Origin of the sequence: Lysobacter sp. 2RAF19, from assembly GCF_052115395.1 — a bacterium.
In the GTDB taxonomy this organism is placed as follows: Bacteria; Pseudomonadota; Gammaproteobacteria; order Xanthomonadales; family Xanthomonadaceae; genus Noviluteimonas.
The window spans coordinates 1,238,072-1,351,061 of record NZ_JBFRGO010000001.1 but is presented as its reverse complement, the minus strand read 5'-3'; the positions used below and the strand labels follow the sequence as shown (position 1 = coordinate 1,351,061).

The 112,990-nt window shown below is 67.4% G+C and carries 106 protein-coding genes and 1 tRNA gene (3 of these 107 running past the window's edge); 66 read left to right on the top strand and 41 right to left on the bottom strand.

The genetic code is table 11. The features are described 5' to 3' along the window. Positions 1-2: a 2-nt sliver of a tol-pal system-associated acyl-CoA thioesterase gene (ybgC, locus tag AB4059_RS06620; RefSeq protein ID WP_498977696.1), read on the top strand. Its footprint begins 430 nt before the window's first position; a 2-nt sliver of its 432-nt coding sequence is all that appears in the window; the start codon falls outside the window, past its left edge; the stop codon is cut by the window's left edge — 2 of its three bases fall inside, at positions 1-2. Next, on the top strand, positions 1-790 hold the 3' portion of the coding sequence (gene tolQ / locus AB4059_RS06615; RefSeq protein ID WP_498960976.1) for a protein TolQ. It extends 2 nt beyond the left edge of the window; the window shows 790 of its 792 coding nt (coding positions 3-792); only part of the start codon is in view: it crosses the left edge, with 1 base visible at position 1; it ends in the stop codon at positions 788-790. The genes ybgC and tolQ overlap by 4 nt, the downstream gene beginning before the upstream one ends. A gap of 10 nt (positions 791-800) precedes the next feature. Beyond that, positions 801-1,262 (top strand): protein TolR, encoded by a 462-nt coding sequence (gene tolR, locus AB4059_RS06610; RefSeq protein ID WP_498977693.1) that lies wholly within the window; start codon positions 801-803, stop codon positions 1,260-1,262. Further along, positions 1,259-2,194, top strand: a complete 936-nt coding sequence (tolA, locus tag AB4059_RS06605; RefSeq protein WP_498977691.1) for a cell envelope integrity protein TolA — start codon at positions 1,259-1,261, stop codon at positions 2,192-2,194. Before tolR ends, tolA begins: the two co-directional genes overlap by 4 nt. A gap of 93 nt (positions 2,195-2,287) precedes the next feature. Next, the gene (gene tolB, locus AB4059_RS06600) at positions 2,288-3,580 is read left to right on the top strand and encodes a Tol-Pal system beta propeller repeat protein TolB (RefSeq protein ID WP_498977687.1); all 1,293 of its coding nucleotides are present in this window, start codon (positions 2,288-2,290) and stop codon (positions 3,578-3,580) included. A 78-nt stretch (positions 3,581-3,658) separates the two neighbouring features. Further along, positions 3,659-4,186, top strand: coding sequence for a peptidoglycan-associated lipoprotein Pal (pal, locus tag AB4059_RS06595; RefSeq protein ID WP_498977684.1), 528 nt, complete (start codon positions 3,659-3,661; stop codon positions 4,184-4,186). Between the two features lie 3 nt (positions 4,187-4,189). Further along, positions 4,190-4,990, top strand: a complete 801-nt coding sequence (ybgF, locus tag AB4059_RS06590) for a tol-pal system protein YbgF (protein WP_498977682.1) — start codon at positions 4,190-4,192, stop codon at positions 4,988-4,990. Between the two features lie 28 nt (positions 4,991-5,018). Further along, on the top strand, positions 5,019-5,705 hold the full coding sequence (gene queE, locus AB4059_RS06585) for a 7-carboxy-7-deazaguanine synthase QueE (RefSeq protein ID WP_498977680.1): 687 nt from the start codon (positions 5,019-5,021) through the stop codon (positions 5,703-5,705). 8 nt (positions 5,706-5,713) lie between these two features. Next, complete coding sequence (gene queC, locus AB4059_RS06580; RefSeq protein WP_498977678.1) at positions 5,714-6,385, top strand: 7-cyano-7-deazaguanine synthase QueC; 672 nt, start codon at positions 5,714-5,716, stop codon at positions 6,383-6,385. 42 nt (positions 6,386-6,427) lie between these two features. Beyond that, positions 6,428-6,503 (top strand) — tRNA-Lys (locus AB4059_RS06575). A 204-nt stretch (positions 6,504-6,707) separates the two neighbouring features. Beyond that, complete coding sequence (locus AB4059_RS06570) at positions 6,708-9,272, top strand: NHL domain-containing protein (protein WP_498977676.1); 2,565 nt, start codon at positions 6,708-6,710, stop codon at positions 9,270-9,272. A gap of 26 nt (positions 9,273-9,298) precedes the next feature. Here AB4059_RS06570 and hisIE read toward each other — a convergent pair whose 3' ends face one another. The 9 genes from hisIE to AB4059_RS06525 are packed head-to-tail and all read right to left on the bottom strand — an operon-like array spanning position 9,299 to position 16,709. Beyond that, positions 9,299-9,904, bottom strand: coding sequence for a bifunctional phosphoribosyl-AMP cyclohydrolase/phosphoribosyl-ATP diphosphatase HisIE (hisIE, locus tag AB4059_RS06565; RefSeq protein ID WP_498977674.1), 606 nt, complete (start codon positions 9,902-9,904; stop codon positions 9,299-9,301). Next, entirely contained in the window at positions 9,901-10,674 is a 774-nt protein-coding gene (gene hisF, locus AB4059_RS06560) for an imidazole glycerol phosphate synthase subunit HisF (protein ID WP_498977672.1), read from the bottom strand. The genes hisIE and hisF overlap by 4 nt, the downstream gene beginning before the upstream one ends. Further along, positions 10,668-11,399 (bottom strand): 1-(5-phosphoribosyl)-5-[(5-phosphoribosylamino)methylideneamino]imidazole-4-carboxamide isomerase, encoded by a 732-nt coding sequence (locus AB4059_RS06555; RefSeq protein WP_498977670.1) that lies wholly within the window; start codon positions 11,397-11,399, stop codon positions 10,668-10,670. The genes hisF and AB4059_RS06555 overlap by 7 nt, the downstream gene beginning before the upstream one ends. Next, positions 11,396-12,007, bottom strand: a complete 612-nt coding sequence (hisH, locus tag AB4059_RS06550) for an imidazole glycerol phosphate synthase subunit HisH (RefSeq protein WP_498977668.1) — start codon at positions 12,005-12,007, stop codon at positions 11,396-11,398. Before hisH ends, AB4059_RS06555 begins: the two co-directional genes overlap by 4 nt. Then, positions 12,004-13,077, bottom strand: a complete 1,074-nt coding sequence (hisB, locus tag AB4059_RS06545; RefSeq protein WP_498977666.1) for a bifunctional histidinol-phosphatase/imidazoleglycerol-phosphate dehydratase HisB — start codon at positions 13,075-13,077, stop codon at positions 12,004-12,006. The genes hisH and hisB overlap by 4 nt, the downstream gene beginning before the upstream one ends. After that, positions 13,074-14,165 carry a histidinol-phosphate transaminase gene (gene hisC / locus AB4059_RS06540; RefSeq protein WP_498977664.1) on the bottom strand — a complete coding sequence of 364 codons (1,092 nt, stop codon included), beginning with the start codon at positions 14,163-14,165 and terminating at the stop codon, positions 13,074-13,076. Before hisC ends, hisB begins: the two co-directional genes overlap by 4 nt. Further along, positions 14,162-15,463 carry a histidinol dehydrogenase gene (hisD, locus tag AB4059_RS06535; RefSeq protein WP_498977662.1) on the bottom strand — a complete coding sequence of 434 codons (1,302 nt, stop codon included), beginning with the start codon at positions 15,461-15,463 and terminating at the stop codon, positions 14,162-14,164. The genes hisC and hisD overlap by 4 nt, the downstream gene beginning before the upstream one ends. Further along, positions 15,460-16,368: an ATP phosphoribosyltransferase gene (hisG, locus tag AB4059_RS06530; protein WP_498977878.1), complete on the bottom strand. Its 909-nt coding sequence runs from the start codon at positions 16,366-16,368 to the stop codon at positions 15,460-15,462. Before hisG ends, hisD begins: the two co-directional genes overlap by 4 nt. Positions 16,369-16,385: 17 nt before the next feature. After that, entirely contained in the window at positions 16,386-16,709 is a 324-nt protein-coding gene (locus tag AB4059_RS06525; protein ID WP_156641993.1) for a YerC/YecD family TrpR-related protein, read from the bottom strand. 178 nt (positions 16,710-16,887) lie between these two features. Between AB4059_RS06525 and AB4059_RS06520 the strand changes: the two genes are divergently transcribed. From AB4059_RS06520 to AB4059_RS06475, 10 genes are all read left to right on the top strand, one after another. Next, entirely contained in the window at positions 16,888-17,451 is a 564-nt protein-coding gene (locus AB4059_RS06520) for a sigma-70 family RNA polymerase sigma factor (protein WP_498977660.1), read from the top strand. Further along, positions 17,448-18,119 (top strand): ChrR family anti-sigma-E factor, encoded by a 672-nt coding sequence (locus AB4059_RS06515; RefSeq protein ID WP_498977658.1) that lies wholly within the window; start codon positions 17,448-17,450, stop codon positions 18,117-18,119. Before AB4059_RS06520 ends, AB4059_RS06515 begins: the two co-directional genes overlap by 4 nt. Positions 18,120-18,188: 69 nt before the next feature. Then, the gene (locus AB4059_RS06510; protein WP_498977656.1) at positions 18,189-19,139 is read left to right on the top strand and encodes an acyl-CoA desaturase; all 951 of its coding nucleotides are present in this window, start codon (positions 18,189-18,191) and stop codon (positions 19,137-19,139) included. Position 19,140: 1 nt separating this feature from the next. Beyond that, complete coding sequence (locus tag AB4059_RS06505) at positions 19,141-20,439, top strand: NAD(P)/FAD-dependent oxidoreductase (protein WP_498977654.1); 1,299 nt, start codon at positions 19,141-19,143, stop codon at positions 20,437-20,439. Next, positions 20,436-21,206 carry a DUF1365 domain-containing protein gene (locus tag AB4059_RS06500; protein ID WP_498977652.1) on the top strand — a complete coding sequence of 257 codons (771 nt, stop codon included), beginning with the start codon at positions 20,436-20,438 and terminating at the stop codon, positions 21,204-21,206. Before AB4059_RS06505 ends, AB4059_RS06500 begins: the two co-directional genes overlap by 4 nt. Beyond that, the gene (locus tag AB4059_RS06495) at positions 21,203-22,459 is read left to right on the top strand and encodes a class I SAM-dependent methyltransferase (RefSeq protein ID WP_498977650.1); all 1,257 of its coding nucleotides are present in this window, start codon (positions 21,203-21,205) and stop codon (positions 22,457-22,459) included. The genes AB4059_RS06500 and AB4059_RS06495 overlap by 4 nt, the downstream gene beginning before the upstream one ends. 53 nt (positions 22,460-22,512) lie before the next feature. Further along, complete coding sequence (locus AB4059_RS06490; protein WP_498977875.1) at positions 22,513-23,238, top strand: DUF1295 domain-containing protein; 726 nt, start codon at positions 22,513-22,515, stop codon at positions 23,236-23,238. Continuing rightward, positions 23,235-24,317, top strand: a complete 1,083-nt coding sequence (locus AB4059_RS06485; protein WP_498977648.1) for an SAM-dependent methyltransferase — start codon at positions 23,235-23,237, stop codon at positions 24,315-24,317. Before AB4059_RS06490 ends, AB4059_RS06485 begins: the two co-directional genes overlap by 4 nt. Continuing rightward, the gene (locus AB4059_RS06480) at positions 24,314-24,859 is read left to right on the top strand and encodes a lipocalin family protein (protein ID WP_498977646.1); all 546 of its coding nucleotides are present in this window, start codon (positions 24,314-24,316) and stop codon (positions 24,857-24,859) included. The genes AB4059_RS06485 and AB4059_RS06480 overlap by 4 nt, the downstream gene beginning before the upstream one ends. A 30-nt stretch (positions 24,860-24,889) precedes the next feature. Next, complete coding sequence (locus AB4059_RS06475; RefSeq protein WP_498977644.1) at positions 24,890-26,413, top strand: S41 family peptidase; 1,524 nt, start codon at positions 24,890-24,892, stop codon at positions 26,411-26,413. A 25-nt stretch (positions 26,414-26,438) separates the two neighbouring features. Here the strand turns inward: AB4059_RS06475 and AB4059_RS06470 are convergent, their stop codons facing one another. Beyond that, positions 26,439-26,885 (bottom strand): ion channel, encoded by a 447-nt coding sequence (locus AB4059_RS06470; RefSeq protein WP_498977642.1) that lies wholly within the window; start codon positions 26,883-26,885, stop codon positions 26,439-26,441. Positions 26,886-26,911: 26 nt separating this feature from the next. Continuing rightward, positions 26,912-28,225, bottom strand: a complete 1,314-nt coding sequence (locus AB4059_RS06465; protein WP_498977640.1) for an NRAMP family divalent metal transporter — start codon at positions 28,223-28,225, stop codon at positions 26,912-26,914. 165 nt (positions 28,226-28,390) lie between these two features. Here AB4059_RS06465 and msrB point away from each other — a divergent pair, with 165 nt between their 5' ends. Genes msrB through msrA form a run of 3 tightly spaced genes read left to right on the top strand, consistent with a single transcriptional unit; the run spans position 28,391 to position 31,429 of the window. Beyond that, positions 28,391-28,870, top strand: a complete 480-nt coding sequence (gene msrB / locus AB4059_RS06460) for a peptide-methionine (R)-S-oxide reductase MsrB (protein ID WP_498977638.1) — start codon at positions 28,391-28,393, stop codon at positions 28,868-28,870. 24 nt (positions 28,871-28,894) lie between these two features. Beyond that, positions 28,895-30,667: a cytochrome c biogenesis protein DipZ gene (locus AB4059_RS06455; protein ID WP_498977636.1), complete on the top strand. Its 1,773-nt coding sequence runs from the start codon at positions 28,895-28,897 to the stop codon at positions 30,665-30,667. A gap of 33 nt (positions 30,668-30,700) precedes the next feature. Beyond that, positions 30,701-31,429, top strand: a complete 729-nt coding sequence (msrA, locus tag AB4059_RS06450) for a peptide-methionine (S)-S-oxide reductase MsrA (protein WP_498977634.1) — start codon at positions 30,701-30,703, stop codon at positions 31,427-31,429. On the opposite strand, the gene AB4059_RS06445 is transcribed toward msrA, so the two are convergent. From AB4059_RS06445 to AB4059_RS06435, 3 genes are all read right to left on the bottom strand, one after another. Continuing rightward, positions 31,416-33,029: a bifunctional AfsR/SARP family transcriptional regulator/alpha/beta hydrolase gene (locus AB4059_RS06445; RefSeq protein ID WP_498977632.1), complete on the bottom strand. Its 1,614-nt coding sequence runs from the start codon at positions 33,027-33,029 to the stop codon at positions 31,416-31,418. The genes msrA and AB4059_RS06445 overlap by 14 nt on opposite strands. A gap of 8 nt (positions 33,030-33,037) precedes the next feature. Then, positions 33,038-33,946, bottom strand: coding sequence for an alpha/beta hydrolase family protein (locus tag AB4059_RS06440; protein WP_498977630.1), 909 nt, complete (start codon positions 33,944-33,946; stop codon positions 33,038-33,040). Positions 33,947-34,016: 70 nt separating this feature from the next. Beyond that, complete coding sequence (locus AB4059_RS06435) at positions 34,017-34,472, bottom strand: hypothetical protein (RefSeq protein ID WP_498977628.1); 456 nt, start codon at positions 34,470-34,472, stop codon at positions 34,017-34,019. 133 nt (positions 34,473-34,605) lie between these two features. Here AB4059_RS06435 and AB4059_RS06430 point away from each other — a divergent pair, with 133 nt between their 5' ends. The 6 genes from AB4059_RS06430 to AB4059_RS06405 all read left to right on the top strand — a co-directional run bounded on the left by AB4059_RS06430 (position 34,606) and on the right by AB4059_RS06405 (position 39,620). Beyond that, positions 34,606-35,322, top strand: coding sequence for a CHAD domain-containing protein (locus AB4059_RS06430; protein WP_498977626.1), 717 nt, complete (start codon positions 34,606-34,608; stop codon positions 35,320-35,322). Between the two features lie 2 nt (positions 35,323-35,324). After that, entirely contained in the window at positions 35,325-35,687 is a 363-nt protein-coding gene (locus tag AB4059_RS06425; RefSeq protein ID WP_498977624.1) for a hypothetical protein, read from the top strand. Between the two features lie 103 nt (positions 35,688-35,790). Then, entirely contained in the window at positions 35,791-36,069 is a 279-nt protein-coding gene (locus AB4059_RS06420) for a hypothetical protein (protein ID WP_498977622.1), read from the top strand. A gap of 7 nt (positions 36,070-36,076) precedes the next feature. Beyond that, positions 36,077-37,726, top strand: a complete 1,650-nt coding sequence (locus AB4059_RS06415) for a SulP family inorganic anion transporter (RefSeq protein WP_498977620.1) — start codon at positions 36,077-36,079, stop codon at positions 37,724-37,726. After that, positions 37,723-38,601 carry a polyphosphate kinase 2 gene (ppk2, locus tag AB4059_RS06410; protein ID WP_498977618.1) on the top strand — a complete coding sequence of 293 codons (879 nt, stop codon included), beginning with the start codon at positions 37,723-37,725 and terminating at the stop codon, positions 38,599-38,601. Before AB4059_RS06415 ends, ppk2 begins: the two co-directional genes overlap by 4 nt. 41 nt (positions 38,602-38,642) lie before the next feature. After that, a complete protein-coding gene (locus tag AB4059_RS06405; protein ID WP_498977616.1) occupies positions 38,643-39,620 on the top strand; it encodes a histone deacetylase family protein in 978 nt (325 codons plus the stop codon). 12 nt (positions 39,621-39,632) lie between these two features. On the opposite strand, the gene AB4059_RS06400 is transcribed toward AB4059_RS06405, so the two are convergent. Together AB4059_RS06400 and AB4059_RS06395 are read right to left on the bottom strand one after the other, a co-directional pair. Further along, positions 39,633-42,452 carry a hybrid sensor histidine kinase/response regulator gene (locus tag AB4059_RS06400; RefSeq protein WP_498977614.1) on the bottom strand — a complete coding sequence of 940 codons (2,820 nt, stop codon included), beginning with the start codon at positions 42,450-42,452 and terminating at the stop codon, positions 39,633-39,635. A gap of 84 nt (positions 42,453-42,536) precedes the next feature. Then, entirely contained in the window at positions 42,537-44,372 is a 1,836-nt protein-coding gene (locus AB4059_RS06395; RefSeq protein WP_498977612.1) for a tetratricopeptide repeat protein, read from the bottom strand. Between the two features lie 148 nt (positions 44,373-44,520). Between AB4059_RS06395 and AB4059_RS06390 the strand changes: the two genes are divergently transcribed. Then, positions 44,521-45,507, top strand: a complete 987-nt coding sequence (locus tag AB4059_RS06390) for an FG-GAP repeat domain-containing protein (RefSeq protein WP_498977610.1) — start codon at positions 44,521-44,523, stop codon at positions 45,505-45,507. A 16-nt stretch (positions 45,508-45,523) separates the two neighbouring features. Here the strand turns inward: AB4059_RS06390 and AB4059_RS06385 are convergent, their stop codons facing one another. Further along, positions 45,524-46,174: a glutathione S-transferase family protein gene (locus AB4059_RS06385; protein ID WP_498977608.1), complete on the bottom strand. Its 651-nt coding sequence runs from the start codon at positions 46,172-46,174 to the stop codon at positions 45,524-45,526. 25 nt (positions 46,175-46,199) lie between these two features. Further along, positions 46,200-46,979: a hypothetical protein gene (locus AB4059_RS06380; RefSeq protein ID WP_498977606.1), complete on the bottom strand. Its 780-nt coding sequence runs from the start codon at positions 46,977-46,979 to the stop codon at positions 46,200-46,202. Between the two features lie 107 nt (positions 46,980-47,086). On the opposite strand from AB4059_RS06380, the gene AB4059_RS06375 reads away from it, so the two are divergent. Further along, a complete protein-coding gene (locus AB4059_RS06375; protein WP_498977604.1) occupies positions 47,087-48,370 on the top strand; it encodes an FG-GAP-like repeat-containing protein in 1,284 nt (427 codons plus the stop codon). 34 nt (positions 48,371-48,404) lie between these two features. After that, complete coding sequence (locus AB4059_RS06370; RefSeq protein ID WP_498977602.1) at positions 48,405-48,971, top strand: peroxiredoxin; 567 nt, start codon at positions 48,405-48,407, stop codon at positions 48,969-48,971. 6 nt (positions 48,972-48,977) lie between these two features. Here AB4059_RS06370 and AB4059_RS06365 read toward each other — a convergent pair whose 3' ends face one another. Together AB4059_RS06365 and AB4059_RS06360 are read right to left on the bottom strand one after the other, a co-directional pair. Further along, positions 48,978-49,226, bottom strand: coding sequence for a hypothetical protein (locus AB4059_RS06365; protein WP_498977600.1), 249 nt, complete (start codon positions 49,224-49,226; stop codon positions 48,978-48,980). Beyond that, entirely contained in the window at positions 49,223-50,305 is a 1,083-nt protein-coding gene (locus tag AB4059_RS06360) for an MBL fold metallo-hydrolase (RefSeq protein WP_498977598.1), read from the bottom strand. Before AB4059_RS06360 ends, AB4059_RS06365 begins: the two co-directional genes overlap by 4 nt. Positions 50,306-50,384: 79 nt before the next feature. On the opposite strand from AB4059_RS06360, the gene AB4059_RS06355 reads away from it, so the two are divergent. The 5 genes from AB4059_RS06355 to AB4059_RS06335 are packed head-to-tail and all read left to right on the top strand — an operon-like array spanning position 50,385 to position 54,499. After that, complete coding sequence (locus tag AB4059_RS06355; protein ID WP_498977596.1) at positions 50,385-51,005, top strand: TetR/AcrR family transcriptional regulator; 621 nt, start codon at positions 50,385-50,387, stop codon at positions 51,003-51,005. Between the two features lie 46 nt (positions 51,006-51,051). Then, positions 51,052-51,432, top strand: a complete 381-nt coding sequence (locus tag AB4059_RS06350; RefSeq protein WP_498977594.1) for a hypothetical protein — start codon at positions 51,052-51,054, stop codon at positions 51,430-51,432. A gap of 60 nt (positions 51,433-51,492) precedes the next feature. Then, positions 51,493-52,866, top strand: coding sequence for a hypothetical protein (locus tag AB4059_RS06345; protein WP_498977592.1), 1,374 nt, complete (start codon positions 51,493-51,495; stop codon positions 52,864-52,866). Positions 52,867-52,883: 17 nt separating this feature from the next. Next, the gene (locus tag AB4059_RS06340) at positions 52,884-53,726 is read left to right on the top strand and encodes a metal ABC transporter substrate-binding protein (protein ID WP_498977590.1); all 843 of its coding nucleotides are present in this window, start codon (positions 52,884-52,886) and stop codon (positions 53,724-53,726) included. Further along, complete coding sequence (locus tag AB4059_RS06335; RefSeq protein ID WP_498960908.1) at positions 53,723-54,499, top strand: metal ABC transporter permease; 777 nt, start codon at positions 53,723-53,725, stop codon at positions 54,497-54,499. The genes AB4059_RS06340 and AB4059_RS06335 overlap by 4 nt, the downstream gene beginning before the upstream one ends. A 40-nt stretch (positions 54,500-54,539) precedes the next feature. Here AB4059_RS06335 and ygiD read toward each other — a convergent pair whose 3' ends face one another. Continuing rightward, a complete protein-coding gene (gene ygiD, locus AB4059_RS06330) occupies positions 54,540-55,403 on the bottom strand; it encodes a 4,5-DOPA-extradiol-dioxygenase (RefSeq protein WP_498977588.1) in 864 nt (287 codons plus the stop codon). 32 nt (positions 55,404-55,435) lie between these two features. Then, entirely contained in the window at positions 55,436-55,816 is a 381-nt protein-coding gene (gene rnk / locus AB4059_RS06325) for a nucleoside diphosphate kinase regulator (RefSeq protein ID WP_498977586.1), read from the bottom strand. Positions 55,817-55,985: 169 nt separating this feature from the next. On the opposite strand from rnk, the gene AB4059_RS06320 reads away from it, so the two are divergent. Both AB4059_RS06320 and AB4059_RS06315 read left to right on the top strand, forming a co-directional pair. After that, complete coding sequence (locus tag AB4059_RS06320) at positions 55,986-56,417, top strand: DUF2231 domain-containing protein (RefSeq protein ID WP_498977584.1); 432 nt, start codon at positions 55,986-55,988, stop codon at positions 56,415-56,417. Beyond that, positions 56,414-57,712 (top strand): PQQ-dependent sugar dehydrogenase, encoded by a 1,299-nt coding sequence (locus AB4059_RS06315; RefSeq protein ID WP_498977582.1) that lies wholly within the window; start codon positions 56,414-56,416, stop codon positions 57,710-57,712. Before AB4059_RS06320 ends, AB4059_RS06315 begins: the two co-directional genes overlap by 4 nt. Before the next feature lie 28 nt (positions 57,713-57,740). Here the strand turns inward: AB4059_RS06315 and AB4059_RS06310 are convergent, their stop codons facing one another. The 8 genes from AB4059_RS06310 to AB4059_RS06275 all read right to left on the bottom strand — a co-directional run bounded on the left by AB4059_RS06310 (position 57,741) and on the right by AB4059_RS06275 (position 68,126). After that, complete coding sequence (locus AB4059_RS06310; RefSeq protein ID WP_498977872.1) at positions 57,741-58,472, bottom strand: response regulator; 732 nt, start codon at positions 58,470-58,472, stop codon at positions 57,741-57,743. Positions 58,473-58,480: 8 nt separating this feature from the next. Beyond that, positions 58,481-61,147 carry an ATP-binding protein gene (locus AB4059_RS06305; protein ID WP_498977580.1) on the bottom strand — a complete coding sequence of 889 codons (2,667 nt, stop codon included), beginning with the start codon at positions 61,145-61,147 and terminating at the stop codon, positions 58,481-58,483. After that, positions 61,144-61,755, bottom strand: a complete 612-nt coding sequence (gene kdpC, locus AB4059_RS06300; protein ID WP_498977578.1) for a potassium-transporting ATPase subunit KdpC — start codon at positions 61,753-61,755, stop codon at positions 61,144-61,146. Before kdpC ends, AB4059_RS06305 begins: the two co-directional genes overlap by 4 nt. A gap of 11 nt (positions 61,756-61,766) precedes the next feature. After that, a complete protein-coding gene (kdpB, locus tag AB4059_RS06295) occupies positions 61,767-63,839 on the bottom strand; it encodes a potassium-transporting ATPase subunit KdpB (protein WP_498977576.1) in 2,073 nt (690 codons plus the stop codon). A 9-nt stretch (positions 63,840-63,848) separates the two neighbouring features. Then, the gene (gene kdpA / locus AB4059_RS06290) at positions 63,849-65,564 is read right to left on the bottom strand and encodes a potassium-transporting ATPase subunit KdpA (RefSeq protein WP_498977574.1); all 1,716 of its coding nucleotides are present in this window, start codon (positions 65,562-65,564) and stop codon (positions 63,849-63,851) included. A gap of 12 nt (positions 65,565-65,576) precedes the next feature. Continuing rightward, the gene (locus tag AB4059_RS06285) at positions 65,577-65,669 is read right to left on the bottom strand and encodes a potassium-transporting ATPase subunit F (RefSeq protein WP_498977572.1); all 93 of its coding nucleotides are present in this window, start codon (positions 65,667-65,669) and stop codon (positions 65,577-65,579) included. A gap of 10 nt (positions 65,670-65,679) precedes the next feature. Next, on the bottom strand, positions 65,680-66,384 hold the full coding sequence (locus AB4059_RS06280; RefSeq protein ID WP_498977570.1) for a TorF family putative porin: 705 nt from the start codon (positions 66,382-66,384) through the stop codon (positions 65,680-65,682). A 155-nt stretch (positions 66,385-66,539) separates the two neighbouring features. Next, positions 66,540-68,126, bottom strand: a complete 1,587-nt coding sequence (locus AB4059_RS06275; RefSeq protein WP_498977870.1) for a M20/M25/M40 family metallo-hydrolase — start codon at positions 68,124-68,126, stop codon at positions 66,540-66,542. A gap of 516 nt (positions 68,127-68,642) precedes the next feature. Between AB4059_RS06275 and AB4059_RS06270 the strand changes: the two genes are divergently transcribed. The 5 genes from AB4059_RS06270 to AB4059_RS06250 all read left to right on the top strand — a co-directional run bounded on the left by AB4059_RS06270 (position 68,643) and on the right by AB4059_RS06250 (position 74,382). Further along, positions 68,643-68,939 (top strand): hypothetical protein, encoded by a 297-nt coding sequence (locus AB4059_RS06270; RefSeq protein ID WP_498977568.1) that lies wholly within the window; start codon positions 68,643-68,645, stop codon positions 68,937-68,939. A gap of 157 nt (positions 68,940-69,096) precedes the next feature. Continuing rightward, the gene (locus AB4059_RS06265; protein ID WP_498977566.1) at positions 69,097-71,028 is read left to right on the top strand and encodes a DUF3604 domain-containing protein; all 1,932 of its coding nucleotides are present in this window, start codon (positions 69,097-69,099) and stop codon (positions 71,026-71,028) included. 1 nt (position 71,029) lies between these two features. Continuing rightward, positions 71,030-71,908 (top strand): peptidyl-prolyl cis-trans isomerase, encoded by an 879-nt coding sequence (locus AB4059_RS06260; protein ID WP_498977564.1) that lies wholly within the window; start codon positions 71,030-71,032, stop codon positions 71,906-71,908. Next, on the top strand, positions 71,905-72,909 hold the full coding sequence (locus tag AB4059_RS06255) for a HupE/UreJ family protein (RefSeq protein ID WP_498977562.1): 1,005 nt from the start codon (positions 71,905-71,907) through the stop codon (positions 72,907-72,909). The genes AB4059_RS06260 and AB4059_RS06255 overlap by 4 nt, the downstream gene beginning before the upstream one ends. Before the next feature lie 18 nt (positions 72,910-72,927). After that, complete coding sequence (locus tag AB4059_RS06250; RefSeq protein WP_498977560.1) at positions 72,928-74,382, top strand: alpha/beta hydrolase; 1,455 nt, start codon at positions 72,928-72,930, stop codon at positions 74,380-74,382. On the opposite strand, the gene dbpA is transcribed toward AB4059_RS06250, so the two are convergent. After that, positions 74,348-75,730 carry an ATP-dependent RNA helicase DbpA gene (gene dbpA / locus AB4059_RS06245; RefSeq protein ID WP_498977558.1) on the bottom strand — a complete coding sequence of 461 codons (1,383 nt, stop codon included), beginning with the start codon at positions 75,728-75,730 and terminating at the stop codon, positions 74,348-74,350. The genes AB4059_RS06250 and dbpA overlap by 35 nt on opposite strands. A gap of 80 nt (positions 75,731-75,810) precedes the next feature. Here dbpA and AB4059_RS06240 point away from each other — a divergent pair, with 80 nt between their 5' ends. The 4 genes from AB4059_RS06240 to AB4059_RS06225 all read left to right on the top strand — a co-directional run bounded on the left by AB4059_RS06240 (position 75,811) and on the right by AB4059_RS06225 (position 78,083). Beyond that, positions 75,811-76,290 carry a pyridoxamine 5'-phosphate oxidase family protein gene (locus AB4059_RS06240; protein ID WP_498977556.1) on the top strand — a complete coding sequence of 160 codons (480 nt, stop codon included), beginning with the start codon at positions 75,811-75,813 and terminating at the stop codon, positions 76,288-76,290. A 29-nt stretch (positions 76,291-76,319) separates the two neighbouring features. Further along, on the top strand, positions 76,320-77,000 hold the full coding sequence (locus tag AB4059_RS06235) for a 2OG-Fe(II) oxygenase (protein ID WP_498977554.1): 681 nt from the start codon (positions 76,320-76,322) through the stop codon (positions 76,998-77,000). A 30-nt stretch (positions 77,001-77,030) separates the two neighbouring features. After that, positions 77,031-77,411 carry a VOC family protein gene (locus tag AB4059_RS06230; RefSeq protein ID WP_498977552.1) on the top strand — a complete coding sequence of 127 codons (381 nt, stop codon included), beginning with the start codon at positions 77,031-77,033 and terminating at the stop codon, positions 77,409-77,411. 66 nt (positions 77,412-77,477) lie between these two features. Then, the gene (locus AB4059_RS06225; RefSeq protein WP_498977550.1) at positions 77,478-78,083 is read left to right on the top strand and encodes a hypothetical protein; all 606 of its coding nucleotides are present in this window, start codon (positions 77,478-77,480) and stop codon (positions 78,081-78,083) included. A 10-nt stretch (positions 78,084-78,093) separates the two neighbouring features. On the opposite strand, the gene AB4059_RS06220 is transcribed toward AB4059_RS06225, so the two are convergent. Beyond that, positions 78,094-78,450, bottom strand: coding sequence for a hypothetical protein (locus tag AB4059_RS06220; RefSeq protein WP_498977548.1), 357 nt, complete (start codon positions 78,448-78,450; stop codon positions 78,094-78,096). A 128-nt stretch (positions 78,451-78,578) separates the two neighbouring features. On the opposite strand from AB4059_RS06220, the gene AB4059_RS06215 reads away from it, so the two are divergent. The 6 genes from AB4059_RS06215 (at position 78,579) to AB4059_RS06190 (ending at position 85,063) form a co-directional block, all read left to right on the top strand. Then, the gene (locus AB4059_RS06215) at positions 78,579-79,220 is read left to right on the top strand and encodes a glutathione S-transferase family protein (RefSeq protein ID WP_498977546.1); all 642 of its coding nucleotides are present in this window, start codon (positions 78,579-78,581) and stop codon (positions 79,218-79,220) included. 66 nt (positions 79,221-79,286) lie between these two features. After that, complete coding sequence (locus AB4059_RS06210) at positions 79,287-79,589, top strand: I78 family peptidase inhibitor (protein ID WP_498977544.1); 303 nt, start codon at positions 79,287-79,289, stop codon at positions 79,587-79,589. 151 nt (positions 79,590-79,740) lie between these two features. Beyond that, positions 79,741-80,361 carry a pilus assembly FimT family protein gene (locus tag AB4059_RS06205; RefSeq protein WP_498977542.1) on the top strand — a complete coding sequence of 207 codons (621 nt, stop codon included), beginning with the start codon at positions 79,741-79,743 and terminating at the stop codon, positions 80,359-80,361. Then, the gene (locus tag AB4059_RS06200) at positions 80,349-80,957 is read left to right on the top strand and encodes a PulJ/GspJ family protein (protein WP_498977540.1); all 609 of its coding nucleotides are present in this window, start codon (positions 80,349-80,351) and stop codon (positions 80,955-80,957) included. The genes AB4059_RS06205 and AB4059_RS06200 overlap by 13 nt, the downstream gene beginning before the upstream one ends. A gap of 17 nt (positions 80,958-80,974) precedes the next feature. Further along, positions 80,975-82,705: a hypothetical protein gene (locus tag AB4059_RS06195; protein WP_498977538.1), complete on the top strand. Its 1,731-nt coding sequence runs from the start codon at positions 80,975-80,977 to the stop codon at positions 82,703-82,705. Between the two features lie 12 nt (positions 82,706-82,717). Continuing rightward, a complete protein-coding gene (locus AB4059_RS06190; protein ID WP_498977536.1) occupies positions 82,718-85,063 on the top strand; it encodes a type IV pilus modification PilV family protein in 2,346 nt (781 codons plus the stop codon). A gap of 7 nt (positions 85,064-85,070) precedes the next feature. Here AB4059_RS06190 and AB4059_RS06185 read toward each other — a convergent pair whose 3' ends face one another. Then, entirely contained in the window at positions 85,071-86,915 is a 1,845-nt protein-coding gene (locus tag AB4059_RS06185) for an RpoH suppressor (protein ID WP_498977534.1), read from the bottom strand. A gap of 77 nt (positions 86,916-86,992) precedes the next feature. Here AB4059_RS06185 and galE point away from each other — a divergent pair, with 77 nt between their 5' ends. Continuing rightward, entirely contained in the window at positions 86,993-87,967 is a 975-nt protein-coding gene (galE, locus tag AB4059_RS06180; RefSeq protein ID WP_498977532.1) for a UDP-glucose 4-epimerase GalE, read from the top strand. A 74-nt stretch (positions 87,968-88,041) separates the two neighbouring features. After that, the gene (locus tag AB4059_RS06175) at positions 88,042-90,063 is read left to right on the top strand and encodes a PAS domain-containing sensor histidine kinase (RefSeq protein ID WP_498977530.1); all 2,022 of its coding nucleotides are present in this window, start codon (positions 88,042-88,044) and stop codon (positions 90,061-90,063) included. Here the strand turns inward: AB4059_RS06175 and AB4059_RS06170 are convergent, their stop codons facing one another. From AB4059_RS06170 to AB4059_RS06155, 4 genes are all read right to left on the bottom strand, one after another. Beyond that, positions 90,064-90,750 (bottom strand): hypothetical protein, encoded by a 687-nt coding sequence (locus tag AB4059_RS06170; protein WP_498977528.1) that lies wholly within the window; start codon positions 90,748-90,750, stop codon positions 90,064-90,066. Positions 90,751-90,872: 122 nt separating this feature from the next. Next, positions 90,873-91,367 carry a hypothetical protein gene (locus tag AB4059_RS06165; RefSeq protein WP_498977526.1) on the bottom strand — a complete coding sequence of 165 codons (495 nt, stop codon included), beginning with the start codon at positions 91,365-91,367 and terminating at the stop codon, positions 90,873-90,875. Further along, a complete protein-coding gene (locus AB4059_RS06160; protein WP_498977524.1) occupies positions 91,364-92,578 on the bottom strand; it encodes a glycosyltransferase in 1,215 nt (404 codons plus the stop codon). The genes AB4059_RS06165 and AB4059_RS06160 overlap by 4 nt, the downstream gene beginning before the upstream one ends. Before the next feature lie 43 nt (positions 92,579-92,621). Further along, positions 92,622-93,467: a UDP-2,3-diacylglucosamine diphosphatase gene (locus AB4059_RS06155; protein WP_498977522.1), complete on the bottom strand. Its 846-nt coding sequence runs from the start codon at positions 93,465-93,467 to the stop codon at positions 92,622-92,624. A gap of 147 nt (positions 93,468-93,614) precedes the next feature. Here AB4059_RS06155 and AB4059_RS06150 point away from each other — a divergent pair, with 147 nt between their 5' ends. Beyond that, complete coding sequence (locus AB4059_RS06150; RefSeq protein ID WP_498977520.1) at positions 93,615-94,148, top strand: hypothetical protein; 534 nt, start codon at positions 93,615-93,617, stop codon at positions 94,146-94,148. On the opposite strand, the gene AB4059_RS06145 is transcribed toward AB4059_RS06150, so the two are convergent. After that, complete coding sequence (locus AB4059_RS06145) at positions 94,067-94,897, bottom strand: alpha/beta hydrolase-fold protein (protein WP_498977518.1); 831 nt, start codon at positions 94,895-94,897, stop codon at positions 94,067-94,069. The genes AB4059_RS06150 and AB4059_RS06145 overlap by 82 nt on opposite strands. Positions 94,898-95,137: 240 nt before the next feature. On the opposite strand from AB4059_RS06145, the gene AB4059_RS06140 reads away from it, so the two are divergent. After that, complete coding sequence (locus AB4059_RS06140) at positions 95,138-95,353, top strand: hypothetical protein (RefSeq protein WP_498977516.1); 216 nt, start codon at positions 95,138-95,140, stop codon at positions 95,351-95,353. 83 nt (positions 95,354-95,436) lie between these two features. Here the strand turns inward: AB4059_RS06140 and recQ are convergent, their stop codons facing one another. Both recQ and AB4059_RS06130 read right to left on the bottom strand, forming a co-directional pair. Next, positions 95,437-97,233 carry a DNA helicase RecQ gene (gene recQ / locus AB4059_RS06135; RefSeq protein ID WP_498977514.1) on the bottom strand — a complete coding sequence of 599 codons (1,797 nt, stop codon included), beginning with the start codon at positions 97,231-97,233 and terminating at the stop codon, positions 95,437-95,439. 123 nt (positions 97,234-97,356) lie between these two features. Further along, entirely contained in the window at positions 97,357-97,884 is a 528-nt protein-coding gene (locus AB4059_RS06130; protein WP_498977512.1) for a Dps family protein, read from the bottom strand. A 58-nt stretch (positions 97,885-97,942) separates the two neighbouring features. Here AB4059_RS06130 and hrpA point away from each other — a divergent pair, with 58 nt between their 5' ends. The 3 genes from hrpA (at position 97,943) to AB4059_RS06115 (ending at position 105,617) form a co-directional block, all read left to right on the top strand. After that, positions 97,943-101,869 carry an ATP-dependent RNA helicase HrpA gene (gene hrpA, locus AB4059_RS06125; protein ID WP_498977510.1) on the top strand — a complete coding sequence of 1,309 codons (3,927 nt, stop codon included), beginning with the start codon at positions 97,943-97,945 and terminating at the stop codon, positions 101,867-101,869. Between the two features lie 63 nt (positions 101,870-101,932). Then, a complete protein-coding gene (locus AB4059_RS06120) occupies positions 101,933-104,083 on the top strand; it encodes a RelA/SpoT family protein (protein ID WP_498977508.1) in 2,151 nt (716 codons plus the stop codon). 1 nt (position 104,084) lies between these two features. Beyond that, a complete protein-coding gene (locus AB4059_RS06115; RefSeq protein WP_498977506.1) occupies positions 104,085-105,617 on the top strand; it encodes a tetratricopeptide repeat protein in 1,533 nt (510 codons plus the stop codon). On the opposite strand, the gene AB4059_RS06110 is transcribed toward AB4059_RS06115, so the two are convergent. Beyond that, positions 105,614-107,731, bottom strand: coding sequence for a glycosyltransferase (locus AB4059_RS06110; RefSeq protein ID WP_498977504.1), 2,118 nt, complete (start codon positions 107,729-107,731; stop codon positions 105,614-105,616). The genes AB4059_RS06115 and AB4059_RS06110 overlap by 4 nt on opposite strands. A gap of 137 nt (positions 107,732-107,868) precedes the next feature. Between AB4059_RS06110 and mrcB the strand changes: the two genes are divergently transcribed. The 4 genes in view from mrcB to AB4059_RS06090 are tightly spaced (at most 21 nt apart) and all read left to right on the top strand, a layout consistent with a single transcriptional unit that may run on beyond the window. Further along, positions 107,869-110,289 (top strand): penicillin-binding protein 1B, encoded by a 2,421-nt coding sequence (mrcB, locus tag AB4059_RS06105; protein WP_498977502.1) that lies wholly within the window; start codon positions 107,869-107,871, stop codon positions 110,287-110,289. After that, positions 110,286-110,810, top strand: coding sequence for a tetratricopeptide repeat protein (locus tag AB4059_RS06100; RefSeq protein ID WP_498977500.1), 525 nt, complete (start codon positions 110,286-110,288; stop codon positions 110,808-110,810). Before mrcB ends, AB4059_RS06100 begins: the two co-directional genes overlap by 4 nt. 21 nt (positions 110,811-110,831) lie before the next feature. Then, a complete protein-coding gene (yoaA, locus tag AB4059_RS06095) occupies positions 110,832-112,820 on the top strand; it encodes a DNA repair helicase YoaA (RefSeq protein WP_498977498.1) in 1,989 nt (662 codons plus the stop codon). Further along, positions 112,813-112,990: the 5' end (the start) of a VOC family protein gene (locus tag AB4059_RS06090; protein WP_498977496.1), read on the top strand. 224 nt of this gene lie beyond the right edge of the window; the window shows 178 of its 402 coding nt (coding positions 1-178); its start codon is at positions 112,813-112,815; the stop codon falls past the right edge of the window. Before yoaA ends, AB4059_RS06090 begins: the two co-directional genes overlap by 8 nt.

Below are 112,990 nucleotides of genomic sequence, written 5' to 3'. Positions count from 1 at the left end.
GACGCCCATCCTGATGTTGCAGGAAGCCGCCACCCAGGCCCTGCCCGACCAGGCGCCCGCGCAAACCGTGTCGATCGCCGACCAGGCGGGGCAGGCGGCGCACGCCGCATCGGCGGGCAACATCAACGTGCTCGACCTGGTCCTCCACGCGAGCATCCCGGTGCAGCTGGTGATGCTGTTGCTGCTGTTCGCGTCGATCGCCTCGTGGGTGATCATCTTCCGCAAGAAGCGCGTGCTCGACCGCGCCGAAAAAGACACCGAGCGTTTCGAGGAACGCTTCTGGTCGGGCGCCGAACTGTCGAAGTTGTACGCCGGCGCCACCGAGCGCGGCCGCGTCGCCGAAGGCCTGGAAGCGATCTTCGAAGCCGGCTTCCGCGAGTTCAACCGCATCCGCCAGCGTCGCGGCGTGGACAGCCGCATCCAGCTCGAGGGCGCGCAACGCGCGATGCGCGCCACCACCTCGCGCGAAGTGGACGGCCTGGAACACAACCTCGAATTCCTCGCCAGCGTCGGTTCGATCAGCCCCTACGTGGGCCTGTTCGGCACGGTGTGGGGCATCATGATTTCCTTCCAGGGCCTGGCCAACGTGAAGGAAGCGACGATCGCCACCGTCGCCCCTGGCATTTCCGAAGCGCTGATCGCCACCGCGATGGGCCTGTTCGCCGCGATCCCGGCGGTGTGGGCCTACAACCGCTTCGCCACCAAGGTCGAACGCATCGCCACGCGTTACGACGCATTCTCCGAAGAGTTCTCCTCGATCCTCCAGCGCCAGGCGCACGCCGACGAATAAGGAGCGGGCAATGACCGCCATGTCACCGCGCCGCCATCGCAAGCGCAAACTCAAGGCCGAAATCAACGTCGTGCCGTACATCGACGTGATGCTCGTGCTGTTGATCATCTTCATGGTGACCGCGCCGCTGTTGAACCTCGGCGTCGACATCGAACTTCCGCAATCCAACGCGCGCCCGGTGGAGCAGAAGCAGGAACCGGTCGTGATCAGCATGAACGCCGAAGGCAAGCTGTGGCTGAAGCTGCAGGGCCAGGAGAACGAGGCGACGACGCTCGATGACCTCGTGCTCAAGGTCGGCGCTTTCGTGCGCAACAACAAGGACACGCCGGTGTACGTGGCCGCCGACAACGACGTCGCGTACCAGAAGGTCTACGACGTGCTCACCGCGCTGCAGACGCGCGCCAACGTGCCGCGCGCGGGCTTGATGAGCCAGCCCACGGGCGCATTGGCGCCGGGAGCCGCGAAGAAGTGAAGGAGACGCGCGCCGACACGGTGCAGTCCATCGTTGCGGCGATCGTGCTGCACGCGCTCCTGTTTGCGCTGATGTACTTCGGCCTGTTCTGGACGTGGAGCGAGGCCGACGAAATCCAACGCGGGCCGGTGATCGAAGCCACGCTCATCGATCCGAATGCGTTGTCGGCGTCGATGCGCCGTTCGCTGGCCAAGCGCCCCGAACAAACCACGCCCGCGCCGCAGGAAACCACGCCGGTCGAGCAACCCAAGCCCGAACCGCGTCCGGAGGATGCACCGACGCCGCCGCAGCCGATCGCGCAGGAGGTCGTGCCCGAGCCCGACGTCGAAACGCAGGAAGCGGTCGTCGACGCGCCTTCGCCGAAACCGCCCGCGCCGAAGGTGCAGGAAGCCAAGCAACGCCAGGAGCAGATCGACACCACCGCGCAGGAACGCCAGCAACAGGCCGAGCGCGAGCGTCGCCTGAGCGCGATGGAACAGATGCGGCAGAAGCAGCTCGAAGACATCCGTCGCCAGCGCGAAGCCAACCAGAAAGAAGTGAGCCTGCGCGAACAGAAGCTGCGCCAGATCGCCGATGCGCGCGGCATGGCCGAGGCCGCGGCGACGGCCGATTCGAATTCCGAAGCCTCCCCGCAACCAGGCTCGGGCGGCGATGCCGACACGCTGCGTTCGCGTTGGTTGCAGGCCATCGTCGACCAGATCCGCCAGAACTGGAGCCGCCCGGACGACGTGCCCAACGGCATGTGCCCGATTCGCATCCAGATGGAGCGGGGCGGGCGCGTGGCCTCGGTCGAAGTGCTCCCTGGTTGCCCCTACGACGAACTCACCCGGCGATCGGTCGAAGCCGCGGTGCTCAAGGCCCAGCCGCTCCCCTACGCCGGATTCGAGCGCGTTTTCCAGCCCGAATTGCGTCTGGGTTTCCGCGCGGAATAACGCGACTCGACCCGCGGGTCCGGTCTCGTTCATCTTTGTTCCACATTTCACGGCCAAGCTGTTAACTAACCCGCTCCATTCAGGAATCCCCCGATGACCCGAACGCTGCGCCGGCTCGCTGCCACTGTCCTGCTCTTGTTCCCCCTGGCCGCATGGGCCCAGGTGGACGCCGAAGTCGTGGGCGGTACAGCCTCGGCCCTGCCGATCGCGGTCGTTCCCTTCGCCGGTTCCACGGGCGAGAACGAAATCGGTGGCATCGTCGCCGCCGACCTCGCGCGCTCCGGCGCCTTCCGCGTACTGCCCGACCGCGACCTCGTCGAGCGCCCGACGCGTTCGAGCGAAGTGAACTACGCCACGTGGCGCTTGCTGAAACAGGAATTCCTGCTCGCCGGCCGCGTGATGCCCGAAGGCGGCAACCTGCGCGTGGAGTACGAGCTGTTCGACGTCTCCAAGCAGCAACGCATCCTCGGTGAGGCGAAGATCGCCCCCGGAACCGCGGCGCGCGACCTCGCGCACCAGGTCGCCGACTCGGTGTACGAAAAGATCCTCGGCGTGCGCGGCGCGTTCTGGACGCGCATCGCCTACGTCACCGCGAGCGGCACCGGCAACAACCGCCACTACCAGCTGATGGTGTCCGACAGCGACGGCTTCAATTCGCAGGCGGTGGTGAGCTCGCCGCAGCCGATTCTCTCGCCGTCGTGGAGCCCGGATGGAAAGCGCTTGGCGTATGTCAGTTTCGATCGCGGAAATTCCTCGATCTACATCCAGAACCTGACGACCAGCGGTCGCGAACTGATCGCGAGCTTCCGCGGAATCAATGGCGCGCCGAGTTTCTCGCCCGACGGCACGAAGCTCGCGATGACGCTGTCGAAGAGCGGCAACCCCGAGGTCTACGTGATGACGCTCGGCAGCAAGCAGCTGAGCCAGATCACCAACCACTTCGGCATCGACACCGAACCGGTGTGGAGCGCCGATGGCGGCACGATCTATTTCACCTCCGATCGCGGCGGCAAGCCGCAGATCTACCAGGCCTCCTCGTCCGGCGGCGGCGCCACGCGCCTGACCTTCGCGGGGAGCTACAACGCACGCGCCACGGTGTCGGCCGATGGCAAGAAAATCGCCACCGCGCAGGGCAACGGCAACACCTATCGCATCGCGCTGATGGATCGCACGATGGGCAATCGTTGGACGCCCCTGTCGCCGGGCAACCTCGACGAATCGCCGAGCTTCGCCCCCAACGCATCGATGCTGTTGTACGCCGCGAAAGAAGGCGGCCACAGCGTTTTGTACACCGTGTCCGCCGACGGCCGCGCCCGCGCGAAGCTGCCCGTGCAGGGCGCGAGCGTCCAGGAACCGGCCTGGGGCCCGTACCGGCTGAAACGCTGAACGGGCGTAGTATTTCTGATCCACGGCCGCGTCCGCCGACGCGGCCGCCCTCACACTGCGAGAAGACGAGGAACGACGATGAACGCAACGACACACAAGTTCGGTCGCATCATGATGGCCGCCATGCTCTGCACGGCCGTCGTGGCCTGCTCCAAGAAGGTCAAGGAAGAGCCGGTGCAGCCGGTCGCGCCGAGCACGACGGCGCCGGTGACCGAAACGCCCGCCGCCGCGGGTGCGTACACGCCCGAAGACCTCGACACCGATGCCTGCCTGCGCCAGCGCGTGGTGTACTTCGACTTCGACCAGGATTCGCTGCGTCCGGAATTCCAGGCCGCGATGGCGTGCCATGCCAAGTACCTGCGCGATCGTCCGTCCGCGCGCATGTCGCTGGAAGGCAACGCCGACGAGCGTGGCAGCCGCGAATACAACCTCGGCCTCGGCGAACGCCGCGGCAACGCGGTGTCCTCCGCGCTGCAGGCCAACGGTGGCTCGGGCAGCCAGATCACCGTGGTGAGCTACGGCGAAGAACGTCCGACCTGCAACGAATCGACCGAAGATTGCTGGGCCAAGAATCGTCGCGTCGAGATCGTCTACACGGCGAAGTAAGCCATGCGGCGCCAGATCGCCATCGGTGTCCTCGCGGCGGCCCTCGTGGCCGCCGCGCCCGCGTTCGCGCAACGCGCCAGCCTCGCCGACCGCGTGGCCCTGCTCGAGCAACAGGCGGCCAACAACCAGGGCAACGTCGATCTGCTCAACCAGGTGCAGCAACTGCGTTCGGAAGTCACCGCGCTGCGCTCGCAACTGGAAGAAGCGCAGCAGCAGAACGCGCAGATGAAGGCCGATTACGACGCGCGCTGGGGCGATCTCGACGCGCGCCTGGCCCGCATCGAAACCGGCGGCGGTGCCAACACCGTGCCGGCGGCGCCCGCGAGTGCATCGACGGCGTCGCGTGGTGCGGCGACGGTCGCTGCAGAACGCGCGCCGACTGTCCGCGGCGATGCGGGCAAAGTCGCGCAATCGGCCGACGAACGCAGCGCCTACAACGCCGCCTTCGACGTGCTCAAGGCCGGCGACTACGTGCAGTCGGCACAGAAGTTCCAGCAGTTCCTGCGCGACTATCCGGGCGGCACGTACACGCCGAACGCGCTGTATTGGCTCGGCGAGAGCTACTACGTCACGCAGAACTACGAACTGGCCCAGGAACAGTTCCAGGCCCTGTTGAGCCAATACCCGACCCACGACAAGGCCCCGGGTGCGCTGCTCAAGGTGGGCCTGTCGCAGTTCGGCCTGAAACAGATGGATGCCGCCGAAGCCACCCTGGCCCGCGTGTCCCAGCAATACCCGGGCACCGACGCCGCCCGCACCGCGGATGACCGGCTCCGGGCGATCCAGCTGAGCAAAGTCCGCTGACCGGCAGGGGGCCTGTAAAATGGCCCCCATGTCTGCCGTCCTACCCGCCCCCGACGCGGCCCCCGCCGCCGAGGCCGCGCGCCTCAAGCTCACCGAAATCTTCCTGTCCCTGCAGGGCGAAGCCCGCGATGCGGGCTGGCCGACCGTGTTCGTGCGCCTCACCGGCTGCCCGCTGCGGTGCCGCTACTGCGATACCACCTACGCCTTCTTCGGCGGGGAGTGGTGGGACATCGACGCGATCCTCGCCGAAGTGGCCAGGCACGGCGTCCGCCACGTCTGCGTCACCGGCGGCGAACCGCTCTCGCAGAAGCGCGTGATCGGCTTGCTGGAAAAACTCTGCGACGCCGGATACGTCGTCTCGCTCGAAACCTCCGGTGCGATCGATATCTCCGACGTCGACACGCGCGTCTCGCGCATCGTCGACATCAAGACGCCGGACTCCGGCGAAGTCGAACGCAATCGCTGGGAAAACCTGGCGCTGCTCACGCCGCACGACCAGGTGAAGTTCGTGATCTGCAGCCGCGCGGATTTCGACTGGGCCAGCAAGGTGCTGTTCGAACACAGGCTCTTCGAGCGCTGCGACGTCCTGTTCTCGCCGAGCCACGCGCAGGTCACGCCGCGCGAACTCGCCGACTGGATCGTCGAAGCGCGCTTGCCCGTGCGCTTCCAGACGCAGCTGCACAAGGCCCTGTGGGGCGAGGAGCCGGGCCGTTGAATCGTGAAATGAAGCGTGCCGTCGTGCTCGTCTCCGGCGGCATGGACTCGGCGGTGGTGCTCGCGATCGCGCACGAACTGGGCTTCGAGACCTACGCGATGAGCGTGCGCTACGGCCAGCGCCACACCAGCGAACTGGACGCCGCCGACCGCGTGTCGAGCGCACTCGGCGCCGCCGCGCACAAGACCGTCGTCGTCGACCTGCGTTCGATCGGTGGCTCGGCGCTGACCGACGCCGACATCGACGTCCCCGAATCCGGTGGCCCCGGCATCCCCGTCACCTACGTGCCGGCGCGCAACACGATCATGTTGTCGCTCGCGCTCGGCTGGGCCGAAGTGCTCGGCGCCTCGGACCTGTTCTGCGGCGTCAACGCCGTCGACTTCTCCGGCTATCCCGATTGCCGGCCCGAATTCATCGACGCCTTCGAGAAAGTCGCGAACGTGGCGACCAAGGCAGGCGTCGAAGGGGCGGGCTTCCGCGTCCACGCGCCGCTGATGCGCATGTCGAAAGCCGACATCGTGCGCGAAGGCCTGCGCCTGGGCGTCGATTTCTCGCAGACCGTCTCGTGCTACCAGGCCGACGCGCAAGGCCGCGCCTGCCGCCATTGCGACGCATGCCGCCTGCGCGCCGAAGGCTTCGCCGCCGCGGGTGTCGAAGACCCGACACGCTACGTCGGGTAGAATGCCCGCCGCGCGCCGGACGGCGCCGCGCCTGGAACATGTGGGCCGTTAGCTCAGTCGGTAGAGCATCGGACTTTTAATCCGCTGGTCGATGGTTCGAATCCATCACGGCCCACCATCGAATCAAGAGCGGATACAGGAAGCGTCGAATTTCCGCGCGCATCGATGTCGAGGAAGACGACTCCGACCCCGTCTATCAGCGCTTGCGCCACTCAGGCAGGTGACTCAAATTGCCGGCGTGACCGGCGGTGACGGCGACGACGCCCCCGCCACGCCGCGATATAGTGCCGCCCACCGCGAATGTGCGGTGGGGGAATCCGGCATGTTGAAGACGTTCTGCGCGATCGCGACGATTGCGTTGGGGTGCGGTGCGGCCATGGCTGCCGAGCCGATCATCACCACGGTCGTGGGCGGCGGCACGCCGGCCAGCGGCGTCGGAGACGGCGGACCCGCGACGCAGGCGCTCCTGGAAAATCCCTTGGACGTCGCCGTCGACAAGAACGGCAACCTCTACATCGCGGACTCCTGCAGGATCCGCAAGGTCACGCCGGCCGGCACGATCACGACGATCGGCGGCAACGGGATGAACCTGACCCCGCCCGCGAACGGAGCGCCCGCAACCAGCGGCTCCATGTGCTCCAGGACGGTCGCCGTCGACCCCTTCGGGAACGTCTGGTTCGAGCACCAGTTGCGGATCGGCAAGATCGATGCGGCAGGCAAGGTCACCTACGTGGTCGGCACGGGATACGAGGGCTTCCTGGGAGATGGTGGCCCCGCAACCCAGGCGCGCATCTACCGGCCCGAAGACATCGCCTTCGACGCGATCGGCAACGCCTACATCGCCGTCGGCAACCGGATCCGCAAGGTCGGGACCAACGGCATCATCAACACCGTCGCGGGCGTGGGGCACGTCGCGTTGTCGGGGTATGGCGCGCGCGACGATGGCCCGGCGCTGCTGGCCGAGATCGACCCCACCGACCTCTTCATCGACGCCGCAGGCAACATCGTCTTCGTGGACAACTACTACGCGGCCGTCAGGAAGGTCGGCACCAACGGGATCGTCACGCGCCTGTCCGGCGGCTGGCAGCAGTTCCGCAGCGACCCGATGGCCTTTCCGACGAACGCTTACTACCCGTCGGGCGTCGTGGGAGATGCCAAAGGCAATCTCTTCGTCAGCAACAGAGTGAATTTCGTTTCGATGATCACGCCGCAGGGCGCGATCAAGCACGTCGTGGGCGTCTTCAACGACACGCCGTGGACGGGCGGCGAGGTCGATTGGGGCGCCTCGCCCGGCTTCGAAGGTGACGGCGGTCCGGCGTCGGTCGCGAAGGTGCGTGAACTCCAGTCGATTGCGATCGACGCGCAGGGTTCGCTCTACATTCTCGATGCCGGCAACTACCGCATCCGCAAGATCACCGGGACGTTCGCGCAGCCGACGGTGCCCTCGGGCGCGGGCCAGCTGACCGACGCGACGTCGTGGCGCCTGGAGTCGCAGGACCAAATGACCATCGGCATCGCGAAGGGATACGCGAACAACGACTCGCGGCTCGACCTGTTCCTGCTCGCGGGCAGCTGGGACCCCTCGTCTCCTTATCCGGGCGACTACGCGCTCTACGTGTACCTCCAGAATGCCGATGGCACGCTGGCCGCGCCGAAGGCCATCGCGTTGCCGCACATCGAGTGGAACGACATCGTCGCGACGGACCTGAACCACGATCGGTATACGGACATCGTCATCAGCGGCCTCGACTACACCGATACCGATGCCGTTGCTGGCCTGCATGTCTTCCGCGGCGGCCCCAACGGCTTGTCCTTGCCGTTGCACTACGGCGGAATCGCTGGCGCATACCGCGTGGGCGCACTCCGGGCCGCGGACATGAACCACGACGGCAACATGGACGTGCTCGCCACGGTCGCCACCGGCGGCAGCGGAGGCATCGCGAACTGGGCGGTCTATTACGGCAACGGCACCGGGGCGTTCACGCGAAAGAAGCTGACGCCGGCGCCGAACGTCCACGACGTCCTCATCCGCGATTTCAACGCCGACGACCGACCCGACATGCTGTGGGGCTGGGCCACGCGGTACGACAGCGGCATCGCCATCGCCTACAACGACGGCGTCGACAGTTTCCTGCCGCCCACCCTGTACCCGGGCACCGGGAATCCGGACACGGTGGGCTTTTCGCCCGTCATCGGCGACATCGACAGCGATGGCCAGGACGACCTGCTCTTCTCGCTCGGTGGCAACGCACCGGATTCGAAAGTCCTGCAATGGACGCGCCAGCCGGACGGCACGTTCGGATTCGTGCGTGGGTGGGGGACTTACGACATTGCCGAAACGCTCATCGTCGAGGACATGAACGGCGATCGGCGCGACGACCTGCTTGTCCTCCATTCCGGATGGGATTCGGTCGGCTACGCGCAGCAGACGCGACTTCCGAACGGGCGTTACGACCTGGACCGCGAGGTCAAGGCCTATGCCCGCAGCGGCAACCAGGCGACGCCGCACAACATGGCCGTCGGCGACTTCAACAACGATGGTTGCAAGGACGTCGCGATCACCGCCACGAACGCCGGCCTGCAGTTGCAGTACGGCACGCGCTGCATTCGCGCGATGCACGGTTCGAAACCCTTGCTTTGGCCGTTTCACGGCGGCGCGACGTCAAGTGGTCTCCAGGCACCGGCGTCCATGCCGGTGACGACGGTCAACGCGAACAACCTGTGGGTCGCCGCGCAGAAGGTGGCGCGCGCGACGTGGCGGTCGACGATCGGGAGCTGGTCGAATACGACGCGTGCACTGGTCGCCGCGGGGTTCGCCTTCGCGTTCTTCGCATGGTGGCTGCTGCCGGCAGCCGGCGCGACCTGGGGGCGTCGCACGACGCGCTGAGTCGAGTTCGACGTGGCAGGGATCGGTCAAGCAGATGTCGGGGGTCGGGCAAGGCGTCGCGCGGCGAGCATCGCCTCAACGTCCCTCAAGCCAAGACCCCGCGCACGCAACAGCACCAGCAGGTGGAACAGCAGGTCGGCGGCTTCGGAGATCAACGCTTCGTCATCCTGCGCGACCGCCGCCAACGCCGTCTCAACGGCCTCCTCGCCCACCTTCTGCGCGATGCGACGCACGCCATCGTCGAACAGGCGCGCCGTATAGCTACCGGCTGGGCGCGCTCGCTCGCGCGCAAGGATCAGTGCATCGAGCGAAGCCAGCGGACTCTCCGCAGATCCCGCGAAGCAACTCGTTGAGCCGGTATGGCAAGTCGGCCCCTGCGGGCGCGCGAGAACCAGGACCGAATCGTGGTCGCAATCCTCGGAAAGCGAAACGAGCTCCAGCCAATGACCCGAGCTTTCCCCCTTCGTCCACGGGCGCTGCCGGCTGCGGCTGAAAAACGTCACTCGGCCGGTGGCACGCGTCGCGTCGATGGAGGCCGCGTCCATGTAGCCGAGCATGAGGACGCGCAACGTCTCTGCGTCCTGCACGATCGCGGGCACCAGGCCCCCCTGCTTGTCGAAGTCGAGATTCATGTCAGGCGCACCGGAATGCCTGCCTGGTTCAGGTCGCGCTTGAGATCGGGAATCGCAATCGCGCCGGAGTGGAACACGCTGGCGGCGAGCGCCGCATCCACGTCGGCGTGGCGAAACGCATCGATGAAGTGCTCCACGCGACCGGCGCCACCCGATGCAACCAGCGGTACGCGACAAAGCGCGCGCGCGGCGCTCAGCTGCGCAAGGTCGTAACCATCGCGGGTGCCGTCGCTGCCGATGCAGTTCAGCACAATCTCGCCGGCTCCGCGGTCCTGCACTTCGTGCATCCACGCCAGCGTGGAGCGCCCCGGGGACCGCATGGCCGCCGGATCGCCCGAATGGCTGCGCACCCGCCATTCGCCGTCGGCCTCGCGCGTGCTGTCGATGCCAACCACGACGCATTGCACGCCGAAGGCTGCGGACAGTTCGTCGATCAGCGCGGGGCGTTCCAGCGCAGGCGTGTTGATCGAAACCTTGTCTGCGCCGGCCTGCAGCACCGCGCGCGCGGTGGCGACATCCCGCACGTTCCCCGCCACGCAGAAGGGAATGTCGAGCTCGCGTCCGATGCGCTCGACCCAGTCGATGGACACGCTGCGTCCCTCGGGACTGGCGCCGATGTCGTAGAAGACGAGTTCGTCCGCGCCAGCATCGCGGTAGCGGCGCGCGAGTTCGACGACATCGCCCACATCGACGTGGTCGCGGAAGCGCACGCCCTTCACGACGCGACCATCGCGCACGTCGAGGCACGGGATGATGCGACGGCTCAGCATGCCAGCGCTTCGCGCAGGGAGAGGTGCCCATCGAGCAGGGCGCGGCCGAGGATGGCGCCCGCGCAGCCCGTGTTGCGGGCCGCCCGCACATCGGCCACGTCGCGAACGCCACCGGAAACCTGGATGGCGACCATCGGCGCGCAGCGTCGCAAGGCGGTGTAGAGCGCGGGATCGATGCCGCTGAGCATGCCGTCGCGCGCGACATCCGTGCAAAGCAAATGCCGCAGGCCGTGGTCGCGATGGAACGCGAGCAGGTCGAGCGCGTCTGCGCTGGCATTGCGCGTCCATCCGCGGATCGCCGGCAGCCAGCGGCCCTGGTCGACGCGGACATCGAGCGCGACGACGATCCGTTCGGCGCCGAAGTCTTCGATCCATTGGGCGGCGAGCGCGGGGTTCTCGGCCGCAAGCGATCCGATCACCACGCGCGTCGCCCCGGCATCGAGCAGGCTCGCGATGTCCTCGCGCGTACGCACACCACCCCCGGTCTGCACCTGCAGGCGGCCTTCGTCCGCGATGCGGCGCAGGAGCGGTGCCAATGTGTAGCCGCCAGCGCGAGCGGCGTCGAGATCGACCAGATGCAACCACTTCGCCCCCGCATCCGCGAAGCGCATCGCGCGCGCATGCGGGTCCGGGTCGTAACGTGTCTGGCGCGCGTAGTCGCCCTGGCGCAAGCGCACGACGCAACCCTCGCGCACGTCGATGGCCGGATAACAGGTGAAGTTCATGCCGCCTCCCGGTTCGCATCGGCGCGCGCCAGGAAGTTGCGCAGGATGGACGCGCCCACCGCCGCGGACCGCTCCGGGTGGAATTGCGTGCCCCAGATCGCACCTCGCCGCACGACGGCGGCGAACGTGGTGCCGTGCGTTGCGGTCGCAATGCAGGCATCCGTCACCGGCGCCGCATAACCGTGGACGAAATACGCACGTGCTCCCGGCGCGACCCCGTCCAGGATCGGGTCCGCGCAGCGCGCGTCCAACTGATTCCATCCGATATGCGGCACCCGGATGCCCGCCGACGGCGGCAAGGCACGCACGACCCCTGGCAGCAGGCCGAGGCATTCGGTGTCCTGCTCGTCCGAGGCCTCGAACAACAATTGCATTCCGAGACAGATGCCCAGCATGGGGCGATCCATGGCGCGCAGGACTGTGGTGAATCCTCGCTCCCGCAACAGGCGCATCGCAGGACCCGCGGCGCCCACGCCGGGCAGGATCGTCGCGCTCGCATCGCGCAACTGTCCTGCGTCGCGCACGATCCGCACGCGCGCGCCAAGCCGTTCCAGCGCGTTGCGCACGGACCCCAGGTTGGCCCCGCCTGCATCGATCAACGCGATCACAGCGCCCCCTTCGTGCTGGGTAATGCTCGATCCACGCACTGCAGCGCCTGTCGCAGCGCGCGGCCGACGCATTTGAAGCACGCCTCGATCTTGTGGTGATCGTTGTCGCCGCGCACTTGCAGATGCAGGTTGAGTCCGGCGGCCTCGCAAAGCGAACGGAAGAAGTGCGGCACCAGTTCGGTCGGCAGGTCACCGACCTGTGCGCGCGCGAACGCGCCTTCGAACACGAACACCGGACGGCCCGACCAATCCAGCGCGGCGGTCGCCAAGGCTTCATCCATCGGCAGCGTGAAGCCATAGCGCGCAATGCCGCGCTTGTCGCCGATCGCCTCGCGCAAGGCCTGGCCGAGCGCGAGGGCGCAATCTTCGACCGTGTGGTGCTCGTCGATCTGCAAGTCGCCCGCGCAGCGAAGCGTCAAGGCAAAACCGCCGTGCTTGCCGAGCTGCTCCAGCATGTGGTCGAAGAATCCGAGCCCTGTCTGGACGCTGGGTTCGCGTGCGTTGTCGAGATCGGCCTCCACCACCAGTCGCGTCTCTTTGGTCTCGCGCACCACGCGCGCCGAGCGAGGTCCGGCGAGCAGCGCATCGGCCACGGACGCCCAGGTCGCATCGCCGCCGAATTGGGGCGTGCGGAGTTGGAATCCGCGGATCGACAGGTTGCGTGCGAACGCCAGGTCCGTCTCGCGGTCGCCGACCATGGCCGAGCGCGTCCAATCGATCGTCCGGTCCTGCATCAGCGGCAGGACGAGCCCGATATTGGGCTTGCGCGTCGGGAGGTTGTCCGCCGGCAGACTGCGGTCGATCAGAATGTCGCGGAACCCGATGCCCTGGCTTTCGAGGACTTGCAGCAGCAGGCGCTGTGGGCCCTCGAACGCGGCTTCCGGGAACCTCGCGGTTCCGAGGCCGTCCTGGTTGGTGACCATCACGAAGGCATAGCCCGCATCGCGCAGGCGCAGCATCGCGGGGATGCAATCGCGCACGAAGCGCACCTTGTCGAGGCGGTCCACCTGGAAGTCGACGGGCTCCTCGATCAGGGTGCCATCGCGGTCGACGAACAAGACAGGCGTCATGGCGCGGTTCCGCGCAGCGCATCGAGCATGCGGAGATTGTCGTTGCGCGCACCCACCGTAATGCGCAACGCGTCGTGCAGCGGCGGCATCGCGCGCATGTCGCGCACCACGACGCCGGCGTGGCATAACCGTCGCCACGCCGTGGCGGCATCATCGAACCGCACCAGCAGGAAGTTGGCCTGCGAGGGATAGACACGGCGGACGCCGCGCAGCGCACGCAGGGATTCTCGCAGTCGCTCGCGCGCAAGCCGGGTGTCGGAGATGCGCGAGGCCGTCGCCGCCAATGCGGCTGGTGACAATGCATCGAGCGCGACGGCAGCGCTGGTGGCCGGAATCGGATACGGCGCCTGACAGCGGCGAAGTGCCGCGACGACCCCCGGATCGGCGATTGCGCAGCCGATACGGGCACCCGCCAGCGCATGCGCCTTCGACAAGGTGCGCAGGACGACCAGGTTGCGCAGTGTCGCAACATCGTGCGTCAGCCACGGCGCGTCCGCGAACTCGACGTAGGCTTCGTCGACCACCACCAGCGCGCATCCGTCGAGGCGTCGTGCCAGCGCGGCGACGCCGTCGCGCGGGATCACGCCGCCCGCCGGATTGCCGGGCGAGCACAGGAACACGACCTTGGCGCCGAGCGCGATGGCCGCATGCGCGACGGCATCGAGATCGACACGGTAATCGTCGCCATCGTCGAACAGGGGCGACTCCACCACGCGCGCGCCATGCAACCGCGCCGACACGGCGTACATGCCGAACACCGGCGGCGTCACGACGACTGCGTCGCGGCCTGGCGTGCAGAATGCACGGACCAGCAGGTCGATGGACTCGTCGCTGCCGCGACTGACCAGCACTTGCGTCGCATCGCATCCGTACAGACGGGCGAGGGCATCGACAAGCCCGCCAGGCTGCGGCGACGGATAACGGTGCAGCGCACCCGACGGATCGATGGCGCTTGCGCCGCAGGCTTCGTTCGCGTTGAGCCACACCTCGCCCGGCACGGTCTCGATTCGCGCGGATCGATAGCCGGCGAAGTCGCGCAAGTCTTCACGCAACAGCGCCACGGGATCGCTGGATCGGAACACGTTCATGCGCATTCCAGCCGCACGTCGATGGCGCGCGCGTGCGCTTCCAGGCCCTCGGCGCGCGCCAGCGTCGTTGCCGTCGCACCGATCGTGGCCAGGCCCGCACGATCGGCGGTCTGCACGCTGATCGCAATCTGGAAGCTGCCGACGGACAATCCGCTGACGGCGCGCGCGGCGCCGCCCGTGGGCAGCACGTGGTTGGTGCCGCTGCAATAGTCGCCGATCGCCTCGGGTGCGAAACCGCCGAGGAACACCGAGCCGGCGGCGCGGACACGCCCAAGCCAGTCACGCGGTGAATCGACGGCGAGGATCAGGTGCTCCGGCGCATAGGTGTTGCTCACGTCGAATGCGTCGGCCAATGCCGGGACGAGGATCGCCCGCGATTGCGCGAGTGCGGCGGCTGCAATGTCACGGCGCGGCAACGTCGCCAGTTGCACCTGCAATGCCGCTTCGACCGCGTCGATCAGCGCCGCATCGTCGCTCAGCAGGATCACCTGGGAATCGGGACCATGCTCGGCCTGTGACAGGAGGTCGGCCGCGACGAAGCGCGCATCTGCGTTCCCATCGGCGATGACCAGGACTTCCGACGGGCCAGCGGGCATATCGATCGCCGGCCCGTCGCCCGTCATCGTGACCAGGCGTTTGGCTTCGGTCACGAAGGCATTGCCGGGCCCGAACAACTTGTCGCAGCGTGGGATCGACGCCGTTCCGAACGCCATGGCCGCGATCGCCTGCGCACCGCCGACCTTGAACACGCGCGCGATCCCGCAGCGCCGCGCGGCGACCAGCACGAGTGGATCGGCGCTGCCGTCGGCGCGAGGCGGCGTGCACAGGACGACGTCCGTGCACCCGGCGAGCAACGCCGGAACGCCGAGCATCAACACCGTGGAGGGCAGCGGCGCACTCCCCGCCGGCGCATACAGACCGACGCGGTGGATCGGGCGCAGGATGCGTTCACATCGCACGCCAGGCGCCGTGTCGAGCGCGTACGGTTGGGCCATCCCCAGCCGATGGAAAGCTTCGATTCGCGATGCGGCATCATCGATCGCCGCGCGCACGGCATCGGACACGGTCGCGTCTGCCGCATCGAGCTCCGCCTCGGAGACCAGGAGCGCGTTCAGAGCGGGGCCATCGAATCGCTGCGTCAACGCATTCAGCGCCGCATCGCCGCCCAGGCGCACCTGCTCGACGATGTCCACGACCGACGCGCGCACTTCCGCGGACACCGCTTGCGTGGGGCGACGCAACGCGTGGGCCCGCGCATTCGCGTCGAGCGATGCCCATTCCAATCGCGTCCACTTCACGCCAGCATCCTCTCGACGGGCAGGACCAGGAGCCCATAGGCGCCCGCGCGCTTGAGGTCCTCCAGACGCTGCCATGTCACCGTGCCACGACACACCGCCTGCAATGCGACGCGGTCGGTGCCGTCGACTTGCATCACCGTGGGCCGTTCCGCGTCAGGCAGCAGCGCCATCAATGCGGGAAGGTCGGCCGAGGCTGTCTGGAACATCAGAAGCTTGCTGTCGCGCAACCCGAGTACCGCATCGAGGCGGCGCAGGAACAACCCGGCGATCTCCGCGCGCACGTCGCCGAACGGTACGACGGGGCCGGCGAGTACCGCTTCGCTGTCGAGGAGGACGTCGGTTGCGCGGAGTTGATTGGCGGTCAGTGTCGTGCCGCTCGACACGATGTCGCAGATCAGATCGGCTGTCCCCAGGCGCGGTGCGATCTCGACGGAACCCGACAGCGTCACCACGTCGGCGGCGATGCCGCGCTCCCTGAGCCATTGCGAAACCAGCGCGGGGTAGCTTGTTGCGATGCGCATTCCATCGAGCGCGGCCGCCTGTGCATCGCTCCATGCCTGGGGGACCGCAAGCGCGAGTCGACATGCGCCGAATCCGAGCCCGCGCCATTCGCGGAACGGGGCGATCTCTCCGGTTCCATACCCGCTCGCGCGTTCGAGCAATACGTTTCGCCCCACGATGCCGAGGTCGCAGGTGCCTTCGGCGAGCAGGCCGGGGATGTCGTCGTCGCGGACGAGGAGCAGATCGATCGGCATCGAGTCCCCGTGGCAAAACAGACGGTCGCGGCTTTCCCGCCACGACAGGCCGCAGGACGAGAGCAGCGAGCGTGCCGGCTCGGCGAGTCGACCGGATTTCTGGATGGCAATGCGCACGCGTTCGCGCATCGCCCCGGATGGGGCGGACAGGGACATGGCGGGGACCTTCAATGCGAGGCGGCGTGGCGACGTTTGCGGCGCATGGCGGCGTGGTAGCCGCCGGCGCCGTGCTCGAGCGTGCGCGCGACGCGACCGACGGTGGTCACGCTTACGCGGGTGCGCTCGTGGATCTCCCGATAGGGAACGCCCTCGATGAGGAGGGGAACCACCTTCCAGCGGTCGGCCATCGATTCCAGTTCGGCAGGCGTGCACAGGTCGAGCAGGAATGCGCGCACATCCTCCGGCTTCTGCAGGGCGGCCAATGCCGTCGCCAGCCCGTCGAGGGCGGCTTCGGCTTCGGCTTCCGGCAGGGGGTCGGGGCGTTGTTTCATTGCATTAATGTAATAACGAGCTAATACATTAGATCGAAGAAGGGTGGCTCGTCAACACGGCGCAAACTGCGCCCTGCATCCGATCTGCGTCCCGGTGCGTAGAGGGGTTGGTACCCTAGGCCCGTGAACGATGCCTTTGCCCTGCGCCCCATTCCTCGCCTTCCAGGCGGCTAGACGGATGTCCAACGCGACCTCGCCCGTGCAGGACGGCCCTGACTGGGGCCTCGAACTGGCCGCGGTCGCCACTCGCCGGGATCGCGACAGCTTCATGCGCATCTACGACCACTTCATGCCGCGCCTGTGCCTGTACCTGCGCGGTGTCGGCGTCTCCGAGGCGGTGGCCGAGGACCTGGCGCAGGAGTCGCTGCTCCGCCTGTGGCAGCGCGCAGCCGAGTTCGACCCGGCACGCAGCGCGGTGAGCACTTGGGTGTTCCGCATCGCGCGCAACCTGCATGTCGATCGGCTGCGCCGCGAAGCATGGCGCGGCATGGCGCCACTGTCCGAGGATGTCGAGCCTGTCGAGGAGGCGGGCAGTGCGGAGCGCTACGCCGATGGCGCTCAGTTGCGTCGCCGCATCGAGGCGCTGCCCCCCGTGCAAGCTCGACTGATCCGCATGTCCTATTTCGAAGCCAAGAGTCACCAGGACATCGCGGCCGAACTGTCGATGCCATTGGGCACTGTCAAGTCGCACCTGCGGCGCGCGTTCGCGCGATTGCAGGACGACATGGGAGGCGCGCCATGACGCCTGCACCGCGCCACCATCTCGACGACGCCACGCTGGTCAGCCACGCCTCCGGTGCGCTGCGGCCGGAGTTCGCGACGATCGCCGCGATCCACCTCGTTGGTTGCGGCGTCTGTCGCGCGCGCCTGGCGCAGGCCGAGCGCGTGGGCGGCGTGCTCGTCGAACAGCAACAGCCCGTCGCGGTCGGCGATGCGCAGCGCGATCGCCTGCGCCAGGCCATGCTGCGTACCCTGGCCGAGGAGGTGCCGGCGGCGCGTCCGCCGGCGATGGCGCCGGCCGACGATCCGGATCGCCTGCCCGCGCCACTGCACCCGTACTTCGGCACGTCGTATCGCACGCTCCCTTGGCGATGGATGGGGCCGGCGATGCATTACATCCGCACGACCGGACCGAGCGGCGCGACGTTGCTGATGCTCAAGATCGGACCCGGCAAGCGAATGCCGATGCATGGCCACGGCGGCAGCGAACTGACGCAGATCCTGCAGGGCGCCTACGACGATGCTTTGGGCCGCTTCGCCGCGGGGGACGCGGCGGACCTGGATCTCGACACCGAGCACCAACCCGTCACCGTCGATGGCGCGCCCTGCATCTGCGTGGCCGCGCTGGACGCGCCGTTGCGCCTGCAAGGGTGGATTGCGCGCGGGGCGCAGCGCCTGTTCGGTTTCTAGGCGACGCGACCGACGCTGCATCCGATCACGACGCTCGTGCGTACAGCCTCCGGTACACGGGAGGATGCGATGGCGCACCAGCTCGATCGACGGCACACCTCAACCGCGACGCGCGCGACGACGTGGCGGCGCTGGTTCGACACTACGGTGGCGCCCGACGCGCTCGACGCCGCGCCGTCCGATCGCATCGACTGGTTCCGTGCGATGCCGTTCATCGCGTTGCACGTGGCCTGCATCGGCGTGGCGTGGGTGGGCGTGTCGGCGACGGCGGCGTGGACGGCGGCGGCGCTGTACGTCGTGCGGATGTTCGCGCTCACTGGGTTCTACCATCGCTACTTCGCGCATCGCACGTTCCGTACTTCGCGCGCAGTGCAGTTCGCCTTCGCGCTGTTGGGCGCCGCGTCCGTGCAGCGCGGGCCGTTGTGGTGGGCCGCGCACCATCGCCACCACCACGTGCACGCCGATACCGCGGAGGATCCGCACACGCCGCGCAAGGGCTTCTGGCGTAGCCACGTCGGATGGTTCCTGACCGACGCGGGGTTCGGCACCGATCCGCGGCGGATCGGGGACCTGCTGGCGTATCCGGAACTGCGTTGGCTGGACCGGTTCGACACGGCCGTGCCCGTTGCGCTCGCGGTGCTTCTCTACAGCGTGGGCGAGGCGCTCGCCCATGCGGCGCCGGCCCTGGGCACCGATGGGCCGCAGATGGTGGTGTGGGGATTCTTCGTCTCCACCGTCGTGCTCTTCCACGCGACGGTCACGATCAACTCCCTCGCGCACCGCTGGGGGTCGCGCCCCTACGCCACCGGCGACGACAGCCGCAACAACGCGTGGCTCGCGCTGCTCACGTTCGGCGAGGGGTGGCACAACAACCATCACTTCTTCCCGGGCAGCGCACGGCAGGGATTCCGCTGGTGGGAGATCGACCTGACTTGGTACGGCCTGCGCGCGCTACAGGCGCTCGGGTTGATCCGCGGCCTCAAACCAGTCCCCGCATGGGTGCTGGCGAGGAGGGATTGAGATGCGGATCGCGGTGGTGGGCAGCGGGATCGGCGGACTGGCGGCCGCGTGGTTGCTGTCCCGTGTGCACGAGGTGGTCCTGTTCGAAGCCGACGATCGCCTGGGCGGCCACACCGACACGCACGAGGTGGTCGTGGACGGACGCGCGCTACGGGTCGACACCGGTTTCATCGTGCACAACACCGCGCACTATCCGTTGCTGACCAGGTTGTTCGGCGAGCTGGGCGTGCGCACGCGCCCGACCACCATGAGTTTCTCCGTACAGGAGGCACGCACGGGGTTGGAATACAACGCCACCTCGCTGGATGCCCTGTTCTGCCAGCGGCGCAACCTGGCCTCGCCGCGCTTCCTGGGCATGCTGCGCGATCTGTCGCGCTTCTATCGCACGGCGCCGGATCTGCTCGACGTGCCGGATGCGGGGCCGACGCTCGGCGAGTATCTCGCGACGCACCGCTACGGCGCGGCGTTCCGCGACCTGCACCTGGTGCCGATGGCGAGCGCGCTGTGGTCGTCGCCCGCCGCGCAGATCCTGCGTTTCCCCGCGAAATACCTGGTGCGCTTCATGGCCCATCACCAGATGTTGCAGGTCGCGGGCCGCCCTGCGTGGCGGGTCGTGGACGGCGGCTCGCGGACCTACGTCGATGCGATGGCCGCGCGTTGGCACGTGGACGTGCGCACGCGCACGCCGGTACGCGGCGTCGCCCGCGGCCCCGATGGCGTGCGGGTGCGGTGGGAGGGCGGCGAGGCGCGATTCGACCACGTCGTGCTGGCGTGCCACTCCGACCAGGCGCTCGCGCTGCTCGACGATCCGAGCGACGCCGAGAGCGACATCCTCGGGGCGATCGGTTACCAGACCAACGAGGTCGTGCTGCACACAGACCGTGCGCTTCTGCCGCGCCATCCCAAGGCCTGGGCCGCATGGAACGTTCACGTGCCGACGGCACCGACGAAGGCGTGCACGGTGAGCTATTGCATGAACCTGTTGCAGGGGCTGCCGGTGACCACGCCCGTGGTGGTGACGCTCAATCGATCCGAGTCGATCGATCCCGCGTGCGTGCTGGCGCGCCGCACGTATCGACATCCGGTGCATACGCAAGGTGCGGTGGCCGCGCAGTCGCGCAAGGACGAGGTCCAGGGCGTGCGCGGCACCTGGTTCGCCGGCGCGTATTGGGGGTGGGGCTTCCACGAGGACGGCATGCGCAGCGGCGTGGACGTCGCTGAACGCCTGGGCGCGGCTTGGCGAACGGACGCGTCGCACGTTGCGCGGGCGGTGCCGCGCGCGGCGGAGGCGATCGCATGATCGCGCTGCAGAGCGCGCTGTACGAAGGCACGGTGCGGCACCGCCGCCACCTCCCGCGCGCGCACGCGTTCGAATATCGCATCGCGCAGCTGTACCTGGACCTGGACGAACTGCCTCGCCTGTTCGAGCACCGTTGGTTGTGGTCAGTCGATCGACGCAACCTCGCCGCATTCCGGCGCGAAGATTTCCTCGGCGACCGCGCGCAACCGCTGGCGGAGGCGGTGCGCGAGCGTGTGCGTTCGGCGACGGGGGAGCGCCCCGAGGGACCGATCCGCCTGCTCGCGCACCTGCGTTACGCCGGCTACTGTTTCAACCCGGTGAGCTTCTACTACTGCCACGACGCCGATGGGGCGCTGCACAGCATCGTGGCCGAAATCACCAACACGCCGTGGCGCGAGCGCCACGCTTACGTGCTGCGCCCGGCGGATGCGCGCGCGCAGGGCCGGGCGTTGCACTGGCAGTTCGACAAAGCCTTCCATGTCTCGCCGTTCATGGCGATGGCGCGGCGTTACGCGTGGGCATTCACGGTGCCGGGCGAGGACCTGCGCGTCCGCATGGAGGTGCGAGATGGCGACGCTCGCGAATTCGACGCGACATTGTCGCTGGTGCGCCGCTCGCTCGACGGCCCCGGCCTGGCGCGCGTGCTCTGGCGCTATCCGTGCATGACCGCGCAGGTGATCACGGCGATCCAATGGCAAGCGTTGCGCCTGTGGTGGAAGGGCATTCCCGTCCACGAACATCCCGCCCGAACGGAGAGTCATCGATGAACACCGTCAGCCAGACCGGGCGCATCGCCGGCATCCGCGGTTTCGACCGATGGCTGCGCGCACGATTGCTGCGCCGTCTGGCGACGCTGCGGGGCGGCGAACTTGTGCTGGCCGACGCCACCGGCGTGACGCGCGTGGGCGAGCCCATCGGGGAGGCGTCGCCACCACGGCTGGTGGTGCACGACCCGGAGTTCTATCGCGCGCTGGCGGCTGGCGGCAGCGTGGGCGCGGCCGAGGCGTACATGGCGGGCGCCTGGGAGTGCAGCGACCCGGTCGGGTTGGTGCGATTGCTGGTGCGCAACCGCGACCTGCTCGATGGCATGGAGCGCGGCCCGGCACGCATCGCCGGCATGGCGATGCGCGCGGCGCACGCGCTGCGACGCAATACTCGCGCGGGCGCGCGGCGCAATATCGCGGCGCACTACGACCTGGGCAATGCGTTCTTCCGCCTCTTCCTGTCCGACGACCTGATGTATTCCTCGGCGATGTATGCCGGCGAAGACGACACGCTCGAAGCCGCGTCCGCGCGCAAGCTCGCGCGCATCTGCGAGAAGCTGCGCCTGTGCGCGGACGATCACGTGGTGGAGATCGGCACCGGGTGGGGCGGTTTCGCGATCCATGCCGCGCGCCACCACGGGTGCCGCGTCACGACCACCACGATCTCCGCCGAGCAGCACGCGCTCGCCACGCAACGGGTGGCGGAAGCGGGCTTGCAGGATCGCGTCACGGTGCTGCGCGCGGACTATCGCGACCTGGCGGGACGGTACGACAAGCTCGTGTCGATCGAGATGGTGGAAGCGATCGGCGCGCAGTATCTGGACACGTACTTCGCCGTGCTGGGGAGCCTGCTGCGGCCGGGCGGACTGGCGTTGGTGCAGGCCATCACCATCGAAGACCATCGGTACGCGCAGGCACTTCGGACAGTCGATTTCATCAAGCGGCACGTGTTCCCCGGGTCGTTCATCCCGTCCATCGCGGCGATGCTGGCCGCCAAGGCGCGCAGCACGGACCTTGCGCTCGTGCACCTGGAAGATTTCGGCGCGTCGTACGCGTGCACGCTGCGTGACTGGCGCGCGCGGTTCCTCTCGCGGCGCGAGGACGCGCGCGCACAGGGGTTCGACGAGCGCTTCCTGCGCATGTGGGCGTTCTACCTCGCCTATTGCGAGGGCGGGTTCCGCGAGGGTGCGATCGGCGTGGCGCACATGCTCATGGCCAAGCCCGGGGCGCCGTGGGGCGCGAGGGGCGACGCGTGAGCCCGTGGCAGCAGCTCGCAGGCGTGTGGGCCGTGGCGGCGGTCTGTCAGGGCATGGCGTGGGCCCGGCAACGCCGCACGCGCAACGCCGGCATCGTGGATGTGGTGTGGTCCTTCGGCGTGGGCGGCGCGGCCGTGCTGGTGGCCGCGACGGGCGACGGCGCGATCTTGCCGCGCGTGCTGCTCGCGGTACTCGGCGGCGCGTGGGGCCTGCGGTTGGGCGGGCACCTGTGGCGCCGCGTGCGCGGCGAAGCCGAAGACGGACGCTACGCGCAGTTGCGCAAGCGCTGGGGCGATGCGCCCTGGAAGTGGCTGGCGCTGTTCCAGTCGCAGGCACTGCTGGTGGCGTTGTTTGCGTTGCCGTTCCTGGCCGTGGCCGCCAATCCCGTCGCGTCGTGGAATGCGTGGTTCGTCGCGGGCGTGGCGACGTGGCTGCTGGCGGTGGCGGGCGAGGCGATCGCGGACAGGCAACTGGCACGCTTCCGCGCGAGGCCCGACACGCGCGGCACGACCTGCCGCGACGGGCTGTGGCGTTATTCGCGCCATCCGAACTACTTCTTCGAGTGGGTGCACTGGTGGGCCTACGTGCTGCTGGCGATCGGCTCGCCGATCGGTTGGCTCGCGTGGTGCGGCCCGTTGGTGATGTACGTGTTCCTGCGCTGGATCAGCGGCATTCCCTTTACCGAGGCACAGGCCTTGCGCACGCGCGGGGTGGACTACGCGCGTTACCAGCGCACCACACCGATGTTGTTCCCGTGGTTTCCCAAGGAGGAGCGATGAACGCCACCATCGATGCGGCGCAGTGCGCTGGCGACGGTCCCGCCAAGGGTTTGGTCGGATGGGCCGAGCGTGGATGGATCCCCGACGCGCTGTTGCGACACGGCATCCGCCGCCTGTGCGCGCAGCGCCTGCGCGAGGAGTACGCCCGCGATCCAACGGGCGCGTCGTTCCGCGCCGCGGAGGTGCTGGCCGCCTTGCGCGACAGCCCGATCGCCATCCACGTCGATGCGGCCAATCGCCAGCATTACGAGCTGCCGCCGGCGTTCTTCGCGCTGTGCCTTGGGCCGCGCCTGAAGTATTCAGCCTGCCTGTATCCCACCGGCGCCGAAACGCTGGCGCAGGCCGAAGAGGCGATGCTGGCCCTGTACGCCGAGCGCGCGCAGTTGCGCGACGGGCAGGACATCCTGGAACTCGGGTGCGGTTGGGGCTCGCTGACGTTGTGGCTGGCCGAACGCTTTCCGGGTGCCCGCATCACCGCGGTGTCGAACGCACCGGCGCAACGGGCCTTCATCGAAGCGCGCTGCCGCGCGCGCGGCATCGACAACGTCCGCGTGATCACCTGCGACGTCAACCGCCTGGCGCTGGACGCGGAGGCGTTCGATCGCTGCGTGTCGGTGGAGATGTTCGAACACATCCGCAACCATGCGGCGCTGATGGACCGCATCGCGGGTTGGCTGCGGCCCGGCGGAAAATTGTTCGTGCACATCTTCTGCCACCGCACGCTTGTCTATCCGTTCGAGACGAACGGCCAGGACGATTGGATGGGGCGGCATTTCTTCACCGGCGGGGTGATGCCGGCGGCCGACACGCTGCTCTGGTTCCAGGGCGCATTGCGTGCGGAGGCGAGGTGGCTCGTCGATGGCACGCACTATCGTCGCACCGCCGATCAGTGGCTCGCCAACCAGGATGCGAACGCGCACCAGGCGATGGCCATCCTGCGCGAAGCGTACGGCTCCGCTGCGCCACTATGGTTCCAGCGCTGGCGCATGTTCTGGATGGCGTGCGCGGAGTTGTTCGGCTTCGAAGGAGGCCGCGCGTGGATGGTCGCGCACCACCGTTTCGTGAAGGAGGCCACATGAAGACCCGGCTCGCACTCGCCGCCCTGGCAGCCACCGTCGCTGCCTGCGCAGTGGGCCGCCCGACCATCAAGCCCGTGGCGGACGTCGACCTGGAACGTTTCATGGGCGATTGGTACGTCATCGCCCACATTCCTTCGCGTCCCGAGCGCGACGCCTTCGATGCGGTCGAGTCGTATCGGCTCGACGACGCCGGTCGCATCCGCACGACGTTTCGGTTCCGCAAGGGGAGTTTCGCCGCACCGCTGGAAGTAATGGAGCCGGTGGGCACGGTTGTCCCCGGCACCCACAATGCCGTGTGGGGCATGCAGTTCACGTGGCCCATCCAGGCGGAGTACGTGATCGTGGACCTCGCACCGGACTACTCGCGCACCATCGTTGGCAGGAGCAAGCGCGACTACGTCTGGCTCATGGCGCGCACGCCGCGGTTGCCCGACGCCGAATTGCGCGCCAGCCTGGTGCGCATTGCAACGCTCGGATACGACGTTTCAAAGGTGCGGATGGTGCCCCAGTCGGCGGGATCGGGGACTGCAGGACACCCCTGAAATGAAGCGAGGTGATGTGTGCATGTCTCGATGGTAGGGACCTCCCGTAACAGGAAGGCAGCGGGGTTTGCGCGGCTCGTCTTTTCCGTCGCCATCGGGGCCGCGCTGCTCGGCGCTATCCCCCGGACCGGTTGGGCGGCCGAATCTGGTTCTGCGCCGAAGGTGGATCGCGCGGCGCTGCAGTCGGATGCCGACGTGCTCGTTGCTGCCTACAAGCGGCTTCATCCGGGTCTGTATCGGTACAACACGCCGGCGCAGTTCGATTCCCGGGTGCGCGATCTCCATCGGGCGCTGGATCGGGCGGGTGATTTGCGCCAGGCCTTCATCGCATTCTCCGAGTTCGCCGCGACAATTCGGTGCGGGCATACCTATCTCAACCCCACCAATCAGCCCGAATCCATCCAGCACGCATTGCTTGAAGGGGATGATCGCGTGCCCTTCGAGTTCCGCTGGGTAGGACGTCGCATGTATGTGACACGGGACCTGAGTCGGAATCAGGTGGTTCCACGCGGATCGGAAGTATTGGCGATCGATGGCGTTCCCGTATCCAGGGTGCTGGCGAAACTCCTGCGCATTGCACGCGCGGACGGGGCCAACGACGGCAAACGCCTGGCGATACTGGAAGTGCAGGGCAGGGAGCGTTACGAAACGTTCGATATCTACCTGTCCCTGTACTTCCCGGCGACTGGCGGGAAACGAACGCTGACCATGCGCACGCCGCGCGGTGAGCGGAGAACAATGGAAGTGGAGACGCTGACATACGCCAAGCGTCTGGCCCAACGTCGCGAGAACGATGCGCATGCGGGGTGGTCGCTCGACACGACAGACGCCGAGCTGGCGGTCTTGCGCATGCCCACATGGGCCTTGTACGACGACAAATGGGATTGGCGTGCGTTCATCGACGAGAGTTTCGCCGAGTTGGCGCGGCGCGGAACCAACGTCCTGGTGATCGACCTGCGTGGGAACGAGGGTGGGCTGGATGTCGGAGACCAGATACTTCCGCATCTGATCTCGTCACCGATGACGCTGCAGGAGCCGCCTCGACTGGTGCGATACCGCAAGGTTCCCGATGCGCTCCTGCCCGTGCTCGATACGTGGGATCCCGCCTTCCGGGACTGGGGGAGCGATGCGGTGCGCCGAGACGATCGCTTCTTTGTGTTGCTCGACGATCATGGCAACACGGGAGTCCGGCGGATCGAGCCGGCTTCTCCACGCTATGCCGGCCGCGTTTTCGTCCTGGTCGGGCCAGACAACAGCTCCGCAACGTTCCAGTTTGCCGAGGTGCTCAAGCGGACCCGCCTCGCGACGCTTGTCGGGCGAACGACCGGCGGAAACCAGCGCGGTATCAACGGCGGTGCTTTTTTCTTCCTTCGCTTGCCGAATTCGAAGATCGAGCTTGATCTTCCGCTCATCGCACGATTCGTGGAAGGCGCGCCGGACGCGGGCCTTGAGCCCGATATCGAAGTGACGACAACCCCGCAGGACATCGTCGAAGGGCAGGATGCGGAGCTGAACCGGGTTCGGATGGAAGTTGCCCGCGGCATCTCGCCGTAGCGGACCGGGCCCAGAGCGCGAGTCTTCATTGCGCCCTCCAGTTTTGCGCCATTTCGTAGTACGTGAAGGTCGCCGACCAAGCGATCAGGAATAACCCGAGGACGGCTTCGGTGCCGGCGATGAAGCGAATGGCCCCGTAGGGCGAGACGTCTCCGAATCCAACGGTCGAGAACGTCATTGCCGACAGGTAGACGGTATCGAGAAATCCGGTGCCTTTGGCGCCCGTGACGCCGCCGGCGCCTGGAAGACCGAGGCAGATCCAATACGCACCCCCGAATATCCAGATCTCTGCGATGTGCAACAGCAACGCACCGATAACTCCGTAGAGGACGCGACGACGTCGCGCCTGCCCTTGTCTTGTCAGGCGTCGCGCGAGCCAATTGAGTCCCTCGTAATGCAATCCCACGGTCATGCCGACCGCGAGTACGGTGACCAGCACGACGAACAGATTGACGTGCAAGGTGGGCGCCATGGCTGCTCTCCAAAATCGTTCCTGGTCTATCCGGGCGGTGCCGTTCGTCCCCAACTCCATGCAAGTGCAATGATGCATCCGACAATGAGTCCGATGCTTGTCCAACCCGCGAGTACCGAGCCGGTTCCGGATCGGGCATCGCCCATGAGGATCGGGTCGCGCGCCAGCAATTGAAGGGCGATGACGTGCAGCGGCAGCATCACGGCATTCACGACTTGGCTGGTGTAAATGAGTGGGATGAGCGGCAAATCGGGCAGCGAAACGATGCTTGCCGCCGCCGCAGTCAGTATCACGAAAGCGGCGTAGAAGATCCGGAAGTGTCGCGTGTCAAGATCCAGCGATGCCGGGGACCCAACACCCTCGGCAATTGAATACGCGGTTGCCAGCGGGACGATTGCCGCTGCCAGGAGTGCCGCGCCCAACAATCCGACCCCGAAGAGCACGGTCGCGAAAGAACCGGCCAGCGGCCGCAGAGCAGCGGCGGCATCGCGCGCATCGTTGATGTGCACGCCCGCGCGGTGCAGCGTGGAGGCGCATGCGACTGCGATGGCCAGCCCGATGATGCCCGTGAGCAGTGAACCGATGACGACGTCGTATCGCTCCCAACGCAACTCGGCGAGCGTGATCTTCTTGTCTACGGCGTACGACTGAATGAACGCAAGGCCCCAGGGTGCGAGTGTGGTGCCCAGCGTTGCGGCGACAGCAATCCAGCCGACGGCGTCGACGGGCATGTGCGGCACGATTGCGTAGTGGAACACCTGCGGCCAATCCGGTCGTGCAAGAATTCCATCGATCAGGTAGAGGCCCAATGTGGCTGACACGACCAAGAGCACGCGCTCGACGTGATGGAATGACCCCAGCACGACGACGAGCGATATCAGAATCGCGGAGCCGGGCGCACTGATCCACGTCGGGATTCCGACGAGAGAACATGCGGCGGATATGCCTGCGTACTCCGCGCAAATGGTCCCGAAGTTCGCGAACACCAGCCCAGCCACTGCGGCGTAAGCCCATCTGTGTCCCCAACGATCGCGAATGACGCCGACGAATCCTTTGCCCGTTGCCGCTCCAATTCGCATCGCCATCTGGTGAAACTGGACGAGCAGTACGGTCGATGCGGGGATGATCCACAGCAACCGATAGCCGTGGTCGGTGCCAAGCAGGGAGTATGTGGTGATTCCGGCCGGATCGTCGTCCGACAGGCCGGCCAGCAACCCTGGGCCGAGCACTGCGAGGAATGCCGCAAACGCTCCGAGTCCATCGGCGCGAAACCGGGCGAACCGCAGCGCGATCCCGCGGCGATGGTGAGCAACGACATGGCCGCGTGCATCGATTCGCATTCGACCCACCATGCGCCGGCCCAGTTCGGCGGAAGTTGACGTAGATCAAAAACGGTGTCGCCCACCCGACAGTCTGGCGGAAGCAGCCCGAGTGACCGACGCTGAATCCGCCGGGCGTCGGCATCCGTATCTGGATGCATGAACAAATTCTCCCGACGGAAAGTGATGGTCGCCGGCGGCCTGGCGCTGGCCGGATGTGTGCTCGGGCTGGGGGCCTGCGATGCGCAGCGTCCTGCGGCTGCGGCCGGTCGCAAGCGATTCGAAATCATGCTCAGCGACGCGCAGTGGCATCAGCGCCTGACGGCTGCCCAATACGCGGTGCTCCGGGAGGCGGCGACCGAGCGGCCGTTTTCGAGTCCGCTGAACGACGAGCATCGCAAAGGCACGTTTGCCTGCGCGGGCTGTGCCTTGCCGTTGTTCTCCTCGGCCACCAAGTTCGACAGCGGCACGGGCTGGCCGAGTTTCTGGCAACCGCTGGCCAACGCGGTCGGCGAGGACGTGGACACCCTGCTCGGCATTCCGCGCACCGAGGTGCATTGCCGGCGCTGCGGCGGCCACCTGGGCCACGTTTTCGACGACGGTCCGAAACCCACCTGCTTGCGTTACTGCATGAACGGCGTGGCGTTGACGTTCATGGCGGGCTGACCGCCTTCCTCACAGGATTTCCGAATGCTTCTGCTCATCCTCGCTTATCTCGGCGGCGCGCTGACGATCGTCAGCCCGTGCATCCTGCCGGTCCTTCCGTTCGTCTTCGCACGGTCCGACCAACCCTTCGCGCGCAGCGCGCTCCCGCTGCTGATCGGTATGGCCGCGACGTTCGCCGTCGTCGCCACGTTCGCCGCGGTCGGCAGTGAGTGGGTGGTGCAGGCCAACCATGTCGGGCGTTGGATCGCACTCGTGTTGATGGCGGCCTTCGCGCTGGCGTTGCTGTGGCCCAGCCTGGCGCTGCAAATCGGCAAGCCCTTCCAATGGTTGGGCGGGAAGCTGAGCACGTCGGTCGATGCGGCCAACGGGCACGGCGGCGGTGCGGGTTTCGGCGCTTCGCTGCTGCTCGGTATCGCGACCGGTTTGCTTTGGGCACCGTGCGCGGGCCCGATCCTCGGACTCGTACTCACCGGCGCCGCGTTGCAGGGCGCGAATGTCGGCACAACCGGATTGTTGTTGGCCTACGGCCTCGGCGCCGCGACTTCGCTTGCGATCGCGTTGCTCGTCGGCGGGCGCGTGTTCGATGCGCTCAAGCGCTCCATGGGCGCCGGCGAATGGGTGCGCCGTGGGCTGGGCATGGCGATGTTGGTCGCGGTGGTCGCCATCGCGACGGGCGCCGACACGGGCCTGCTCACCAAGCTTTCCATCGCCAGCACCGGGCGCATCGAGCAACACCTGCTCGACCGCCTGCACCCATCGCAGGCGCGCGCGGAAGCGGCCCCGAGCATGATGATGATGGCCGCCAAATCGGGCGCGGCGCAGGCTTTGCCCGTCGAAGGCACCTTGCCTGCGCTGGAGGGCGCGACGGCGTGGTTGAATTCCGCGCCGCTCACCGCCGCATCGCTGCGCGGCAAAGTGGTGTTGATCGACTTCTGGACGTACTCCTGCATCAATTGCCTGCGCACCTTGCCGCACGTGCGCGCGTGGGCCGACAAGTATCGCGACGCCGGCCTGGTGGTGATCGGCGTCCATGCGCCGGAGTTCGCCTTCGAGCGCGACCTCGGCAACGTGCGCAAGGCGGTGAAGGATCTGGGCATTACCTATCCGGTCGCCGTCGACAACGGCTATGCGATCTGGCGCGGCTTCGACAACCAGTATTGGCCGGCGCATTACTTCATCGACGCGCAGGGACGCGTTCGCGCCCATCACTTCGGCGAAGGCGAGTACGCGCAGTCCGAGCAGATCATCCGCACGCTGTTGAGCGAAGCGGGGAAGCGCGCGCTGCCCGAGATGGTCGCGCAGCGAGCCCCGACGAAGGGCGTGGAGGCCGATGCCGACCTGGCGCAGCTCAAGTCGCCCGAAACCTACATCGGGTACGCGCGCGCGGAGAATTTCGTGTCGGTCGGCGGCGTGGAGAAGGACCGCGTCAAGCGTTACGACGCCACCCCCGACGTGTCGCTCAACCACTGGGCCTTGAAGGGCGAGTGGAACGTCGGCGAAGAAGATGCGCGCCTGGCATCGCCGAACGGCGACATCGTCTATCGCTTCCACGCACGCGACCTGCATCTGGTGCTCGCGCCCGGCAATCAGGGCAAGCCGGTGCGTTTCCAGGTGCGCATCGACGGCAAGCCGCCCGGCGGCGACCACGGCGACGACATCGATGCCTCGGGCGCAGGCGTGGTCGACGGTCATCGCCTCTACCAGTTGGTGCGGCAACGCACGACGGTGCGCGAACACACCTTCGAGATCCGCTTCCTCGACCCCGGCGTTCGCGCCTACGCCTTCACCTTCGGCTGACGCGTCGCGACATCCGTCGCGCAAGGAGTTCCGATGCACGTTGCAACAGAAAAAATCGTGGCCGGCGCGGTGGCGCTCGGTGTCGTCGGATTGTTGTTGGGCGGCCTGTCGACGATCCGGAATCCCGCGGTGGCCGCGGTCCAGTCGATTCAGGTGCCGGCGTTCGTCGAAACAACCGCCGCCAAGCCTTCCGCAATGGCGCGTTCGGAAACCGTCGTCTTCGCCGGCGGTTGCTTCTGGGGCGTGCAGGGCGTGTTCCAGCACGTCAAGGGCGTGCAGCGCGCGGTGTCCGGCTACATCGGCGGCGACGCGGCGTCGGCGCATTACGCGATCGTCTCGACCGGCCTGACGGGCCATGCCGAAGCGGTGCAGGTCACCTACGACCCGTCGCAGGTGTCCTACCCGCAGCTGATGCAGGTGTTCTTCTCCGTCGTGCACGACCCGACCGAACGCAACTACCAGGGCCCCGACCACGGCACGCAATATCGGTCCGCCATCTACACGACGACGCGCACCCAACTGCAGGACACCACTGCCTACATCGCGCAACTTCAAAAGGCCAACATCTTCCACGCACCCATCGTCACGCAGGTGCAGCCGGCGCGGCCCTTCTATCCGGCGGAGGCCTACCACCAGGATTACATGGCGCTGAATCCGCAGGCCGGCTACATCCGCTACTGGGATGCGCCGAAACTGACGGCGTTGAAGGCGACTTACCCGGCGCTGTACCGCGCAACGCCGGTGCTGCTTACGCAGCGATGAAACGTTTGATCGCGTCGAGGATCGGCGCCGTCTCGCCGAGCCACCACCAATGCGCGGTCCCGGGCAGTTCGAGCCACTGCGCGCCGGGAATCGCGTTCGCAACCTGGCGGCCGGCGCCGACGCGCACGGCGCGGTCGCCGGTGCGATGCATCACCAGCGTCGGCACGCGCACCTGCGGCAGTAAATCGCGCACGTCGCTCAGCGCGAGCGTGCGCAGCACCGCGCGCATGCAGCGCGGGCTGGAACCCAGGCGCAGCATGCGCGCCCACCAGCGCTGCAGCAGCGGATCGTTTGCGTATTCGGGCGCGAAGGTCTCGATGTCGGCCGGCCGCCCCCATTGCGCGACCAGTGCATCGAGCCAACGCGCGTATTGCTGCGCAGTCAACGCCCACGGATAGTCGTGCGTGGCGGTGCCGCGCGCGAGCGTTGCCCAAAGCGCGAGCCCCGCGACGCGCTCGTGATGCTCCACTGCAAGGCGAATCGCGATCGGCCCGCCCTCCGACACGGCGAACACCAGCGCACGTTTGCTGCCAACGGCGTCGAGGACCGACAACGCATCGGCGCTGCTCACCGACGTATCGGAGGGATCGACCGTGCGGTCCGAAAGACCGACACCGCGCCGGTCGTAAAGGATGAGTCGAAAGTCGCGCGCGAGTTCGCGGAAGAAATCCGCGGGCCCGCCGGGTTCCCAGGCCTGCTCCAGGTTCGAGACGAAGCCGCTGATGAAGAGCACATCGCGTGGGCCATCGCCGATGACCTGATAGGCAAGATGCGTATCGCCGCTGCGCGTGAACCGCACGGTCGCCGGCGTTGGCGTGTTGTCGAGACGCATCGTCGAGCCGGCGTCGCGCGCACGGATTTCATCGACGACTTGAAGCGTCGCCGCTTCCGGCGCGACACCGAGCTCGTCGTGCAGCAGTTGCCGGCAGCGCTCGAACTGTTGCAGCGCTGCGTGTGGCTGTCCGACTTCGGCGTACAGGCGGATGAGCCGGCGCTGCGCCGCTTCGTTCAGCGGATCGATCGCGACCAGATCCTGGGCATGGTAGAGCGCGCGCTCGTATTGCCGCGTACCTTCGAGCTGCGCAACGAGCTGCGCCAGCGCCTGCGCGCGTGCCTGGCGCAGCGATTCGCGCTGGCGTTCCAGCCACGCCGACAACTCGTCGCATTCGTCGAGCGCCAGACCTTCCGCGAACTCGGCGGCGGCCAGGTGCGCCGCGTGTTCGAGGGCGGCCAGGCGTTCCTCGCTCGGATCTTCGGTCGCGCGGTACAAGCCTTCCGCAAGCGCGCGACGCAGCGCAGCCAGGTCGGTGGCGGCGCGCGCGTCGTCGGCGAGCGCGACGGTTTGACGATCGGTGACAAGCGTGTCGTGTCCCACGTGGCTCGACAGCGCATGCAACAAACGCCGCATGCGCCCGCGTGCGTCCGCCTCGTCGGCGTCGGGCCAGAGCAGGGCAGACAGGCGCGCGCGACTCATCGGGCGCGCTTCGGCGGCAAGCAACGCGAGGACTGCCTGCTCGCGCCGCGCGCCCGGCTCGAACGCGCCCGAGGCATGCTCGAGCCGCACCGGCCCGAGCACGCGAAGTGCGAGAGGGGAGGTCACCTCAACGCTCATGCAGCGGCCCGTTCGCGACGTTCGACATGCGCTCGGCGCGATTGCGCGCACAGCCAGTCGATGATTTCAGCGACCACCGCGTCCGGGCTGCGCGCCCAGGAAAAGTGGCGCCGCCACGGCGCGTCGGCGGTAACGCCGTCGATCTGCCGACGGTCGATCGCGCAGGAGGCGAGCTTGGCGAGCAGTTCGGTCATCGCGCCCGTCGGCGCCACGGGATCGCCGCGAAGTTCGACCGACAACACGGGCAACACGAGGTCATGCATCGCCTCCTCGTAATCGATTCTACTGCCGGCGAAGCGATACCGGCCGGTGCGGGCGTTGTCGCTCCAATCGGCCATCAATCGACGCGGCTGATCGCCGCCGAAGCCCAGCAGTCGGCCCGGATACCAGGGCAGCAACGCAGCCGCCATTCGCACGGCCTGCACCGTGACGCGCGCGCGCAAACGCAGGGCGTCCGGCCACGCGCGATGGTGCGCGGTGCCGCTCGCCACCAAGATCAAACCTGCGAGGGCGCGCGATGCATGGACGGCGGCGAGACTGCCGAGTTGACCGCCCAGGCTATGGCCGACCAGATAAATGGGCCGACCCGGAAACTGCGCGGCGATCGCACGGATCAACGACGGGAGGTCTTGCTCGACGATCTCCCGATAACCGAATCGCGCGCCATGTCGTGCCAGCGCCGCACTGTCGCCCTGTCCGCGCAGATCGGCCAGCACCGCCACGCCGCCCGCCGCTTGCGCGAGCGCTTCGGCGAATGGCGTGTAGAAACTTGCGGCAACCCCCATCGCCGGCAGGCAGACGAACACCGGACCGCGCGCGCGCGGCCGGGAATGATTGAAGAGGACGACGGTCGGTGCCGGATCGTCATCGGCGAACAAGGTGCGGATGGAATCGAAGATCGCCATGGTCGGCTCCCGTTGGATGAGGAGCCGCGAGCGTAGTCATCGCGCGTCCGCTGATCGTCCGCTGGCGCCTTCAGTCCCCGCCTGCGCCCACGCGCCGCATCCGCGAAAACGGGAAGCCATTGCAACCGGTCTTCGGTGCATCGCGACGCGCGACGGTGGTGCGCTCCGCGTCGGCTTGCGTGGGTGCGTTGTAGGCGCTCAGGCAAAACCCCCACGCGTACGGTGGCATGCCGGGCAGGGCGACCCAGTCGATGCGCGTCCACAGGCCGGCGTCGCTCGCGTTGCCCGCATCGTTTTGCGCGACCAGGTAGCGCGCATCCGGATGCCATGCGACCACGCGATAGTGTGTGCCGGGTCGTTGATGCCAGTCCTGCGCGGAGATGCGATACGTGATGCCGTAGTCGTCGACGAAGTCACCGACCAGCATTTGCGGAGGGGCGTTCCCGGTGCCGAGCGCCTCGCCGCGGGAGACACAGCCGCAGAGCGCGAGCAAGACGACGAAGGCGGCATGTCGGCGCGGAGGCATGGGGTGGTGGTCCTTCGAATCGGTCGGCGGCGTATTCTAGGAACTTCGCCCTCCCACCGCCGAGGCAGGCGAGCCGCCGCGGTCCAAGATGCCACCCAGCAATTCCCCGGATCTCGGCAATGCAGCACGGGCCATGGCCATGAAGTCGTGTCGGTCGCTCCTGCGCACGCTCTCGTCGCAACGTCGCGTGCACACCTCGATCCACAGTGCGCGCAAGGCGATTCGGCGCCTGCGCGCCTTGCTTTCGCTGCTGGCATTCGTGGACGTGGAAGGCAGCGACCACGTCCTGAAGCGTGTCGGCGACAGTCTTTCCGCGCTACGCGATGCGCACGTCGCGGTCCTCACCGCGCAGCGCCTGGGCAAGCAGGGCGCGAAGGAAGCATGGTCGCCGGTCGTCGTTTGCCTGCGTCGCCGGCGTGACGTGTTGATCCAGCGCGCGCTCGTGACAGATCCCGGATTCCAGTTGCGCCGCGCGCGCGTTGAGCGCGTTGCACGCGCGCTGGCGGCCCTGCCATGGCAGACGCTGAACGCCGCGGACCTGCGATCGGCGCTCAAGCGCAGTCGACGGCGTGTCGACCAGGCCAGGCGGCGTGCGAAAGCCGATCCGTCGATGCAGAACCTCCACCGTTGGCGTCGTCGTGTGCGCAGGTTGCGCATGCAGCTCGAAGCGCTCGCGCAATTCGCGCCGGACGTGGCGAAGAAGGCGACGAAGCATTCCGTCGAATCCAAAACACGGTCATTGCAGAAGCTCGGCGATCGGCTCGGCCAGCGCCATGACGAAGCGGTCCTGCAAAAGCTCCTGCGTCGCCTGGCCGACCCGACGCGCGACGCAGCGGGCAGGGGTCGCTGATCGTGGAACGGGACATCCGCATCCTCGAGGCGCAGGGACGACTCGAAATCATCTTTCGTGGCCCCGTCAGTTTCCAGGACCGCATCGACGTCATGGAGGCCGTGTTCCCGCTGCTCGTCGAACATGGCCTGACGGGCATCCTGGTCGACTACTCGAAGGCCTGGGTGCATGCGCCGTCCCCCGCGACGTTCCAGGCCCTGGAAGCGCGCTTGCGCAGCGAGCCCTACCTGCAACGGTGTCGCGTCGCGCTGGTGAATCCGCCGGAGTTCCACGCCGTCCCCACCGAATCGATCGCCAAGGACATCGGCTACCCGGTGCGACGCTTCAACAGCCACCGCGCGGCCGTCGCGTGGCTGGAAAGCTAAACGCCGCCACTGCCGAGCCAGGCGAGTTGGCCCGAAGTCCAATGGATTCCCCCGCGGCCGAGTGTTGCCATTGCACGACAGGGCCGAACTCCGGAGGGTCGGCATGTCCGACAAGTTGGATGCTGCCACCAGCCAGGCCCTGATCGACCGCCTGATCGAGCAGCGCCTGCCGCGCGCGTTGGCGCTGGACAAACGCATGGATCAGGGCGAGCGCCTGCGCGAGGAAGACATCGCCTTCCTCAAGCAGATGCTCGAGGACGCCAATCGCAGCACGAGTTTCGTCGTGCAGCATCCGGAACTGCATTCGCTCGCGGGTCGACTGATCGACCTGTACGGGCAGATCATGCGCAAGGCGCTCGAAAACGAACAGAAGGGCGCGTGAGGCGCGCATGTTCGCCGGTCTCAGGTTGCGCGAGGACGTCGTCGCCGGGTTGGTGACGGCGGCGGTGGTCATTCCGAAAGCGATGGCCTACGCGACCATCGCCGGGCTCCCGGTGGAAGTGGGTCTGTACACCGTCCTGGTGCCGATGGCGGTGTATGCCTTCCTCGGTACGTCGCGGCCCTTGTCGGTCAGCACGACCACCACCATCGCGATCCTCACCGGCGCGGAGTTGTCGCAGGTCGTGCCCGATGGCGATCCCTCGCAACTGCTCGCCGCGACGGCGACATTGGCTTTGCTCGTCGGCGTGGCCTTGATGCTTGCAGCCGTGCTACGCCTGGGCTTCGTCGCGAGCTTCATCTCCACGCCCGTGCTGGTGGGGTTCAAGGCGGGCATCGCGGTGGTGATCATCGTGGACCAGGTGCCCAAGTTGCTCGGCCTGCATTTCGAGAAGGCGGGCTTCGTGCACAACATCGGGCAGATCGTGCGCGGGTTGGGGCACGTGTCGTGGCCGACGCTCGCGGTCGGACTGGGCACCATCGTGTTGCTGACGACGCTCGAACACGTCAGGCCCCGATGGCCCGCGCCCCTGATCGCGGTCGCGCTGGCCATCGCCTGTTCCGCGTTGTTCGCGTGGGAGCGTTTCGGCATCGACCTGGTGGGCGCGATTCCCGGCGGCCTGCCGCACCTCACGATGCCCGACCTGCACCTGGTGCAGGCGCTGTGGCCGGCGGCACTGGGCATCGCGTTGATGAGTTTCACCGAGACCATCGCCGTCGCGCGCGCATTCCAGGGACAGGACGAACCATCGCCGCGGCCCGATCGCGAGTTGATCGCGACCGGCGCGGGCAACGCCGTCGGCGCGTTCTTCGGTGCGATGCCTGCGGGCGGTGGCATGTCGCAGACCGCGGTAAACCGGCGCGCGGGCGCGTCCTCGCAAGCCGCCGGCCTGGTCACCGCAGCCACGGCGCTGGTCACGATGCTGTGGCTCGCGCCGCTGATCGCGCGCATGCCGCAGGCCACGCTCGCGGGCCTGGTGATCGTGTACTCGGTCGGCCTGTTCAAGCTGGAAGACTTCCGCGACATCCTGCGCATCCGCCGCGTCGAATTCATCTGGGCGCTGGTGGCTTTCGCAGGCGTGATGCTGCTCGGCACGCTGAAGGGCATCATCGTCGCGATCATCGTCTCGCTCGTCGCGCTGAGCCAGCAGGCGACGAATCCGCGCCTGCATGTGCTGCGGCGCAAGCGCGGGACCAATGTGTTCCGGCCGATTTCCCCGGAGCATCCCGATGACGAAACCTTCCCGGACCTGTTGTTGCTGCGGCCCGAGGGACGGCTGTTCTTCCTCAACACCGATCGCCTTGCCGAGCGCTTCCAGGCCCTGGTCGCGGAGTACCACCCGAAGGTCGTCGCGATCGACATGTCGGGCGTGTTCGACATCGAGTACTCGGCACTGCAGGCGCTGATCGCAGGGGAGCGGCGCATGCGCGAGGCGGGCATCCAGGTCGTGCTCGTCGGCCTGCTGCCGGAGGCGCTCGCGATGGTGCGCCGTTCCCCGCTGGACGAAACGCTGGGCCAGGGGCGCATGTTCTTCAATCTCGAAATGGCGGTGCAGGCGTTGCAGCCGCCGATGGCAACCGTAACGGAGTCATCCCCATGACACGCACCACGAAAAAGAGCGCGACGAAAAAAGTCGCGAGACCGCCGCGCGCTGCGGCGAAGCACGCAGCCGTCGCCGAAGGCGAGGGCGCCGCGCCGCCCGGCAAGATGAAAGCGAAGGAGTACGAGGAAGAGCTCGACAAGTTGCACGTGGAGCTCGTGAAACTGCAGCGCTGGGTCGTCGCCAAGGGCCTGAAGATCTGCATCCTGTTCGAAGGCCGCGATGGCGCGGGCAAGGGTGGCACGATCAAGGCGATCACCGACCGCGTCAGCCCGCGCGTGTTCCGCGTGGTCGCGCTGCCCGCGCCCACCGAGCGCGAGAAATCGCAGATGTACCTGCAGCGTTACATCAAGCACCTGCCGGCCGCGGGCGAGATCGTGATCTTCGATCGCAGCTGGTACAACCGCGCGGGCGTGGAGCGCGTGATGGGATTCACCGACGAAGCCCACGTGCAGCAGTTCCTGGCGATGGTGCCGATGGTGGAATTGGCGATCGTCCACTCCGGCGTGCAGTTGCTCAAATACTGGCTCGAGGTGAGCGAAGAAGAGCAGACCAAGCGATTGAAGGATCGTGCGGAGGATGCGCGCAAGATCTGGAAGCTGTCGCCGATGGACATGAAATCCTTCAGCCGCTGGTACGACTACTCGCGCGCGCGCGACGAGATGTTCACCGCCACCGACAGCGGCCAGGCGCCGTGGTACGTCGCGCGCACCGACGACAAGCGCCGCGCGCGCCTCAACATCATCCGCCACCTGCTCGACCACGTGCACTACGAAGACCTGCCGCGTGAGAAGATCAAGTTCCCGAAGCGGCAGAAGCCGCACGGCTACGTCGATCCCAAGTACCCCTACAAGTACGTGGAGGAGCGGTATTGAGGTGCATCCATTCCCCGCTCCATGCGCTGCACGACGGCGGCATGGAGCTGCATCGCGGCAAGCTGGTGCCGTCGTTCGAGATGCCCAGCCGCGTCGACCACATCCTGGCGGCGATCGCGCACGCCGGATGGTCGGTGGAGGGCCCGCGGGATTACGACGATGCGGTCCTGGAAGGCGTCCACGACGCCGACTACCTGGCATTCCTGCGCGGCGCGTACGACGAATGGCAAGCCGAAGGTCGCGACGGATTCCTGTTGCCGGGCGCGTTTCCCGCGCGCGGCATGCGTCGCGACCGGGTGCCGACGGGCTTGCACGGTCGCCTTGGCTACTACGCCTTCGATTCGGGCAGCCCGATCGTCGCCGGCACGTGGGAGGCGGCGCGCGCGGCGGCGCATTGCGCGCTGACGGCGGCCGACCTGGTGGCCGCAGGCGATCGCAGTGCCTACGCGCTTTGCCGTCCGCCCGGCCATCACGCAGGGCGCGGCATGTTCGGTGGGTATTGCTTCCTCAACAACGCCGCGCTGGCGGCGCAGCGCCTGCGTGATGCGGGGCTGGCAAAGGTGGCGGTGCTCGACGTGGACTATCACCACGGCAACGGCACGCAGGACATCTTCTGGGAGCGCGGCGACGTGCTGTTCGTGTCGCTCCACGGCGATCCCAATACCGAGTACCCGTATTTCCTCGGGCATGCCGACGAGCGTGGTGCAGGCGCGGGCGAGGGCTGCAACTTCAACTTCCCGTTGCCGCGCGGAACCGACTGGGCCGCTTACGGCGCCACGCTGGAACGTGCGCTCGGGCATGTGCGCGACTTCGCACCGCAAGCGCTCGTCGTCTCGCTCGGCGTCGATATTTTCGAAGACGATCCGATCAGCCAGTTCCGTCTGGGCGCCGCGGATTTCCCGCGCCTTGGCGCGCAGATCGCGGCGCTCGGACTGCCGACGGTGCTGGTGCAGGAAGGCGGCTACGCGGTTGCGCAGATCGGCGAGAACGTGGCCGCCGTCCTGTCGCCGTTCGCCTGAGCGCCGCTCGCCTTACGCGCGTTTCTGCGCGCCAGCCAATTCGGTCGCCCGCGCCAGCACGTCCATCATCATCACGTGGTCGATGGGCTTGACCAGGTGGAAGTCGAGCCCGGCCTCGCGCGAGGCCGCGTGGTCCTGCGGTTGCCCGTAACCCGACAGCGCCGCGAGCACGCCGGTGCGTGGGCCGAGGCGTTCGCGGATGCTGCGCGCGAGTTCGTGCCCGGTGATGTCGGGCAGCCCGATGTCGAGGAAGGCCACGTCCGGCGGCTGCGCCACGATCGATTCGTAGGCATCGCGCGCGCGATGGAAGACGCGTGCGCGATGTCCCATCGCCTGCAGCAGCACTTGCAGGGTTTCCGCTGCGTCGACGTTGTCGTCGACGACCACGACGTCCAACCCGACACCCGCGTGCGTCGCCGGATCGATCGGGCGATGGGCTTCGAACACCGGCGGTTGCGCCTGCGGCAGGGAGACGGTGAAGGCCGCGCCCTGATTCCTGCCTTTGCTGTCGGCCGTGATCGAACCACCGTGCAACACCACCAGGCTCCGCACGAGCGCCAAGCCGATACCGAGCCCGCCCTGCGTGCGATCGGGTGAACGATCGGCCTGCGTGAACAGATCGAAGATCTTCGGCAGCAAACCCGGCTCGATGCCTTGCCCGTTGTCGCGGATGCAAACGCGCACCTGGTCTTGCACCACGTCGGCGACCAAATGGATCTCGCCGCCTTCGGGCGTGTACTTGGCGGCGTTGTTCAACAGGTTGGCGAGGATCTGCACCAGGCGCGTGCGATCGCCGTTCACCCACATGCGGCCCGCCGGCAGGCGCGTGCGCAGGGCGTGGCCGCGCGCGTCGATGAGCGCGCGCACTTGTTCGATCGCGCTGGTCACGATCGACTTCAGGTCGACCGTTTCCATGTCCAGGTGGACCAGGCCCCGCGTGACGCGCGAGACATCGAGCAGGTCGTCGACCAGCTCGGTCATGTGCCGCACCTGTCGCGCGATGACTTCGCCCGCGGCGCGCACGCGCGTCGGGTCGGAGGACAACATCAACAACTGCGACGCCGTGCCGATGGGCGCCAGCGGATTGCGCAGTTCATGCGCGAGCATCGCGAGGAATTCGTCCTTGCGCTGGTCGGCGTCGCGCAGGGCGCGTTCGCTGCGCTCCAGGGATTCCTGTGCGACGCGTTGTTCGTGGATGTCGGTGGCCGTGCCGAGCCAGTGCAGGATCGTGCCGTCGTCGCCGCGCACCGGGACCGCACGCGCCAGCACCCAGCGGTAACTGCCGGAGTGATGGCGGAGGCGAATCTGGACTTCGTAATCCTCGCCCGAGTCCAGGCTGCGGCGCCAACGCGACCAGGCGCGTTCCAGATCGTCGGGATGCAGCACGTCGGCCCATCGATCGCCCTCCGACTTCCCCGCGACCAGGCCGGTGAAGTCGTACCACTGCTGGTTGTAATAGTCGTTGTAACCATCGGGCAACGCCGACCACACCATCTGCGGCATCGCATTGGTCATCGTGCGGAAGCGCGCTTCGCTCGCGCGCAAATCCGTTTCGGCGCGCACGCGGTCGCTGATGTCGGTCTGCACGACCACCGCGCCGGCCAGGCTGCCGCCCTCCAGGCGAACAGGCCGCGCCTGCATCAGCACGGTGCGCCGCGGATGGTCGTCGAACGGGGCGATCTCCACGATGTCGCCGCGCACGACTTCGCCCCGCAGCGCGCGTGCCAGCGCCCAGTCCTCGTCGTCCAGGGCTTCCCCTCGGCGCGCGGAGTCGTCTGCCCACCAACCCTGGCGCGTGCGATAGGCAGACAGCGCACCGGTCGTCGGCTGCATGCCCCATAGCTCGCGATTGGCTGCGTTCACGCGCGTGATCACGCCTTCGGGACTGGCGAGCGCGACACCGGAGGGCAGGGATTCCACGACCGCATCCAGGCGCAGGCGTTCGGTTTCCACCTGGCGTTCGGCGAGGGCGTGGTCGGTCATGTCGGTGCCCTGGATGAAGATGCCGTCGACCCGTCCGTGGTCGTCGACGATGGGCTGGAACACGAAGTCGACGATGCGGTCTTCGATGTCGCCCTCGTGCCCGCGACGCAGGCCGACGGGAATGCGGCGCCCGATATACGGCTGCCCGGTCTCGAAGACCTGCGTGAGCTGGTCGATGAACTTCTGGTCCAGTTCCGGCAGCGCGGTGCGCACCGACATGCCGACGATGCGCTCCTTCCCGACGAACTCCAGGTAGGCCGGATTCGCGATCTCGTACACATGGTCGTGCCCGCGCGTGACCGCGACGAAGCCCGGCGCCTGTTCGAAGAGGGACATCAGCCGCTGCATCTGCGCGACGCGCGTGCGCTCGGCGGTGACGCCCGCGGTGGTCTCCGTGCAGGTGCAGAACATGCCGGCGACATCGCCCTTCTCGTCGATGACCGGGGAGTAGGAGAACGTGAACCACGTCGATTCGTCGTAGCCCTTGCGCCGCATCATCAGCGGCAGGTTTTCCATGTACACCGATTCACCGGCCAGCGCCCGGTGCGCCAGCGGGCCGACGTCGTCCCAGATTTCCGACCAGATTTCCTCGAACGGCCGCCCGAGCGCGAAGGGATGCTTGGCGCCGAGCACTTCGGCGTAGGCATCGTTGTAGAGAAACCCGAGCGCCGGCCCCCAGGCCACGAACATCGGGAACTCCGACCGCAGCATCAGGCTCACGACGCTGCGCAGCGATTGCGGCCAGCGATCGGGCGGTCCGAGCGGCGAGCGGCTCCAATCGTGGTCGCGCATCAAGGCTGCGACTGACCCCGGTGCGTCGAGGAAGCGCAGGTTCGAATGGGCGTTCATGGCTTGGGTCGCGTCGGGCACGCCCGATTATGAAGGTCCCGGGAGTGTTTTCCTTTCACGGGAACGACACACGAAGTCAAAACTTCAGTGGCAGCGGTACCGGCCCGGCGCCACGCGGTCGCAGGCGTCGGGCGGCCCGTATTGCTCCCACGCCTCCACCCAGCCGATCTTGCGCGCGGCCTCCGGGAATTGCGGCAGTGCGCGCATCGCTGCGTGCTCCGGTGCCCACATGCGGAGCATGACGCCGGCATCGTCGGTGGTGATGTTCCCGGCGAAGACCTCGAGCGCGCGCGCGTACAGCTTCAGCCGCATCAGCGACAGCACGGTCCACGACGGCACGATCGCCGGATGCGTGGCCAGGCACTCGTCGATCAAGCGCACCGAGCGGGCCTGCGCGCCGGCATCGCCGTGGATGGTGCCTTCGAGCAAGGTTTCGAAATGGCCGGCGCCCACGCTGCCGCAGAGGGTGGGATCGAGGTTCGGCGCGACGGCCAGCAAGCGCCGGGCCTGCGCGAAATCGCCGCGGCGGTACTGCACTTCGCCCAGGCCGCTCTTGGCCAGGCTCAGGCCGAGCGCATCGGTGCGCGCGAACAAGGCTTGCGCGTCGTCGATGTCGCCGGCGAACAGATATTGATAGCCGCGCCAGTTGACCGCGTTGGGCAACATCGGATCGATCGCGATCGCGCGATCCAGTTCGGCGATCCCTTGCTTCGTGTAACCGCTCACGATCAACCATTGGCCGCGGTACATGTGCGCCGACGCGTCCTGCGGCGCCATTTGCACCGCGCGATCGTGATATGGACGCGCCTGCGCGAAGTGGCGCGCGTAACGCAGGGTCATGCCGAACACGTAGACCGGTTGGGCCAGGTGCGGGTCCATCGCCATCGCCTCGCGCGCATGCCGCTCGGCTTGGGCGCCGTGCGCGGGATCATGGATGTTGAGCACCATCTGCACGAGCGCCAGTTGCGATCGCGCGCGCACGAATTTCGGGTCGAGTACCAGGGCTTGTTCCAGCCACGCGACCGCATCCTTCCCGTGCGCGTAGTCGCGCCTGTTCAACAACTCGCTCGCGCGCAGGTACATCCGATACGCCTCGGGGTTGTCCGTCGCCTGGGTGACCAACCGGGACTTCTGCTCGTCGTCGAGCACCAATTGCAGCTCGTCGGCGATCGCGCGCGCGATCTGGTCCTGCAGCTTGAACACGTCCGACAACTCGCCGTCGTATTGCTTCGACCACAAATGGATGCCGTCGACGCTGCGGATCAACTGCGCGGTGATGCGGACCTTGTTGCCCTGGGTGCGCACCGAGCCTTCGAGCACGTGCGCGACGCCCAGCGCCTTGCCGATCGTGCGCAGGTCGACGTTGCGGCCCTTGTAATAGAACGAGGAGGTGCGCCCGGCCACGCGCAGGTCGCGGATCTGCGCGAGCGCGTTGAGGATTTCCTCCGACATGCCGTCGGAAAAATAATCCTGGTCGTGCTTCGGGCTCAGATCGGTGAAAGCGAGCACCGCGATGGACTTGTTGTCGACCGCCGGCGCGGGTGCGGCGCCCGGTGCGCGAGTCGCGCCTGTTTCGACGACTTGCTGCCCGGGCCGCACGCTCGGCTGGCCGAAGAAATACCAGGCAAGGCCAAGCGCCACCAGGACCAGCGCGATGCCGATCACGCGCTTGTTGCCGACCGGCGAAGGCTCGATGCGCATGCCCTCGGGCGTGAGTTCGAGCACCCAGGCGAGCACCACCACGATGGGGAATCCGAGCAGCAGGACGAGGATGAAAACGCGCAACACCCAGGCGGGTGCATCGAAGGCGGGGAAGCCGATGCTTGCCGCCTGCACCGCGAGCCATGCGGCCACCAGGTAGACGGCGCCGACCTTGACGACCTTGCGTCGCTTCAATTCGGCGAACAGAGCGCTTGCCATGCGTGCGGACACCCTTGGCGTGGCGGGCGCATCCGCCGAAGCGCACCATACAACAAGCGGGTGGGGTGACGCCGGGGCATGGACGAGGGCGGCGAGCGCATACGTTGGTGGAAGTGGGGCATCCGCACGCGGCGGCGAGGTGCACGCCATGCAAGCAACGCAAACTTCCATCACGAAAGGGTTATTGCTGGGGATCGCCTGGGTGGCGGCGATCACCGGAGCACTGGTTCCATCGACATCCCTCGCCACGACGCCCGGCGCCATGCGGAGCGATTTCAACGGCGACGCGCATTCGGACATCCTGTGGCGCTTCGCCCTCCCCATCGGCGGCACGAGGGAGGTCGCCTGGCTTTCGGCCGAGTCGGCCATGCGGCTGCAGGGGCCGGTGATGCCCGCCACGTTCCGGATCGTGGGTCTCGGGGATTACAGCGGCGACGGACGCACGGACATCGTGTGGCGCGACACGACCGGGGCGACGCGGATTTCGCTGTCGGCCACATCGGTGCTGCAACCGGTGGCCAGCGTGAGCAACCTGTCCTGGATCATCGCAGGCTCTGGCGATTACAACGGCGATGGACGCGCCGACCTGTTGTGGCACAACACGGCCACCGGCGCGAACGTGATCTGGCGCTCGGCCAATGCGACGATGCGGCAAGCGGTCTCCACGCTGCCCGTGGCATGGGACGTCGTGGGCTCGGGCGACTACGACGGCGATGGACGCGCCGACATCCTGTGGCGCAATGGGACCACGGGCGCGAACGTCATCTGGCGGTCGGGCAATGCGACGACACCGCAGGCCGTACGCACCGTCGCAAACCAGGCGTGGGCCGTCGTCGGATCGGGCGATTACAACGGCGACGGCCAATCCGACCTGTTGTGGCGCAACTTCACCACCGGCGCGAATGTGATTTGGCGCGGGGCCGATGCGGCCGATCCGCAAGCGGTGGCCGCGGTCGCGCCGGCATGGTGGATCGTCGGTTCGGGCGATTACGACGGCGACGGCCGCGCCGATATCCTGTGGCGCGATCCCGGCACGGGCACCAACGTCATCTGGCGTGCGGCGAACAAGACGACCCCGCAAGCGGTTGCCGCGATGGACTACGCCCTGTGGTCGGTCGTCGGCTTCGGAGAATAGACGCCGACCGCGTCGATCACGCCGGCGACGCAGCCTGGAACACCGCCAACTGCGCGGCGAACGCACGCTGGTAGGCTGGCCGCGCTTCGCCGCGCGCCACGTACGCGGCGAGATTGGGATGCGCGTCGAGCAGGCCGCCGGCCTTCACCCGCAGCAACACGGTGATCATCATCAGGTCGCCGGCACTGAACGCGCCGTCGAGCCATTCGGCGTCGCCAAGGCGATCGGAGAGTTCGCGCAGGCGCATGTGGATGCGTTGTTCGACGGCCGGCAGACGTTGCTCGAACCACGATTCCTTGCCCTCCACGAACTTGACGATCACCAGGTCCAGGATCGGCGGCTCGATCGTCGAGAGCGCGGCGAACATCCACGCGATCGCGCGTGCGCGCGCATTCGCATCCTGCGGCAGGAGGCCGGGATGACGCTGCGCGATATGCAAGACGATCGCACCGGATTCGAACAGCACCAGGTCGCCTTCTTCATAAACGGGGATCTGCCCGAAGGGATGCAGCGCGAGATATTCCGGCGACTTCATCGCTTCGAACGACAGCAGGCGCACGTCGTAAGGCTGTCCCACTTCTTCCAGCGCCCAGCGCACGCGCATGTCGCGCGACAAGCCCCGGCCGCGGTCGGGGGAGCGTTCGAATGCGGTGATCGTCGGCTTCATCGAAGTCCCTCTGGTCCGGTGGATTTCAGTCGCGCAGTTCCGCTTCCAGGCGTGCCTTGAGTTGCAGCGCATCGCGCCTGTCCTCGGGCACGGTGATCGACGCGATGCGCTGGCTGGACAGCCAGAACCGCAGTTCACGCGCCAGTTCCGGGGATCGCGCGTAGGTGGCGAGGATGCCACGCGCCTGCGCTTCGTCGATGGGCGCGGGGCAGTCGATCATGCGCTGGTCGCGCCCGCTACCCGGCATCAACTGGAAACAATGCGTCCAGATGTAATCCTGCACCGCGATGGGCGTGACGCTCCGGATGTCCTGCCGGTATTGCGGCACCAGGTTCATGATCATGCTGTCGGCCATGCGGTTGGTGTTGGATTCGAAATAGAACGCCAACTGGCTGCGCAGCTTCGGATCGGTGATCAGGCCCAGGTCGCCGGCGTCGCGCATTTCGTCGAACGTGTTGTTCTCGCGCGAATACGCATAGAACTGCCCGCCCTGGAAATAGGCGAGCACGGTTTTCCATGCCGAGCCGCCGACCAGGTCGCCGGTTTCCGCATGCGCGAGCGCCTGTTCCCCATAGGCGCGGACCTGCGCAAGGAAGCGATCGCGATTGCCGTTGACCAGCAGGTCGGTGTCGAGGTCGGCGACGATGCGCCCGAGATAGGCGTGCCGACGCCGTGCGTCGACCCGATCTTCGTGCCAATTGCCGACTTGCAGCGCGATCAGGATGCCGGCCACCACGATCACCAGGTCGATGAGCGCGCCGACCCAATCGTGGTCGCGCAGGCGTCGGGCAAGTCGTCTGGGCATGCGTCATGCCAACGTGGCTGATCGGCGCCCCCGGCCATGCGAACCGGATTCCCGCGTTGGCGTATCTACCGGAGGGCCGGTCCGGGCGAACCGGCGAGGTGCGCGCCATGCATGCAAAGCAAACATCGATCGCGATCGGGATAGTCCGCGCTTTGGCGTGGTCGGCGGTGGCGCCGGGCGTCCTGTTTTCGTCGGCGGCCTTGTCGGCCAACCACGTCGTGAATGCGAATTCGAACATGACCTTTTCGCCGAAAACCCTCTCCATTCCGGCCGGCGATACGGTCACCTTCCACAACAGCGGCGGCACGCACAACGTGCGCTCCGATCCCGGCGCGCCGACGAGTTTCCGTTGTGCCAACGGCTGCGACGGCACCGGCGGCAACGGCAACCTCAGCAGTGCGGCATGGAACGCGACGGTGTTCTTCCCGACGACCGGCACGATCCGTTATTTCTGCGAACGCCATGGTGCCGCCGGCGGCGGGGGCATGTCCGGCACCATCACCGTGACCGCGCCCATCGCGAAGCTCAGCAATTTCAACGGCGACAATCGTTCCGACATCCTTTGGCGCAACGGCAGCACCGGCGGCAACGTGATCTGGCGTTCGGGCAGTTCGACCACGCCCACGGCAGTCACCACGCTGGCGGTTGCGTGGCGCGCAGTGGGCGTCGGCGATTACAACGGCGATCGACGCGCCGACATCCTGTGGCGCAACAGCAGCACCGGCGCGAACATGATCTGGCGTTCGGGCAGTTCGGCCACGACGCAGGCGGTGGCCAGCATGATCAGCCTGGCGTGGACCGTGGCGGGCTCGGGCGATTACAACGGCGATGGCCGCGCCGACATCCTGTGGCGCAACACCAGCACCGGCGCGAATGTGATCTGGCGTTCGGCGAGTTCGAGCACGACGACGGCGGTGTCCACGCTCGCGATCGCGTGGCGCGTCGTGGGTTCGGGCGACTACAACGGCGATGGCCGCGCCGACATCCTGTGGCGCAACAGCAGTACGGGCGCGAACGTGATCTGGCGCTCGGGGAGTTCGGCGACGACGCAGGCCGTGACCACGATGGCGAGCCAGGCATGGACCGTCGTCGGATCGGGCGACTACAACGGCGACGGCCGTTCGGACATCCTGTGGCGCAACACCAGCACCGGCGCGAACGTGATCTGGCGTTCGGGCAGTTCGGCCACGCCGCAGGCGGTGGCGACGGTGGCCACCGCGTGGCGGGCGGTCGGGTCGGGCGATTACAACGGCGACCTGCGCGCCGACATCCTGTGGCGCAACACCAGCACCGGCGCGAACACGATCTGGCGTTCGGCCAATTCGGCGACCGTCCAGGCGGTGACGACCATGGCCAGCCAGGCGTGGTCTCCCGTCGCCTTTACGGAGTAGGCTTGCGCGACAAATTCCCGAGGAGCCGTCCACCATGAATGTATTGCTGAAGTTCGCCGCTTCCGCCGTCATCGGGACCGTGGCATTCGCCGCGCCCGCGCTTGCGGCGTTGAAAGTCGATGCGAAGGCCCCCGACTTCAGTGCGCCGGCTTATCTGGCGGGCAAGCCGTTCACGTTCAACCTCGCCGACGCCCTGAAGAAGGGCCCGGTGGTCGTCTATTTCTTCCCCGCCGCGCACACCTCCGGCTGCAACCTGGAAGCGCACCTGTTTTCCGAGGCGATCGACCAGTTCAAGGCCGCGCACGCCACCGTGATCGGCGTGACCGCGGGCAACGTCGACCAACTGGCGGACTTCTCGAAAGAGACCGAACACTGCGGCGGCAAGTTCGCGGTCGCCGCCGACGCCGGTGCGAAGATCGCCAAGCAGTACGACGCGATCCTCGCCGAGAAACCCGAGTGGTCGAATCGCACGTCCTATGTGATCGCGCCCTCGGGTTCGATCGCGCACGTGTATTCCGACCTCAATCCCAACAAGCACGTGAAGGAAACGCTCGACGCGGTGAAGGCGCTCGCGGCGCATCACGCCGGCGCCGCAAAGTAAGGGCGATCAATACGCCGGCTTGTCGTGCGGTTTGTAACGGAAGCCGGCGTCGACCAGCGTGCGGTCGATGATCGAAGCGACCTGATAGCCGCTGCGTTCGATCGCGGCGCTGGCATCGTCGACCGTCATGCGGCCGGCGATGCTCACCAGCGGTGCATCGAAGTTGATGCGTGCGCCCAGGTCCACCGCGAGCAGCGCATCGATGATCGTGCGCACGCCCTCGTCGCCGCGAAGGCCGTCGATGCGCAGTTTCATCGGGCTTGCACCGCAGTGAAAAGCGTTTCGGATTCGGCTTCGCGCCACCATGGGGTGCCGTGCGGCGCGCCCAGGTCGAGGCGTTCGCCCATGCGCGGTGTCGTCAGTGCGATGCCGCGCGCGGCGCTCAATGCGAGCACGCGTTCGAACGGCTCCTGCCAGCCATGCATGGCCAGATCGAAGGTGCCGTTGTGGATCGGCATCAGCCAGCGCGCACGCAGGTCTTCATGCGCCTGCACCGTTTCTTCCGGCTGCATGTGGACGTAGGGCCACTGCGGGTCGTAGGCGCCGGTTTCGATCATCGCGACGTCGAAGGGGCCGAAACGTCGTCCGATTTCCCTGAAGCCATCGAAGTAGCCGGTGTCGCCGCTGAAGAACACGCGCAATGCGGTGTCGTTCGCGCCGCGCGTGGTACGCGCGCCATCGACGATCACCCACGAGGCCCAGAGCGTCTTGTTGCCATCGAACACGCCGCGCCCGGAGAAGTGCTGCGCAGGCGTTGCGGTGAAGACGATGCCGTCGATCGACGTGTCCTGCCACCAGTCGAACTGCCGCACTTTCTCCGCGGCCACGCCCCAGGCGATCAAGCGGTCGCCGACGCCGAGCGGCGTGAGGAACACATCGGTGGTCTGCGCCAGTCGAACGATGGTGTCGCGATCCAGATGGTCGTAGTGATCGTGCGAAAGAATCACGCCGCGCAGCGGCGGCAAATCTTCCAGCGCGATGGGCGGCGCATGGAAACGCTTCGGCCCCATCCATTGCACGGGCGAGGCGCGCTCGGCGAACACGGGGTCGGTGATCCAGAAACCACCGCGCAGCTTGAGGAGCATCGTCGAATGCCCGAGGCGGAACAGGCTCCGGTCGGGCGCCGCGTCCAGGGCCTCGCGGGTCAAGGCATCCACCGGAAGCGGCGCCGAAGGCACGGCCGTGGCGGGCTTGTTGAACAACGCGTTCCAGAGGATCCGCACGATCTTCCCCACGCCATCGACCGGCTTGGGGGCCGGGTTGCGGAAGCGGCCGTGGGCGGCCTGGGGGGAAGCGGGGTAGTCGTCGACGGGGAGGACGGGGCACACGTTCATGGACGGGTCCTGAAGAAGTACACGACACAGTGTAGTTTCCAGTTCCGAAAAGTAAACCCCCCGGTGTAAACTTTTTCGCATGTCCAGCCAGCCCGCCCCCGTCCGCCTCACCGACCGCAAGCGCGCGGCCATCCTCGATGCCGCCATGGCCGAGTTCCGCCAGTCCGGTTACGCGGCCACCAGCATGGATCGCATCGCCGCCACGGCCGGCGTTTCAAAGCGCACGGTGTACAACCACTTCCCCAGCAAGGAAGCGCTGTTCGCGCAAATCCTGGAGCAGCTGTGGGAACGCAGCATGGAAGGGGTGGACCTGGCCTACAGCAAGGCGCGTCCGCTGCGCGCGCAGTTGCTCGAACTGCTGGCGCAGAAGCTGGAATTGCTGCGCGACGAAAATTTCGGCGAACTCGCGCGCGTGGCGATCGCCGCGGGCCTGCATTCGCCCGAACTCGCGCAGGAAGTCATTGCCCGCATGGGCGATCGCGAAGAAGGCCTCACGACCTGGATCCGCGCCGCCGCCGCCGATGGGCGCCTGAAAACCGACGATCCGCTGTTCGCCGCGATGCAGATGCACGCGTTGGTGAAGGGTTTCGCGTTCTGGCCGCAGATCGCGCTGGGGCAGGCGCCGCTGACGCCCGCGCAGGGCAGGCAGGTCGCCGAATCGGCGGTCGACATGTTCCTGGCGTACTACGAACGCCGGTGACCTCCGGGCGTTGTACGCGCCCAGCACGTCCGTTACGCTCGGGCTGATGATCTTTCGCCGCGTCCACCGGTATTTTCGCGCCAGCTTGCTGGCGCTGCTGGTGTTGGGCCTGGTCGCGATGCCCATCATGCACGTGATGTGCGAAGTGCATTCGATCCAGCACGCGATGTTGGCCTCGCTCGATCCGAACGGCGTGCACTTCGAAGGCGACAAGGACGATCCAGGCGACCTGGGCCAGTCGGGCGCCAAGCACGTGCACGGCGCCGACGGCATCTGGAACCTCGGTGGCGGGCCGTCGTTCGCACCGGTCGCGCCGGTGTTCGCGATGACCTTGCTGGAACTGCCGCACGTCGCGCTGCCGCCGATGGTGGCGTCCCCCATCGATCCACACGCAACGTCCTCTCCGTTCCGACCTCCGATCGCCTGACGCGGTTTGCCGCTGCCTTGCGCAGCCTTTCCTGCCGTCCATCCGATCCGGAGGTTATCCGTGGATTTGTCTTACCCATTGCGTCGCGGCTTGCTCGCGAGCGCACTGCTGGCCGCGTTGGCCACACCCGCATACGCACAGACCGCCGACCAGCGCATGTCGGCGCTGGAAGCGAAGATCAAGCAACTCGAAGAAGCGCAGGCGCAGACGACGCAGGCGCTGCAGGACGCGCGTGCGGAAATCGAAGCGCTGAAAGCCAACCCGCCCGTGCAGGCGCAGTCGGCGGAACAGCCGCAGGTCGCCGAACAAGCGCAGGAAGCGCCGGCGGAGGAGGTCGCATCGTCGGGCGAAAGCGCGGCGTCCAACCCCAACGCGTTCAATCCCGCGATGAGCGTGATCCTCAACGGGCGCTACGCGTACAACTCGTTGAATCCCGACGACTACGTGCGCGCGGGATTCCCGCTCGCGGGTGAAGCCGGTCCCGGCCCGCAGGGTCTGTCGCTGGGCGAAAGCGAGTTCGCCTTCTCCTCGAACATCGACGACAAGTTCTACGGGCAGGCGACGCTCTCGGTCCACAACGAAGATGGCGAAGATCACCTCGGTGTCGAAGAGGCGTACATCGACACGATCGCGATGCCCGGCGGCCTGTCGCTGCGCGCGGGGCGCTTCTTCTCCAACATCGGCTATCTCAACAGCCACCACGCGCATACCGATGCGTTCTCCGATCGGCCGCTGGCCTACCAGGCCTTCCTCGGGAATCAGTACGGGGATGACGGCGTGCAGGTGCGTTGGGTCGCGCCGACCGATGTCTTCTTCGAAATCGGCGGCGAAGTGATGCGCGGGGACAGCTTCCCCAGCGGCGGCGCGGGCCACGCCGGTGCGGGCGTCAAGACGCTGTTCGCGCACGCCGGCGGCGATGTCGGCACGAACAACGAATGGCTGGCCGGCGTTTCGATGCTGCGTTCGCAGACCGATGGTGCGGAAGATGGATTCCGCGGCGACGAAAAGCTCTATATCGCCGATTTCACCTGGAAGTGGGCGCCGGGCGGCAACACGAAGGACGGCGGCGTCACCGTGCGCAGCGAGTACTTCCACGAAGACCGCGACGGCCTGTACCTGGATCCGGCCGATTCGGCGCTCGACCAGCCCTGGTCGGGACAACGCGCGGGCGCCTACGTCGAAGGCATCTGGCGCATCAATCGCACCTGGGAAACCGGCTATCGCTACGACCGCCTGTGGTCGGACGACAGCGGGCCTTTCGCGAGCGACTTCGATCCGTTCCGCCACAGCGTGATGCTCGCCTGGCACAACAGCGAGTTCACGCTCATCCGCCTGCAACTGGGCCAGGACCGCCCGAACGCGCAGGACACCGACAACATCATCAGCCTGCAATACCAGGCTGCATTCGGCGCCCACGGCGCCCACAAATTCTGATCGGAAGGTCAATCCAAATGAAAAAGCAACTTGCCTGTGTCCTCCTGCTCGGCCTGGTCGCAACCCCGGTGTTCGCCAAGCCGAAAATCTTCGCCTGCGAACCGGAGTGGGGCGCGCTCGTCACCGAACTGGCGGGCGACAAGGTCGAACTCAGCGTCGGCACCACCGCGTTGCAGGACGTCCACCAGATCGAAGCCAAGCCCAGCCTGATCGCGAAGGTGCGCCAGGCCGACATGATCGCCTGCACCGGCAGCGAGCTCGAAGTGGGTTGGCTGCCGCAACTGTTGAAGCAGGTGCAGACGCTCGAACGCCCCACCGCGCTCGACCGCGCCAACGGCGACGTGCACCCGCGCGGAAATCCGCACGTGCAGCTGGATCCGTATCGCGTGCTCAAGATCGCCAAGGCGCTCGATGCACGCCTGGTCGCGCTCGATCCGGCGAACGCGGCGACGTATCAATCGCGCCTGGCCGATTTCTCGACGCGCTGGCAGGCCGCGATCAAGCGCTGGGAAGCCAAGGCCGCACCGCTGAAGGGCAAGAAGGTCGTCGTGCATCACATCAGCTGGGTGTACCTCAATACCTGGCTGGGCCTGCAGCAGATCGGCGCGCTCGAACCCAAGCCCGGTGTGCCGCCGACCAGCGGACACCTGTCGAGCCTGATTGCGACGACGAAAGCCGCGGGCGCGTACGCGATCATCACCGCTGCCTACCAGGACCCGAAGCCCGCGCATTGGTTGTCCGATCGCACGGGCGTGCCGGTCGTCGTGTTGCCGTTCACCGTCGGCGGCGACGCGCAGGCCAAGGATCTGTTCGGCCTGTACGACTCCACGATCGACAAGCTGCTGGGTGCCGCCAAATGAATCTCGACGGCCTTGATGCCAGCATCCTCGGGCCCGCGTGCGTCGCGGGCCTGATCGTGCTTTCCACGCACGTGCCGCTCGGTCGACAGGTGTTGTCGCGCGGCATCATCTTCATCGACCTGGCGATCGCGCAGGTCGCCGCGCTCGGCGTGATCCTCGCGCAATACCTCGGCGTGGACGAGCACGGTTACGGCGTGGAAATCGCCGCGGCCGTCGCCGCGCTCGCGGGCGCGGGTCTGCTCGCGTGGACGGATAAACGCTGGCCGAAGTTGCAGGAGCCGCTGATCGGCACCTTGTTCGTGCTGGCGGCGACCGGCGGCCTGTTGCTGCTCGCCAACAATCCGCAGGGAGGCGAACACCTCAAGGATTTGCTGGTGGGCCAGATCCTGTGGGTGAGCTACGACCAGTTGTGGCCGGCGGCGCTGTTGTCGGCGGCTTTGCTCGCGTTCGTCTGGTGGCGGCGCAACAACCTGCGCGGGCTCGCGTTCTACGGCGCGTTCGCGCTGGCGATCACCGTGTCCGTGCAACTGGTCGGCGTGTATTTGGTGTTCGCCAGCCTGATCATCCCCGCCTTGGCGACGGTCGGTGGCAAGGGGAAACGACAGTTGGTCGCCGCCTATGTCATCGGTATCGCCGGTTACGTGCTCGGCCTTGCGTTGTCGGCGGTGTTCGACCTGCCCAGCGGCGCGTTGATCGTCTGGTTGCTCGCGGCGTGCGGCTTGTTCGCGCAAGTGGTGCCGGCGGTGCGCAGGATGCATCCGGCGACACGTTGAAACAAAAAAACGCGGCGGGCCGAGTGGTCCGCCGCGTTCCTCAGATATTCGCGTCCTCGGGCGGCGCGCTGCTGCCCAGCGGCGCGGAGCCGCCGGCATTGCGATCGCTCGCGGGCCGTTCCATGCCGACCAGATACGAGGTCATCGACAGGGAGCCGAACGCATACCCGTCGACCAATACCTCCAGCGGTTGCCGCGCCTGCGCGCCGAAACCGGCGATGTAGAGGAAAGGCAGGAAGTGTTCGGGCGTCGGCGCGACGCGCAGGAAATCCGCGTCGCCGACGAGCGACGCAGCGCGCTCCGGCGCGGACGTCGCAATGTCGATCGCCTTTTCGTTGAAGCGCTTCGCCCAGTCGAAGCCTGCGTCCTTCGCATTGCGATCCATCGCGCGCAGGTTGTGCACGACGTTGCCGCTGCCCATCACCAGGACGCCGCGTTCGCGCAAGGCCGCGAGCTTCGCGCCCAACTCGAGGTGATGGTCGGCAGGCTTGGCGGCGTTGATCGACAGTTGCACGACCGGAATGTCGGCGTCGGGGAATGCGTGCACCAGCACCGACCACGTGCCATGGTCGAGGCCCCAGCTGTCGTGGTCGGCGCCGACGTATTCCGGATGCACGGCGTCGGCGACTTCCTCGGCGAGTTCCGGCAAACCGGGCGCCGGGTACTGCACGTCGAACAAGGCCTGCGGAAAGCCGAAGAAATCATGGATCGTCTTCGGGCGCGACATTGCCGTAACGGCGGTGGCGTTGACGTACCAGTGCGCGGAGACCATCAGGATCGCGCGCGGCCGCGGCACGCATGCGCCGACCGCGCGCCACGCATCGGTGTAGCGGTTGCGTTCGAGGGCATTCATCGGGCTGCCATGGCCGAGGAAAACCGCGGGCATCTGCGTGTTGTCTGCCATGTCGAACCCTCCGTCCTGCGCCAACCGATTGCTCAGTCGTTCGTGACCGCCGCGACCGTCAGGCGCGTCGTGCGCCCACCCGGCAAGGCCCACTGGATGGTCTGCCCGACGCGCAGTCCCAGCAAGGCCGCGCCGACGGGCGCGAGGATCGACACGCGACCGGCGGCGAAATCCGCATCGCGCGGATAGGCCAGGGTCAAGACATGTTCGTCGCCCGTGGTTTCGTCGATGCAACGCACCTGCGAACCCATCCTGACCACGCCCTCGGGCATCTGGTCGGGCTCGCGATATTCGGCGCGCGCCAACTCGGCCTCCAGATCGTGGGCGACATCGTCGGCCTGCGCCGATGCCAGCAAGGCTTCCAGTCGGGAAGCGTCTTTAGTCGATACAACGATGTTCGGCGTCGCAGCCACGGCAAATCTCCAGGGCGTAAAAAAGAGGCAGCGGCCTGCGCCCTGCCTCGACAATGCACCCAACGTAGTCCCGTGCGCGCGAAAGGTCAACGCGACGGCTGAGTTCGCGCGACAACACGCCTCATACACGGTGCGGGTCGGAAGGTAGCGGGATCGAAAGGACACTCCCATGGCCTCCACGTCGGTCGATCCCGTACGCCCCTTGCCGCTCCACCCGTTGCACGCGTTTTTCCTCGCCGCGATGGTCTCGCCGTTCCTGGGCGCCGTGCTGAGCGATTACGCGTACACAAAAACGTACGAAATGCAGTGGAGCAACTTTTCCTCGTGGCTGCTCGCCGGCGGCCTGGTCTTCGGTGCGCTGGCGATCGTTTGCGCCTTGCTGGACTTCGCGCGCGCCGCGGGCCGTCGCGGCCTGCATTCGATCGCGCTCCTCGCGCTGGTGGCGACGTGGGTGATCGGATTGATCGACGCCTTCGTGCATGCCCGGGATGCCTGGGCGGTCATGCCGATGGGGTTCGTGTTGTCGATCATCGTCCTGGCGCTCGCGCTCATCGCGACCTGGCTGGCGTTCTCGCGTTTCCACCGGAGCATCCGCCCATGAGCCGCGTCGTGTTTTCGCTCGCCGTGCTCTCTGCCGCCGTGTTGACTGCGTGTGGCGGCGGCAAGGATCCCGATGTCGCGCAATTCGGCCCGAATCCGAAGCTTCCCGAGCAACAGAGCGGGCTGCTTCCGGACATGAAGATCGCCAACCCCACGCAGTGGGGAGACGCGCGCCCGACGGTCCCCGCGGGCTACACGATCACGGCCATCGCCACCGATCTGGCGATTCCGCGCCAGACCCTGATCCTCCCCAACGGCGACATCCTCGTGGCCGAAGGGCGCGGTGGCGCGGGCGAACCCAAGTTGCGCCCCAAGGACATCATCGCCGGCTACATCAAGGCCAAGGGCACCACGCATGTGAAAGGCGGCAATCGCCTCACGCTGCTGCGCGATGCCGACGGCGACGGCAAGTACGAACTGAAGACGATCTTCGCCGGCGATCTCAATGCGCCTTACGGGCTCGCGCTCGTCGGTTCGAAGTTGTACGTCGCCAACCAGGATTCGCTGGTCCGCTTCGATTACCACGACGGGCAAACGCGCGCGAGCGCGCCGCCGGTCAAGCTCACCGACTTGCCGTCGGCGGTCAACCATCACTGGACCAAATCTCTCGCGGCGAGCGCCGATGGTCGCTTGCTTTACGTGGGCATCGGGTCGAACAGCAACATCACCGAGCGCGGCATGTCGCTGGAAGCCGACCGCGCGCGCATCTGGGAAGTGGATGCAACGACGGGCGCGCATCGTCCCTACGCGACCGGCTTGCGCAATCCCACCGCGCTGGCGATCCAGCCGGACACCGGGCGCTTGTGGACCGTCGTGAACGAACGCGACGAACTCGGCCCCAACCTCGTGCCCGATTACCTGACCTCGGTGCGCGAAGGCGGCTTCTACGGTTGGCCTTACAGTTACTGGGGGCATAACGTCGACCCGCGCGTGCAACCGCCGGATCCGAAGAAAGTCGCGTCGGCCATCGTTCCGGATTACGGCCTCGGATCGCACGTCGCCGCACTCGGCGTCGCGTTTTCGAAGCCCTCGATGGGTGCGCAGTTCGGCGACGGTGTGTTCGTCGGCGAGCACGGCAGTTGGAACCGCAACGCGCCGGTCGGATACAAGGTGGTCTTCGTGCCGTTCCGCGACGGGCGCCCCTCCGGCGCGCCGATCGACTTCGTCACCGGATTCCGCGGCAGCGACGGCATGACGCGTGGCCGGCCGGTGGGCGTGAGCGTGGATCCGCGCGGCGCATTGATCGTCGCCGACGATCTGTCGAACACGATCTGGCGCGTGGTGCCGGCGCGCTGATCGCGCGCCGGACTTCACGTGCCCGAAGTTACTTCGTCGTCTTCGTACCGCTCGTGTCTCCGATGAAGCGCAGGCCCACGCCGGGTTCGGTTGCGATCCATCGCGGGGCGAGGGGATCGTCTCCCAACTTCTGGCGCACCTTGCCCGCGAGGACGCGGAGATAGTGCGTGTCGTGTTCGTGGTGCTGGCCCCACAGCTCGCGCAACATCTGCGGCTGGGTGACGACGCGGCCGGCGTGCTGCACCAGCAAGGCCAGCAGCGCGTATTCCTTGCGCGCCAACGGGACCGCCTGGCCATCGAGCAGGACCTCGCGTCGTGCGAGGTCCACGCGCAGCGTGCCGTCGTCGAAAAGCGGCGGGGTGTCGGCGGGCATCGCGCGCCACCGAAGCAAGGAACGCACGCGCGCCATCAATTCCTGCACGCCGAAGGGCTTGGTCACGTAATCGTTCGCGCCTGCATCCAGCGCCATCACCTTCTGCGCCTCATCCGCACGCACGGTGAGCAGGATCACCGGCACCTGCGACCATTGGCGCAACTCGCTCAATACCTCCTGCCCATCGCGGTCGGGCAGCCCCAGGTCGAGGATGACCAGGTCCGCGCCGCGCGTGGCCAACACTTCCAGGCCTTCGGCTCCGGTGCCGACCGCTTCCACGCGATAGCCTTCCGCACGCAGGCTGATGTCGAGGAATTTGCGGATCTGCGGTTCGTCGTCGACGACCAGGACACGGGCCGGAACCGTCGCGCCGCCATCGGACGGGATGGGACTGCTCATCGACTAGTCGTCGGGGGTTGCATGCGCGGCAGCGTAATCCGGATGGTGGTGCCGCGACCATCATGGCCGGGGAGCGCTTCGACGCTCCCGCCGTGCGCGCCGATCATGCCCTGCGTGATCGCCAGGCCCAATCCGGTGCCCTGGCGCCCGCGATCGCCCCGCTCGACGCTGTAGAACATGTCGAAGATGCGTTGCCGTTCTTCTTCGGGAATGCCGGGCCCGTGATCGCGCACGTCGACGCGCAGCTGGCCGTCAACGTCCATCGCTTCCACCGTCACCGGCGCGCCCGCCGGCGAGAACTTCGCGGCGTTCTCGATCACGTTGAAGATCGCCTGTTCGACCAGCGCCGGATGCACCCAGAGGGGGGCCAGGTGCTCGGCGATATGCAGGTCGAAGCGGATGTCGGGCTGGTAGCGCTGGAGGCGGGAGGTGGCCGAACCGATCAGCTCGTCCACGCCGATCCAATCGCGATTGAGGGTGAGGCCGCGGTGCCCCAGGCGCGTCATGTCGAGCAGGTTCTGGATGTAGCGGTCCAGCCGCTCGCCTTCCAGCCGCACCGTTTCCAGCAGGCTGCGGCGATCGTCTTCGCCCATCGTGCGCCCGTAGGTATCGAGTGTTTCGGCAGCGCCGATGATCGACGCCAGCGGCGAGCGCAAGTCGTGGGATACCGACGACAACAACGCCGAGCGCAACTGTTCGGTCTCGGTGGTGACGCGCGCGTCGGCAAGGTCGGAGACCAGGCGCGTCCGCACGATCGCCTGCGCGATGTCGTCGGCCATCGCTTCGATCAGGCGTCGTTGTTCGGGCGGCAGGCGCGGTGCGCTCGCCGGAAAACGCAATCCGATCATTCCCTTGGCCGAGCGCTCGACCATCAGCGGCATGAACCACCAGTCCGCATTCCCGAGTGTGTCAGTGAAATGCCCGGCGGGTTGCCCGTGTCCGAGGGCCCAATCCGCCGCGGCGATGTCCTTCTCCGACAAGGCATGCGCGCCATCGGCGGACAGCGGCGCATCATCCGGCTGGACCAGCGCCTCGGCGCCGGTGGCCTGTTTCAGTGCGACGCGCCCGGCGTTGACGACCTGTCCCACGTCGGCCGCGGCGGCGAGTTGCCGGCTCAGCGTCTGCAGCGCAGTGGTGTGCGCGTTCGCCGCGCGCAACGCGATCACCTGCATGCGCAGGCGCGAGGCCAGGCGACCGGCGACCAGCGCGGCGATGAGGAACAGGATGACGGTCGCGACGCCTTGCCGCGCGCCGATATAGAACGTGAAGCGCGGCTCGATGAAGAAGAACGTGTACGAAAGAAAGCACAGCGTGGCAGCCAGGACCGCCGCCGCCATGCGGGTCCGCGTCGCCACCAGCACCACCGCGACGATGAACACCAACGACAGATCGTCCAGGCCGACCCAACGCTCGGCGATTGCGCCGGCAGCCGTCGCGAACACGGCCGACAACAGCGCCAACACGACATCGCGCCGGCTCAGCCACGGGCCCGATTGCCGGAGCGAACGCCGCGAACGCGCGCGTGCCTCGGGCGTGCTGACGATGGTCAACTCGAAGTGCGCGCCGCGTTGCAGCAGTTGCTGCGTCAGCGTGCGGTTGAACATGCGCGCGACCGGCCGCTCGCGCGTTCGGCCCAGCACGATGGTGGAAGCGCCGACGCGCGTGGCCTGGTCGAGGATGGCGTCGACGATGTTCCCGCCGTGCAACAACTCGGTGTCGCCGCCGAGGCGTCGCGCGAGCGCGAACGCGCGGTCGATCTCCATCTGCTGCTGCGACGGCATCGGGCCGCCGGACTGTACGGTGACGACTGTCCACGGCGCGTCGCGTCGTTCGGCTAGCCGACGCGCGATGCGCACGAGATATTCCGATTGCCCGAGCCCATCGATCGCGACGAGCACGCGACGACGCAGCGGCACGCCAGGCAACCCGCGCGCCGCCTGCGCCTCGCGCAGGTCGCTGTCCACGCGGTCGGCGGCCGTCTGCATCGCCAGCTCGCGCAGTGCGGTGAGATTGGAGGGCGAAAAGAACGCCTGCAGCGCATGCGTCGCCTGCTCGGGCACGTACACCTTGCCTTGCTGCAAGCGTTCGATCAGTTCGCGCGGCGGCAGGTCGACCAGCAGGATGTCGCGCAGCCGGTCGAACACCAGGTCCGGCACGGTTTCGCTCACGCGCACGCCGGTGATCCGGTGCACGACGTCGTTCAGGCTTTCAAGGTGCTGGATGTTGATCGTGGTGTAAACGTCGATCCCGGCGTCGAGTAGGTCGATCACGTCCTGCCATCGCCGCTCGTGCCGGCTGCCCGGGACGTTGCGGTGCGCCAGTTCGTCGACCAGCGCCACCGCGGGCTTGCGTGCGAGCAATGCTTCGAGGTCGAGTTCCTCGAGCATTCGTCCCTGGTAGTCGATACGCTTGCGCGGCACGATCGGCAGGCCTTCGAGCAACGCCTGCGTTTCGACGCGACCGTGCGTTTCGGCGATCCCCACGCAAACATCGACGCCCTGTTTCAACAACGCCTGCGCGCGCGCGAGCATCGCGTAGGTCTTGCCCACGCCCGGCGCGGCGCCGAGGAAGATCGTGAGCCGCCCGCTGCCTTCGCGTCGCAGTTCGCCCAGCAGCGCGTTGGCCTGGGCCTGTCGAAGGGTGGCGCTGCGGTCGTCGGTCATCGTGTCGGCTGCAGCGCGTCGAGGGCCAGGTTCAGTTGCAGCACATTAACGCGTGGCTGTCCGAGCAGGCCGAACTGCGGCGAAAGGGTGTGCGCCGCGACCAGGTCGCGGACGCGGTCGGGCGCCAGGCCGCGCGCCCGTGCTACGCGTGCGACCTGCATGGCCGCGCCCGCCGGCGTGATGTCCGGATCCAGCCCGCTGCCCGATTGGGTGAGCATCTCGTCGGGCACGTCCGAAGGCGCGATGCCATCGCGCGCGGAAACGGCGGCGCGCGTTTGTTCGATGCGCTTGCGCAGGTCCGGATTGCCCCGCGCCTGGTTGCTGCCGGCCGCGGCCATCGGGTCGTAGTTCGCCGCCGAGGGACGCGGCTGGAAATACCGCGCATCGGCGAAGGGCTGTGCAAGCAACGCCGATCCGACGAGGCGGCCATCGCGGGCGATCGCGCTTCCGTCGGTCGCCGACGGAAAGATCTGGCCCAGGCCTGTGCCCGCCAGCGAATACGACAGGCCGAAGCCGACGAGGATCACCAGCGAAAACAGCAAGGGCGCGCGCAGGCCGGCATGGTCCTGGAGCGTCGCGTCGCGCAGCGGAAGGTTCGAATGCTTCACTTCAGGCCTCCTCAGGCGCCGATGGTGGCAGCGAGCGCCACGTCGATCACTTTGATGGCGACGAACGGCAGCAACACGCCGCCCACGCCGTAAACCAACATGTTCCGGCGCAACAACGCGGTGGCGTTGGCCGGCTTGAAGCGCACGCCGCGCAAGGCCAGCGGGATCAACGCGGGAATCACCAGCGCGTTGAACACCAGCGCCGAGACCACCGCGTTGCGCGGGCTCGACAGTCCCATCACGTTGAGCGCGGCCATCGACGGGATCGCGGCCGCGAACAGGGCGGGCAGGATCGCAAAGTACTTGGAGACATCGTTGGCGAGAGAGAAGGTCGTCAGCGCGCCGCGTGTGATCAGCTGTTGTTTGCCGACTTCCACGACGGCGACGAGCTTGGCCGGGTCGCTGTCCAGGTCGACCATGTTGCCGGCTTCCTTCGCCGCCTGCGTGCCGGAGTTCATCGCAAGGCCGACATCGGCCTGCGCAAGCGCGGGTGCATCGTTGGTGCCGTCACCGACCATGGCGACGAGGCGACCGCCGGCCTGCTCGGCGCGGATGCGTTCGAGTTTGTCTTCCGGCCGCGCTTGCGCGATGAAGTCGTCGACGCCGGCTTCGGCGGCGATCGCTGCGGCGGTCAACGGGTTGTCGCCGGTGATCATGACGGTGCGCACGCCCATCTCGCGCAAGCGGGCGAAGCGTTCCTTGACCCCGTGCTTCACCACGTCGGACAACTCGACGACACCGAGGACGTATTTGCCTTCGCTGACGACCAGCGGCGTCGCGCCCTGGCGTGCGACCTGGTCGACGCGCGCGCGCAGTTCGGGCGGCACGATGCCGCCCAGCGCGAGCACGTGCTGTTCGATCGCATCGCCGGCGCCCTTGCGGATCGCGCGCGCGCCGCCTTCCAGGTCGACGCCGGACATGCGCGTCTGCGCCGTGAACGCGATGAAGTGCGCATCATCCGGGTCGACCATCACCGCGCCTTGCTGGCGCGCCAGTTTGACGATCGATTTGCCTTCGGGCGTCGGATCGGCGAGCGAGGAGAGCAGGGCGGCGTCGCGCAGTTGGTCGGCGTTGATCGAAGCGAGCGGGTGGAACGCCGTGGCCTGCCGATCGCCGTGGGTGATCGTGCCGGTCTTGTCGAGCAGCAACACATCCACGTCGCCCGCCACTTCCACGGCCTTGCCCGACTTCGCCAACACGTTCGCCGACAGCGCGCGGTTCATGCCCGCGATGCCGATCGCCGGCAGCAGGCCGCCGATCGTGGTGGGGATCAGGCAGACGAGCAGCGCGATCAACAGCAGCGGATCGATCCGGACGCCGACGAAGGCGCCGATCGCCGGCAACGTCGCGCAGACGATCACGAACGAAAGCGTCATCGCCGCCAGCAACATTGTCAGCGCGATTTCGTTCGGCGTCTTCTGCCGATTGGCGCCTTCGACCAGCGCGATCATGCGGTCGAGGAAGCCATGGCCCGGCTCGGCCGTGATGCGCACGATGATTTCGTCGGACAACACCTTGGTGCCGCCGATCACGCCGCTGCGATCGGTGCCGGCCTCGCGCAGGACCGGTGCCGACTCGCCGGTGACGGCGGATTCGTTGATCGTCGCGACACCGTGCACGATCTCGCCATCGGCGGGAATCAACTCGCCCGCGGAGACGACGACGAGATCGCCGGGCGCGAGTTCCGCCGCAGGCACGCTGGTTTCGGCGCCGCGCACGCTGGCAGCGTAGGCCTTGCCGTCGACGAGGCGACGCGCGACGAGATCCTTGCGCGCCCGTCGCAACGACGCCGCCTGGCCGCGGCCCCGCGCTTCGGCGACGGCTTCGGCGAAATTGGCGAACAACACCGTGACGAACAGGATGACCGTCACCGACCAACCGAAACCGCCCGGCGCCGCACCGGCCATCGTGATCAGCGCGGCGAGCACCGTGCCCACGGCGACGATCAACATCACCGGGCTGCGCACCAAGTGCCACGGCGCGAGCTTGCGGAACGAATCGCGGATGGCGCTGCGCACGCCGGCGGCGTCGATCAGCGCCGGGTGCGTGCGCTGGGTCTTGATCTGGTAATCGGTCTGGATCATGGGAAGTCCTCAGTGCGCCGCAAGGCTCAGGTGCTCGGCCACCGGCCCCAGCACCAGCGCAGGCATGAACTGCAACAGGGTGATGATCGCGACCACCGCGATGAGCGTGATCGAGAACGTCGGTGTTTCGACGTGGAGGCTGCCGGCGCTTTCCGGCGCATGTCGCTTGCGCGCCATGCTTGCGGCCACGGCCAGCGGCACGATGAGCGCGGGATAGCGCCCGAGCGCGAGCACGAGCGTGCACGTCAGGTTCCACCAATACGTTCCATCGCCCAGGCCTTCGAACCCCGAGCCGTTGTTGGCGAACGCCGAGGTGTACTCGTAGAAGACCTGGCTGATGCCGTGGAAGCCCGGGTTGGAATTGCCGGTGAACGCCGGCAAGGCCAGCGTGAGTGCGGTGAATCCGAGCACGACGGCGGGCTGCAACAGGATCAGCAGGGAGAGCAGGCGCACTTCGCTTGCCTCGATCTTGCGACCGAACAATTCAGGCGTGCGCCCCGTCATCAATCCGGCCAGGAACACCGCGAGCAACAGGTACACGAGGAATTGCTGCAGGCCACAACCGATGCCGCCCCAGATCGCGTTGATCAACATGTTCGACAACGTGCCCAGGCCCGTCAGGGGCGCGAGCGAATCGTGCATCGCGTTGACCGAGCCGTTGCTGGTCTGCGTCGTGACCATCGCCCACAACGCGGAGGCATCGGCGCCGAACCGGACTTCCTTGCCTTCCATCACGGCCGGGTCGAGCGCCGCCGAACCGTGCCCTTCGAGCCACATGCCGGCGCCCGTGGAGACCAGCGACATCGCGAGCATGCTGCCGAACACCAACGCCGTGAACTTCCTGCGCCCGATGAAGGGGCCGACCATGAAGGCGACCGACACCGGCAGCAGGAGGATGGCGAGCATCTGCAGCACGTTGGAGAACGGCGTCGGGTTCTCGAGCGGCATCGTGCTGTTGGGCCCATACCAACCGCCGCCGTTGGTGCCGAGTTGTTTTGCAGCGACCATCGGCGCGACCGGCCCGAGCGGGATCTTCTGCTGTTTCATTTCGACCGACACGTCGACCGGCGTCGCCGTCGGACCCGATTGCAAGGTCGCCGGCACGCCTTGCGATGCGAGCAACAGGCTCCACGCCAGGCACAGCGGCAGCATCACGCGCACCGTGGCGCGCACGACGTCCGCCCAATAATTCCCGACGTCGGCTTCGCTGCCCGCGGTGCTCGCCGGTGCGACACCCGGCGCCATCGCCTGGCGGCCACCCATCAGCGCACGCAGCGTCGCAACCACCAGTGCAAGACCCATCATCGGCGTGACGATCTGCAGGCCGACGATGCCGACCATCTGCGAGAGATAGGACAGTTGCGCCTGGCCGGAATAATGCTGCTGGTTGGTGTTCGTCAGGAACGAGACCATCGTGTGCAGCGCGGTGTCCCAGCGCATGTTCCCAATCGCGTCGGGGTTCAGCGGCAGCCAGGCCTGCGCCATGAACTGCGCCCACACCAACAGTCCGACGAACAGGTTGCTTAGCAGGAAGGCTTTAGCGTAACCGCGCCAGGACATGCCTTTCGCCGGATCGGTACCGAGCAAACGGTAAATCGGGCGTTCGATCCAGCCGAACACGCCGTCGACCTTCATGGGTCCGCCGCGCATCACCGCGGCGAGGTAGCGCCCGATCGGCGAGCCGAGGCCGATCGCGAGCGCGAAGACAAGCAGTGCTTCGATCATCGTCGTGTCTCGTCAGAAGCGCTCGGGGCGCAGGATCACGTAGAGCAGATAGGCGCTCGCGACGATCGCCGTCACGCCGCACACGATCATCAGCCAGTCGGGCATGTCGTTCTCCTCAGAAGTTGGCTTGCAGGGCCGCTTCGAAGCGCGCGCCGGCGAAGTCGTCGCCGAAGATGCGCTTCGCGTTCGAATCGGTGCCGTGCGCGGTGAGGCGCAGTTCGAATGGCGCGTGGAATGCCCACACCGCGCTCGCAGAGCCGTGCGTGTAGCCGTTCTCGGCGACGACGTCTTTGTCCAGGAAGTAATGCGCCAGCGCGCCTTCCAGGCGGAACTTGTCGTTGATCGGGAACCTGGCGCCGACCAGAGCGTAGGTGCCGCTTGCGTCGTACCCGAGCGCCTCGTTGGACCAGCCGAGCGAAGCCCAGTAGTTGTTCTTCCACGTGAGCGTGGAATTGAGTTCGGTCCAGTTGAGGTCGACCGTGGTGGCGGGGTACTGATAGCGCAGGACGTTGACGTCGAGCGCCCAGACCTCCGACAGCGATTTGCTCCATCCCAGGGTGAAGTCGAGCTCGCTGCTCGCATGCGTTTCCGGAGCGAACTCGACGCTCGACCCCCAGGCCGATGCATACAGGCCCGATGCGCCGGCGACCTTGAAGCCGGCCTGCACGGCCGGATCGCCCTGCGTCTGCGTGCTGCCGCGCCAGACGTAATCGCTGGTGAGCGTGGCGTTGCCGGTGAAATCGGCTGCGTGCGCGGTCGTTGCGAGCGCCATCAGCGCGGCGATGCAGAACGCGGCGCGGGCGGGCTGGGTGTGGTTCATTGCCTTCGGGATGCGGTCGGCTGGCCCCATTGGCCATGCACGCATTCTCGGAAGGCGGACCGTAAAACTTCTATTCGCTACGCACGAGGCGCCGTAAATTCTGCATAAAGCGCCCGGTATTCACCGGGCGCCTGAGTGCGCGAAGACCCCGCGCCTCAGTTTTCGGTCAAGGCCTTGCGCGGCAACTTCTCCGCGCGCATCGCCGCGTTGTAGGCGAACGCGGCCACGATCGCGGAGGCCTGCTTCAGATCCTCCGGCGCGATGTGGTCGAGCACGTCCAGGTCGGTGTGGTGGACGTTCGTGAAGTAATCCAGGTCGTCCTGCACGAACTGGAAACCGGGCAGGCCGATGTTGTCGAAGGAAATGTGGTCGGTGCTGCCGGTGGTGCGCTGGGTGACGATGGTCGCGCCGACGTCGTTGAAAGGTTTGAGCCACGCTTCGAAGATCGGCGCCACCGCCATGTTTTCCTGCGCGTACACGCCACGGATCTTGCCGCCGCCGTTGTCGAGGTTGAAATACGCGGCGAGGTTGCCGTAATCGCGCGTGGGCTGCAGCTTGCCCTTGACCTTGCGCAGCGAGAGCGGCATCGCCTTCTCCTGCGGGTCGGTCGGATCGGGGTATTTGCCGAAGTGGCGGGACACGTAATCGGCCGAACCCAGCAGGCCTTGTTCTTCGCCGGTCCACAGTGCGACGCGGATCGTGCGATCGGGCTTGGCGCCGACGGCCTTGAGGATGCGCATGGCTTCCATCATCACCGCCACGCCGGCGCCGTTGTCGGCCGCGCCCGTGCCCGCGTGCCAGGAATCCATGTGCGCGCCGATCATCACCACTTCGTTGCGGTGCGGGCCGGTGCCGGGGATTTCGGCGATGGTGTTGTACGCGGGTTGATCGGCGTCGCTGGTGAAGTTCGCATCCACGTTCACGCGCAGGCGCACGGTTTCGTTGCGGCCGAGCGCGCGCATGACGGTGTTGTAGTTCTCCAGGGACATCGCCAGCGAGGGCACGCCGATCGATTCGCCCGCCTTGCGGGAACCGCCGCCGGTCACCACGAGGATGCCGTTGTCCCAACCGCTCGGGCTGACCGCGGCGATCGCGCCTTCATCGACGAGGAACTGGTTGAGCATCGGGGTGAACTCGATGCGCTTGCGGCGGCGTTCGCGCGCTTCTTCGCGCGACTCGGGGGTCTGGTCGGCCGGGACTTCCAGCGACTTCATCGCGCCGAGTGTTTCGTCGGTCTCGCGCGTCCACTCGGCTTTTTCGCCGGGCTTGTAGGCGCGTGCATCGGCGATGAAGACAATCTTGCCCTTGAGCTTGCCCTTGAATTTCTCCAGGTCGGTCTTCGATTCGAGCTTGGCGGCGAAGGCCTCGCCTTCGACCGGGCCGTTGGTGCCGGGTGTCCACGCTTTCGGCAGTGCGTGCAGCGGGAAGGCGCGCGGGCTGAGCATTTCGACGCTGGCCGAACGGAATTCCCAGCCGCGGCCGAAGGCGTCGGTCATGGCTTCGTCGTGGACGTTGGCCAGGCCCCATTCATTGAATTTCGAGCGGGTCCAGGCGTTGGCCTGGGCCATCGCGGGGGAGTTGGTGAGGCGGGGGCCGATTTGTTCGGTCAGGTGGGTGAGTAGCGGCAGGACCTGCGAATGGGTGAAGGCTTCCTGGCGGATGCGACCGGTCACGGTCAGGTCGATTTTTTCTTCGGCGTGCACTCCGCCGACCAGCAGGGCGGCCATCGCCGCCAGCAGCATTCGTTTCATTGCTTTTCCCCTGAACCCGGCAAAGCGTCGAGTCTGCCATCGGGGGGCGCTGCGGCCGCTGGCCCATCAGTCATGGTGGGCGGGGTCACTGTCACGTAAAGCGCGGTTCTCACCGGGGCATTCGGGCGGGTGCTGGAAGCTGGGGGCGCAGATGGGGCGTCGGTTGGGTTGTTTCGACTCCACCAGAGTTGCGCGGCGCGCCGCCGCATTGGAGGGCCTCATTGCTCCGCAAGAGCTCACGCTCCGCAATGAGGCCCTCCAACGCGACGACCACCGCGCATCAGGCGTCAGGTTGCGCGACAGCACTGTGGGGAGTGGGGGCGTCGCGAATTTAGGCCGGCGCGCGTACAGCCAGCACTCCAGACGGGCCGGCGCCTCGCCCGTCGAGGACATCACGACTCGCGTGGGTGCTGGTCCTCGCAAGCGCGATGTCCTCTCTCGGGCATCGGCGCCTTCGCGGCGATTTGAGGGGGAAGCGGATGCGCAGCGAGGTGAAGTTACGCGGCCTTGCTTGCGCTCTTTTTTGTCGCCTTGCGTGTGGTTGTTTTCTTCGCGGCCTTTTTCGCCGGGGATTTCTTCGCCGCTGTCTTCACCGCTTTCTTCGTGGCCTTGGTGCCCTTCGCGCCGCCGTCCTGTTTGTTGACGGTCGCCCATGCGATGCGCTCGGCCGCCGCGGTCGAGCGGCCTTCCTTCTTTTCCGTTTCCTCGATGTGCGCCGCCTGGCGCCGCTGCTTGGGTGAGTACGAAGACTTGTCTCCGCGTGGCATGACCGTGCCCTCCGGTTTTCGAGTTTGCTTTCTTTAAAACGGCGCATGTCGCGGGTTCGTGAGGAACCTCGCAGCAGGTTGCAAGGGGCATCGGTCCTCGCTGTGAATCCGAAGCGTCTCACGCGAGAAATACCTCGTTCGCTTTTCTTCAAAACACGGCGTTAGATGGCAAACACCGTTCGAAGAGCAACATCATGTCGGATTCCCTGCGCGCCCCGAAGGTATTCCATCCCGTGCGAGCGCTGATCAGTTTCTTGCCCCTGATGTTGGCGCTGGCCGCATGCTCGCCGACGCCCGCGGACGTTCCCACGGATGCCGCTCCCGCGCCGACGCCGAAGTCGGTCGCCGAGACCGCGTATCCCACGCGGGCTTACTTCGGCGATACGCACGTGCACACCGGTTGGTCCGTCGATGCGGGCACCGAAGGGGTGATCACCACGCCCGAAGACGCCTTCCGCCTGGCGCGCGGGGATGAGATCACGTCGAACACCGGGCGCCCCGCGAAGCTCAAGCGCCCGCTGGACTGGATGGCGATCACCGATCACTCCGATGGCATGGGCACGATCAGTGAAGTCATCGCGCGCAATCCGCAGATGATGGCCGACCCGGTGGTTCGCGGTTGGTCGGATGCGTTGCGTAGTGGCGACGAGCATCGCACGCACGAAGCGGCGATGGACCTGATCCGCCACCAGGCGAACGGGCAAACGCCGAAGGTGATGGAAGATCCGAAGTGGATGGGCTCGGCGTGGGAGAAGACCATCGCCATCGCCGATCGTTACAACGCGCCCGGCAAGTTCACCGCGTTCATCGGTTACGAGTGGACGGTCAACGCCAATGGCGGCAACAACCTGCATCGCAACATCATCTATCGCGACGGTGCGGACAAAGCGAAGCAGATGCTGCCGCTGACCACGTTCGAAAGCCAGGATCCGGAAACGCTGTGGGCGTGGATGGAAGCTTACGAACGCAAGACCGGCGGCAAGGTGCTCGCGATTCCGCACAACGGCAATCTGTCCAATGGGCGCATGTTCGAAGAGCAGCGTTTCGATGGTCGCCCGCTGACGCCCGAATACGCCGCCACGCGCGCACGTTGGGAGCGCTTGTTCGAACTGGTGCAGATCAAGGGCCAGAGTGAAAGCCATCCCAGCCTTTCGCCAAAGGACGCATACGCCAATTGGGATCTGTGGGATGCGGGCAACCTGGTCGGCTTGCCCAAGCAGGCCGGCATGTTGCGCACAGAATATTGGCGCGAGGCCTTGAAGTCGGGCCTTCGCCTGGAACGCCAGCTCGGCGTCAATCCCTTCAAGCTCGGCGCGAACGCGGCGACCGACACGCACACCGGCATGCCCACCGCCGAGGAAGACAATTTCTGGGGCAAGTTCCGTGGTGTCGAACCTTCGGCCACGCGCTGGGAACCGACGGTACTTGGTGCCGGGCCGGCTGCGAAACATGGTTCGGACATGGTGTCGGCGGGTTACATGGGCGTCTGGGCCACCGCGAATACGCGCGAAGCCCTGTGGGATGCGATGCAACGCCGCGAAACCTTCGCGACCACCGGGTCGCGCATGACGCTGCGTTTCTTCGGCGGCTTCAACTTCAGCGACGCCGACCTCAAGGACCTCGTCGCCAACGGTTACGCCAGGGGCGTGCCGATGGGCAGCGACCTGTCGGCTTCGCCGCAACGCGCGAAGGCGCCGACTTTCCTCATCGCGGCGATGAAGGACCCCGACGGCGCGAACCTCGATCGCGTGTCGGTGATCAAGGGCTGGGTGGGCGTCGACGGACAAACCTACGAAAAGGTGTACGACGTGAAATGGTCGGGCGACCGCAAGCCCGACGCTGCGGGGAACCTGCCCGACGTGGGCAGCACCGTCGACCTCAAGACCGCGACGTACAAGAACACCATCGGCGCACCGGCGTTGGTGACCGCATGGACCGATCCGGATTTCGACCCGCGCGTGCGCGCCGTCTATTACGTGCGCGTGCTGGAGATCCCCACGCCGCGCTGGACCGCCTACGACGTCGTCCGCTTCCACTCGAAGATGCCGGCCTCGGTGCAGATGACCTTGCAGGAGCGCGGCTTCACGTCGCCGATCTGGTACACGCCCATCGCGGGAGCGCGCTGAGTTGGACATCGCGCGCCTGCTTCGGGAACCCTTGCTGCACTTCCTCGCAATCGGTGCGTTGCTGTTCGGCGTCAACGCACTCGTGAACGGGCACGCGGCGACCGATCCTTCGGCGATCGTCGTCGACCAGGCGCAAGCCGATGCCCTGGCCGTGCGCTTCGAACGCACCTGGCAACGGCCGCCGACGGAGGAGGAACTGCGGCAATCGATCCAGGCCTGGGTCGAAGACGAGATGTTGTATCGCGAAGGCCTGTCCGCCGGGCTGGACCGCGAAGACGAAGTCGTGCGTCGCCGCGTCGCGCAACGCATGGCGTCGCTCAACGAAGGCATGGCGGCCGCGGTGCCGCAGGACGCCGAATTGCAGGCCTGGTTGCGCACGCATCCGGCGGCTTATCGCATTGCGCCGCGTTACACCTTGCAGCAGGTGTATTTCGATCCGCGCCGCCACGGTGCGCGCTTGAACGACGACGTGCAGGCGGCGCGTGCGTTGTTGTCGCGCGATGACGACGCATCGCCCGGCGACGCCACGCTGTTGCCGTCGGCGGTCGATGCGATGGCCGAAGAAGATTTTGCAGCCTTGTTCGGCAGCGCCTTCGTCCATGCGCTCGGCCGCGCGCCGCTGGGTGAATGGAGCGGACCGATCGCTTCGGGTTACGGCGTGCACCTGGTCCGCGTGCAGGCGCGCACGCCGGCGCGCGTGCCGGCATTGGCAGAAGTGCGCGACGACGTGGAGCGCGACTGGTTGCGCGAACGAACGCAGCGCGCCGACCGCGCCTACCTCGCGGCACTGCGCAAGCATTACACTGTCGACATCGACGCCGACCTCGCGCAATCGATCGCCGAGAACGTCAAACGTCTCGCGGCCGATGGTGCCCCATGAAGCGGTGGCCGATCCCGGGCATCGTCCTGTTCCTATTCCTCTGCACCTGGTTCGGCATCGCGCACGCAGACACCTTCCGCCCGGCGTACTTCGAGCTCCGGCAGGTCGACGCCGAGCATTACGACGTGTTGTGGAAGTTGCCGGCGCTGGATCGCAGCACGCCGATGGCCATGCACGTCCGCTTTCCCGACGGCACGATCGTCGATGCAACGCCGCGCAGCGCATTCACGGGCGACGCGATCGTCGAACAATGGCGCGTGCATCGGCCGGGCGGCCTGGTGGGGCAGGCGATCGCCTTCGAAGGCCGCGCGACGGGCGCGACGGACATCATCGCGCGCGTGGAATGGGCCGACGGCGCGAGCCAGGTCGAACGCCTCCCGCCGGAACGCACCGCCTTCGTCGTGCAGGCGCCCGCGACGACGGGGCAGGTGGCCTGGTCCTACCTGGTGCTCGGTGTCGAACACATCCTCGGTGGCATCGACCATCTGCTGTTCGTGCTCGCGCTGTTGCTGGTGGTGCGCGGCGGCAGGCGGATCATCGCGACAGTGACCGCCTTCACCGCGGCGCACAGCCTCACGCTCGTCGCCGCGACGCTGGGCTGGGTGCACGTACCCGGCGCGCCTGTCGAAGCGACGATCGCGCTGAGCATCGTGTTCGTCGCCGCCGAAGTGATTCGCGGGATGCAGGGAAAACCCGGGCTCACGGCGCGCGCGCCGTGGGTCGTCGCGTTCTCGTTCGGGTTGTTGCATGGTTTCGGATTCGCCGGCGCGCTCGCCGATGTCGGTTTGCCGCAGAAGGCGATTCCCGTGGCACTGCTGACCTTCAACGTCGGCGTGGAAATCGGCCAGTTGTCCTTCGTCTGCGCGGTGCTGGCCGTGGTTGCGGCCACGCGACGCTGGATCGCGCGCCTGCCGGCCTGGAGTCATTACGCGCCAGCCTATGCGATCGGCGGCGCCGCGGCGTTCTGGACGATCCAGCGTACAGTGTCGATCTGGGCTTGATTCCAAGGGAACGCGCCGATGCGCGCATTCGTACGCCGGGTCGCGATCGTCGGTCTGCTGCTCCTGCTTGCGTTGCTCGGGTTCCGCGCCTGGCACTCGACGCAAGGCCCGCACTTGCGGCCGTGGCACACGCTCGTACCGGTCGAGTTGGAGGCCGATGCGATCGTACATGGCACCTGGGCCGATTACGTCGCGGCCGAATCGCGACTGTTCGACCGATTGCATCGCGACCTGCATAAGGCGATGACACCCGCCGACCGCACGCCGATCAATCGCTACAACGACGGCAGCCTGTCCTCGCCCGCGTCCTTCGGGCACGACTGGAATCGCTCCTTCGTCCTCGAACCTGCGGCACCTGCGCGCGGCGTCGTCGTCCTGCTGCATGGCTTGTCGGACGGTCCGTACAGCATGCGCAGCCTGGCCTCGCTGTATCGCGACCGGGGCTGGATCGCGATCGTGCCTCGTCTTCCGGGCCACGGCACCGTGCCTGCCGGGCTCACGCGCGAAGGTCGCAAGCAATGGGAAGCGACGGTCGACATGGCCATGGCCGAAGCCACGCGCCGTGCCGGCCATCGACTGCCGATGCATCTGGTCGGTTATTCCAATGGCGGCGCGCTCGCGCTGCTCCACGTCATGCGCCGCATCGGCGAGGGTCAGCGCAGCGATGTCCAACGCATCGTGCTGCTCTCGCCGATGATCGAGGTCAACGCCTTCGCGCGTTACGCGGGCCTCGCCGGCCTGCCCGCGTATTTCGGCCGATACGCGAAGTCCGCCTGGCTCGACGTCCTGCCCGAATACAACCCCTTCAAGTACAACTCCTTCCCCGTGCGCGCGGCGCGCGAGTCCTACCTGGTGACGCGCGACCTGCAGGACGCGATGGATGCCGTCGTCGAACGGCAGGCCATGGGGCAGGTGCCGCCGATCCTCGCCTTCCAATCGGTCGTCGACGACACCGTCACGGCGCAGGCGGTGATGGTGCGGTTGTTCGACAGGCTGCCTGCGAACGGCAGCGAACTGGTGTTGTTCGACGTGCACCGCGGGCGCGTGATCGATCCGATCCTGCGGCCGACCGCCGCCGCGTGGATGCGCGATGCCTTCAAGGTCCAGCGACGCTATACGCTGACGCTCGTCGGCGCGACGTCGGACACCGATGCGACCGCGATCGCGCGCACCCGCCGCGCGGGCGCCGCGCAGGTCGAATCGCACACACTCGACATGCGCTACCCGGGCGACGTGTACTCGCTCTCGCACGTCGCGCTGCCGTTCCCCGCGGACGATCCGCTTTACGGCAATCGCCCGTCGGGACTTCCGGTGCTGCAATTGGGCGCCGTCGCCGTGCGCGGTGAGCGCAACACGCTGGCGATTTCGCAGGACAGCATCGACCGCCTGACGTGGAATCCGTTCTACGACGAGATGGCCCGGCGCATCACGGAAACCATCACAACTTCCGAACGCGGAACCGCTTCGCCTTGATCTTGCCTTGCGTCAATCGCGTGAGCGCATTGTTCGCCTGCGCTGCGGGCACCGCGACGTAGCTGCGTGTGGCGAACACGTCGATCTTGCCGATCGTGTCGCCCTTCAATCCGCCTTCCCCGGTGAGCGCGCCCACGATGTCGCCCGGGCGCAGCTTGTCGGTGCGGCCGGCGTCGATGCGCAGCGTCGCCATCGGCGCGCGTTGGCCGACGTTCGCCTTCAACGCCGCCATCGGCGGACGCTGCAACGCGGCGCGCAAATTCAACGCATCCTCGATCGCCTTCAGCCGCGGCAGTTCGCGCGAGGTGCACAGGGTCAGCGCCAGGCCGTCGCGACCCGCGCGTCCGGTGCGTCCGATGCGATGCAGGTAGGTGTCCGGATCGTTGGGCACGTCGTAATTGACCACCGCGCCCAGGTCTTCGATGTCCAGCCCGCGCGCGGCGACGTCGCTGGCGACCAGCACGGTGCAACTGCGATTGGCGAAGCGCACCAGCACTTCTTCGCGGTCGCGCTGTTCCATGTCGCCGTGCAGGGCGAGCGCGGAGAAACCCAGATGGGTGAGCGACGCCACGACTTCTTCGGTATCGCGCCGCATGTTGCAGAACACGACCGCGTTGTTGCCGCCATGGTCCATCAGCAAGCCGGCGAGGGCGGCGGGCTTGCGCTCGGGGTCGACCTCGTAGAAGCGTTGTTCGATGGGCGCGGCATCGGCGGCGCCTTCGACCGTGACTTCGACCGGCTCGCGCATCGTGGCGCGCGCGATGGCGCGCACGGCGTCGGGGAAGGTCGCGGAGAACAACAGGGACTGCCGGTCCTTCGGCGTGGCCTTGATGATTTCGCGAATGGGCTCCTCGAAGCCCATGTCGAGCAGGCGATCGGCTTCATCGAGCACGAGCGTGCGGATGCCGCGCAGGTCGAGCGCCTTCTTGCGCAGCAATTCCTGCACGCGTCCGGGCGTGCCGACGACGACGTGCGGCGCATGGCCCAGCGACGCCAGTTGCGGCCCGAGTGCGACGCCGCCGGTCAACGTCAGCAGTTTCAGGTTCGGCAAGCCGGTGGCGAGCTTGCGGATGTGCTTGGCCACCTGGTCGGCCAGTTCGCGCGTCGGGCACAGGACGATGGCCTGCGCGCGGATCTGCGCCAGTTCGATGCGCTGCAACAGCGCCAGGCCGAAGGCCGCGGTCTTGCCGCTGCCGGTGGGCGCCTGGGCGATCAGGTCGTGGCCTTGCAGCAAGGCCGGAAGGCTGCGCGCCTGGACCGGTGTCATGCGCACGTGGCCGAGCGCATCCAGGCCTTGCATCAGCGCGGGATCCAGCGGGAGATCGGAGAATTCGACGGCGTCGTTCATGCGCCATGATACCGGCCGCCATCGCCCGGCGTTCACCGCGGTTTCAATACAACCGGCTGGTCCCCAACGCGGAGCCCTGCATGTCCACGCCCCATGAACTCGAAGGAAAAATGTGGAAGGCGCTGAAGTCCGACCGGACGATCTTCGTCGGCCTGCAGGGTGAAGACCATGCGCGTCCCCTGACCGCCGTGTACGAGGAAGAACGCGGGCCGATCTGGTTCTTCACCTCGCGCGACAGCGCGCTGGTGAAACAACTCGGCGATGGGGGCGGCCGCGCCGTGGGCAGTTTCGCTTCCAAGGGCCATGACCTGTTCGCGAGCCTGCGCGGTTCGATCGCGCTGCACATGGATCGGGAAGTGATCGATCGTCTCTGGAATCCCTTCATCGCCGCGTGGTACGAGGGCAAGGACGATCCGAAGCTGGCGCTGCTGCGCTTCGACGCCGACGACGCCGAAGTGTGGGAGAACGCATCGAGCCTGTTCGCGGGCGTGAAGTTGCTGCTTGGCGTGGACCCGAAGCAGAGCTACAAGGAGCACGTGGCGAAGGTCGACCTGCACTGAGCCGGTCGTCCCCGACGTCGGAGATTGGAATGCTGTTGCGTCCCGACCAGCTCGCAGTCGCCGACGTGCGCAATGCGCCGTTCCCGCTGTTGGTCGCGCACGACGTGCTCGACGATGCGGCGCGGTCCGCGCTCGACGAAGATTTCCCGCACTACCGCGGCGCCGGTTACTTCCCGCATGCGGCGAACGATTGCGGCGAGAGCATCAACGCATTGGTGTCGGAATTGACGGCACCCTCGTTCGCCGATGCACTCGGCAAACAACTGGGCATCGAACGACTCTCGCAATATCCGCCGCTGGTGACGATCTGCCGCTCGCTCAACCTGCGCCACGGGTCGATCCACACCGACAGTTTGTCGAAAGTCGCCAGCGCGCTGTTGTATCTCAACCCGCAATGGCCGACCGAAACGCACGCGGGATGCCTGCGTTTCCTCACCCAGCCCAACGACATCGAAGCGACGCTGGTGCCGGAAATCCCGCCGGTCTACGGCACGCTGGCCGCCTTCAAGCGCAGCGATTGCTCCTACCACGGACACTTGCCGTTCGAAGGCGAGCGGCATGTGATCCAGGTCGCGTGGCTGGTCGATGCCGCGGCGAAAACGCGCAAGACGCGGCGCGGGCGGCTCTCGCGTTTCGTCAAATGGTTGACCGGGCGCATGGATCGCGGCTACGGCAAGCATCGCGACAAGAATGCCGCGCACCTGGATTGAGGGCGCGACTGGATTCAGTAAGATGGCGGCATGCACCGTTCCCGACTTTGCGCCCTGCTGATCGACTGCAATACCGAAGACATCGACGCCGCGGCCGGCTTCTGGTCGGCTGCGCTCGGGCGCGGCATCGACCGCGAACACCCCGGCACGCGCGGCGACTACGTGATGCTGGAGACGCCGCAGGACGAACCCATCGTGCAGCTGCAGCGCGTCGCGCACGAGAGCCGCGTGCACCTGGACATCGAGACCGACGACATCCCGGCCGAAGTGGCGCGGCTCGAACGCCTCGGCGCGAAAGTCGTGCGCACGCTCGAACGCTGGGTCGTGATGGAGGCGCCGACGGGCCAGCGGTTCTGCATCGTCCGCGTGCAGCGCCCCGGTTGGCCGAAGAACGCGACGACCTGGGATTGAGCGCCACGCTATGATCCGCCCCAGCCAGGGCCACCGGTCCGGGCACGGCGCCTCTGGGGAGGGGACATGAAGCGAGTCATGTGGGCGGCGGCGCTGGTCGCGGTCCTGATCGTGGGCTATCACGTGCATCGCGGTTGGTCGAAGCAGATCGCGCCGGCGATCGTGCAGGTGCAGGCCAAGGCCGCTTACGAAGGCATGGTCGCCAAGGCGAAGGCCGACCACCCGGACATGCCGCTCGCCGATGCGATGAAGGCGACGTCCACCGAACTGGCGAACAAGACGCTCGCATCGCTGGATGCGAAGAACCGCGCGAAGATGGCCGCGGGCTTCTACATGGGCTTCCATTGGTCGAACACGCGCACGCGCAAGGACTATTGCAACGCGCGCGGCGTGGACATCGGCCCGTTCGTGTCCGCATTCGAAAGTGCGCATTCGCAGGAATACGCGCGCGCCACCGCGATCCTCGCCGCCGAAGGCACCGATCCGGAACAGGCGTATCCGCTCATCAAGCCGCAGATGGTGCAGGCGATCGACCAGGACATGCGCGACATCGGCAAGGGCGCGCACCTGGGCGAAGCCGAAAGCTGCCAGTTCCTCGTCGACAACGCCGACCGGATCATCCCGCTGCTCGTGCTTCCGCCCGCCGTGAGGCAGGCGTTGACCGACGCGTGAGTGCCGCGGGCTAAGCGCCCGGCATCGACAGGCACTCCATCACTTCCACCCCGTCGCCGGGGAAGTGCGTGAAATGCGGGTGCCCTTCGAACATGCGCGCGGCGGCCTCTTGCGAATCGGCCCGGACCACCACCCAGGCCGACATCGCATTGCGGATCGGATGCACGCCTTGCTTGTCCACGCGCAAGGTCTTGCCCAGCGGCGCGCCGTTTTCCTCCACGGCACCGGCGTGCTTTTCCATCCAGGCCTTCCACGCCGCGATGCCTTCGCGTTCGCGCACCTTGCGCTGGTCTTCGGGCAACGCGTCCCATCCACTCGCCGCGCGGGCTTCGGGCGAGCCGGTGAATATCGCGAGATAGCGGGCCATGGCGGGATCCTGCGGGGAGGGATGTCGAGCCTAACGCGAAGCCCGCGCGCAAGCGGCCTGCGCAGGAATCGGATATTGGCGCTTGACGCGACGCGCCAGACTGGCGCTTTCCAAACGGACGCCCCCCGATGCTGACGCTCTACGATTACCTGCCTTCGCAAAACGCCTGGAAGGTCCGCCAACTGCTGCGGCACCTGTCGTTCGAACACCGCACGGTGCAGGTGTCGATCTTCGAAGGCGAAGGCCGCACGCCCGAATTCCTTGCGCGCAACCCGACCGGCAAGGTGCCGGTCCTGCAACTCGACGATGGCCGCACGCTCGCTGAATCCAACGCGATCCTGTCCTTCCTCGCCGATGGCACCCAGTACCTGCCGGGCGATCCGTTCGCGCGCGCCAAGGTGCATCAGTGGCTGTCGTTCGAACAGGAGAACGTGGAAGCGGTCATCGGTTCGCTGCGCCACTGGACGATGACGGGCAAGCGCGCGCGCCGTTCGCCGGAGCTTATCGAAGGCAAACGCGCGGGGGGTTTGCGCACGCTCGCCCTGCTCGATCGCGAATTCGCGCAGCGCGACTTCATCGCGGGCGATGTCTACACGATCGCGGACATCGCGTTGTTCGCTTACGCAAGCCGCGCCGAAGAGGCGGACCTGTCGCTCGCGCCGTTTCCCGCCTTCCGCGCATGGGTGGCGCGCGTGATGGCGCAGCCGGGGTTCCTCGCGCAGGTGCATCCGTATTCGATCGATCCGCATTCCGGCGGCGAATTGCCGTGAATGCGCCCGCCTTGCGTTGGCATACTCTGGAATCCCCGCCTTTGCGGCGATGACCAGGAGAGCGCGATGCATCGGTTCGGTCTTGCACTCGTCGTGGCCTGCATGCTCTGCGCATGCGCGACGACGGACGCGAAGGAGAAAACGGCTCCGAGTGGAAAGGGCGTCGCGAAGTGCGACACCTCCACGCTGGACTGGGCGAAAGGGCAGCCCGCCAACGAAGCGAACGCGCGCCGCCTGGTGCGCGAAAGCGGCCTGGGGCTGTGGCGGATCATCGGGCCGGACAACGTCGAGCGCGCGGACTATCGCCCCGACCGCCTGACGATCTACACGGACAAGGACAACATCATCCAATCGCTCGATTGCCACTGAGCGAAGGCGCACGCGCCGCAGCATCATCATCGCGCGGCGGCGCGTGCAGCGATACGCCCCGCGTTTTCGTTCGTCCGCCTCGCTGGCCCGCCCGTCCGTTTCGTGCCCGTGAAGAAGCGCCAGCGGCGTTTCAATGCACGAGCACGCAAACGTGCAGGCCACCCAGGCGACGAACATGGCGCGCGCGCCATCCCCCGGATTCACATTGCTGGAGTTGATGATCGCCGTGGCGATCATCGCGGTGCTGGCTGCGCTCGCCGCGCCGTCGTTGTCGGACTTCTTCGACCGCAATCGCGTGCGCGCGGCCGCCGACGACGTGGCCAGCCTCATCAGTCAGGCGCGGGCGGAGGCGGTGAAGAACGACTTGCCGGTCCTGGTTTCGACCACCGGCAGTGGCACCAACTGGTGCGTGGGCGCGAACGCGGCAGACCCGCCGACGCCGGGCGAGAAGGCCAGCACCGATGCGAACACCTGCGATTGCACTGTCGGCACCGAGTGCATGGTCGCGGGCATTCGCCGCGTGGTGGCGTCGTCCGATTATCGCGACGTCGCCATCAGCGCGGCTGCCGCTGACTTCCAGTTCGACAATACGTTGGGCGCCATGGTCGCCGACTCGGGCGGCACCCGGACCCTGGGCAACCAGACCATGACCCTGACTTCCCCGACCGGGAAGTACACCGTCCGCGTCGAAGTGCCGGCGCTGGGTCAGGCGCGGGCTTGCACGCCGCAGGCGAGCCCGGTGTTGTCGGGGATGTTGCAATGTCGAGACTGATCTCCCGTCGTCGCGCAGGTGGGTTCACGCTCATCGAGCTGATGGTGGCGCTCGTGCTTTCGCTCGTGGTGATGGCGGCGGTGACCACGCTCGTGGTCGCGGTGATCCGGTCGAACCGGGAAACGCTGCAATCCACGCGCCTGAACCAGGAATTGCGCGCGACGCTCAACCTGGTCGCGAACGACCTGCGCCGCGCGCGATCGGTGGGAGATCCGATCGGCCTGGCGCAAGGCGCCAATACCTTCCGCAACATCCTCACGCCGGGAAGCGCGTGCGCGATCTATGCCTACGACGACGCGATCCAGGGGCCATGGCACCTGCTTGCGGTGAACAACGGCCGACTCTGGATCCGGGGCGACAGCACCGCCCTGACGGATTGCTCGTTGGGTAACGCGCCGACGCAGCTGAGCTCCGACCAGGTCGAAATCACGGCGATCCGCTTCGACCGCGTTCCTTCCACCGCGCCCGATGACTTCGTCCGCCAGATCGACGTGACCATCACCGGTCGCCTCGTCGATACCAATCCCTCGGCCACGCCCGTCGAACGGACCATGCGCCAGACCGTCTTCGTGCGCTCGGTCGGCAGCGGCATTTGAACACCACGGAGGCCGCCATGCGTGCCCACTGTCTTTCGCGTTCGCGCCAGTCGGGCACCGTGCTGCTCATCGCGCTCGTGCTGTTGTTGCTCGCGGGCCTGTTGACGATTTTCGCGCTGCGCGTGGGCGTGTTCGAACAGCACAGCACCGGCAACGACGTGCGCTCGAAGGTCGCAGGCGAAGTGGCCGAGGCGGGCCTGGCGCAGGGCTTCGAATTCCTGATCCGGCAACATCCGGACATGCTCACCAACGCCGGGCTCTGGGAGAAATGCGACGCGGCCGACACGACCTTCCCCTGCGGCGCGGTCCCCGACAACCGGTTCGACGTCAACGGCACCGAGTTCTCCCGCCGCGGCTCGATGTACCGACTGAAAGCCGACACCACCAACACCATCGGCAACATCGACAGCGCGTTGTCGCAATACATGTTGCGCATGCCGACGTCCTCGAAGATCGCGTCGATGGCGAACGGGCAGGGCGTCGCTTATGGCGTGGCACCGGTCGTGTGCTTCGCGCAACAGCCCGCGACCGAGACATCCCCGATTCCCTGCGGCGGCGTCGGCGCCACCAGCGTGGCGATCGCCACCTTCGTCAGCGTCGCGCGCTTGCCCGGCGAAAACACCAACAGCACGCTCGTCCAGACCGTCGGCCAGTATCCGAAGCTCGGCGACGAGATCGTGCGCACGCCGCCGATCATGGCCTCCGGCGCAGTCGACGTGACCGGCAACCTGCAGGTCGTCACCAACCCGAACGCAGGCGGCACCGGCGTTCCAGTCTCGGTGTGGAGCCGCCTGGACATCGACAAGCACGGCACGCCCAACACCTGCTATGCCGATGAATTCTTCCGCTACACACAGGGAAGCCACACGCCGTCGATCTACCAGCACACGATCCGCTGCGACGACTGCAAGTGCGACGCCAGCGGCGCACCGGCCACGCTGAGCTACGACGCCAGCGGCAACGACCGGTGTTCGGGCGGCACCTTCACCGATTGCGAGGGCATCGACATCCTCGACGTCGACACCGGCACCAATTCCAACACGGCCTATGCCGCCGCGGGCCAGGTCGGCGCGAACTACAACGTGCGGTCCGATTCGCTGTCCTATCCCACCTGCGAATTCCCGCCCGACATGTTCCGTTACGTGTTCGGCGTGAAAGCCTGGGTCGACAACAACCTGGACTGCTTCGCCGAAACCAAGGCGGCCTCGGTGCTGTACCAGAACCCCGACAACGGCGTGATCGCGACCGTGCCGCCGGACGAGGCGTATCTGTACAAGATCGCCGACAAGGTGATCCCGACGCTCGCGCACCAGAACCTGGTGCGCACGCTGCAGGCGGGGACGAGCGCGTTGCTGTCGGCGACGTCGAGCAAGGGCATCATCTGGTGCCAGACCGATTGCGACATCTCCGGCGAAGTCGGCACGCCGGATGCGCCGGTGTTCCTGATCCTCGACGGGCCGGTGACGATCCACGGGATCGTCTGGGGGTTCGTCTTCGTCCGGGATACCGGTTCGCCGCTCCGCCCCGCGACCGGCAGCAGCCTGTCCGGTTCCTGCCCCAGCAATTGCATGGTGCAGATGAACGCGAACTCCGCGATCTACGGCGCCCTCGTCGTGCAGGGCCAGATGAAGGTCAACGGCACCGCGGCGGTGATCTACGACGGCAATGTCATCCAGGGCATCGTCGAACAAGCGGGCATGGTGTACGCGACCCTCCCGGGCGCGTGGACCGACCGCGAGTCGTACTGAGGAGAACGCACCATGATCCTCCATCGCCGCAGCGGCGGGTTCAGCCTCCTCGAAGTGCTGGTCGCCATCGTCGTGCTCACTGTCGGACTGCTCGCGCTGGCGGCATTGCAGGGCAGCCTGACGCGTTCGTCGGCCGATGCGAAGGTGCGTGCACGTGTTGCGGCGATGTTGTCGGCGCGCATGGATGCGTTGCGCAGCGGGAGTTACGGCAGCCTCGCGCCCGAAGGGACGCAGGCGGCCGTCGTCAGCCAGGACGGCGTGCCCGCCAGCGATTGCGATACGGCGTCGCCCGACAACACCGATTGGCTCGACTGCGCGCGCGTGGAATCCGGCCTGGGCCGCCTGGACACGCAGCAAACGGTCACGACGTGGTACGGCTCGGGATCCTTCGCCACGCCCGCGCCCGCGCCGAACGCACAGGACCCCAGGGTCGCGCAGTTCAAGCGCGTCGCTTTGAATGCATGGTGGACCGACGCCGGCAACGTGCGCCACGACATGCAGTTGGTCTCCGACGTCAGTTCGATGACGCTGACCAGCAACGTCGTCATTCCGCCCGATCCGCTGGACGCCGTCGGCGTCGGCGGGCCGATCGTGCGGACCACGAGCCCCGCGACGAACGGCGTCATCCCGATCGCGCTCAACGATCAATCCAACAGCGCCACGAGCAACCCGAGCCCGGAACTGGTCGGTTCCAGGAACAACCAGATCGTGGTCGGCACGCGCTACACGGTGCTGAACTATTCGCCGCCGGGCTTCGGCGACGGCGTCACGATCCAGAAGCGCTTCGACCAGGAAGTGGTCAAGTGCAGCTGCAAGTACGGCGCGGGCGGCAACAATCTTCCGGCGATCTACCGCACGGCCCTGTGGCCGGCGGTGTGGACAGGCGAGGGCTACGCGGTGACGCAGCCGGCCGGCAATCCCGCAGCGCCGGGACAGTCGAAGGCTTCGGGCATGAAGTCGGGCGTGACGCAAAGCGACCTGTGCCAGGAATGCTGCCGCGACCACCACGACACGGGCAACAGCACGCAAGTGCGCTTCGATCCGGAGCGCAACGACAACTCCGTCTCCAAGTACGACCTCAACAATTCGAACGTGCTGGTCGCCGTCAACAACACCAACAACGGCACGTATGTCGATTCGTGCCGACTGGTGCGCGTGGATGGCTTCTGGCGGACCGCCTCGGACCTGTATGCGCGGCAGTTCGGCCTGCTCGAAACGCAGCCGGCCGGTAGCGTCGCGGCCAAGAGCGGCTTGCCGACGAACGCCGCGGTGACGCGCTACACCAACTTCGTGAAGAGCTTCCTGTCCGGGTACAACGCGAGCTCGTCGTCGGCGCCCTCGGATGCGCAGGCCACGTTCAACAACGACCTGCTCTTCAACGCGCCGACGGTGAACATCGCCACGGCCTCCAACACCGACTATCGCTACCTGCACGGGCGCGGCCTGTACGTCGACTATCTCGAACAGGATGCGCGCGACCGGCTCGGCAAGGCGTTGCAGGACACCGCCGCCGACGGGGAGTGCCCGAGCGGCACGCCGGCCGAAGAATGCGTGATGCCCTTCCTGCCCTTCACGACGGTCAACCTGACCGAGATCGCGAAGTGGACCGCCAGCAATGCCGCGGTGATCACCGTCAACAGCGGGAATCTGTTGGCGAGCAATCCGTTGCAGCCTTCCGGCAGCCGCACCATCGGCAAGACCGCCGGCACGGCGAACAACACGGGTGAGATGCGGCGCTCGAGCTCGGGCGTGGCGATCAATGCCTCGCTGCCGAATCTGGGCGGCGTGGATCCCAACGACAACAGCGAAGTGTGGTCCGACGCGCAGGCCTTCCAGGTCGGCGGGAGCACGGGCGGTACCTTCGATGTGCGCGTGACCGGGGGTGGCGGCAATCCCTTCGTCTTCGCGACGGTGTCCACGGACGTCAACAAGGAATGCCTGAAGCCGGCGGGGACAGACCATCACTGCGTGTTGTCGGCGGGCAATGCCTTGCCGCAGGCGGGCGCGATCCTGTTCTCGAATTACTGGCTCGAGACGACGACCAACCGCAGCATCACCGGCGTGTGCGGCGGCCGCACGGTCACCGACACGATCGCGGTGCCCACCTTCCGCAACTATGTGTTGTCGACGGCGACCCTGGGCGGCATCAACGGGATCATCGGCGCGCCCACCAACGACAACAAGACGAGCGAGACGACGAGCGTGAGTTTCACCGCGATCGCACAGGGTGGCCTGGTGATGATCGGATTCACCGAGCAGGCCGGCAGCCCCACCTACGCGACGATCGCAACGTGCTCGACCAACGGCGGCGGCAACAAGATCCTCAATCCGACTTGGAACAAGCCGTGGCTGCAGTGATCGGGCGTCAGTAGATCGGCGTGATCGTCATCTGCGGCAAGGGCCGGGGCGCGCCTTGCGTCAGGTCGGGTTGCATGTCGCCCCAGGTTTCGCCCTGGTGCACGAGCTGGTGCAGCAACCGCGCCGACTCGTTGCGCTGGAAATAGTCGGTGAACGCATACGACGGCGGTTCGCTGTCGGGCGATTCGGGCAGCGCGTACGCGGCGGCGTAATCGGGGACGCGCAGTGCGGGGTCGTGCGTGCGCGCGACCTGGCGCGTATAGCGCTGCAGGCCGGAGGCGAGGTTGCGCCAGCGGATCCAGTAGTGGTTCTCGAAGGAGAACGTGTTGAAGCGTTCGCCGGCCGCGGTGCCCTTGGCCGCGATGCGTTCGAGCACGGCCTGCGGCATGTCGAGGTTCAGGCCGCCTTCGTCGCCCTGCAGCGCGATGTGCACGATGCGGTCGCGTTGTCCTGGTGCGCGCGCGAGGAGCAGGTCGCGCCAGTTCTGCATGGTCGCCACGATGCCGAAGCCGAACCCCGCGACGTCGCCCGCGGCGTTGCCGTCGCCGAGCCGCTGATACGTGCGTTGCCAACCTTGCGCGTTGCGTTCGGGCAGGAAGACCGCATCGGTGCGCGTGTCGTCGACGCCGGGGTAGACCAGGTCGATCGCGAAGGTCGGCCACAAGGGCAACGCGGCATCGAACAGATGGATCGGGAAATTGCTGCTGATGCCGCCATCGGAGAACCACACCGGGCGCATCGCGGCGATATGCGACGCCGTGTGCGCGCCGCCGATGGCGAGCTGGTCGGTGGTGTCGGCCTGCGATTGCGCGGGCGTGGCTTGCGCGCGCTCGACTTCGGGTTCGGCCGCGGCATGACGCGCCGGCTCATGCAGCGGTACGGCGCTCACGAGGAAGGGAAAACTCAGGCTCATGCGCGTTGCGACGAGCACGGGAAGTTGGTCGTCGGCCGGGAGCGGGTAATACGTCTTGCCTTCGACCTGTTCCGGCGTGCCGCCATTGGCGACCATCCAGTCGACGACGTCCTTCGGGAACAGGCGATCGAACTCTTCGCGCAGGAACCAGAAGCGCACGTCGCGGAAGGGCAGCGTGCGTGGTTCGCGATGCGAGATGCTGGTGGTGATCATGCGCAGCACGATGGCGTCGGGCGTCGTCGGTTCGCCCGTGAAACGCGGCGCGTTGCACAGGTCGGCGAAGGTGAGGGGCGCATTGCGGGCTTGACCGGAGAGGCGTTGCAGGACCGCATGCAGCCATTCGATGAGCGCCGGCTGCGCGTTCGCGGACATGCCGTTGCACAGGCCGAACAGATTCCCGCGCATCACGCGCGCCACGCGCAAGGCCGCGGAAATCGCCGCGGCCGCGTACGCGCAGAACAAGGACGGCAGCACCATCGCGAGCACGCCGCCTGAGTGCGCGAGCCAATACCCAAGCGCAAGCAACAATCCAAACACGAGCGCGAATTCCAACGGTGCCGTCGCCAGGACCGCGCCGACGACCGCGGCGATCTTCTTCCAGCGCGGCGCCGTGCCCGTCGCGCATACCAGCGCGCGATACGCATTGCGCGCGCCCCACGCAGGTTGGAACAGGCGCGCGATGAAGCCTTGCGTCGTCAATTGCGCGGCCACGTCCGCCAGGCCGTCGAAGCCCATGCCCTGCGCATCGGCGCCGGCCGCGCCATCGGCCTTGCGCCGATCGCCGCAGGCCGCCGCGGCGGTGACCGCTGCCGCGATGGCGCCGGCCGACGTCCCGCCGACACTCTTGAAGCGGAACTCCCGGGCCAGGGCCAGGACCGCATTGGGATACACGATGCCGCTCGTGATCCCGCCCTTCATCACCAGGTCGCAGTACTTCATCGCGTGCTCCATGCCGGTGCGATGGGACGACCTTGGCCCTTGCGGCGCGCCGATGCAACGGGTCATGCTCCCACGCCATGCATATCCTGATCTGCGGCGGAGCGGGTTATATCGGCAGCCACATGGCCCGCTGGCTCGCCCTGCGCGACCATCGCGTCACCGTGCTGGACAATCTCTCCACCGGGCATCGGGAAGCGGTGCAGTGGGGCGAGTTGGTTGAAGCCGACGTCCTGCAACCGGCATCGCTCGCGCGTGCGTTCGAAGGCCGGACCTTCGATGCGGTGATGCATTTCTGCGCGCGTTCGCTCGTCGGCGAATCGGTCGCCGATCCCTACGCCTATTACGCGGCGAACGTGACCGGCACGCTGAACCTGCTGGAGGCGATGCGCCATCATGGCGTGCAGCGGCTCGTGTTCTCCTCGACCGCGGCGGTGTTCGGCCATCCCACCGGCGATCGCATCGACGAAGCGCATCCGACGCAGCCGATCAATCCCTACGGCGCCAGCAAGTTGATGGTCGAACGCATCCTGGCCGACGCGGCCGGCGCCTACGGCCTGCGTTCGGTCGCGCTGCGTTACTTCAACGCGGCCGGTGCGAGCCCGGAGGCGACGATCGGCGAATCGCATTCGCCCGAAACGCACCTGATCCCCAACGTGCTGCGCGCCGCGCTCGGCAGCGGTCCGGCGCTCAAGGTCTTCGGCGAGGACTACGCGACGCCCGATGGCACCTGTGTCCGCGATTACGTGCACGTCGACGATCTGGCCGAGGCGCACCTGCGCGCGCTCGCCTTCCTCGACGCGCATCCCGGCGCGCATGCCTTCAACCTCGGCAACGGCCGTGGCTTCTCGGTGCGCGAAGTGATCGCCGCGGCCGAAGCCGTGAGCGGCCGCACGATCCCGTTCTCGATCGAGCCCCGCCGCCCCGGCGACCCCGCGGTGCTGGTCGCCGCGAGCGACAAGGCGCGCGCGGCGCTGGGCTGGGTGCCGACCTACGACCGCCTCGAGCCCATCCTCGAAACGGCGCTGCGCTGGCACCGCGACCCGCGCTTCTGAGCGCGTGAAGGCGCCATGACGGCGCCTTCTTCACAATCCCGGCCTTCCCGACCTGCGACGGCGCCGGAGCGCACGTGCTCGACTTCGAAGCCCTCTTTCGCCACTCGCCCAACCCCTACATGGTGGTGGACCGAGAGTTGCGCTATGTCGCGGTCAACGAGGCCTACGCGACGCTCCTGAGCACCACGACGCAGGCGCTGCTCGGGCGGCGTGTCTTCGATGCCTTCCCGGGCGAGGTCGACGATGCGGGCCATTCGGAAAGCGATGCGGTGCGGCGTTCGATGCTGCGCGTGTTCGAAACCGGGCGTCCCGACATGCTGGCGCTGGTGCCGTACACCATCGAGCGCGAAGCGCCGGACGGCCGGCACGTGGAAGAGCGCTACTGGAGCGCGACGCATACGCCGGTGTTCGACGACAGCGGCCGCGTGCAGGCGGTGTTGCAGCACACGACCGATGTCACCGACGTCGAACGCAACCGGGTCGAACTCGAGGCGGTGCGCCAACGCCAGGGCGCCACGCCCGAACAGATGTGGCAGGGCGTGGTCTCGCGCGCACGCGCGGTGCAGGATGCGAACAGCGCCCTGGCTGCGCAGGGCCGCCACCTGATGTCGTTGTTCGCGCAGGCGCCGGGCTTCATGGCGGTGCTGTCCGGCCCGGAGTACGTGTTCGAAATCGCGAATCCCGCGTACGAGGAACTCATCGGCCGCAGCGATCTCATCGGTCGCAAGCTGCGCGATGTCCTGCCGGAGATCATCGACCAGGGTTACTTCAACCTCCTGGACCAGGTACGGGATACCAAACGGCGTTTCGTCGGCCGCGGCATGGAGGTGCGCCTGGCCTCCAGCGCCGGCGAGCTGCATCCGCGCTACGTGGATTTCGTCTACCAGCCCATCGTGGGCGAAGACGGGCAGACCGCCGCCGTCTTCGTGCAGGGCCACGACGTCACCGACCGCGAGTCGGCGCTCGACGCGCTGCGCGAAAGCGAACAACGCTTCCGCACCATCGCCGAGATGATCCCGCAGATGGTGTGGTCCACGTTGCCCGACGGCTATCACGACTACTACAACCGCCAGTGGTACGACTACACCGGCGTGCCGGAAGGCTCGACCGACGGCGAGGCGTGGAACGGGATGTTCCATCCCGAAGACCAGCCGCGCGCATGGGAACGCTGGCGCCACAGCCTTGCGACGGGCGAGCCCTACGAAATCGAATATCGCCTGCGCCATCGCAGCGGCGAATATCGCTGGACGCTGGGCCGCGCGCTGCCGATCCGCGATGCCACCGGCGCGATCGTGCGCTGGATGGGGACCTGCACCGAGATCCACGAACAGAAGCTCGTGCAGGAAGCCCTGGAGCGCAGCGAGTATTCCCTGCGCGACGCCGACCAGCGCAAGGACCGCTTCCTCGCGACGCTGGCGCATGAACTGCGCAACCCGCTCGCGCCGATCGCCACCGCGGCCTCGTTGCTGCGCCTGTCGCCCGACGACCCGGACCGCGTGCTCGCCGCCAGCGACATCATCCATCGCCAGGTGGAACACATGACGCACCTGGTCAACGACCTGCTCGACGTCTCGCGCGTCACGCAAGGGCAGGCGGTGCTCGACGTGCGCGAGATGGACCTGGCGCAAGCGGTGCGCGAGGCGCTGGAGCAGGTCGCGCCCTTGATCGAACGCAAGCGCCACGCCGTGCGCGTGTCGCTGCCGGAAGGGCCGGTGCGCGTGATGGGCGATGCGGCGCGCATGCGGCAGGTGTTCGCCAACCTGCTCGTCAACGCCGCGAAGTACACGCCCGACGGCGGCCACATCGACGTGCGCGTCCATGTCGCCGACCACCTGGCGTGCATCGACGTGGAGGACGACGGCGTGGGCATGGACGCGGCGCTGCTCCCGCGCGTGTTCAACCTCTTCGTGCAGGCCGAGCCGACGCCGGACCGCAACGAAGGCGGCCTCGGCATCGGTTTGTCGCTGGTGCGCAGCCTCGTGCAACAGCACGGCGGCACGATCAAGGCCACGAGCCCGGGCCTGGGCAAGGGCGCGCGGTTCCGCGTGTGCCTGCCGGTGGATCTCCCCGTCGCGCCGAGGCTCGCCGCGGTCTGATCAGTTGGGCAGCACGTTCGAGATCTGCGTCAAGCCGATCATCCACTGATCGCTGAGTGCGGCATCGTCGGTGAAGGTCGCGAGCGAACGATCGGGATGGCGGCTCGGCCATTCGGTGGGGTCGGGCGAAAACACCAGCCAAGACCTGCTGCCGACCGAAATGCGCGGGCGGCCCGCATAGTTGGCGAGACCACCGAAGGGACCGACCGGCACCATCGCGCTGAAATCCCACGCGCCCTGGCCATTGGTGATCAACGCATCGGCCGTCAGGAAACCGCAGAAGGTCTTGAGCGGCGAATCCGTCCACAGGTGCAACGAAGCTTGCGGCGCCTGGCCATTCGCGGAACGGATCAGGCACATTCCGTTGACCTGGCTGCGGATGACGTGCGCGGTCTTGCCCGACAGCGACGTGACCGGGTAAATCGACCAAAGCGCCTGCGCGTTGCCGGAGGCCCCGCAGCCTGCCGCATCGGGGTTCCAGACATAGAGCGAGGGGATGGTGGACGTCCCGTTGCTGCCGACGATCATGCATCCGTCCCACCACGAGGTGCCGGGCGCCATCTTCTTGTCCGCGTCGACGAGGTAAGTGCCGGGCGTGACCGCGACCTGCGCGATCGCGTTCGTACCGAACGATGCGATGCCGACCAGCGCGGCGACGACGAGGCGGCGGAATGTCTTGCGGGCCATTGCGAATCTCCGATGGAAGGCGGAGTCCGCAGCTTGGATTCGGTGTCCGCGCGTCGCTAGGTGATGTGCGCCGCGGCCTGGAGCGGAAGAAGCGCGCGCGAGCGAGGAATTCCCTTGGACGCTCAGTCGATCCGGTACACGCGCGCGCCGGGCGTGTCGTCGTCGATGCGGAAGAACCAGCGGCCCGCGGCCCCAGGCACGATCTTTACTTCCGGGTTCTCGAGCGGCTTGTGCAAGGTGTAATGCCCTTTGAGCACTTTCCATCGCTGCCCGTTGGCGAATGTGAACTCGGTGCCCGGTTCCCACCCGGCCAGGGTGCCGACGACGCGCGTGAGGATCACGCCTTCGTCGTAACCGAACAGCGACTTGCGTTGCTCGCCGCCTTCGGCGGGAACCGTGGCGACGGGTGCAGGCGCTGCGGCGGCGGCATCGTGCGCGTCGTCGCGCAGCAATTGGTTGAGCAGTGCCAGTTGTTCTGGCGTCAGCCGATCCAGGCCCGTCGCGTGCAACTGCGCGGCGGTGAAGCGCTTTTCGAGATCGACCCAGGGCGTTGCAGCCCAAGCGACGCAAGCGGCGAGCAGCAACAACATCGGCAACCAACGGCGATGGGTGATCATGCGATTTCCTCCGCGGTGCGCGGTGTCGGCGCCGGACTGGGTGCGCCGTAAACAGTGAGCACGCGCTGCATCAAGGCCTCATGGCTCCACGCGCGCGCATCGCGCGGGCCGGCGGCGGAGAGCAAGGTGCGCAGCACCGGATCGCGCAGCACGCGCGTGACTTGCTCGGCGAAGCCCTCGACATTCTCCGGCGCGACCAACGCCGACGCAGCACCGCGCAGCACCGTGGCCGTCCCCATCACCGCGGTGGAAACGATCGGCACCCCGAGCGCCATCGCTTCGATCAGCACCAGGCCTTGCGTTTCGGTGGGCGAAGCGAACACGAAGGCATCCGCGCCGCGATAACAATCCAGCAGCGTCGTCCGGCGATCCAGGTTCCCCAGGAACAGGACGTTGCCCTCGAGCCCGCGTTCGCGGACCAGCCGACGCAGGCGTGGCGCATCGGGGCCTTCGCCGGCGATCACGAAACGCAGGGTGGGAAATTCGGGCAGCAGATGCTGCACGACGTCGACCAGGAAGGCGATGTTCTTCTCGACGGCGAGGCGGCTCACGGTAGCGAGCACCGGTTGCACGTCCTTCAACCCATGTCGTGCGCGGAAGGTCGCGCGATCTCCGCCGGCGAATTCGGCCAGGTCGATGCCGGTCGGCAACACGGTCGCCGGCGTCTCGATGCCATAGCGGCGCAACACGTCGGCCATCTCGTCGGTGGGAACGATGAGCCGGTCGACCTCGCCGCACAATTTGCGCGACAGGCGGCGCGCGAGCAAGCGCGTCAGCGGCGCCGGGCACCACGGCAGATAGTGCGCGACATATTCCTCGAAGTAGGTGTGGTAGGTCTCCACGACCGGCGCACTGCACGCGCGCCCGACGCGCACGCCCAAGGCATGCGCGCGAAACGGCGTGTGCACGTGCACCACGTCCCATCGGCGGTGCGCAAGGCGTTCGAATGCAGCGCGCAACGCCCGGCCTTTCATCAGGCGATCCTCGGGATCGAAGAAGATCGTGCGCGCGGGCAACCGGATCACTTCGAATGCGGGCCCGAACTCCGCATCGCGCATCTGCTGTTCCTCGCGATGCGCGTTGCCATAATCGGGCGCGACGAGCACGACGCGATGGCCCAGTGCGACCAGCGCCTTGGCGAAGGTGCGGATCGACGTCGACACGCCGTTGATCCGCGGGAAGTACACGTCCGACAATATCAGGATGTCCATGCCGGCCACGGTATGGCAGGCCTGTGACACTTTTGCGACCGGCTCAGGCCGCGAGGCGCCGCGCGGAGGGCAGGGTGGGCGAGAGGGCCGGCCGGGGCGCGATCCGCGCAAGCGTGGCATGCGTGTGCGAGAGCAGGCGCAGCGTGCCGTCGTGGTCTTCCACGAGCGCCGTCAACGATTCGACCCAATCGCCGTCGTTGGCATAGACCAGGCCGCGCCGCACCTCGAGCGAGGCACGATGGATGTGACCGCACACGATGCCGTCGAGGCCGCGGCGGCGCGCTTCGGCCAGGCCGGCCGCGCGATAACGCCCGATGTAATGCTCGGCCGCATCGCTGCGGCGCTTGAGGAATTCCGACAGCGACCAGTAGCGCATGCCGAGCCGACGGCGCGCGCGATTGAGCCACTGGTTGCCGGTGAGGATCCGGTAATACAGCCAATCACCGAAGCGTTCCTGCAGATTGCCGAACTGCGTCTGCGCGTCGAATTCGTCGCCGTGGACGACGAGCAACCGCCGCCCGTCGGCAGTCACATGCACCGCGCGCCGCCGCACGCGCATCGCCGGCAAGGCCAGGCCGCAGAAGCGGCGCATCGGACGGTCGTGGTTGCCGGGGATGTAGACGATGTCGGTGCCCGCACGGCGCAGTGCATGCAGGGCTTCGATCACGCGCTGGTGCGAGGCCTGCCAGTGCGCACGTCGATGCGAAAGCCACCACAGGTCGACGATGTCGCCGACCAGGTAGAGCCGCTCGCATTGCAGTGCTTCGAGGAAGGCCGCGAGCTCCGCCGCGTGGCAGTGCCTGGAGCCCAGGTGCATGTCGGAGAGGAAGGCGGTCCGCCGCGGCGTTGGCGGCAAGGGCACGGCGACGGACGATGCGGGCGTGCGCATGCGGACTCCGGTCGTGGTTCGACTGCGCGCAGCCTGCTGCCGCTCGAAGACACGCAGGTGACATCGTTGCGTCGGACGCATGACACCGGCGCTGTCATCGAATCAAAACATCCGCGCACTAGCCTCCTGCGGCTCAGGGGGAATGCCATGCGATTGTCCAAGACCGACAAGGCTCGCGATGCGCTGGGCGCGGGGAAGTCCGGCGCGTTGGAACTGCGCGACCGACAGATCCTGATCCTCGCCGACGGCAAGCGGACGCGCGCGGAGTTGATCGCGATGCTGGGGGGCGAGCGCGTCGCGTCGATCGACCGCCTCGTGCGCGACGGGTTCCTCGCCACTGCGGACAACGCGCCCGTCGTCGTTTCGATGGCGCCTGCACCTCCGGTCGCATCGGCAACGCCGATTGCGCCGGCGGCGCCGCCTGCGAAGCGCCGCTCGCTGGCCGCCGCGAAGATGTACCTCATCGACATGCTGCAACTGCAACGCTCGCCCACTGCGGCGGAACTACGTCTGTCGATCCAGTCCACCAGCGATCCGGAACTGTTGCTCGAACGCCTGCTGGAAGCGCTCGCCCACCTGGTGGCTTCGACACCGCCCAGTTACGGCGAACGCGTCTCCGCACGCTTCTCCGAAGTCGTTCCGGAAGATGCCCTGCCGCGATTGCCCACGCTCGCCGCGTGAGCCGTCGCGCGCTGCGCGTCGATCGCGTGCAGGATGTCCAGCGCGGCGGGTGTCCACACGCGCCAGTTGTGGCCGCCATCGCGCACGAACACCTGTTGCGCGTTCAATGCAGGCACGAACAGCGGCATCGCCTTGCGCAGCCGATCCGAATCGCCGTAAGCCAGCCAGATGCGTTGGCTGCGTGCCGGATCGTCGGCGAGTTGCTTGATGTAACGCCACACATCGCGCTGCCAACTTTGGGCGGTGAATCCCTGCGGCGCGCCCCCGTTCCAACGCCGAATGCCACCGGCGGTATCGATCTCGAGCAGCAAGTCGAAGTCGCCGAGATAGGGCGCCAACAAGATCATGCCGTCGAGCTCGCCCGGGAACTGCGCGTCGTACATCAGCGTGCCCATGCCGCCCATCGAAGCGCCCGCCATCCACACTTCGCGATAGCCACGCGCGCGCAGCGGTTCGATCACTTCGGTGCGCAAGCGCTTCGGCGCATCGCCTTCGCGATAGAAGTCGAGCGTGAGCTCGGCGAACACGACATCCGCATCGGGCCACGCCTGGTGGATGGCGTCGGCGACGCCGCTCTCGTGCAGTGCCTGCAGGTTGTCGCCGCGACCCGGCAGGACGATGACGAGACGATCGGCCTTGCCGCTCGTTGCGGGAATCGTTGCCGTCGGAATCGGTTGCGACGGATCTCCCTTCGCCACGCACGCGGACAACAGTGCAGCGACGAGCACGGCCTGCAGCAGACGCAACATGGCGGTCATCCTTGCCGTGCGAGAGAGCGCGACGCTCGCACGGCGCGCCACAGTGCGACGTGAAAGCCCGCATTGTGTTTTGTGCAAGCGGCCGATGTTCAGCGCGCAGTTGAAGTAATACGTTCGATTGCGCCCTGAATGCGCGGATGTATCACATGTTTCTCATGCAACCATTTGCAGACTGTACGTGCCGGAGAAACACACGCCGGAGCATTGGTAACCAGACGGAGAAGAATCACGATGGCCAACAATCAGAACGATCGTACGCAGCAGAACCCGGGCAGCCCGCAGGACAAGAGCCAGCAGGCCGGTCAACAGGGCATGGGCAAGGATTCGGGCGCACAGCGCCAGGCCAACCCGAAAGACGCCGACCGCGACATGCAGGGCGGCTCCGGCAAGTCCGGCACCCAGAGCACCACCGACCAGGCGCGCAGCGACCAGAACAAGAAGAGCTGACGCATTCGGCAACGCAATGAACAGCCTTTGATCAGGGCTGACGACGGGAAGGCCGCAAGGTCTTCCCGTTGTCGTATGTGCGTTCACTCGGGCACGAGTACTTCGAGTACTTCCCGCCCATAACGCTCCAACTTCGCGACCCCGACGCCCTGGACTCGTGCCAATGCGTCGAGATCCCCGGGCTCCGACAACGCAATCTGCCGCAACGTCGCGTCATGGAAGATGACGTACGCCGGGACCCCTTGTTCCCGCGCCACGCTGCTGCGCCAGGCGCGCAAGGCTTCGAAACGTTGCGCCGCATCGTCCGGCAGGTCCGCGACGACCTCCACATTCTTCGATTCGCGCCGCTTCGGCGCTTTCTCGGTTTCCGCGCGCAAGGTCAGCGTCGTTTCGCCTTTCAACAGCCCCGCGCTCGCCGAGGTCAGGCGCAGTGCGCCGTGGCCTTCGACGTCCACCGCGAGCCAGCCGCCGGCGACGAGTTGCCGGAACACGCTACGCCACTGCTTCGCATCCAGTTCGGTGCCGACGCCGTAGGTGCTCACGTTCTCGTGCCCGAACTGGAACACCTTCTGCGTCTGTGCACCGCGCAGGACGTCGATGACGTGCGCGGCGCCGAAACGCTGTCCGGTGCGATACACGCACGACAAGGCCTTTTGCGCGGCGACGGTGCCGTCCCAGCTGCGCGGCGGTGCGATGCAGTTGTCGCAGTTGCCGCATTCGCCCGCATGCGGTTCGCCGAAGTACGCCAGTAGCGTCTGCCGGCGGCACGCGGTGGATTCGCAATAGCCGATCAGCGCGTCAAGCTTGCGGCGCTCCAGGCGCTTGCGCTCTTCGCCGGATTCGGACTCCTCGATCATCCGCTGCAACAACACCGCATCGCCCAGGCCGTAGGCCATCCAGGCATCGGCCGGATCGCCGTCGCGGCCGGCGCGGCCGGTTTCCTGGTAATAGCCTTCGAGCGATTTGGGCAAGTCCAGGTGCGCGACGTAACGCACATCGGGTTTGTCGATGCCCATGCCGAAGGCGATCGTCGCGCACATGACGATGCCGTCTTCGCGCAGGAAGCGCCGCTGGTGCGCCGCGCGTTTCTCCGCATCGAGCCCGGCGTGATAGGGCAGTGCGGAAAATCCCTGTGCGACGAGGAATTCCGCGGTCTGCTCGACCTTCTTGCGCGAGAGGCAGTACACGATGCCCGACTCGCGCCGCCGCGCGCCGAGGAAGTCGACGAGCTGCCGCAGGCTGTCCTGTTTGGCGACGACCGTGTAACGGATGTTGGGCCGATCGAAGGAGCTGACGAACTGGCGCGCGTCCTCCAGCTTCAAACGCTCGACGATCTCGCGGCGCGTGGGGGCGTCGGCGGTGGCGGTCAGCGCGATGCGCGGCACGTCCGGCCAGCGTGCGTGCAGCAGCGTGAGTTGCCGGTACTCCGGCCGGAAATCGTGGCCCCATTGGGAAACGCAATGCGCCTCGTCGATCGCGAACAGCGCGATATGCGCGCGTTCCATCAACGACAGGAACCGCGGCGTCAGCAGGCGCTCGGGCGCGACGTAGAGCAGATCGAGCTCGCCGTCTGCGAACGCGCGCTCGACCGACAGCGCTTGACCGGCATCGAGCGAGGAGTTGAGGAAGGCGGCCTTTACCCCCAACTGCCGGAGGGCTTCCACCTGGTCCTGCATCAGCGCGATCAGCGGCGAGACCACGATCGCCGTGCCCTGCCGCAGCAGGGCAGGCAACTGGTAGCACAGCGACTTGCCGCCGCCGGTGGGCATGAGGACCAGCGCGTCGCCGCCGTCGGCCACATGCCCGACGATCTCGCCCTGCACGCCGCGGAAGGCGTCGTAACCGAAAACGTGGCGGAGGGTGTCGAGGGCGCGCTGCATCGTTCAAGGGTAGCAGCGGCGTCAAGTACGATGGCGCCGAGTTGTCGGCAAAAGCGGGAATGGGGAATGGGGAATGGCGGTTCCTCCATTCCCTATTCCCCTATTCCCTATTCCCCGCTTCTTTTACTGCAGCAACGCGCGCAGCATCCACGCATTCTTCTCATGCACCTTCAGGCGCTGCGTGAGCATGTCGACGGTCGGGTCGTCGCCGGCCTTGTCGGCGATCTCCAGCGATTTGCGGTGCGCGCGCGCGACCGCTTCGTTGCCCACCACCAGCTGTCGCACCATTTCCCGCCAGTCGGTGTGTTCGACCTTCGTGCCCGGTTTGATGCTGGTCAGGCGCTGGAAATCATCATAGGAGGCCGGCACGTTGTAGCCCAGGGCGCGGATGCGTTCGGCGATCTCGTCGAAGGCCATCCACTGCTCGTTGTATTGGGTCTCGAACATCGTGTGCAGGCTGTTGAACATCTCGCCCGTGATGTTGAAATGGAAATTGTGGGTCTTCAGGTACAGCGTGAAGGCGTCTGCCAGCGACACCATCAGGGATTCGGAGATCTTCTTGCGGTCCTCGGTGCTGATCCCGATGTCGATGTCGGGGGCGTTGCCGCCGACCTGCGGGTCTTCTTTGAGGCTCTTGGCGGGGGTGGCCATGCGCTTGGTGCTCCTTTGCGTCGGGTTGCGATCACAATAGTGGGGCGGGTGAAAGGTCTTGGAGTGTATGGATACCGGTGCAAAGGGCGCGTCATCGCAGGGCAGGCGGGCGATCGACGGCGGGTTGTCGAAGGATCGCGGCCGCCTGCTGGGGCTGTGGAACCGCTGGAACGCCAAGCCCGGCGATGCGGCCGCGCGCGACGCGTTCGCCACCGCGCTGGCCCGCTCGGTGGAAGCGCGCGAGCTCCGCGCCGCCCGGTTGCCGCAGGCGGCCGTGGACGACACGCTCCCCATCGCCGCCGAAGCCGATCGCATCGTCGAACTGATCCGTCGCCATCCGGTGGTCGTGATCGCCGGCGAAACCGGCTCGGGCAAGACCACGCAGTTGCCGAAGTTGTGCCTGGCCGCCGGTCGCGGCGCCGCGGGGATGATCGGCTGCACGCAGCCGCGCCGCATCGCCGCGCGCGCGGTGGCGCGTCGCGTCGCCGAGGAGCTGAAGGTGCCGATGGGCGGCGCGGTCGGCTACCAGGTGCGCTTCACCGACAACGTCTCCGAGCAGACCGCGGTCAAGTTCATGACCGACGGCATCCTGCTCGCCGAAATCCAGTCCGATCGGTGGCTGTCGGCCTACGACACGATCATCGTCGACGAAGCGCACGAACGCAGCCTCAACATCGATTTCCTGTTGGGCTACCTCAAGCAGCTGCTCGAACGCCGCAAGGACCTGAAGATCATCGTCACCTCGGCGACGATCGACACCGAGCGGTTCTCCGCGCATTTCAACGACGCGCCGGTAGTCAGCGTCGAGGGCCGCGGGTATCCGGTCGACGTGCGCTGGCGGCCGATCGAAGGCGAGGGCGGGGACGCGGGCGATCGCACCGTGCTCGACGGCATCGTCGGTGCGTGCGACGAGATCGCGCGCGATCACCCGATGGGCGACACGCTGATCTTCCTGCCGGGCGAGCGCGAAATCCGCGATGCGCACCTCGCGCTGGAGCGGCGCAAATATCGCCATACGGAAATCCTTCCGCTCTACGCGCGGCTGTCGGCGAAGGACCAGGATCGCGTGTTCAATCCCGGGCCGAAGCGTCGCATCGTGCTCGCGACCAACGTCGCCGAGACCTCGTTGACGGTGCCGCGCATCCACGCGGTCGTCGACCCGGGCCTTGCGCGCGTCAAGCGCTACAGCCCGCGGCAGAAACTCGATCGCCTGCACATCGAACCGATCAGCCAGGCCAGCGCCGACCAGCGCAAGGGCCGCTGCGGACGCATCGCGCCCGGCACGTGTTATCGCCTTTACGCGGAAGCGGATTTCGAATCGCGCCCGCGCTTCACCGATCCGGAGATCCGTCGCGCGGCGTTGGCAGGCGTGATCCTGCGCATGTTGTCGCTCGGCCTGGGGCGCATCGAAGACTTCCCGTTCCTCGAACCGCCCGAGCCGCGCGCAGTCGCCGACGGCTGGCAGCAATTGCAGGAACTGGGCGCGATCGAGGAAGGCGACAAGGGCTTGCGCAAGCTCACGCCCATCGGCCGCACGATGGCGCGCCTGCCCGTCGACGTGAAGCTCGCGCGCATGCTCATCGCCGCCAACGAACGCGGTTGTCTGCGCGAGATGTTGGCGATCGCTGCCTTCCTCGGCATCCAGGATCCGCGCGAACGTCCGGTCGACCAACGCGGCGCGGCCGACACTGCGCATGCGGAATTCGCCGACGCCAAATCCGAGTTCGTCGGCATCGTCAAATTGTGGGATGCCTATCGGCAGGCGCACGAAGACCTCACGCAATCGAAACTGCGCCAGTGGGCGGAGAAGCATTTCCTCGGCTTCCTGCGCCTGCGCGAGTGGCGCGAACTGCATCGCCAGTTGAAGTTGCTGTGCGATGAACTGGGGTGGCAACAGAACGACGCCGACGCGCCGTACGCGGATCTGCATCGCGCCCTGTTGACGGGCTTGCCGACGCAGGTCGGCAACCGCGGCGACCGCAACATCTACGACGGCCCGCGCGGGCGCAAATTCCAACTGTTCCCGGGCTCGCCCCTGGCGAAGAAACCGCCGCCGTGGGTGTTGTCGGCGACGCTGCTCGATACCGAGCGCGTGTGGTCGCTGACCAACGGCACGATTGAACCGGAATGGGCGATCGAGGCTTTGCCGCATCTGCTCGCGCGCCGCCAGCACGATCCGCGTTGGGCGCGCTCGCAGGGGCGCGTGGTCGGCAGCGAACAGATTTCCCTGTTCGGCCTGGTACTCGCGCCCAAGCGGCCGATCCATTACGGCGCGTTGTTCCCCGAAGAGTCGCGGCAGATTTTCGCGCGCGATGCGCTGATGACGGGCGAAATCAACACGCGCGCCGCGTTCCTGCCGCGCAACCTGGCGATGCTCGCGAAGGCGAAGGAAGAAGAAGCCAAGCAACGGCGCACCGGCCTGGTCGTCGATGAAGAGTGGCAGGCGCAGTGGTATCTGGATCGCCTGCCGCCGCACGTGCACAACGCGCAGGCGCTGGATGCCTGGTATGCGCGTCTGTCGAAGGAGCAGAAGGCCTCGCTGGAGTGGTCGCTATCCGACCTGATGGTCGGCGACGAAAGCGATGCGACGCGGTTTCCCCCGTATTTCCCGATCGGCGACGCGCGCCTGGCGGTGCGTTACCGCTTCGAACCCGGCGCGCCCGATGACGGCATGACGGTCGTGGTGCCGCTGCATTTGCTCAATGCGCTCGATGCCGCGCGACTGTCCTGGCTCGCGCCGGGCTTCGTCGCCGACAAGGCGAGCGCGCTGATCAAGTCCTTGCCGAAGGCCTTGCGGCGCAACTTCGTGCCGGCGCCGGATTTCGCGCGCGCCTTCGCCGAAGCGTTCCCGCAACCGACGGGCGATGCGATCGAAGGCGAGCTGGCGCGCTTCCTGCACAAGCTCACGGGCGTGGCGATATCGGCGACGGAATTCGATCCGACCTCGATCGATTCGCACCTGCATGCGAACCTGCGCCTGCTCGATGTCGTGAAGCAGGGCAGGGACGCGCCGGTCCTCGCCGAATCCCGCGACCTGGCCGACTTGCGCACCCGCTTCGGCGCCCGTGCGCAGGCCGCCTTCGCCGCGCGCGCCGCGGAAGGGCTGGCGCAACAGGGCCTCGTGCATTTCCCCGAACAGCCGATTCCGCCTTCGGTTCCCGGCGCCGGTGGCGTTCCTGCGTATCCGGCACTGGAAGATCGCGGCGAATCGGTCGCGCTCACCGTGCATGCGAGCCGCGCCGAAGCCGATCGCCGCCATCCGCAGGGCGTGCGCCGCCTGCTGCGCCTGGAACTTGCGGACAAATTGAAGCAGGCGCGCAAGCAACTGCCGATCCAGCCGAAACTCGCGCTGTTGTACGCGGCCATCGAATCGGCCGCCCCGCGCGATCTGTCCGGCAACGATTCCGATCGCCTGCGCGCCGATCTCATCGAAGGCGCCTTCGATGCGCTCGCGGCCGATGATCTGGAGCACGTGCGCGACACCGCCGCTTTCGATGCGCGTCGCGAGGCGATCGCCAAGGGGCTGTTCCCCGAAGCGACCGCGCGCCTGCGCCAAGCCGAAACGATCCTCGGCCTCGTCGCCGACGTCCGCGCGGGCCTGGACAGCAAGCTGGTGGGCTGGGCGAGCGGCAACCTGGACGACATGCGGCGCCAGTTGGCCGCGCTGGTGCCGCCGGGATTCCTGCGCGACGTGCCGGCCGCCGCGCTCGCCGACTACCCGCGCTACCTGCGCGCGCTGGTCCTGCGCAGCGAGCGGGCCCTCCGCGATCCCGCCCGCGACCAGGCGCGCATGCTCGAACTCAAGCCCTTCGCCGATGCGCTGGCCGGCGCCGGCGCCGATGCGGCGCTGGATCCGGAGTGGCAGGCCTTGCGCTGGGACCTGGAGGAATTGCGGGTGTCGCTGTTCGCGCAGGAACTCGGCGCGCGCGCGGGGGTCTCGCCCAAGCGGCTCGCGGCGCGGCTGGCGCGTCTTCGCGGTGACTGAACGGCGCTCCCGCGCCCTTCGCACGGGGCGCGGTACTGTAGGGCTGTCGCAGGATTCGAACCCTTGAGCAAGCTCACCCCCCTCACATTGCCCGCTTTGCTGGCGCTGCCGCCGGCCGATGCCATCCCGCAACCCCTGCGCGACGCGATGCTGCAGGTGGACGGCGATCCGTTCGCACAAGCGCCCGATCCGCCGGCGGTGCTCGCCGATACGCTCGCTTCGCTCGCCAAACTCGGCGCCGACGGCGACGTCACGGCCGCCGCGGTGTTGCGCGCGTTGCCGGCGGTGGAAGCGCAGTTGCGCCCGCGCCTGGACAAGGACCATCCGCAGATCGTCGCGCTGCTCGAAGGCCAGCGCGCCGCCGTGCAGGTGTGGGCGCTGCACGCCGAACAACGCGGCCACGGCAACAGCGAAGGCCTGCGCCGGCTGTTGCTGGCGATCGTGCGCGACCTGCGCGTGGTGCTGGTGCTGCTCTCGCGCCACCTCGCACGCCTGCGCCTGGCCGCCAACGCGCCGCCGGACCAACAACGCGCGCTCGCGCAACTCACGCGCGACATCCACGCGCCGCTCGCCAACCGCCTGGGCATCTGGCAGTTGAAGTGGGAGCTGGAAGACCTCGCGTTCCGGTACCTGGAGCCGCAGACCTACCAGCAGATCGCGCGCCTGCTCGACGACAAGCGCAGCGGCCGCGAGCGTTACATCGAAACGGTCAAGGACACGCTGCGCGAAGCGCTCGATGCATCGGGCATCCGCGGCGAAGTCGCCGGCCGCCCGAAGCACATCTACAGCATCTGGCGAAAGATGCAGAAGAAGAACGCGCCCATCGGCGAGCTCTACGACCTGCGCGCATTGCGCGTGCTCGTCGACGACGTGCCCGCCTGCTACGCCGTGCTCGGCGTCGTGCATGCGCTGTGGCTGCCGGTGCCGGACGAGTTCGACGATTACATCGCGCGCCCCAAGCGCAACGACTATCGCTCGCTGCACACCGCGGTGATCGGGCCGGAAGGCAAGACGCTCGAAGTGCAGATCCGCACGCACCAGATGCATGCGCAGGCCGAGCTCGGCGTCGCCGCGCACTGGAAGTACAAGGAAGGCCGCGCGACCAGCAAGGGCGCCGACGCCGCGATGGAAAAGCGCATCGCGTGGATGCGGCAGTTGCTGGAAGGCACGCCGGGCGAAGAGGCCAACCTGCTGCGCGAGCTCGACAGCGAGCTGGTCGAGGATCGTGTCTACGTGCTCACGCCGCGCGGCGAAGTCATCGACTTGCCGCAGGGCGCGACCCCGATCGATTTCGCTTACCGCCTGCACACCGACGTCGGCCATCGCACGCGCGGAGCGAAGGTCGACGGCCGCATCGTGCCGCTCGACCACGTGTTGCACAGCGGCGATCGCGTCGAGATCCTCACCGGCAAGGTCGCCGAGCCGCGGCGCGACTGGCTCGTGCAATCCAACGGTTTCCTCGCGAGCCCACGTTCGCGCGAGAAGGTGCGCAGCTGGTTCCACAAGCTCGATCGCGCGCGCAACCTGCTCGCCGGGCGCGAACTGCTCGACAAGGAACTCAAGCGTCTGGGCCTGGCCAAAGCCGACCTGACGCCGGTGTTGTCGCGCTTCAATGTCTCGAACGAGGACGAGCTCGTCGTGCTCGTCGCATTGGGCGACGTCGGCCCGCACCAGGTCGGTCGCGCGTTGCTCGAACACGAGCGTGCGCTCGCCGAACCCGAATCCGTCCCATCGCCCGTCGTCTCGCGCGCACCGGCGAAGAAGGGCCGGTCGGACTTCACCATCGCCGGTGTCGGCAACCTGCTCGCGCAACCGGCGCGCTGCTGCCAGCCGCTGCCAGGCGAACCCATCGTCGGTTACCTCACGCGCGGCAAGGGCATTTCGGTGCATCGCGCCGGTTGCGCGACCTACGAACGTCTCGCCGCGGCACAACCGCAACGCGCGATCCCTGTCGAATGGGGCGGCGTGGGTGGCGGGCACGATGTCGATGTCGTGCTGCTCGCGCTGGATCGCAAGTGGCTGCTGAAGGACCTGACCAACCTGATCGCGCAGGAGAACGCGCACGTCGCGTCGATTTCCGGCGATCCCGAACGCGGCACGGGCCGCGTGCGCATCAACCTGCGGCTGCGCGTTTCCGATTTCGGTCAACTGTCCTCGCTGCTCGGCAAGCTGTCGTCCGTGCCCGGCGTGGAAGACGCGCGGCGTGCGACCTGACATGCCCCGCGTGCCGCTCCGTCGCGATCCGCTCCGCCTGCGCCTGTTCGACTGGATGCGGCGTTGGCCGCCCGCGTTGCGCCGGCGCGTGGAGATCGGCGCGGTCGCCGTGCTCGGGCTGGTGGTGTTGATCGTCGCGTTCCGGCAACCGATGTCCGACAAGGTCTATCCCGAGGCGCAATACCAGCAGACGCTCGATGCGGCAGCGCGCGCCTTGCAGGCCGGCAAACTCACCGCACCCGACGGCACCGGCGCGCGCGAGTTGTACGCCGCCGCGCTCGCGATGGATTCCGATCGCGACGAAGCGCGCGCGGGCCTGCAGCGCGTCGGCGAAGTCGCGTTGGCCAAGGCCGACAAGGCCACCGACGCGCGGCGCTTCCAGGAAGCGCACCTGGCCTTGCGGCTCGCGCGCGAACTCGCGGTCCCCGACGCGCAGGTCGTTCGCATCGAAGACCGCCTGCGCCAGCAGGAAGTGGACCTGGTCGCCATCGATACGTTGCTCGCCGACGCGGACAAGGCGCGGCAGGCCGGTCATCTCGACGGCGACCCGAAGGCCGCGCTGCCGCTGTACAAGGAAGTGCTGACGCTGCAGCCGGCGAACAACACCGCACTGGAAGGGCGCGAAGACGCCTTGTCGCAACTGTTGCAGCAGGCGCAGGCGCACTTGTCGCGCGGCGAGTTCGACCAGGCGGCGACGTTGGTGGCGCGCGTGCGGGAATTCGACCCGGGCCATGTCGGCTTGCCCGATGCGCAGGCCGCGCTGACGCAAGCGCGCGATGCACAGCGCGCGCGCGGCGACATCGCCTTGCGCGGCAAGCAACTCGACGCCGCGACAGACGCCTATCGCGCGGCGCTCGCGCTGGATCCCAACGATGCGCAGGCCCGCGACAATCTCGCGCGCCTCGCGCAGGCCTGGGCCAAGCGCAGCCAGCGCGCCGCGTCGGATTTCGATTTCGACGAAGCCCAGCGCGCGCTGGACCTGGCGCGCGTGATCGATCCGAAATCGCCGGCGATCGCCGAAGCCGAACGCCATCTGGCGCAATCGCGCGCCCGCGGCGAACGATTGCCGCTGCGCGCGTCGACGCCGGGCCGCATCGCCGAAGTGCGTCGCCTGCTCGCCGGCGCCGCCGAATCCGAGGCGCGCGGCGACCTGCTCACGCCGCCGGGCGACAGCGCCTACGACCAGATCCGTCGCGCACGCGCGCTCGCGCCGGACGATCCGGCGGTGAAAGCCGCGCAGGCGCGTCTCCTGCCCGCGGCGCGCACCTGTTTCGACGATGCCTTGCGCGCCAATCGCCTCGTTCGTGCCGAAGGTTGCCTGGACGCGCGCGACCAGCTCGGCGACGACCGCGCGAGCGTGTTGCAGGACCACAACCGCCTTGCGATGCGTTGGATCGCGGTGGGCCAGGAACGCCTTGGCGCAGGGGAAATCACGACTGCGCAACGCGCGTTGATGTCCGCGCGTGCGTTGGATCCGAATGCCGAAGGAATCGACGCCTTCGCCGAGCGCCTGCGCCTGGCGTCGCGCCGTTAAGGCTTGTTGAGCAGCACCCGCCGCACGACCGCGCGCCCCGCGTCGAGCGAAAAGTGTCGCTCGACATTCACCAGCGCGTTGTCGCGCAGGTGCGTCCACAAGGCTTCGTCTTCGTACAGGCGGACGATCGCATCGGCGAAGGCCTGCGCTTCATCGGCGACCAGCACGTCTTCGCCCGCGCACAGATGCATGCCTTCCACCGCGCACGAGGTGGCGACCACCGGTTGCCCGTGCGCCATGCTCAGGTTGACCTTGCCCTTCACGCCGGCGCCGAAACGCAGCGGCGCGATCGCGATGCGCGCGCCGCGCATGAAGGGATCGATGTCGGGCACGTGGCCGTGCACGATCACACCGTCGACCTTGCCGAGCGCGCGGATCGCGTCCGGCGCGTGGCTGCCGATGCAGTGGAAGCGCACCTGCGGTAGGCGCGCGCGCACCGCGGGGAAGATCGCTTCGACGAACCAGCGCACCGCATCGACATTCGGCGGATGGCGGAAACCGCCGACGAATACGAGGTCCTGGCGCTGCGCGAAGGGTTGGCCGAGGCCTGCGACCTGGTGCAGGTTCGACAGGATGTCGACTTGCGCGCCCGGTGCGTCGATGGCGAGCAGTTTGCGCTCGACCTCGCTCACCACCAGCGTGGCGTCGCTGCGCGCGATCACGTCCAGTTCCAGCGCGCGCGTGCGCAGCGCCATGCGGCGTTGGGCGGCGTCGTTCGCCAGTTCCGCGCCGCGCGCTTCGCGCAGGTAATGCAGGTCGACCGTATCGAAGACCACGCGCGCCTGCGGCGCATGGCGGCGCACGAGCGGCAGGAATTCGGCGGCGACGTAATGGCGGCTGAGCACGATCGTGTCCAAACGCGGCCCATGTTCGCGGAACCAGGCCGGCGCGCGCGGCGCGAACGGCGCATGCCAACATTCCACGCCCAGTTGCTGCAGCGCGTGCGTGGCGGCACCGTCGTTCGCGCGATTGGCCGGGAGGAAGACGACATGCGCGCCTTCTTCGCGCAGCAAGCGCATCAGGTTCACCAGCCGCAGCGACCCCGAGTCGTGGTCCGGATGCGGCGTCAGCGCATCGACGATGAGCACCTGCGGCGTGCGCGCATGCAGCACGGCGGGGGTGGGGATCGTGCCGGGTGCGGCGTGCGCGGCGAGCGCATCGCGCCAGCGCGCTTCGAACTTGGCCTGGTTGCGCACCTGCGCCGCCTTGGGGCCGACATTGACATCGGTGCCCGCGGTGCCGCCTTCGTCGTGCACGACCACCGCGTCGGGCTGGTAGAGCACGCGCAAACCGCGCGCACGCACGGCGAAGGCCAGGTCGGTGTCTTCGTAATACGCCGGCGCGTAGGCGTGCGCGAAGCCACCGAGTTCGGCGAACAGCATGCGCGGCAACGCGATCGCCGCGCCGCTGGCGTAATCGCAATCGCGCACGTAGGCGTAACGGCAATCTTCGGGAGACGCACGGCGGCCGTAATTCCAGGCGCTGCCGTCGGAAAACACGACGCCGCCGGCTTCCTGCAGGCGCCCATCGGGATAGCGCAGTTGCGCGCCGACCAGGCCGACGTCCGCGTGTTCGTCGAAGGTGCGCAGCAAGGCATCCAGCCAGCCGGGCTGCGGGATCGTGTCGTTGTTGAGGAAGACCACGTAATCGCCGCGCGCGAGCGAGGCACCGTCGTTGCAGGCCGCGATGAACCCGCCGTTCTCGGCGCGCCGGTGATAGCGCAGGCCTTCGACGTGGGGCAGGGCGTCGGGCGTTTCGTCGGTCGAACCATCGTCGACGACGATCACCTCGGCGTGCCCGGCCGGCGGATGCGCCGCCAATGCGCGCAGGCACGCGAGGGTGCGCGCGAACTGGCCGTACACGGGGATCACGATGCTCGCGCGCGGCGCGGGGCCTGCGACCTGCAGCGTGTCGGGCAAGGCGAAGGGGGCGAAGGGCGTGGCCTGCGGCCGATACAGCTGCGTTCGATCCACGGACGGCGCACGCGCGAACCGCAACCGCGCCTGCGCCAGCGTCGCCGACCAACCGCGCGTGCGCAGGCTCGCCAGCCCGCGCGTGGCCAGCCCGAGCGCCCGTCGCAGGAAGAAGCGCGCATCGGCCGGGGTCATCGACATGCCAGCACAACTCCGGCTGAAGAAAAGGGGTGGGGCCACGGGGCGCGAACTGGCGTGGACAAGGCCCTGCGCTAGACTCGCGGCTCCATTGTCGCATCGCCCCGGCCCTTGGCCAGCGGGCTTTCCCTGAAGACCCAATGCCCAAATCCCCGCGGATCGAATACGACGAAGACGACGACGGCCGCGACGGACACGGCCCGGCGCCGGTGCCGGGCTGGCGCCGCAGGCTGCTGACCTGGGGGTTGGCCGCGGTCGGGCTGGGGCTGGGTTTCCTGATTCCGTACACGATCTACCTCAACCACCAGGTCGGCGAACGCTTCGGCCAGTTGCGTTGGCAGTTGCCCACGCGCGTGTACGCGCGCCCGCTGGTGTTGCACACCGGCACGGCGATGGATGCGCAGACGCTGAAGACCGAACTGGAAGCGGCCGGCTATCGCGACGATGGCGCGGGCGTGCGCCCCGGCACCTATTCGCACGACGGCGGGCGCTGGCGCATCGCCAGCCGCGGCTTCTTCGATGTCGACGGCCAGGTCGCGCCGCGGCAAGTGGACATCGTGCTGTCGGGTTCGCGCGTGGCCAGCGTGCGCGACCACGCGCGCAAGCAGGCGATCAAGGCCGCGCGCCTGGATCCGGCGCGCATCGCCACGCTCTATGGCCAGCAGCAGGAAGAGCGCCGCATCGTGCGCATCGAGGAAGTGCCCGAACTGCTCGTCACCGGCCTGCAGGCGGTCGAGGACCGCGACTTCAACCGCCACCACGGCATCGATCTGTCCGGCATCGCGCGCGCGATGTGGGTCAACCTGCGCTCGGGCGAAGCCCGCCAGGGCGCGAGCACGCTCACCCAGCAGCTCGCGCGCAGCGGCCTGCTCGGCATCGGCAAGGAACAGACCTTCAGCCGCAAGTTCAACGAAATCCTCTATGCGCTGCTGATCGAAGCGCGCTACGACAAGAAGACGATCCTCGAGGCCTACTTCAACCAGGTCTACCTGGGCCAGCAGGGCTCGCAGGCGATCCACGGCGTGGCCGCGGCGTCGGAGTTCTGGTTCGGCCGCGACCTGCGCGATCTGTCGACCGAACAGATCGCGTTGATGATCGGCATGGTGCGCGGCCCGTCGCTCTACGATCCGCGCCGCAATCCCGAACGCGCGACCGAGCGCCGCAATTTCGCGCTGGGCAAGATGCGCGAATCCGGGCTGATCAACGACGAGGAATACGCGCGCGCCAAAGCCGCGCCGCTCGGCGTGACCAAGACGCCGGTGAACATCGCCAATCGCTTCCCGGCTTACGTCGACCTCATTCGTCGCCAGCTCGCGCGCGACTATCCGGCCGATGCGCTGCAGGGCGCGGGCCTGACCGTGCTCAGCGCGATGTCGCCCTCGGCGCAGGCGTATGCCGAAGGCGCCGTGACGCGCACGCTGAAGGCCGTCGAAAACAAGAAGCGCCCGCCCTTGCAGGCCGGCCTGGTGGTGACCGACGTCCACAACGGCGATGTCGTCGCCGTCGTGGGCAGCCGCAGTTTCCAGGAGCAGGGCTTCAATCGCGCGGTGGAAGCGCAGCGCCCGGTGGGTTCGCTGCTCAAGCCCTTCGTGTATCTGCTCGCGCTTGCGCAGCCGAACAAATTCTCGCTCGCCAGTTTCGTCGACGATGCCCCGGTGGCGGTCACCCTCGGTCGCGGCAAGCGCTGGACGCCGGGCAATTCCGACGGCCGCAGCCACGGCCTGGTGCGGATGATCGATGCGCTCGGCATGTCCTACAACCAGGCGACGGTCCGCGTGGGCATGCAGGTCGATCCGCGCCGCCTGGCCGCGCTGATCAAGGCGCTGGCGGGCATCGAAGCCGATCCGAATCCGGCGCTGATCCTCGGTGCGGTCGACCAGAGCCCGTACGCGATGGCGCAGCTGTATCAATTCCTCGCTTCGGGCGGCGAAATCCAGCCGCTGCATGCCGTGCGCGGCGTGCTCGATGCGAACGGCAAGGCGCTCACGCGTTACGACATCGCACCGGCGCCCGCGCAGGAAGGCGATGCGATCGCCGCGCGCCTGATCGGAACGGCGCTGCAACACGCCGTCACCTCGGGCACGGGGCGTCCGCTGGTGAGCGACGGCCTCGGGCGTTTGCAGGCCGCGGGCAAGACCGGCACCTCCAACGACAGCCGCGACAGTTGGTTCGCCGGTTACACGGGCGACCATCTGGCGGTGATCTGGGTCGGCAACGATCAGAACCAACCGACGGGCCTGTACGGCGCGACCGGCGGCATGCGCGTGTGGTCCGGCATCTTCTCGCGGCTGCCGAGCCGGCCGCTGGAGATCGGCGACAAGGGCCTGGATTGGCAGTGGGTCGTCGGCGGCAACGCGACCAACGCCGAATGCCCGGGCGCGCGCCGCTTCGCGTTCGTCGCCGGGTTCCAGCCTCCGTTCGAACCGTGCAGCGTGCAGGCGCAGAGCGCCGACGAATCCAGTGGCTGGCGCGACTGGTTCGGCTTCGGCAAGGACGAACAATCGCAGCAGCAACCGCCGCCGCAGCCGCAAGCGCAGCCCGCGCCGCAGGACGGGCAATGAAAGTGCGTTTCGCATTCGTCGTGGCGTGCGTGGTCGGCCTGAGCGCCTGCGCCTCGGCGCCGCCGCCGGCGGCCGACAGCATCGCGCCCGCCTACGATCCGGTCGCGCTCGTCGCGCAGATCCGCGCGGCCGCGGGCCCGGAGGATGCGAAGGACGAACTCGCCATCCGCCCGCTGCGCGACCCGATGGTCGAAGGCCTGCGCAACGAGGCCGCGCGCGCCGAGCGTGAAGGCCGCCCCGCCGACGCGGTGAAATCACTCGACGAGGCGATCGAGCAGGTCGGCGACGACCCGGCGATCCTGCAGGAACGCGCCGAAGCCGCGGTGTTGAACCGCGATCTGGACGGCGCCGAACGTTTCGCGCGCCAGGCCATCGAGGTCGGCGCCAGGGTCGGCCCCTTGTGCCGGCGCCATTGGGAAACCGTGCGCGTGGTGCGCCTGGAGCATGGCGATTCGGCCGCCGTCGCCGATGCGCAACGTGAACGCGACGCGTGCAGGGTGACCGCGCCACCGCGGTATTGATGCGGCCGTAAGATAGGCACGATGTCCGACCTGTCCGCCGCCGCGCGCGACGCGCTCGCCGAAGGCGGCGCGCTCGCCGACGCCATTCCCGCCTTCGTCCCGCGCGCGTCGCAGCAGCGGCTTTCGGCTGCGGTGGCCGATGCCTTCGATGCGCGTGGCACGCTGCTCGCCGAAGCCGGCACGGGCACCGGCAAGACCTACGCGTATCTCGTGCCGGCCCTGTTGTCGGGCCTGAAGACCATCATCTCGACCGGCACGCGCGCGCTGCAGGACCAGTTGTTCCTGCGCGACCTGCCCCGCGTGCGCGATGCGCTCGGCACGCCGATCAAGACCGCGCTGCTCAAGGGCCGCGCGAATTACCTGTGCAAGCATCGCCTCGAACGTGCGAAGGGCGAGCCGCGCTTCGCCAACCGCGAGCAGATCGCGCAGTTCCAGCGCATCGTGTCGTGGAGCGGCCGCACGCGCATGGGCGACATGGCCGAACTCGATGCGCTGCCCGAGGATTCGCCGCTGCTGCCGATGGTGACGAGCACCGCCGAGAATTGCCTCGGCAGCGAATGCCCGTTCTGGTCGGATTGTTTCGTGGTGCAGGCGCGCGCGCGTGCACAGGCCGCGGACATCGTGGTGGTGAACCATCACCTGTTGCTCGCCGATCTCGCGCTCAAGCAGGAGGGCTTCGGCGAAATCCTGCCGGGTGCGCAGGCCTTCGTGGTCGACGAAGCGCACCAGTTGCCGGACCTGGCCGCGCAGTTTTTCGGCGAAGGGATCGGTGCGCGGCCGCTGGTCGAACTGGCGCGCGATGCGATCGGCGAATGCAAGGATGTCAGCGCGTCGATCGCCACCGTGCAAGGGCCGGCGCAGCAACTCGAACAGGCCACGCGCGTGCTGCGCGCGGCGATGGAAGTCTTGCCCACGCGCGGTACGCGTGGACGCGCGTTGCAGGACGCACCCGTGCGCGAGGCATGCGCGCAGTTGATGGACAGCCTGCACCATTTCGTGGAGGCCTTGTCGGGGCTGCGCGAGGCATCGCCCGGTTTCGAGGCGGCCCACGCGCGCGCGCAGGATTTCGCGGGACGTTTGAAGCGTTGGGTCGAGTCGCCGGATGCCGATGATTTCGCGCAGGCGGGCGACCCGGACGCAGGCGACGTGTTGTGGTTCGAACTCTCGCCGCGCGGCTTCCGCCTGCAGCGCACACCGCTGGATGTCTCGGGCCCGCTGCGCGATCACCGCTTGCGTTCGCATGCCGCCTGGGTGTTCACGTCCGCGACCCTGTCCGTCGCTGGTGGTTTCGATCACCTGCGCACGCGCCTGGGCCTCGACGATCCGCAAACGCTCCTCGAACCCAGTCCCTTCGACTGGAATGCGCAGGCGCTGTGTTACCTGCCGCCGCGCATGCCAGAACCGATGTCGCGCGATTACGGCGCGGCGGTCATCGATGCATTGACGCCCGTGCTCGAAGCCTCGAAGGGACGCGCGTTCGTCCTGTTTGCCTCGCACCGCGCATTGCGCGAAGCGGCCGCCGCGTTGCGCGAGGGCCCATGGCCCTTGTTCGTGCAGGGCGAAGCACCGCGCCACGTGTTGTTGCAGCGCTTCCGCGAATCGGGCAACGGCGTGCTGCTCGGCGCGGCGAGTTTCCGCGAAGGCGTCGACGTCGCCGGCGATGCGCTGAGTGTCGTGGTCATCGACAAGCTGCCCTTCGCCGCGCCCGACGATCCGGTGTTCGAAGCGCGCCTGGACGCCATCCGCCGCAGCGGCGGCAACCCCTTCCGCGACGAACAACTCCCGCAGGCCGTGATCGCGCTGAAGCAGGGCGTGGGCCGCCTCATCCGCAGCGAAACCGACCGCGGCGTGCTGGTGCTGTGCGATCCGCGCCTGATCGGCAAGAGTTATGGCCGTGTGTTCTTCGACTCCCTGCCGCCGTTCGCGCGCACGCGCGAGGTGGCCGACGTGGCCGCGTTCTTTGCGGCAGAATCCCTCCCACCCATCCTCGAGGAGCGCTCCCATGGCTGATCGTCCCCGCGTCCACGGCATCGGCGGGATCTTCTTCAAGGCGCAGGACCCCAAGGCGCTCACCGCCTGGTATTCGAAACACCTCGGTGTTGGTTCGGAGGAATGGGGCGGCCATATCTTCAAGTGGAAGCGCGACGACGGCTCGCCGGCCTACAGCGTGTGGACGCCGT

What these genes read in the sequence shown, in the direction of transcription:
- tolR (WP_498977693.1), top strand. Translation starts at nt 801, where the DNA reads ATGACCGCCATGTCACCGCGCCGCCATCGCAAGCGCAAACTCAAGGCC.
- tolB (WP_498977687.1), top strand. Translation starts at nt 2,288, where the DNA reads ATGACCCGAACGCTGCGCCGGCTCGCTGCCACTGTCCTGCTCTTGTTC.
- pal (WP_498977684.1), top strand. Translation starts at nt 3,659, where the DNA reads ATGAACGCAACGACACACAAGTTCGGTCGCATCATGATGGCCGCCATG.
- ybgF (WP_498977682.1), top strand. Translation starts at nt 4,190, where the DNA reads ATGCGGCGCCAGATCGCCATCGGTGTCCTCGCGGCGGCCCTCGTGGCC.
- queE (WP_498977680.1), top strand. Translation starts at nt 5,019, where the DNA reads ATGTCTGCCGTCCTACCCGCCCCCGACGCGGCCCCCGCCGCCGAGGCC.
- queC (WP_498977678.1), top strand. Translation starts at nt 5,714, where the DNA reads ATGAAGCGTGCCGTCGTGCTCGTCTCCGGCGGCATGGACTCGGCGGTG.
- AB4059_RS06570 (WP_498977676.1), top strand. Translation starts at nt 6,708, where the DNA reads ATGTTGAAGACGTTCTGCGCGATCGCGACGATTGCGTTGGGGTGCGGT.
- hisIE (WP_498977674.1), bottom strand. Translation starts at nt 9,904, where the DNA reads ATGAATCTCGACTTCGACAAGCAGGGGGGCCTGGTGCCCGCGATCGTG.
- hisF (WP_498977672.1), bottom strand. Translation starts at nt 10,674, where the DNA reads ATGCTGAGCCGTCGCATCATCCCGTGCCTCGACGTGCGCGATGGTCGC.
- AB4059_RS06555 (WP_498977670.1), bottom strand. Translation starts at nt 11,399, where the DNA reads ATGAACTTCACCTGTTATCCGGCCATCGACGTGCGCGAGGGTTGCGTC.
- hisB (WP_498977666.1), bottom strand. Translation starts at nt 13,077, where the DNA reads ATGACGCCTGTCTTGTTCGTCGACCGCGATGGCACCCTGATCGAGGAG.
- hisC (WP_498977664.1), bottom strand. Translation starts at nt 14,165, where the DNA reads ATGAACGTGTTCCGATCCAGCGATCCCGTGGCGCTGTTGCGTGAAGAC.
- AB4059_RS06525 (WP_156641993.1), bottom strand. Translation starts at nt 16,709, where the DNA reads ATGAAACAACGCCCCGACCCCCTGCCGGAAGCCGAAGCCGAAGCCGCC.
- AB4059_RS06520 (WP_498977660.1), top strand. Translation starts at nt 16,888, where the DNA reads ATGTCCAACGCGACCTCGCCCGTGCAGGACGGCCCTGACTGGGGCCTC.
- AB4059_RS06515 (WP_498977658.1), top strand. Translation starts at nt 17,448, where the DNA reads ATGACGCCTGCACCGCGCCACCATCTCGACGACGCCACGCTGGTCAGC.
- AB4059_RS06510 (WP_498977656.1), top strand. Translation starts at nt 18,189, where the DNA reads ATGGCGCACCAGCTCGATCGACGGCACACCTCAACCGCGACGCGCGCG.
- AB4059_RS06505 (WP_498977654.1), top strand. Translation starts at nt 19,141, where the DNA reads ATGCGGATCGCGGTGGTGGGCAGCGGGATCGGCGGACTGGCGGCCGCG.
- AB4059_RS06500 (WP_498977652.1), top strand. Translation starts at nt 20,436, where the DNA reads ATGATCGCGCTGCAGAGCGCGCTGTACGAAGGCACGGTGCGGCACCGC.
- AB4059_RS06495 (WP_498977650.1), top strand. Translation starts at nt 21,203, where the DNA reads ATGAACACCGTCAGCCAGACCGGGCGCATCGCCGGCATCCGCGGTTTC.
- AB4059_RS06490 (WP_498977875.1), top strand. Translation starts at nt 22,513, where the DNA reads ATGGCGTGGGCCCGGCAACGCCGCACGCGCAACGCCGGCATCGTGGAT.
- AB4059_RS06485 (WP_498977648.1), top strand. Translation starts at nt 23,235, where the DNA reads ATGAACGCCACCATCGATGCGGCGCAGTGCGCTGGCGACGGTCCCGCC.
- AB4059_RS06480 (WP_498977646.1), top strand. Translation starts at nt 24,314, where the DNA reads ATGAAGACCCGGCTCGCACTCGCCGCCCTGGCAGCCACCGTCGCTGCC.
- AB4059_RS06475 (WP_498977644.1), top strand. Translation starts at nt 24,890, where the DNA reads ATGGTAGGGACCTCCCGTAACAGGAAGGCAGCGGGGTTTGCGCGGCTC.
- AB4059_RS06470 (WP_498977642.1), bottom strand. Translation starts at nt 26,885, where the DNA reads ATGGCGCCCACCTTGCACGTCAATCTGTTCGTCGTGCTGGTCACCGTA.
- AB4059_RS06465 (WP_498977640.1), bottom strand. Translation starts at nt 28,225, where the DNA reads ATGCGAATCGATGCACGCGGCCATGTCGTTGCTCACCATCGCCGCGGG.
- msrB (WP_498977638.1), top strand. Translation starts at nt 28,391, where the DNA reads ATGGTCGCCGGCGGCCTGGCGCTGGCCGGATGTGTGCTCGGGCTGGGG.
- AB4059_RS06455 (WP_498977636.1), top strand. Translation starts at nt 28,895, where the DNA reads ATGCTTCTGCTCATCCTCGCTTATCTCGGCGGCGCGCTGACGATCGTC.
- msrA (WP_498977634.1), top strand. Translation starts at nt 30,701, where the DNA reads ATGCACGTTGCAACAGAAAAAATCGTGGCCGGCGCGGTGGCGCTCGGT.
- AB4059_RS06440 (WP_498977630.1), bottom strand. Translation starts at nt 33,946, where the DNA reads ATGGCGATCTTCGATTCCATCCGCACCTTGTTCGCCGATGACGATCCG.
- AB4059_RS06435 (WP_498977628.1), bottom strand. Translation starts at nt 34,472, where the DNA reads ATGCCTCCGCGCCGACATGCCGCCTTCGTCGTCTTGCTCGCGCTCTGC.
- AB4059_RS06430 (WP_498977626.1), top strand. Translation starts at nt 34,606, where the DNA reads ATGGCCATGAAGTCGTGTCGGTCGCTCCTGCGCACGCTCTCGTCGCAA.
- AB4059_RS06420 (WP_498977622.1), top strand. Translation starts at nt 35,791, where the DNA reads ATGTCCGACAAGTTGGATGCTGCCACCAGCCAGGCCCTGATCGACCGC.
- AB4059_RS06415 (WP_498977620.1), top strand. Translation starts at nt 36,077, where the DNA reads ATGTTCGCCGGTCTCAGGTTGCGCGAGGACGTCGTCGCCGGGTTGGTG.
- ppk2 (WP_498977618.1), top strand. Translation starts at nt 37,723, where the DNA reads ATGACACGCACCACGAAAAAGAGCGCGACGAAAAAAGTCGCGAGACCG.
- AB4059_RS06405 (WP_498977616.1), top strand. Translation starts at nt 38,643, where the DNA reads ATGGAGCTGCATCGCGGCAAGCTGGTGCCGTCGTTCGAGATGCCCAGC.
- AB4059_RS06400 (WP_498977614.1), bottom strand. Translation starts at nt 42,452, where the DNA reads ATGAACGCCCATTCGAACCTGCGCTTCCTCGACGCACCGGGGTCAGTC.
- AB4059_RS06395 (WP_498977612.1), bottom strand. Translation starts at nt 44,372, where the DNA reads ATGGCAAGCGCTCTGTTCGCCGAATTGAAGCGACGCAAGGTCGTCAAG.
- AB4059_RS06390 (WP_498977610.1), top strand. Translation starts at nt 44,521, where the DNA reads ATGCAAGCAACGCAAACTTCCATCACGAAAGGGTTATTGCTGGGGATC.
- AB4059_RS06385 (WP_498977608.1), bottom strand. Translation starts at nt 46,174, where the DNA reads ATGAAGCCGACGATCACCGCATTCGAACGCTCCCCCGACCGCGGCCGG.
- AB4059_RS06380 (WP_498977606.1), bottom strand. Translation starts at nt 46,979, where the DNA reads ATGCCCAGACGACTTGCCCGACGCCTGCGCGACCACGATTGGGTCGGC.
- AB4059_RS06375 (WP_498977604.1), top strand. Translation starts at nt 47,087, where the DNA reads ATGCATGCAAAGCAAACATCGATCGCGATCGGGATAGTCCGCGCTTTG.
- AB4059_RS06370 (WP_498977602.1), top strand. Translation starts at nt 48,405, where the DNA reads ATGAATGTATTGCTGAAGTTCGCCGCTTCCGCCGTCATCGGGACCGTG.
- AB4059_RS06365 (WP_498977600.1), bottom strand. Translation starts at nt 49,226, where the DNA reads ATGAAACTGCGCATCGACGGCCTTCGCGGCGACGAGGGCGTGCGCACG.
- AB4059_RS06360 (WP_498977598.1), bottom strand. Translation starts at nt 50,305, where the DNA reads ATGAACGTGTGCCCCGTCCTCCCCGTCGACGACTACCCCGCTTCCCCC.
- AB4059_RS06355 (WP_498977596.1), top strand. Translation starts at nt 50,385, where the DNA reads ATGTCCAGCCAGCCCGCCCCCGTCCGCCTCACCGACCGCAAGCGCGCG.
- AB4059_RS06350 (WP_498977594.1), top strand. Translation starts at nt 51,052, where the DNA reads ATGATCTTTCGCCGCGTCCACCGGTATTTTCGCGCCAGCTTGCTGGCG.
- AB4059_RS06340 (WP_498977590.1), top strand. Translation starts at nt 52,884, where the DNA reads ATGAAAAAGCAACTTGCCTGTGTCCTCCTGCTCGGCCTGGTCGCAACC.
- AB4059_RS06335 (WP_498960908.1), top strand. Translation starts at nt 53,723, where the DNA reads ATGAATCTCGACGGCCTTGATGCCAGCATCCTCGGGCCCGCGTGCGTC.
- ygiD (WP_498977588.1), bottom strand. Translation starts at nt 55,403, where the DNA reads ATGGCAGACAACACGCAGATGCCCGCGGTTTTCCTCGGCCATGGCAGC.
- AB4059_RS06320 (WP_498977584.1), top strand. Translation starts at nt 55,986, where the DNA reads ATGGCCTCCACGTCGGTCGATCCCGTACGCCCCTTGCCGCTCCACCCG.
- AB4059_RS06315 (WP_498977582.1), top strand. Translation starts at nt 56,414, where the DNA reads ATGAGCCGCGTCGTGTTTTCGCTCGCCGTGCTCTCTGCCGCCGTGTTG.
- AB4059_RS06305 (WP_498977580.1), bottom strand. Translation starts at nt 61,147, where the DNA reads ATGACCGACGACCGCAGCGCCACCCTTCGACAGGCCCAGGCCAACGCG.
- kdpB (WP_498977576.1), bottom strand. Translation starts at nt 63,839, where the DNA reads ATGATCCAGACCGATTACCAGATCAAGACCCAGCGCACGCACCCGGCG.
- kdpA (WP_498977574.1), bottom strand. Translation starts at nt 65,564, where the DNA reads ATGATCGAAGCACTGCTTGTCTTCGCGCTCGCGATCGGCCTCGGCTCG.
- AB4059_RS06285 (WP_498977572.1), bottom strand. Translation starts at nt 65,669, where the DNA reads ATGCCCGACTGGCTGATGATCGTGTGCGGCGTGACGGCGATCGTCGCG.
- AB4059_RS06280 (WP_498977570.1), bottom strand. Translation starts at nt 66,384, where the DNA reads ATGAACCACACCCAGCCCGCCCGCGCCGCGTTCTGCATCGCCGCGCTG.
- AB4059_RS06275 (WP_498977870.1), bottom strand. Translation starts at nt 68,126, where the DNA reads ATGCTGCTGGCGGCGATGGCCGCCCTGCTGGTCGGCGGAGTGCACGCC.
- AB4059_RS06265 (WP_498977566.1), top strand. Translation starts at nt 69,097, where the DNA reads ATGTCGGATTCCCTGCGCGCCCCGAAGGTATTCCATCCCGTGCGAGCG.
- AB4059_RS06255 (WP_498977562.1), top strand. Translation starts at nt 71,905, where the DNA reads ATGAAGCGGTGGCCGATCCCGGGCATCGTCCTGTTCCTATTCCTCTGC.
- AB4059_RS06250 (WP_498977560.1), top strand. Translation starts at nt 72,928, where the DNA reads ATGCGCGCATTCGTACGCCGGGTCGCGATCGTCGGTCTGCTGCTCCTG.
- dbpA (WP_498977558.1), bottom strand. Translation starts at nt 75,730, where the DNA reads ATGAACGACGCCGTCGAATTCTCCGATCTCCCGCTGGATCCCGCGCTG.
- AB4059_RS06240 (WP_498977556.1), top strand. Translation starts at nt 75,811, where the DNA reads ATGTCCACGCCCCATGAACTCGAAGGAAAAATGTGGAAGGCGCTGAAG.
- AB4059_RS06235 (WP_498977554.1), top strand. Translation starts at nt 76,320, where the DNA reads ATGCTGTTGCGTCCCGACCAGCTCGCAGTCGCCGACGTGCGCAATGCG.
- AB4059_RS06230 (WP_498977552.1), top strand. Translation starts at nt 77,031, where the DNA reads ATGCACCGTTCCCGACTTTGCGCCCTGCTGATCGACTGCAATACCGAA.
- AB4059_RS06225 (WP_498977550.1), top strand. Translation starts at nt 77,478, where the DNA reads ATGAAGCGAGTCATGTGGGCGGCGGCGCTGGTCGCGGTCCTGATCGTG.
- AB4059_RS06220 (WP_498977548.1), bottom strand. Translation starts at nt 78,450, where the DNA reads ATGGCCCGCTATCTCGCGATATTCACCGGCTCGCCCGAAGCCCGCGCG.
- AB4059_RS06215 (WP_498977546.1), top strand. Translation starts at nt 78,579, where the DNA reads ATGCTGACGCTCTACGATTACCTGCCTTCGCAAAACGCCTGGAAGGTC.
- AB4059_RS06210 (WP_498977544.1), top strand. Translation starts at nt 79,287, where the DNA reads ATGCATCGGTTCGGTCTTGCACTCGTCGTGGCCTGCATGCTCTGCGCA.
- AB4059_RS06200 (WP_498977540.1), top strand. Translation starts at nt 80,349, where the DNA reads ATGTCGAGACTGATCTCCCGTCGTCGCGCAGGTGGGTTCACGCTCATC.
- AB4059_RS06195 (WP_498977538.1), top strand. Translation starts at nt 80,975, where the DNA reads ATGCGTGCCCACTGTCTTTCGCGTTCGCGCCAGTCGGGCACCGTGCTG.
- AB4059_RS06190 (WP_498977536.1), top strand. Translation starts at nt 82,718, where the DNA reads ATGATCCTCCATCGCCGCAGCGGCGGGTTCAGCCTCCTCGAAGTGCTG.
- AB4059_RS06185 (WP_498977534.1), bottom strand. Translation starts at nt 86,915, where the DNA reads ATGAAGTACTGCGACCTGGTGATGAAGGGCGGGATCACGAGCGGCATC.
- galE (WP_498977532.1), top strand. Translation starts at nt 86,993, where the DNA reads ATGCATATCCTGATCTGCGGCGGAGCGGGTTATATCGGCAGCCACATG.
- AB4059_RS06170 (WP_498977528.1), bottom strand. Translation starts at nt 90,750, where the DNA reads ATGGCCCGCAAGACATTCCGCCGCCTCGTCGTCGCCGCGCTGGTCGGC.
- AB4059_RS06165 (WP_498977526.1), bottom strand. Translation starts at nt 91,367, where the DNA reads ATGATCACCCATCGCCGTTGGTTGCCGATGTTGTTGCTGCTCGCCGCT.
- AB4059_RS06160 (WP_498977524.1), bottom strand. Translation starts at nt 92,578, where the DNA reads ATGGACATCCTGATATTGTCGGACGTGTACTTCCCGCGGATCAACGGC.
- AB4059_RS06155 (WP_498977522.1), bottom strand. Translation starts at nt 93,467, where the DNA reads ATGCGCACGCCCGCATCGTCCGTCGCCGTGCCCTTGCCGCCAACGCCG.
- AB4059_RS06150 (WP_498977520.1), top strand. Translation starts at nt 93,615, where the DNA reads ATGCGATTGTCCAAGACCGACAAGGCTCGCGATGCGCTGGGCGCGGGG.
- AB4059_RS06145 (WP_498977518.1), bottom strand. Translation starts at nt 94,897, where the DNA reads ATGTTGCGTCTGCTGCAGGCCGTGCTCGTCGCTGCACTGTTGTCCGCG.
- AB4059_RS06140 (WP_498977516.1), top strand. Translation starts at nt 95,138, where the DNA reads ATGGCCAACAATCAGAACGATCGTACGCAGCAGAACCCGGGCAGCCCG.
- recQ (WP_498977514.1), bottom strand. Translation starts at nt 97,233, where the DNA reads ATGCAGCGCGCCCTCGACACCCTCCGCCACGTTTTCGGTTACGACGCC.
- AB4059_RS06130 (WP_498977512.1), bottom strand. Translation starts at nt 97,884, where the DNA reads ATGGCCACCCCCGCCAAGAGCCTCAAAGAAGACCCGCAGGTCGGCGGC.
- AB4059_RS06115 (WP_498977506.1), top strand. Translation starts at nt 104,085, where the DNA reads ATGCCCCGCGTGCCGCTCCGTCGCGATCCGCTCCGCCTGCGCCTGTTC.
- AB4059_RS06110 (WP_498977504.1), bottom strand. Translation starts at nt 107,731, where the DNA reads ATGTCGATGACCCCGGCCGATGCGCGCTTCTTCCTGCGACGGGCGCTC.
- mrcB (WP_498977502.1), top strand. Translation starts at nt 107,869, where the DNA reads ATGCCCAAATCCCCGCGGATCGAATACGACGAAGACGACGACGGCCGC.
- AB4059_RS06100 (WP_498977500.1), top strand. Translation starts at nt 110,286, where the DNA reads ATGAAAGTGCGTTTCGCATTCGTCGTGGCGTGCGTGGTCGGCCTGAGC.
- yoaA (WP_498977498.1), top strand. Translation starts at nt 110,832, where the DNA reads ATGTCCGACCTGTCCGCCGCCGCGCGCGACGCGCTCGCCGAAGGCGGC.